This is a genomic window from Pseudomonas sp. GW456-E7 (assembly GCF_059424105.1).
In genome coordinates, this window is sequence record NZ_JBWKZB010000005.1 from 1 (window position 1) to 115343 (window position 115343).

General features: G+C 59.8%; 102 protein-coding genes (1 of these 102 running past the window's edge). 53 read left to right on the plus strand and 49 right to left on the minus strand.

Going from position 1 to position 115343, the window contains the following annotated elements; genetic code table 11:
- Positions 1-35 precede the first annotated feature (35 nt).
- The 3 genes from AC07YV_RS05320 (at position 36) to AC07YV_RS05330 (ending at position 3192) form a co-directional block, all read left to right on the plus strand.
- Positions 36-2075, plus strand: coding sequence for a terminase large subunit domain-containing protein (locus AC07YV_RS05320; RefSeq protein ID WP_102698688.1), 2040 nt, complete (start codon positions 36-38; stop codon positions 2073-2075).
- Complete coding sequence (locus AC07YV_RS05325; RefSeq protein ID WP_494990266.1) at positions 1972-2844, plus strand: phage portal protein; 873 nt, start codon at positions 1972-1974, stop codon at positions 2842-2844. Before AC07YV_RS05320 ends, AC07YV_RS05325 begins: the two co-directional genes overlap by 104 nt.
- 87 nt (positions 2845-2931) lie before the next feature.
- Positions 2932-3192: an ogr/Delta-like zinc finger family protein gene (locus AC07YV_RS05330; RefSeq protein WP_102698689.1), complete on the plus strand. Its 261-nt coding sequence runs from the start codon at positions 2932-2934 to the stop codon at positions 3190-3192.
- A gap of 357 nt (positions 3193-3549) precedes the next feature.
- Here AC07YV_RS05330 and AC07YV_RS05335 read toward each other — a convergent pair whose 3' ends face one another.
- The gene (locus AC07YV_RS05335; RefSeq protein WP_102698690.1) at positions 3550-3900 is read right to left on the minus strand and encodes a helix-turn-helix domain-containing protein; all 351 of its coding nucleotides are present in this window, start codon (positions 3898-3900) and stop codon (positions 3550-3552) included.
- Positions 3901-3984: 84 nt separating this feature from the next.
- Here AC07YV_RS05335 and AC07YV_RS05340 point away from each other — a divergent pair, with 84 nt between their 5' ends.
- The 7 genes from AC07YV_RS05340 to AC07YV_RS05370 all read left to right on the plus strand — a co-directional run bounded on the left by AC07YV_RS05340 (position 3985) and on the right by AC07YV_RS05370 (position 9049).
- A complete protein-coding gene (locus tag AC07YV_RS05340; protein ID WP_102698691.1) occupies positions 3985-4197 on the plus strand; it encodes a helix-turn-helix domain-containing protein in 213 nt (70 codons plus the stop codon).
- 29 nt (positions 4198-4226) lie between these two features.
- A complete protein-coding gene (locus tag AC07YV_RS05345) occupies positions 4227-4706 on the plus strand; it encodes a YmfL family putative regulatory protein (protein ID WP_102698692.1) in 480 nt (159 codons plus the stop codon).
- On the plus strand, positions 4703-5068 hold the full coding sequence (locus tag AC07YV_RS05350) for a hypothetical protein (RefSeq protein ID WP_102698693.1): 366 nt from the start codon (positions 4703-4705) through the stop codon (positions 5066-5068). The genes AC07YV_RS05345 and AC07YV_RS05350 overlap by 4 nt, the downstream gene beginning before the upstream one ends.
- Before the next feature lie 72 nt (positions 5069-5140).
- Positions 5141-5386 (plus strand): hypothetical protein, encoded by a 246-nt coding sequence (locus AC07YV_RS05355; protein WP_102698694.1) that lies wholly within the window; start codon positions 5141-5143, stop codon positions 5384-5386.
- A gap of 2 nt (positions 5387-5388) precedes the next feature.
- Positions 5389-8082: a toprim domain-containing protein gene (locus AC07YV_RS05360; RefSeq protein ID WP_102698695.1), complete on the plus strand. Its 2694-nt coding sequence runs from the start codon at positions 5389-5391 to the stop codon at positions 8080-8082.
- Between the two features lie 23 nt (positions 8083-8105).
- On the plus strand, positions 8106-8399 hold the full coding sequence (locus tag AC07YV_RS05365; RefSeq protein WP_102698696.1) for a hypothetical protein: 294 nt from the start codon (positions 8106-8108) through the stop codon (positions 8397-8399).
- A 374-nt stretch (positions 8400-8773) separates the two neighbouring features.
- Positions 8774-9049, plus strand: coding sequence for a pyocin activator PrtN family protein (locus AC07YV_RS05370; protein ID WP_102698698.1), 276 nt, complete (start codon positions 8774-8776; stop codon positions 9047-9049).
- On the opposite strand, the gene AC07YV_RS05375 is transcribed toward AC07YV_RS05370, so the two are convergent.
- Positions 9050-10174, minus strand: coding sequence for a tyrosine-type recombinase/integrase (locus AC07YV_RS05375; RefSeq protein WP_102698819.1), 1125 nt, complete (start codon positions 10172-10174; stop codon positions 9050-9052).
- A 102-nt stretch (positions 10175-10276) separates the two neighbouring features.
- Here AC07YV_RS05375 and dusA point away from each other — a divergent pair, with 102 nt between their 5' ends.
- The gene (gene dusA, locus AC07YV_RS05380) at positions 10277-11287 is read left to right on the plus strand and encodes a tRNA dihydrouridine(20/20a) synthase DusA (protein WP_102698699.1); all 1011 of its coding nucleotides are present in this window, start codon (positions 10277-10279) and stop codon (positions 11285-11287) included.
- Between the two features lie 54 nt (positions 11288-11341).
- On the opposite strand, the gene AC07YV_RS05385 is transcribed toward dusA, so the two are convergent.
- Positions 11342-12175 carry an undecaprenyl-diphosphate phosphatase gene (locus AC07YV_RS05385; RefSeq protein WP_102698700.1) on the minus strand — a complete coding sequence of 278 codons (834 nt, stop codon included), beginning with the start codon at positions 12173-12175 and terminating at the stop codon, positions 11342-11344.
- 555 nt (positions 12176-12730) lie between these two features.
- Here AC07YV_RS05385 and AC07YV_RS05390 point away from each other — a divergent pair.
- The 3 genes from AC07YV_RS05390 to AC07YV_RS05400 all read left to right on the plus strand — a co-directional run bounded on the left by AC07YV_RS05390 (position 12731) and on the right by AC07YV_RS05400 (position 16213).
- Entirely contained in the window at positions 12731-13471 is a 741-nt protein-coding gene (locus tag AC07YV_RS05390) for a winged helix-turn-helix domain-containing protein (RefSeq protein ID WP_102698701.1), read from the plus strand.
- 298 nt (positions 13472-13769) lie between these two features.
- The gene (locus tag AC07YV_RS05395) at positions 13770-14429 is read left to right on the plus strand and encodes a winged helix-turn-helix domain-containing protein (RefSeq protein ID WP_102698702.1); all 660 of its coding nucleotides are present in this window, start codon (positions 13770-13772) and stop codon (positions 14427-14429) included.
- Positions 14430-14818: 389 nt separating this feature from the next.
- Entirely contained in the window at positions 14819-16213 is a 1395-nt protein-coding gene (locus AC07YV_RS05400) for an undecaprenyl-phosphate glucose phosphotransferase (RefSeq protein ID WP_102698703.1), read from the plus strand.
- Between the two features lie 744 nt (positions 16214-16957).
- On the opposite strand, the gene AC07YV_RS05405 is transcribed toward AC07YV_RS05400, so the two are convergent.
- The 6 genes from AC07YV_RS05405 to galE form a co-directional block, all read right to left on the minus strand.
- Positions 16958-19036, minus strand: a complete 2079-nt coding sequence (locus AC07YV_RS05405) for a YjbH domain-containing protein (RefSeq protein ID WP_102698705.1) — start codon at positions 19034-19036, stop codon at positions 16958-16960.
- The gene (locus AC07YV_RS05410; RefSeq protein WP_102698706.1) at positions 19033-19794 is read right to left on the minus strand and encodes a capsule biosynthesis GfcC family protein; all 762 of its coding nucleotides are present in this window, start codon (positions 19792-19794) and stop codon (positions 19033-19035) included. Before AC07YV_RS05410 ends, AC07YV_RS05405 begins: the two co-directional genes overlap by 4 nt.
- Positions 19791-20456 (minus strand): YjbF family lipoprotein, encoded by a 666-nt coding sequence (locus AC07YV_RS05415; RefSeq protein ID WP_102698707.1) that lies wholly within the window; start codon positions 20454-20456, stop codon positions 19791-19793. The genes AC07YV_RS05410 and AC07YV_RS05415 overlap by 4 nt, the downstream gene beginning before the upstream one ends.
- Positions 20457-20470: 14 nt before the next feature.
- On the minus strand, positions 20471-21586 hold the full coding sequence (locus AC07YV_RS05420; protein ID WP_494990267.1) for a polysaccharide biosynthesis/export family protein: 1116 nt from the start codon (positions 21584-21586) through the stop codon (positions 20471-20473).
- 90 nt (positions 21587-21676) lie between these two features.
- Entirely contained in the window at positions 21677-21913 is a 237-nt protein-coding gene (locus AC07YV_RS05425) for a hypothetical protein (protein ID WP_102698709.1), read from the minus strand.
- A gap of 231 nt (positions 21914-22144) precedes the next feature.
- Entirely contained in the window at positions 22145-23161 is a 1017-nt protein-coding gene (gene galE / locus AC07YV_RS05430) for a UDP-glucose 4-epimerase GalE (protein ID WP_102698710.1), read from the minus strand.
- Between the two features lie 390 nt (positions 23162-23551).
- On the opposite strand from galE, the gene galU reads away from it, so the two are divergent.
- Positions 23552-24385: a UTP--glucose-1-phosphate uridylyltransferase GalU gene (gene galU / locus AC07YV_RS05435; protein WP_102698711.1), complete on the plus strand. Its 834-nt coding sequence runs from the start codon at positions 23552-23554 to the stop codon at positions 24383-24385.
- A 46-nt stretch (positions 24386-24431) separates the two neighbouring features.
- Positions 24432-24854, plus strand: coding sequence for a mannose-1-phosphate guanylyltransferase (locus AC07YV_RS05440; RefSeq protein WP_102698712.1), 423 nt, complete (start codon positions 24432-24434; stop codon positions 24852-24854).
- A 207-nt stretch (positions 24855-25061) separates the two neighbouring features.
- On the opposite strand, the gene AC07YV_RS05445 is transcribed toward AC07YV_RS05440, so the two are convergent.
- Genes AC07YV_RS05445 through AC07YV_RS05480 form a run of 8 tightly spaced genes read right to left on the minus strand, consistent with a single transcriptional unit; the run spans position 25062 to position 34549 of the window.
- Positions 25062-26192 (minus strand): SGNH/GDSL hydrolase family protein, encoded by a 1131-nt coding sequence (locus AC07YV_RS05445; protein WP_102698713.1) that lies wholly within the window; start codon positions 26190-26192, stop codon positions 25062-25064.
- Positions 26193-26219: 27 nt separating this feature from the next.
- Positions 26220-27257 carry an acyltransferase family protein gene (locus AC07YV_RS05450; protein ID WP_102698714.1) on the minus strand — a complete coding sequence of 346 codons (1038 nt, stop codon included), beginning with the start codon at positions 27255-27257 and terminating at the stop codon, positions 26220-26222.
- Positions 27258-27269: 12 nt separating this feature from the next.
- Positions 27270-28373, minus strand: a complete 1104-nt coding sequence (locus AC07YV_RS05455; RefSeq protein WP_102698715.1) for a hypothetical protein — start codon at positions 28371-28373, stop codon at positions 27270-27272.
- The gene (locus AC07YV_RS05460) at positions 28364-29593 is read right to left on the minus strand and encodes an MATE family efflux transporter (RefSeq protein WP_102698716.1); all 1230 of its coding nucleotides are present in this window, start codon (positions 29591-29593) and stop codon (positions 28364-28366) included. The genes AC07YV_RS05455 and AC07YV_RS05460 overlap by 10 nt, the downstream gene beginning before the upstream one ends.
- Complete coding sequence (locus tag AC07YV_RS05465) at positions 29590-30702, minus strand: polysaccharide pyruvyl transferase family protein (protein ID WP_102698717.1); 1113 nt, start codon at positions 30700-30702, stop codon at positions 29590-29592. The genes AC07YV_RS05460 and AC07YV_RS05465 overlap by 4 nt, the downstream gene beginning before the upstream one ends.
- A 15-nt stretch (positions 30703-30717) precedes the next feature.
- Positions 30718-31800 (minus strand): glycosyltransferase, encoded by a 1083-nt coding sequence (locus tag AC07YV_RS05470; protein ID WP_102698718.1) that lies wholly within the window; start codon positions 31798-31800, stop codon positions 30718-30720.
- A gap of 40 nt (positions 31801-31840) precedes the next feature.
- Positions 31841-34069 carry a polysaccharide biosynthesis tyrosine autokinase gene (locus tag AC07YV_RS05475; protein ID WP_102698719.1) on the minus strand — a complete coding sequence of 743 codons (2229 nt, stop codon included), beginning with the start codon at positions 34067-34069 and terminating at the stop codon, positions 31841-31843.
- A 39-nt stretch (positions 34070-34108) separates the two neighbouring features.
- A complete protein-coding gene (locus AC07YV_RS05480; protein WP_102698720.1) occupies positions 34109-34549 on the minus strand; it encodes a low molecular weight protein-tyrosine-phosphatase in 441 nt (146 codons plus the stop codon).
- A 290-nt stretch (positions 34550-34839) separates the two neighbouring features.
- Here AC07YV_RS05480 and AC07YV_RS05485 point away from each other — a divergent pair, with 290 nt between their 5' ends.
- Together AC07YV_RS05485 and tal are read left to right on the plus strand one after the other, a co-directional pair.
- Positions 34840-35805 carry a glycosyl hydrolase family 5 gene (locus AC07YV_RS05485; RefSeq protein ID WP_102698721.1) on the plus strand — a complete coding sequence of 322 codons (966 nt, stop codon included), beginning with the start codon at positions 34840-34842 and terminating at the stop codon, positions 35803-35805.
- A gap of 201 nt (positions 35806-36006) precedes the next feature.
- Positions 36007-36933 (plus strand): transaldolase, encoded by a 927-nt coding sequence (tal, locus tag AC07YV_RS05490; protein ID WP_102698722.1) that lies wholly within the window; start codon positions 36007-36009, stop codon positions 36931-36933.
- Between the two features lie 233 nt (positions 36934-37166).
- Here the strand turns inward: tal and rssC are convergent, their stop codons facing one another.
- The 3 genes from rssC to AC07YV_RS05505 all read right to left on the minus strand — a co-directional run bounded on the left by rssC (position 37167) and on the right by AC07YV_RS05505 (position 39911).
- The gene (rssC, locus tag AC07YV_RS05495; RefSeq protein ID WP_007978612.1) at positions 37167-37649 is read right to left on the minus strand and encodes an anti-sigma factor antagonist RssC; all 483 of its coding nucleotides are present in this window, start codon (positions 37647-37649) and stop codon (positions 37167-37169) included.
- Complete coding sequence (gene rssB, locus AC07YV_RS05500; RefSeq protein ID WP_033048238.1) at positions 37649-38830, minus strand: two-component system response regulator RssB; 1182 nt, start codon at positions 38828-38830, stop codon at positions 37649-37651. Before rssB ends, rssC begins: the two co-directional genes overlap by 1 nt.
- A 391-nt stretch (positions 38831-39221) precedes the next feature.
- Positions 39222-39911, minus strand: coding sequence for an MlaA family lipoprotein (locus AC07YV_RS05505; protein WP_102698723.1), 690 nt, complete (start codon positions 39909-39911; stop codon positions 39222-39224).
- A 200-nt stretch (positions 39912-40111) separates the two neighbouring features.
- On the opposite strand from AC07YV_RS05505, the gene pcrP reads away from it, so the two are divergent.
- Both pcrP and AC07YV_RS05515 read left to right on the plus strand, forming a co-directional pair.
- On the plus strand, positions 40112-40732 hold the full coding sequence (pcrP, locus tag AC07YV_RS05510) for an HAD superfamily inactivated hydrolase PcrP (RefSeq protein WP_102698724.1): 621 nt from the start codon (positions 40112-40114) through the stop codon (positions 40730-40732).
- A gap of 109 nt (positions 40733-40841) precedes the next feature.
- Positions 40842-41105 (plus strand): DUF4404 family protein, encoded by a 264-nt coding sequence (locus tag AC07YV_RS05515; protein WP_102698725.1) that lies wholly within the window; start codon positions 40842-40844, stop codon positions 41103-41105.
- A gap of 185 nt (positions 41106-41290) precedes the next feature.
- Here the strand turns inward: AC07YV_RS05515 and queF are convergent, their stop codons facing one another.
- Both queF and copI read right to left on the minus strand, forming a co-directional pair.
- On the minus strand, positions 41291-42121 hold the full coding sequence (queF, locus tag AC07YV_RS05520; RefSeq protein WP_102698726.1) for an NADPH-dependent 7-cyano-7-deazaguanine reductase QueF: 831 nt from the start codon (positions 42119-42121) through the stop codon (positions 41291-41293).
- 61 nt (positions 42122-42182) lie between these two features.
- Entirely contained in the window at positions 42183-42719 is a 537-nt protein-coding gene (copI, locus tag AC07YV_RS05525; protein ID WP_102698727.1) for a copper-resistant cuproprotein CopI, read from the minus strand.
- A 155-nt stretch (positions 42720-42874) separates the two neighbouring features.
- Here copI and AC07YV_RS05530 point away from each other — a divergent pair, with 155 nt between their 5' ends.
- Both AC07YV_RS05530 and AC07YV_RS05535 read left to right on the plus strand, forming a co-directional pair.
- Complete coding sequence (locus AC07YV_RS05530; protein ID WP_085716743.1) at positions 42875-43555, plus strand: heavy metal response regulator transcription factor; 681 nt, start codon at positions 42875-42877, stop codon at positions 43553-43555.
- Positions 43555-44904 carry a heavy metal sensor histidine kinase gene (locus tag AC07YV_RS05535; RefSeq protein ID WP_102698728.1) on the plus strand — a complete coding sequence of 450 codons (1350 nt, stop codon included), beginning with the start codon at positions 43555-43557 and terminating at the stop codon, positions 44902-44904. The genes AC07YV_RS05530 and AC07YV_RS05535 overlap by 1 nt, the downstream gene beginning before the upstream one ends.
- A gap of 97 nt (positions 44905-45001) precedes the next feature.
- On the opposite strand, the gene AC07YV_RS05540 is transcribed toward AC07YV_RS05535, so the two are convergent.
- The 3 genes from AC07YV_RS05540 to AC07YV_RS05550 all read right to left on the minus strand — a co-directional run bounded on the left by AC07YV_RS05540 (position 45002) and on the right by AC07YV_RS05550 (position 48251).
- Complete coding sequence (locus AC07YV_RS05540) at positions 45002-46246, minus strand: lipoprotein-releasing ABC transporter permease subunit (protein ID WP_102698729.1); 1245 nt, start codon at positions 46244-46246, stop codon at positions 45002-45004.
- A gap of 63 nt (positions 46247-46309) precedes the next feature.
- On the minus strand, positions 46310-46993 hold the full coding sequence (lolD, locus tag AC07YV_RS05545; RefSeq protein WP_173900787.1) for a lipoprotein-releasing ABC transporter ATP-binding protein LolD: 684 nt from the start codon (positions 46991-46993) through the stop codon (positions 46310-46312).
- A 7-nt stretch (positions 46994-47000) separates the two neighbouring features.
- Positions 47001-48251, minus strand: a complete 1251-nt coding sequence (locus AC07YV_RS05550; RefSeq protein ID WP_102698731.1) for a lipoprotein-releasing ABC transporter permease subunit — start codon at positions 48249-48251, stop codon at positions 47001-47003.
- A 94-nt stretch (positions 48252-48345) separates the two neighbouring features.
- Here AC07YV_RS05550 and AC07YV_RS05555 point away from each other — a divergent pair, with 94 nt between their 5' ends.
- Together AC07YV_RS05555 and AC07YV_RS05560 are read left to right on the plus strand one after the other, a co-directional pair.
- Positions 48346-48927 carry a PilZ domain-containing protein gene (locus AC07YV_RS05555; RefSeq protein WP_102698732.1) on the plus strand — a complete coding sequence of 194 codons (582 nt, stop codon included), beginning with the start codon at positions 48346-48348 and terminating at the stop codon, positions 48925-48927.
- A gap of 14 nt (positions 48928-48941) precedes the next feature.
- Positions 48942-49664, plus strand: a complete 723-nt coding sequence (locus AC07YV_RS05560) for a glycerophosphodiester phosphodiesterase (protein ID WP_015095944.1) — start codon at positions 48942-48944, stop codon at positions 49662-49664.
- 42 nt (positions 49665-49706) lie between these two features.
- Here the strand turns inward: AC07YV_RS05560 and sthA are convergent, their stop codons facing one another.
- The 3 genes from sthA to AC07YV_RS05575 all read right to left on the minus strand — a co-directional run bounded on the left by sthA (position 49707) and on the right by AC07YV_RS05575 (position 54121).
- The gene (gene sthA / locus AC07YV_RS05565; protein ID WP_007972111.1) at positions 49707-51101 is read right to left on the minus strand and encodes a Si-specific NAD(P)(+) transhydrogenase; all 1395 of its coding nucleotides are present in this window, start codon (positions 51099-51101) and stop codon (positions 49707-49709) included.
- 207 nt (positions 51102-51308) lie between these two features.
- A complete protein-coding gene (locus AC07YV_RS05570; RefSeq protein WP_173900788.1) occupies positions 51309-52346 on the minus strand; it encodes an FAD:protein FMN transferase in 1038 nt (345 codons plus the stop codon).
- Between the two features lie 311 nt (positions 52347-52657).
- Complete coding sequence (locus tag AC07YV_RS05575) at positions 52658-54121, minus strand: glyceraldehyde-3-phosphate dehydrogenase (protein WP_015095946.1); 1464 nt, start codon at positions 54119-54121, stop codon at positions 52658-52660.
- A 363-nt stretch (positions 54122-54484) separates the two neighbouring features.
- On the opposite strand from AC07YV_RS05575, the gene mfd reads away from it, so the two are divergent.
- Genes mfd through AC07YV_RS05590 form a run of 3 tightly spaced genes read left to right on the plus strand, consistent with a single transcriptional unit; the run spans position 54485 to position 61223 of the window.
- On the plus strand, positions 54485-57934 hold the full coding sequence (gene mfd / locus AC07YV_RS05580; RefSeq protein ID WP_102698735.1) for a transcription-repair coupling factor: 3450 nt from the start codon (positions 54485-54487) through the stop codon (positions 57932-57934).
- A 10-nt stretch (positions 57935-57944) separates the two neighbouring features.
- Positions 57945-58523 (plus strand): CsiV family protein, encoded by a 579-nt coding sequence (locus tag AC07YV_RS05585; protein WP_007974034.1) that lies wholly within the window; start codon positions 57945-57947, stop codon positions 58521-58523.
- Positions 58524-58529: 6 nt separating this feature from the next.
- Positions 58530-61223, plus strand: a complete 2694-nt coding sequence (locus AC07YV_RS05590) for a DEAD/DEAH box helicase (protein ID WP_102698736.1) — start codon at positions 58530-58532, stop codon at positions 61221-61223.
- A gap of 140 nt (positions 61224-61363) precedes the next feature.
- On the opposite strand, the gene AC07YV_RS05595 is transcribed toward AC07YV_RS05590, so the two are convergent.
- The 3 genes from AC07YV_RS05595 to AC07YV_RS05605 form a co-directional block, all read right to left on the minus strand.
- Positions 61364-62101 carry an S-methyl-5'-thioinosine phosphorylase gene (locus AC07YV_RS05595; RefSeq protein ID WP_102698737.1) on the minus strand — a complete coding sequence of 246 codons (738 nt, stop codon included), beginning with the start codon at positions 62099-62101 and terminating at the stop codon, positions 61364-61366.
- A 12-nt stretch (positions 62102-62113) separates the two neighbouring features.
- On the minus strand, positions 62114-63124 hold the full coding sequence (nagZ, locus tag AC07YV_RS05600; RefSeq protein ID WP_056722002.1) for a beta-N-acetylhexosaminidase: 1011 nt from the start codon (positions 63122-63124) through the stop codon (positions 62114-62116).
- A gap of 158 nt (positions 63125-63282) precedes the next feature.
- On the minus strand, positions 63283-63990 hold the full coding sequence (locus AC07YV_RS05605; protein ID WP_102698738.1) for a TetR/AcrR family transcriptional regulator: 708 nt from the start codon (positions 63988-63990) through the stop codon (positions 63283-63285).
- A gap of 229 nt (positions 63991-64219) precedes the next feature.
- On the opposite strand from AC07YV_RS05605, the gene lexA reads away from it, so the two are divergent.
- The gene (gene lexA, locus AC07YV_RS05610; protein WP_007974043.1) at positions 64220-64828 is read left to right on the plus strand and encodes a transcriptional repressor LexA; all 609 of its coding nucleotides are present in this window, start codon (positions 64220-64222) and stop codon (positions 64826-64828) included.
- Between the two features lie 10 nt (positions 64829-64838).
- Positions 64839-65315 carry an SOS-induced cell division inhibitor SulA gene (gene sulA, locus AC07YV_RS05615; RefSeq protein WP_015095952.1) on the plus strand — a complete coding sequence of 159 codons (477 nt, stop codon included), beginning with the start codon at positions 64839-64841 and terminating at the stop codon, positions 65313-65315.
- A gap of 93 nt (positions 65316-65408) precedes the next feature.
- On the opposite strand, the gene AC07YV_RS05620 is transcribed toward sulA, so the two are convergent.
- The 7 genes from AC07YV_RS05620 to AC07YV_RS05650 form a co-directional block, all read right to left on the minus strand.
- The gene (locus AC07YV_RS05620; protein ID WP_007991404.1) at positions 65409-65642 is read right to left on the minus strand and encodes a hypothetical protein; all 234 of its coding nucleotides are present in this window, start codon (positions 65640-65642) and stop codon (positions 65409-65411) included.
- A gap of 94 nt (positions 65643-65736) precedes the next feature.
- Positions 65737-66261: a DUF6586 family protein gene (locus tag AC07YV_RS05625; RefSeq protein ID WP_102698739.1), complete on the minus strand. Its 525-nt coding sequence runs from the start codon at positions 66259-66261 to the stop codon at positions 65737-65739.
- A 315-nt stretch (positions 66262-66576) separates the two neighbouring features.
- A complete protein-coding gene (gene topA / locus AC07YV_RS05630; protein ID WP_015095955.1) occupies positions 66577-69204 on the minus strand; it encodes a type I DNA topoisomerase in 2628 nt (875 codons plus the stop codon).
- Between the two features lie 114 nt (positions 69205-69318).
- A complete protein-coding gene (locus AC07YV_RS05635) occupies positions 69319-69555 on the minus strand; it encodes a DUF1653 domain-containing protein (protein ID WP_007986363.1) in 237 nt (78 codons plus the stop codon).
- Positions 69556-69653: 98 nt separating this feature from the next.
- Positions 69654-70829 (minus strand): acetyl-CoA C-acyltransferase FadA, encoded by a 1176-nt coding sequence (gene fadA / locus AC07YV_RS05640; protein WP_007974051.1) that lies wholly within the window; start codon positions 70827-70829, stop codon positions 69654-69656.
- A gap of 29 nt (positions 70830-70858) precedes the next feature.
- On the minus strand, positions 70859-73006 hold the full coding sequence (gene fadB / locus AC07YV_RS05645) for a fatty acid oxidation complex subunit alpha FadB (protein WP_102698740.1): 2148 nt from the start codon (positions 73004-73006) through the stop codon (positions 70859-70861).
- 609 nt (positions 73007-73615) lie between these two features.
- A complete protein-coding gene (locus AC07YV_RS05650) occupies positions 73616-74053 on the minus strand; it encodes a hypothetical protein (protein ID WP_102698741.1) in 438 nt (145 codons plus the stop codon).
- Between the two features lie 104 nt (positions 74054-74157).
- On the opposite strand from AC07YV_RS05650, the gene AC07YV_RS05655 reads away from it, so the two are divergent.
- Complete coding sequence (locus AC07YV_RS05655; RefSeq protein WP_015095958.1) at positions 74158-74598, plus strand: universal stress protein; 441 nt, start codon at positions 74158-74160, stop codon at positions 74596-74598.
- A 193-nt stretch (positions 74599-74791) separates the two neighbouring features.
- On the opposite strand, the gene AC07YV_RS05660 is transcribed toward AC07YV_RS05655, so the two are convergent.
- A complete protein-coding gene (locus tag AC07YV_RS05660) occupies positions 74792-76711 on the minus strand; it encodes an ATP-binding cassette domain-containing protein (protein ID WP_007974055.1) in 1920 nt (639 codons plus the stop codon).
- 213 nt (positions 76712-76924) lie between these two features.
- Between AC07YV_RS05660 and AC07YV_RS05665 the strand changes: the two genes are divergently transcribed.
- Positions 76925-78853 carry a transglycosylase SLT domain-containing protein gene (locus AC07YV_RS05665; RefSeq protein ID WP_102698742.1) on the plus strand — a complete coding sequence of 643 codons (1929 nt, stop codon included), beginning with the start codon at positions 76925-76927 and terminating at the stop codon, positions 78851-78853.
- 127 nt (positions 78854-78980) lie between these two features.
- Here AC07YV_RS05665 and AC07YV_RS05670 read toward each other — a convergent pair whose 3' ends face one another.
- Positions 78981-80780: an ABC transporter transmembrane domain-containing protein gene (locus tag AC07YV_RS05670; RefSeq protein ID WP_173900789.1), complete on the minus strand. Its 1800-nt coding sequence runs from the start codon at positions 80778-80780 to the stop codon at positions 78981-78983.
- A 233-nt stretch (positions 80781-81013) separates the two neighbouring features.
- Here AC07YV_RS05670 and AC07YV_RS05675 point away from each other — a divergent pair, with 233 nt between their 5' ends.
- Positions 81014-81193: a PA1571 family protein gene (locus AC07YV_RS05675; protein WP_007974065.1), complete on the plus strand. Its 180-nt coding sequence runs from the start codon at positions 81014-81016 to the stop codon at positions 81191-81193.
- Between the two features lie 171 nt (positions 81194-81364).
- Here the strand turns inward: AC07YV_RS05675 and pdxB are convergent, their stop codons facing one another.
- On the minus strand, positions 81365-82507 hold the full coding sequence (gene pdxB / locus AC07YV_RS05680) for a 4-phosphoerythronate dehydrogenase PdxB (RefSeq protein WP_102698744.1): 1143 nt from the start codon (positions 82505-82507) through the stop codon (positions 81365-81367).
- A 245-nt stretch (positions 82508-82752) separates the two neighbouring features.
- Between pdxB and AC07YV_RS05685 the strand changes: the two genes are divergently transcribed.
- Complete coding sequence (locus AC07YV_RS05685) at positions 82753-84162, plus strand: MATE family efflux transporter (RefSeq protein WP_102698745.1); 1410 nt, start codon at positions 82753-82755, stop codon at positions 84160-84162.
- 48 nt (positions 84163-84210) lie between these two features.
- Here the strand turns inward: AC07YV_RS05685 and tusA are convergent, their stop codons facing one another.
- Together tusA and rlmM are read right to left on the minus strand one after the other, a co-directional pair.
- Positions 84211-84462, minus strand: coding sequence for a sulfurtransferase TusA (gene tusA / locus AC07YV_RS05690; RefSeq protein ID WP_007974070.1), 252 nt, complete (start codon positions 84460-84462; stop codon positions 84211-84213).
- Positions 84463-84658: 196 nt separating this feature from the next.
- A complete protein-coding gene (gene rlmM / locus AC07YV_RS05695; protein ID WP_007974072.1) occupies positions 84659-85732 on the minus strand; it encodes a 23S rRNA (cytidine(2498)-2'-O)-methyltransferase RlmM in 1074 nt (357 codons plus the stop codon).
- 222 nt (positions 85733-85954) lie between these two features.
- Between rlmM and acnA the strand changes: the two genes are divergently transcribed.
- The 3 genes from acnA (at position 85955) to AC07YV_RS05710 (ending at position 91400) form a co-directional block, all read left to right on the plus strand.
- Positions 85955-88696 carry an aconitate hydratase AcnA gene (acnA, locus tag AC07YV_RS05700; RefSeq protein ID WP_102698746.1) on the plus strand — a complete coding sequence of 914 codons (2742 nt, stop codon included), beginning with the start codon at positions 85955-85957 and terminating at the stop codon, positions 88694-88696.
- Positions 88697-88937: 241 nt separating this feature from the next.
- Positions 88938-89729: a CPBP family intramembrane glutamic endopeptidase gene (locus tag AC07YV_RS05705; RefSeq protein ID WP_102698748.1), complete on the plus strand. Its 792-nt coding sequence runs from the start codon at positions 88938-88940 to the stop codon at positions 89727-89729.
- A 105-nt stretch (positions 89730-89834) separates the two neighbouring features.
- Positions 89835-91400 carry a methyl-accepting chemotaxis protein gene (locus AC07YV_RS05710; protein WP_102698749.1) on the plus strand — a complete coding sequence of 522 codons (1566 nt, stop codon included), beginning with the start codon at positions 89835-89837 and terminating at the stop codon, positions 91398-91400.
- A 97-nt stretch (positions 91401-91497) separates the two neighbouring features.
- Here AC07YV_RS05710 and AC07YV_RS05715 read toward each other — a convergent pair whose 3' ends face one another.
- Positions 91498-92172: an alpha/beta family hydrolase gene (locus AC07YV_RS05715; protein WP_102698750.1), complete on the minus strand. Its 675-nt coding sequence runs from the start codon at positions 92170-92172 to the stop codon at positions 91498-91500.
- A gap of 95 nt (positions 92173-92267) precedes the next feature.
- Between AC07YV_RS05715 and ccoN (AC07YV_RS05720) the strand changes: the two genes are divergently transcribed.
- The 16 genes from ccoN (AC07YV_RS05720) (at position 92268) to AC07YV_RS05795 (ending at position 108626) form a co-directional block, all read left to right on the plus strand.
- Positions 92268-93692, plus strand: a complete 1425-nt coding sequence (ccoN, locus tag AC07YV_RS05720) for a cytochrome-c oxidase, cbb3-type subunit I (protein ID WP_102698751.1) — start codon at positions 92268-92270, stop codon at positions 93690-93692.
- A gap of 10 nt (positions 93693-93702) precedes the next feature.
- A complete protein-coding gene (gene ccoO, locus AC07YV_RS05725) occupies positions 93703-94311 on the plus strand; it encodes a cytochrome-c oxidase, cbb3-type subunit II (protein WP_102698752.1) in 609 nt (202 codons plus the stop codon).
- 3 nt (positions 94312-94314) lie between these two features.
- Positions 94315-94512 carry a cbb3-type cytochrome oxidase subunit 3 gene (locus tag AC07YV_RS05730; protein WP_102698753.1) on the plus strand — a complete coding sequence of 66 codons (198 nt, stop codon included), beginning with the start codon at positions 94315-94317 and terminating at the stop codon, positions 94510-94512.
- Positions 94509-95462: a cytochrome-c oxidase, cbb3-type subunit III gene (gene ccoP / locus AC07YV_RS05735; RefSeq protein WP_102698754.1), complete on the plus strand. Its 954-nt coding sequence runs from the start codon at positions 94509-94511 to the stop codon at positions 95460-95462. The genes AC07YV_RS05730 and ccoP (AC07YV_RS05735) overlap by 4 nt, the downstream gene beginning before the upstream one ends.
- 482 nt (positions 95463-95944) lie before the next feature.
- Positions 95945-97387, plus strand: coding sequence for a cytochrome-c oxidase, cbb3-type subunit I (gene ccoN, locus AC07YV_RS05740; protein ID WP_102698755.1), 1443 nt, complete (start codon positions 95945-95947; stop codon positions 97385-97387).
- Positions 97387-97995, plus strand: a complete 609-nt coding sequence (ccoO, locus tag AC07YV_RS05745) for a cytochrome-c oxidase, cbb3-type subunit II (protein ID WP_011333287.1) — start codon at positions 97387-97389, stop codon at positions 97993-97995. The genes ccoN (AC07YV_RS05740) and ccoO (AC07YV_RS05745) overlap by 1 nt, the downstream gene beginning before the upstream one ends.
- A gap of 5 nt (positions 97996-98000) precedes the next feature.
- A complete protein-coding gene (locus AC07YV_RS05750) occupies positions 98001-98186 on the plus strand; it encodes a CcoQ/FixQ family Cbb3-type cytochrome c oxidase assembly chaperone (protein WP_003175465.1) in 186 nt (61 codons plus the stop codon).
- A complete protein-coding gene (gene ccoP / locus AC07YV_RS05755; RefSeq protein WP_102698756.1) occupies positions 98183-99160 on the plus strand; it encodes a cytochrome-c oxidase, cbb3-type subunit III in 978 nt (325 codons plus the stop codon). Before AC07YV_RS05750 ends, ccoP (AC07YV_RS05755) begins: the two co-directional genes overlap by 4 nt.
- Before the next feature lie 977 nt (positions 99161-100137).
- The gene (gene ccoG, locus AC07YV_RS05760) at positions 100138-101553 is read left to right on the plus strand and encodes a cytochrome c oxidase accessory protein CcoG (RefSeq protein ID WP_102698758.1); all 1416 of its coding nucleotides are present in this window, start codon (positions 100138-100140) and stop codon (positions 101551-101553) included.
- Between the two features lie 11 nt (positions 101554-101564).
- A complete protein-coding gene (locus AC07YV_RS05765) occupies positions 101565-102104 on the plus strand; it encodes a FixH family protein (RefSeq protein WP_102698759.1) in 540 nt (179 codons plus the stop codon).
- A gap of 154 nt (positions 102105-102258) precedes the next feature.
- The gene (locus AC07YV_RS05770) at positions 102259-104712 is read left to right on the plus strand and encodes a heavy metal translocating P-type ATPase (RefSeq protein ID WP_102698760.1); all 2454 of its coding nucleotides are present in this window, start codon (positions 102259-102261) and stop codon (positions 104710-104712) included.
- 22 nt (positions 104713-104734) lie between these two features.
- The gene (ccoS, locus tag AC07YV_RS05775; RefSeq protein WP_007971444.1) at positions 104735-104953 is read left to right on the plus strand and encodes a cbb3-type cytochrome oxidase assembly protein CcoS; all 219 of its coding nucleotides are present in this window, start codon (positions 104735-104737) and stop codon (positions 104951-104953) included.
- Positions 104946-105629, plus strand: a complete 684-nt coding sequence (locus AC07YV_RS05780; RefSeq protein WP_102698761.1) for a sulfite exporter TauE/SafE family protein — start codon at positions 104946-104948, stop codon at positions 105627-105629. The genes ccoS and AC07YV_RS05780 overlap by 8 nt, the downstream gene beginning before the upstream one ends.
- A gap of 163 nt (positions 105630-105792) precedes the next feature.
- A complete protein-coding gene (gene hemN / locus AC07YV_RS05785) occupies positions 105793-107175 on the plus strand; it encodes an oxygen-independent coproporphyrinogen III oxidase (protein WP_102698820.1) in 1383 nt (460 codons plus the stop codon).
- Positions 107176-107265: 90 nt separating this feature from the next.
- Positions 107266-107997 carry a fumarate/nitrate reduction transcriptional regulator Fnr gene (fnr, locus tag AC07YV_RS05790; RefSeq protein ID WP_102698762.1) on the plus strand — a complete coding sequence of 244 codons (732 nt, stop codon included), beginning with the start codon at positions 107266-107268 and terminating at the stop codon, positions 107995-107997.
- Between the two features lie 80 nt (positions 107998-108077).
- Positions 108078-108626 carry an adenine phosphoribosyltransferase gene (locus AC07YV_RS05795; protein WP_102698763.1) on the plus strand — a complete coding sequence of 183 codons (549 nt, stop codon included), beginning with the start codon at positions 108078-108080 and terminating at the stop codon, positions 108624-108626.
- Between the two features lie 87 nt (positions 108627-108713).
- Here the strand turns inward: AC07YV_RS05795 and AC07YV_RS05800 are convergent, their stop codons facing one another.
- The 5 genes from AC07YV_RS05800 to dnaX form a co-directional block, all read right to left on the minus strand.
- A complete protein-coding gene (locus AC07YV_RS05800) occupies positions 108714-109862 on the minus strand; it encodes an acyl-CoA dehydrogenase family protein (RefSeq protein ID WP_102698764.1) in 1149 nt (382 codons plus the stop codon).
- 184 nt (positions 109863-110046) lie between these two features.
- Complete coding sequence (recR, locus tag AC07YV_RS05805) at positions 110047-110649, minus strand: recombination mediator RecR (RefSeq protein WP_008050204.1); 603 nt, start codon at positions 110647-110649, stop codon at positions 110047-110049.
- 79 nt (positions 110650-110728) lie between these two features.
- The gene (gene curA / locus AC07YV_RS05810; RefSeq protein ID WP_102698765.1) at positions 110729-111763 is read right to left on the minus strand and encodes an NADPH-dependent curcumin/dihydrocurcumin reductase; all 1035 of its coding nucleotides are present in this window, start codon (positions 111761-111763) and stop codon (positions 110729-110731) included.
- Between the two features lie 263 nt (positions 111764-112026).
- Positions 112027-112365, minus strand: coding sequence for a YbaB/EbfC family nucleoid-associated protein (locus AC07YV_RS05815; RefSeq protein ID WP_007971455.1), 339 nt, complete (start codon positions 112363-112365; stop codon positions 112027-112029).
- A 68-nt stretch (positions 112366-112433) separates the two neighbouring features.
- Positions 112434-114515, minus strand: a complete 2082-nt coding sequence (gene dnaX / locus AC07YV_RS05820; protein WP_102698766.1) for a DNA polymerase III subunit gamma/tau — start codon at positions 114513-114515, stop codon at positions 112434-112436.
- A 123-nt stretch (positions 114516-114638) separates the two neighbouring features.
- Here dnaX and AC07YV_RS05825 point away from each other — a divergent pair, with 123 nt between their 5' ends.
- Positions 114639-115343, plus strand: partial view of a substrate-binding periplasmic protein gene (locus tag AC07YV_RS05825; RefSeq protein WP_102698767.1) — the 5' portion only. 93 nt of this gene lie beyond the right edge of the window; 705 of the gene's 798 nt are visible here — the first part of the coding sequence; the start codon lies at positions 114639-114641; its stop codon lies off the right edge, out of view.

Sequence of the window (115343 nt, forward strand, 5' to 3'; positions counted from 1 at the left end):
GGTTTGTAGGGTGGGAGCTGCATAAACTGCGGCTCATGCCCTACTTACCTGAAGTCAAAGACGCGGCCAGAAAGCTCTATTTGCGCCGCTACAAACCCCGCGAGATACAGGCGCAACTCAAGCTGCCTAACATCCGGATTGTGTACTACTGGATTGCCAAGGGCAGTTGGGATGAACTGCTGACGGACGAGGAACCACTGACGGCAGTCAGTCGGCGCATCACCTTGATTCTGGAGAAGGTCGAGACGCTGGAAAAAAAGGAACTGGACGAGCTCGACCGGCTGCTCAGCGTGCGCGAGCGCTTGCAAAAGCAGGCGGTCAAACCGCCCTCCGGCACTGCTGCGGATCTGCCCGCCGGTGCCGATGGTGAGCGGCGAGCGCCTGGGGATAAGTCCAGCCGTCGCGACGCTGACGGCCCTGGGAAGAAGAAACCCAAAGCGCCAAAGAACGACATCAGCCACCTGACCGAGGTGGACTTTCTCGACAAGTTCACCAGCAAGCTGTTCGGCTATCAAAAAGAGTTGTTCGAGGCAAAGCAAAACCCGCTGACGCGGCGCATCCGCAACGTGCTGAAGGCTCGCCAGACCGGCCTGACCTACTACTTTGCCGGCGAAGCGTTTATGGATGCGGTGCTGACCGGTGACAACCAGATGTTCCTGTCCGCCAGCCGTGCCCAGTCCGAGATTTTCCGCAACTACATCATCAAGTTTGCCCGCGAGTGGTTTGGCCTGGAGCTGACCGGTAACCCGATCATCCTCAGCAACGGTGCCGAGCTGCGGTTCCTAAGCACCAACAGCAGCACCGCACAAGGGCACCATGGCCACGTCTACGTCGACGAGTACTTCTGGATTCGCGATTTCGACAAACTCAACACCCTGTCGGGGGCCATGGCCACCCACAAGAAGTGGCGTAAAACCTATTTCTCTACCCCCAGCGCAGTCAGCCATCAGGCGTATCCGTTCTGGACCGGTGACGCCTTCAAACGCGGCAAACACAAGAAGGCCAGTCTGCCCTTCCCCAGCGAAGCCGAGTTACGCCAGGGCGCGCTGTGTCCGGATGGACAGTGGCGCAAGATCATCACCATTCACGATGCCATTGCCGGCGGCTGCGATCTGTTCGACTTGGAACAGCTGCAACTGGAAAACTCCGACGACCAGTTCGATCAGCTCTACCTATGCAAATTTATCGACAGTACACAGAGCGCCTTTGCCCTGGCGGATCTGGAGCGCTGTTATTCGGATCGCCAGTTGTGGACCGATTACGACGCGGCCCCGAAAGCGCTACGACCATTTGCCAACAGCCCGGTATGGGTGGGCTACGACCCCAGCCGCACCCGCGACGACGCCACCTGTGTGGTGGTCGCGCCGCCGCTGGAGCAAGGCGGCAAGTTCCGGATTCTGGAGAAGTACTCCTGGCGCGGGCACTCCTTCACCTACCAGGCATCGCAGGTCAAGAAGATCACCGAGCGTTTCAACGTCCAGCACATCGGCATCGACATCACCGGTGTGGGCTACGGCGTGTTCGACCTGGTGCGCGATTTCTTCCCACGGGTGACGCCGATTCATTACAGCCTGGAAACCAAAAACACTCTGGTCCTCAAAGCCCAGGACACCATTCAAGGGCGGCGGATCGAATGGGACGCCGACTGGAACGACATCGCCTCGGCCTTCCTGACGATCAAACGCGGCGCGACCACAAGCGGCCAGATCACCTACAGCGCCTCACGCACCGACGCCACCGGGCACGCCGACATCGCCTGGGCGGTGATGCACGCACTGGCCAACGAACCCCTCAACATCAACAAAAAGCGGCGCAGCCGCTGGTCAACCCTAGAAGGCAGCCATGCAAGAACTCGCTCAGCCCAATCCCCAGCCTCACAAAGTGCAGGCGTTCAGCTTCGGCGCGCCAGAGTCGGTGCTGACCAGCAACGTCGGCGAATACCTGGGCGTGTTCTCGACCAGCGACGGGCGGGTGTACGTGCCGCCGGTGTCGCGCACCGGGTTGGCCAAGCTGCTACGGGCCAATGCCCACCACGGCACGATTCCACGCTTCAAACGCAACATGCTGCTGCGTGACTTCATCCCCTCGGCTGGGTGTAGCCGGCAGACCATGGGGCGCGCAGGGTTGGATTTCATGGTGTTTGGCGATGCGTTTTTCCTGCGCATCCGCAACGTCATCGGCCAGGTGATTGAGTTACAGCACTTACCGGCGATCAACATGCGGCGCAAAGTCGGGGGCGGATTCATGATGCTGCTGCCCAATAGCAAGGAGTTGCACTTTGAAGAGGAGGAAGTGGAACACGTCATGGATTACGACGTGGAGCAGAATATTTATGGGGTGCCCGATTACCTGGGCGGCATGCACGCGTTGCTCTTGAACGAATCGGCTACTTTGTTTCGCCGCCGCTATTACAACAACGGTGCGCATGCTGGATTTATCTTTTATACGAATGACCCTGACTTGTCCGAAGAGGACGAGGCGAATTTAAAGAGCCAGATTCAAAGCGCCAAAGGTGTGGGTAACTTTCGCTCGATGTTTGTGAATATCCCCGGCGGTGCGGAAAAAGCCATTCAAATTATTCCGATTGGGGATGTAGCCACCAAAGACGAGTTCGAGCGGATCAAGAACATCACGCGTAACGACGTAATTGCCGCCTGGCGAATGCACCCTGCCCTAGCTGGCGTGATACCGGAGAACGCAGGTGGGTTTGGGGATATCGAAAAGATCGACAAGATCTACACCAACAACGAGATTCGACCAATTTGCCAGCTATTCCTCCAGGTTAATGAATGTTTGAGGGCTGACCGTCATATTGCTTGGGCGGACTCCGTGCCTGCCACCTGACGCCACCACAATTAGTATCTGAAGAGCCACACAACTACCAGATGTTGTGTGGCAAAATAGCCTCCTGTGAATACGGTGGGTGGGGCTATGCGGATTTACTGTAAGGAATGTGGCGAAAAAGGTCGGATCGCTTCGCGTGAAGAATTGTCGCTAGAGTTTGCCAGGCTCTATTGCCAGTGCCTGTCTGTCAGTTGTGGTCACACTTGGGTGGCCAACCTCACGTTTTGCCATACCCTCAATCCATCAGCGCAGGTGGTTGATCGTCTGCTGCTCGACCACCTGCGCAATATGCCCCGGGCAGAACAACGAGAATTGTTTGAGAGACTTGGGTCGCCTGCCATTACGTAACATACAAGCCCCCGTCCCTACGGAGCCGGCGACTTGTTATATCCAATGACTTCTAATTTTTTGAAGGCTCGATCAAGATTTATGTGGACTCTCTAGACTGAAAAAGTAGCTCCGCTAATCGATATAGTTGGCACTGCTCCTCTTCGGTCAACTGTCGATGGAAACAGATCAGACGACGTTCAGTTTTCGTCAATGGATGCCATTCAATATCAGATATTTCAACCACCCCAACGTCGCCAACTGTGCGATCCAACATGCTAACTACTCCGTAAAGTGCATTATTGAATCGACGATATCGGGGCGCTAAACGGCATTAAAATGGAAAGACCATGAATCTCATGTGGGCTTTGTTACAAATTAATTCGATCTCCTCGCGGCATCGTCGGCCATGACTTGCAGGAAACGACGTATCGCTTCCTGATCGAATGGCGTGATACTTCTGAACTGCTTTACAAGGCAATCCTCCACTTCATTCAAAGCCTGTTCGGCCAAAGTCGTGCGCAAGCCATTGAGAATGTAGGGAACGTCAAAGCCGAACTGGCTCGCGACTTTGCTTAGGTAAGACGCTGTCGCATCGCTTGTTCCGGCTTCGTAGTTAGCTTGGGTTCGCTTGGCAATCCCCAGAGCTTCTGCAATCTCGTTCTGCGTCAAAGCGCAGCGCTTCCGCTCTTCCTGGAGTCGAGAGCCGATTTCTTCGGAAAGGTGCAAAATTTTTCATCTCTGATATTTACAAATGCATCTAAGTGCATCATTGTGCATCTCACACCACATGAAATTGCACGGATCTGCACTATGCCCAACAGAAGTATCACCGAGCAAGCTCGACAACAAGCGCGTGAAGCCTTAGAGCAGCGCGGTCAGAGCGCAAAGAATTTTGCAGCACTACACGACCTGAACCCCAGTACCGTATACGCGGTGCTGAGTGGACAGAGCCTTTGTCGCCGTGGGGAGGCACATCGCGCCGCCGTATTACTCGGTATAAAAGTCGGCGTAATCCCACAGTAACGGCACTGTTCCACAGGGAAAAGTAGAAGATGAAAAGCCCCATTCTAAAGACACGCAAGGAAGCTATGCGCCAGATCATTCGCAGCTACCCTGATGGACGCGAAGGCGCGGCAGCACGCTTGGGAATGAACGTCAAAAAATTTGACAACCACGCCTATGAAAGCGCGGGCTGCAGTTCGCTCAGCGATGCTCAGGTTTACATGCTGGAACAGGAGCACGGCACCTCTCATTTGCCGAACTACATTGCGCAAATGTACGGCGGGCTGTTTGTACCGGTCGCCAATCCTGAAACGCTGGATAACGTTGAGCTGTATGCCCGATCCGTTCAGGTTTCAGCCAAGCGCGGTAGCGTTGACCTAGCAATTGCCCAGGCATTGGAGGACGGTTCGATCAATGCGGGAGAGGCCGAAATTATCCTCAATGCTCACAATCTACACATGGCCGCACGACACGCCGAAGTACTCGCAGCCATCGACTTGTATCGGGCAAAACCGGGGAAAGGCCAATGAACAATCTGCCCGCAGTACAGGAATATCAGGACACCCTTAAAGCCGCAGCGCTCATATTCCTAGAGCGGCACCGGTGCGAACACCTCGGCGACGGTCAGCAACTGTTTGACCGTACCGTTCAGCACTTGGTTGCGGATTACGACGTCCTGACTCAGACCGCCGAAAAGCTGGTGCACCTGGCCAGCAGCGAAATGTTGGCTGTAAGCAATCGACAACGAATGGATATTGCCAGCAGCACTTCCACGCACACCGTCATCATCGACACTGCCACCGGCAAAGCCTGGGCAATCCCGGTCAGCCTGATCTACGAACGCATTCTTATCGCCCCTGATAACGGGCGTTTCCGCGTCACAGCTTCGTAATACCCACCCAATAAATCGCCAGTCCCACTGTATTGGGTTTGGGTGAGCTGCGCCTGAAATTGAGGTTTGACGATGGAAAACGCCATGAACATCAACGCAAAACTGACGCCCGACCAGGCTCAAGCGCTCTTGGCCAACCTGCGCGAGCAATACCGTCTCAGCCTCAATGAACTTTGGTACGCAGACCAGTACCGCCTGATTCCCGATGGCCTACGTCACGGATCGATCCTTGCCAACAGCCCCGTGATGGCTGCTCAGAAACATCTGATTGGCGCCCTCACTCATAGCCTCGGCCTTAGCCTGAAAGCAGCGAAATAACCATGAGAGACGACCTGCGTCACGACGTTCTACAGCGCATCGAGTCCGAATTCGGTCTCAAACACCGCCCCTCCACCAATTACATGCGTGGTGGGACTTGCCCGAAGTGCAACAAGAAAGAGCTGTACACCCGCTTTGACAGCCCGTGGCAGCTCATCTGTGGTCGCCAGGAGAAATGTGGCCACACATTGCATGTAAAAGAGATCTATGACGACCTATTTGAAGACTGGAGCAAGCGCGCTCCCGCTACTGAGAACGCCCCAACAGCGACTGCGCGCGCATACCTTGAGTTCGCCCGCGGTTTCAATATTTCACTAATCGGAGGTTGGTTCACACAGGATACGTACTACTCGTCCCAACATGAGGCGGGAACCGCGACGGTACGATTCGCCCTAGAGAAAGGTGGCTATTGGGAGCGCCTGATCGATAAGCCCTCGCGCTTCGGCAAGATGAAGGCCCGCTTCAAGCCGGGTGAATCCTACAAAGGGGTGTGGTGGTGCCCACCGTGCGTGGACGTGCTCGAGGCGAAAGAAATCTGGATTGTTGAAGGCATCTTCGACGCGCTCGCCCTTGTGCACCACCACATTGCCGCCGTATCGGCGATGTCCTCAAACGCTTTTCCAGCGGATTCGTTGCAAGCACTTGTAGCGGCTCGCCCAGGTAATTTGCCAAAGCTGGTTTGGGCGCTTGATAACGAACCTGGTGCACACGCTTACACCAAGCGTTGGGTCCGTATGGCCCGCGAGCTAGGCTTCACCTGCGAAGCGGCCCAAATCCCACAACGGGATAACAAGAAGGTCGACTGGAACGATCTGCACCAGCGTTGGCAGTTTCTGGACGAAGGCGAGAAGCGTGATGCTCAGGTCGACAAAGACATCACTACTGCGCGGCACAATGGCGCCCTGCTGATCGCTGAGAACGCCACCGAGAAGGCCCTGGTGATGTTCGACTGGAAGCGCCGTAGCGAATTTCATTTGGAGTTCGGCAATCGCCTGTACTGGTTCAAGCTCGATCTGGAGAAGTACAACAAGGCGATTCAAGAACTCGAGGACAGCGAGCACCACGACGACCAGCAGCTGAACAACAAACAAATGCGGGCTAAGGCCATGCAGCAGTGCGGCGCGCTGCAGCGCATTGCCACCTGTAACCCGAAGGCCCTGTATTACCAAGAAAACAAACTTACCGACGAGTCCTGGTACTACTTCCGGATCACGTTCGCCCACGATGCTGCGCCGATCAAGAACACCTTCACCAGCTCACAGATCGCCTCCTCCGCAGAGTTCAAGAAGCGCCTGCTGGGCATTGCCCCGGGTGGGATGTTCACTGGCACCACCCAGCAGCTGGACGCCTTCATTGAAGAGCAAACCGACGCCCTCAAAACCGTGCAAACAATTGACTTCACCGGCTACACCCGTGAGCACAGTGCATACGTCTACGGCGACGTGGCTGTACGCGATGGGAAAGTGTTCAAGCTGAACGAAGAGGACTTCTTCGACATGGACCGGCTGAGCATCAAAACCCTCAGCCAGTCGGTACTTCTCAACCTGAACACGGACCTGGAGAAGTTCGACACCGAATGGCTGGACATCATCTGGGAATGCTTCGGTGCCAAAGGCCTGGTCGCGCTCGCCTTCTGGTTCGGTTCGCTGTTCGCCGAGCAGATCCGACAGCACCAGAAAAGCTACCCCTTCATGGAAATCATCGGTGAGCCGGGCGCCGGTAAGTCCACGCTGATCGAGTTCCTATGGAAGCTCTGCGGGCGTATCGATTACGAGGGTTTCGACCCAACCAAGGGCACCCCAGTTGCTCGAGCACGTAACTTTGCCCAAGTCGGCAATCTGCCGGTGGTGCTGATCGAATCGGAGCGGGAAAAGACCGATGGCAGCCAAACCAAACAGTACGACTGGGACGAACTGAAAACCGCCTACAACGGCCGCAGCGTCCGCTCCACCGGTGTGAAAAACAACGGCAACGATACCCGCGAACCTCCTTTTCGTGGCGCAGTGGTCATCGGCCAGAACCACGCGGTGAACGCATCCGAACCCATTCTGCAACGCCTGGTGCATATCGCCATGACGAAGGACGGGCAGACGCCGGCAACCAAATTGCTGGTGGAGAAACTCGAGCGCATGCCGGTCGACCGCGTCAGCGGGTTCTTGGTCAAGTCCACCATGATGGAAAACCAGGTGATGGAGACCGTCCGCGAAAAGGGCCCCAAGTATGAACAGCAGCTGCTGGCCCTGCCCGAGATCCGCACTGTCCGGATCGCAAAAAATCACGCCCAATTGCACGCCCTAGTTGACGCCCTGGTGCACGTTGTCCCGCTGAAAAAACACCAGGTGGAAGCGGCTCACACCGAGATTCAAAGCATGGCCAAGGATCGCCAGCTAGCAATCAATGCTGATCACCCGATCGTCGTCGAGTTTTGGGAGCTGTACGAGTACCTGAACAGCGCTGCCGGTGGGCTCAACCACTCTCGCAATGACGGCCTGATCGCGGTGAACCTCAACGACTTCGCCAAAGAAGCTGCAGAGAAGCGCCAGAAAGTTCCGGACCTAACCGAGCTCAAGCGGCACCTGAAAACAAGCAAGTGCCCCAAGTTTGTTGAGACCAACAGAAACGTCTGCTCGGCATGGGATACCGATGCCGCTGATAAGCCGAAAACCGTGCGGTGCTGGATTTTCCAGGCTGCCTGAGTCCACCAATGGAGAAAGCACAGATGCAAGTTCAAGTGTTCATGGGCAACGCCGGCGACGGCACGACCAGCAAACTGCAAGAGATCCAGGACCAATTGCGCGCAGTAGGACAAATCGCACCGATCATTCAAGCTGCCGCATATGCCGAAGAGGGTCTGTTACAGATTTTGGAAGTTCAAGCTGCTGGCGGTCAGCGCGAGATTCTGGTGGCTGATTGCACTCATTTGCAGATTTTGAAGGTTTTGGAATGGCGGTCATGCACTGAGGATGACCAGCGTTTCGATGACCTGGTCATTCACCTGGCGCGCCAGGATTGACTGGAAAAAGAAGCGATGCCGAGGAGTTGGCCCTCCCCGACATCAACCACGACTGAGGAACAACACCATGCAAGCACTGAACCAAAGTAGTAGCGGCGGGAAGGCTACCACACCGGCGCGTCACCAGGTGGCTACCGCCGTCATTGGAGCCGCGATGATTGGCTACCTAGTACACAAGACACCTGACGCCCGCATACGGCTTGAAAACCTAACTGCTATGGCGCATGACCTTGGCGAGCTGAGTGCAAATGATGCAGCTGTGGTTGCTCAATTGCTGGCTAGGTCGCCGTCAGAGCCACTAACTACTTCTCCCATCTCGGTTTGATGAAAGGATTAATCATGATCTCTAACCCGGGCATTACTGGAACAACAATATGAAAACCCTATTCGTCCTTATGGCCCAGTACAACGGCCAGGTAGTCATACCACTGGAGCGCGTCTGTGAGGACTATTTCACCCACCTGACTACGGATATGTTCCAACGCAAAGTCGGTGCTGGCCAAATAAAGATTCCCATCACACGTATAGAGCAGAGCCAAAAGAGTGCAAAGGGGATTCACATCACAGACCTTTCTGAATACCTTGACCTTCAGCGCGCTGCTGCGGTTAAGGAGTGCAACCAACTACACAGCCCGCCCCGCAGTAGCTGATCACTTCAAGGTTCTAGCGCCCAGTTTCACGGGCGCTTTCAGGATTTTGTCGAACCACTTCCATTTAGCGTAGGCATCCCCCCGCCCACGCAAATGCGTGTAACGGCGCATCGAGTTCCAATCTCGATGCCCCGAAACGCTCGCCACCCGTGGGATGTCCCAGTCCATTTCAAAAAGTCGACTGACCCCTTCATGACGCAGGTCGTGAAAGTGCAAATCTTCAATCCCTAGGATCTTGCAGGCCCTGGTCCAAGATGTGGAAACAGATTCGGCGCTGTACGGAAAAATCTCGGGTAATGTCTTTGGCATGGTCTGGATAATGTCCCAGGCTTCTGGAGGCAGATTGCACCACACGTCGTTACCGATTTTCTGACCAGGGTTTTTCATATCCCGGACCAGCACTCGATGACCTGCCTCATCCAGATCAGCCCATAAAATTCGCGTAATTTCCTCCTGTCGCCGCGTCGAGAACAACGCAAATCCCGTCATCTTTAGCATATTGATCGAGGTTGGCCGGCGGGATTGAATGCCGCGGAAGTGTGTCAGCAGCTTGTCTAACTCATCCAAGGTAGGACGCCGGTCGCGCTCGCGGCTTTTCATGTTGTAGCCAAGCTTTTTCAGCACCTTTCGGGCGTCGGCCATCGCGTGCGCGTCAACCTCGTATCCCCAAGCAGGCCGAGCAATGGAAAGCACCGCACCAAGGTGGGCAAGATCGTTACCGGCCGTCTGGGGCTGGACGCTTCCGCCCTCTTTACCCATCCGCCATAACGCATACTCCACTAGTTGCTGACTATTGATGTCCTGGTCGTTGAGCTTGCCCAGGTACGATTCACTGATTGCCTTGAGCGTGGCAAGTTTGGTTTTACCCAATGGGCGCACTTTTTCCATTTCGACCAGGTAGCGATCGATCATTTCCTTGATCGTGGCGCCTTTGCGGTGAGCCCTTTCGATAGCACCGGGTTGATCCAGCTCTGTCTCGCGCTTGCGTACCCACGCTTGGGCGGCCTGTTTTCGGGCGAAGGTCTGGCTCTCTTGGTAAACTTGCGCACCATCGCGAAACAGGCGTATCTGTGCCGTGTAACTGATGCTGCCGTCCGTGCGTTTCCGTGCTCTGATCGTGGCCATAGTCAACTGGTACATTTGCTGAAGGGGTTGGTACATTGTACCAACGACCTTCAAAAAACGCCCATTTACCCCTGAAAACCAGCTCAAAACCCGTAGAGTAAAATGGTACAGAAATCAGCTACATACCCAGTAAACGTAGGCTCTACAGTGTCTAGACGGTTTTCCGTTGCGCCCATGATGGACTGGACCGACCGCCACTGCCGCTTCTTCCTGCGCCTGCTGTCGAAAAACGCCCTGCTCTACACCGAAATGGTCACCACCGGTGCCCTGCTCAACGGCGATCACGAGCGTTTCCTGCGCCACAACGAGGCCGAGCATCCGCTGGCGTTGCAGCTTGGCGGCAGTGTGCCGCTGGACCTGGCGGCGTGTGCGCGCATGGCGCAGGAGCATGGTTACGACGAGGTGAACCTGAATGTCGGCTGCCCGAGCGATCGGGTGCAGAACAATATGATCGGCGCGTGCCTGATGGGGCATCCGCAGTTGGTGGCCGATTGTGTGAAGGCGATGCGGGATGCGGTGTCGATTCCGGTGACGGTCAAGCACCGTATCGGGATCAATGGCCGGGACAGTTACGAGGAGTTGTGTGATTTCGTCGGCACGGTCCGGGATGCCGGGTGCACCAGTTTTACCGTGCACGCGCGGATTGCGATTCTGGAGGGGTTGTCGCCGAAGGAGAATCGTGACATTCCGCCCCTGCGTTATGACGTGGCGGCGCGGTTGAAGGCGGATTTTCCGGAGCTGGAGATCATTCTCAACGGCGGCATCAAGTCGCTGGAGGCCTGCCACGAGCATTTGCAGACGTTCGACGGCGTGATGCTGGGCCGCGAGGCGTATCACAACCCTTATGTGATGGCCGAGGTGGACCAGCAGCTGTTCGGCAGTACGGCGCCGGTGATCACCCGTGCCGAAGCGCTGGCGCAGTTGCGGCCCTATATCGCGGCACACATCGATGCCGGCGGTTCGATGCACCACATCACGCGGCATGTGTTGGGGCTGGGCACCGGGTTCCCGGGGGCGCGCAAGTTTCGGCAGTTGCTGTCGGTGGATATCCACAAGGCCAAGGAGCCCCTGGCCTTGCTGGATCAAGCGGCCGGGTTGCTTGAAGGGCGTTGATGCCCGGTTGTTCTCGCCATTAAGCCAGGCGGTTCGATCCGCCTGGCTCGCCGGTCAGCTGGCGGCCGCCGCCGTCCAGTTCACCCATCCGAATGCCCAGGTCGCCAGGATCAACAGTCCGAACACAATCCGGTACCAGGCGAAGGCGGCATAGCTGTGGTTCGCTATGAACTTGAGCAGGCCGCGCACAGCGATCATGGCGAAAAAGAACGCTGTGACGAAGCCCAGGGCGAAAACCGCCAGGTCGCCGGCCTGGAACAGCTCCCGGTACTTGTAGCCTGAATACACCGCCGCACCGACCATGGTGGGCATCGCCAGGAAGAACGAGTACTCGGTGGCGGCCTTGCGCGACAGGCCAAACAGCAACCCGCCGATAATGGTCGATCCGGAGCGGGAAGTGCCCGGTATCATCGCCAGGCACTGCGCGAAGCCTACCTTCAGCGCATCCGGCCAGCGCATGTCGTCGACATGCTCGATGTGCACCACGTGGTCCCTCTGCTCCGCCCACAGCATGACAATGCCGCCCACGACCAATGCGACTGCCACGGTGATCGGGTTGAACAGGTAGTGATGAATCTGGTCGGCGAACAAGACTCCCAGAACGACGGCTGGAAGAAAGCCGATCAGCAAGTTCAGCGTGAAGCGCTGTGCATTGCGTTGGGTCGGCAGTCCTTTGACGATCTCTGTAATCTTGCGGCGAAACTCCCAGACTACGGCAAGAATGGCGCCCAGCTGAATTATGATATTGAACGCCATGGCGCGTTCACCGCCAAACTCCAGCAAGTCCGCAACAATGATCTGGTGGCCCGTACTGGAGATGGGCAAGAACTCAGTCAGGCCCTCTACCGCGCCCAGTACCAACACTTTGAAAAGGGTCCAGAAATCCATCAATCCTCCGTCAGACCGTTCTTTGTGAACGATCCGTCAACTGCACTCAGATATTGAGTAGCTCAAGCAAAACAATCGAGACATCCACACCCATTACCTGATGTAGCGAGGGAGAATATGTCTTATCAAAAGACACACTCAAGCCATGTTAATAATCGTCCGGGTACGAACAGCGCGGAAAATATTTAGGCAATTAGTAGAAAAAAGTCTCGCCACTCAATAAAGTGTGATCGCTCTCACAGTATTGGTGTTCTTACTGGATTGAGCACCTTGGCCTGAATGATGGCACGTAGTGGGCCAAACAGTGGCAAAAGGACATAAAAACAAATCGCCATCGTTTCAAAATAGTGGCACAATTCCATATTGCCACCATCTAAGGACGCTATCTCACTAGTTCAGCTCGCCGAGAAAATCAACTAAAAGCTTGAAAAGCTTAACTATTGTTAGAAAACTCGGGAGCCACGTCTAAAATTGGCGTAAATGTTACCAATTGTCAGTCACAGATGAGAACCGGTGCTTTAACATCCCGATGTCAGCACCTATTCGAGTCAATGCATGATGCTTACAGGGAACTTAGCGACTAGAAGCCCGCGCCAGACTAACGATGAACCCGGAGTTCTCACTCTGGGTCGTACCCGTGGCGTGGCTGAACATTTTAGAGCGCTAGTCGCAAGGCATGTGCGGACCGATATGGCACTAGAGGCCAACGCCTACACTAGTTCATTCAAGAACAATGAACGCTCTGGTTCGTACCGCGCCATCTTCATCATCATCGACAGCCCCCAGGCCCTCGAGGAAAGCCTCGCGCTAGTGGAAAACCTGCGCACCGGCAACTTGAAACCCATCATTTGCGCAGTCATCACGGGTCGAGGCAGCTACAACAAGATCAAGTACTATCTTGCGGGGGCCGACTACTGTATCAAGTTCAATACCCTTTCCGATGAAAGCTCTGAGTTGCTCGGCGAGTTCTTCAACAGTGAAGAATGGCAAAGAGATATCAATTTGATATTGGACCCCACCCGTATTTGTCTACTGGGCACCAGCAAGAAGCTGGACATTTCCTTTGCAGAAATGAAGATCCTGGAAGCTTTTGCGCAAACCAGTAATCACATACTAAGCCACGATCAAATCGCCAACATCATGGGGCTCAACACCAACTTTTATGACCCAAGGGCGCTGGAAAAATCGATCAGTCGCCTTCGTGGAAAAATCAAGGACATGTACGGCACAAACGCCATCCAGAGCATCCGGGGGCATGGGTACCGGTTGATGAGGGGGCTGATCTCGACCCCCTGACGAACAGCAGGGATGGCGCTTTAATATCAATTCAACAGGCGATTCTCCTCAAGGATACAAAGGTCTCGACTTCATCGTTTTTTTTGTATTTCATACTGACGGCACTTATCGATTCAATCACCGAGGCAACATCGGACCATAACAATAAGAGTTTATTCTGCAGCTGTAGATCGAGTGGAACCTATCGAGGGCCAATTTTGGGCCCAGACCCTGCCTTTCGATTACTTCCAAGGGAGTCTTTACTCCCCTGCCGATCATCTTTTTTCGCCAAATTTGGTGTGTACTTCAGGAGAGAGACATGGAAACTAGTACAACCCTCCCAAGGAAATACTTTGTCGTCGTGACCCACAGCACTACGTCGCAGCGTGAACTTGAGACCATCCTGTCCAGTGAGCGTTTCAACTCGTTTGGCACCTCCCAGGCACAAATGTTTGTTGAAGGTGTTGCTTCGCCCTCTTCCGCTCCCGTGCTGATGGAGTTCAGCTACCCCAACGTTTCAAGGAAAAACGTTGCGCGCAGTATCGAACACGATACACAGCGACTATTGGCCACTCTGGAATCCGAATGGCTGGCAGCGCAATCGACGAATCCATTCCACAGCATGCCGGCAACTGCCGGGGCAGCCAACGATATCTCGCGAACAATCGAGAGCGACACTCCTTACAGCGAAGCCTGGCAACTCGACAAGGATCAAAGCGTATTGGCAAAAGAGGGCGTCGAGATCAGCCTGACCGGATTGGAAGCCGCGCTGGTAAAGAAGATGCTGCACCATGAAGAGCGCGTCGTCAGTCGCGACGAATTGATCCTCAGCATCGGTAGGGAGCCGGAGCAGTATCGCGGCCTGGAAATGTGCCTGAGCCGATTGCAAGACAAATTCAAATTGGCCAGTAACGGTGAACGACTGTTTCGCGCAGTCAGAAATCGTGGCTATTGCCTGATCCAGGAAGTCGTGGCGTAAACACCTCAACCTTTAGCAATTAAAACAAACAGAAACAGTGCGACTACAACAATAAAAAAAGCACTCTGTTTGGTTTCAACCTCCGCGCTGGCAATCCTCTTATCCCCACCCCTCCTACAATACCAAAGACCACTCTCATTATTCACCCTCTTCCATTCGACCTTTTCTAACGCTCGATCTTTTCTAAAACCCTCGAAGTTGGCACTTGGCCATCTTGTTAGAACTCGTCAGACAGTATCTTCGCCAATAACTTAGTCTATTGACTGACGACAGTTCGGCATATCGACGTTGTTACCTCAGGACACTCGCTCTAACAACAATAACAAGTCTGCTTAACAACTCGGATTTCAACTGTCGAAACCTGAATGGACGTCTTTTGGGGATATTGTATGGATCTTACTCTTGGTATCAATCGAAACACTGGCCTCAAGGGACTTACCTTTTGGGGACAATGGGCGCTGGCACAGGCCTTTGTAGTTTCGCTGTTGTTCATACTTGCTGAACGACACACCGGATCGGTCGAGTTCTATTACCGGATGTGCGCAACGCTCGCCGTCCTGGCATCGGTTCCGGCTTATACGTTCAGCGGTGTGTACCGCAAAAGAGACAACTATCTGTCAGGGCTGGGACGCCTGTTCATGGGCTGGTCCATGACCATGGCGGCGCTGGCCTGCATCGCGTTTATCTGCAAGGCCGATGAGTTGTTTTCCCGACAAGTCATCCTGGGTTGGGCGGTGTACGGTTTCCTCGGACAGGCGTTGCTGTATGCGCCGCTGCATGCGTTTTCGAAGTTCTACCAGCGGTCACGTAAAAGCGAGCATAAAACCCTGATCGTCGGCACCGGCGAACTGGCACTGGGATTGGCGAACAAGCTGAGTGACCTCGAGAACCTGCCATTGGTGGGCCTGGTCAGCAACGGCCCCCTTCCCTCCCTGGAACCCGGCGCACCCCGCATCGTCGGCGCCCAGGAAGATCTGCTGGACCTGATCAAGACCCATGACATCCGTCGTTTGTACATCACGCTGCCCCTGTCGGAAGCGGCACAAATCGAAGCCATGTACGTCGATTTGCTGGATGCCAACGTTGACGTGGTCTGGGTGCCGGACTTGAACAGCCTGACGCTGCTCAATCACTCGGTGAAAGTCGTGGACGGCTTGCCGGCGATCTACCTGAACGAAAGCCCGCTGACCAGCCGGCCCACTGCCGCGCTGAGTAAAAGCCTGGCGGAAAAAAGCGTGGCCCTGCTGGCCATTATCCTGCTGAGCCCGGTGTTGCTGTTCATTGCACTGGCCGTAAAGCTCAATTCGCCCGGCCCGGTGTTCTTCAAGCAGGACCGTCATGGCTGGAACGGCAAGGTGATTCAGGTGTGGAAGTTCCGCTCCATGCGGGTGCACGACGATCACGAGGTCAAGCAGGCCAGCCGTAACGACTCGCGCATCACCGCCGTCGGACGCTTCATCCGTCGCACGTCGCTGGACGAGTTGCCGCAACTGTTCAACGTGCTGCAAGGACACATGGCCCTGGTCGGCCCGCGCCCTCACGCCATCGCGCACAACAACTATTACTCCGGGAAAATTCTCGCCTACATGGCGCGCCATCGAATCAAACCGGGCATTACCGGCCTGGCGCAAATCAATGGTTGCCGTGGCGAGACGGATACCATCGACAAGATGCAGAAGCGTGTCGAGATCGACCTCAAGTACATCAACAACTGGTCGTTGTGGCTGGACCTGAAGATTCTGGTGAAGACGCCGTTCACCTTGTTGTCGAAAGACATCTACTGATGGTCTAGGGCTGCACAAGGCAATACCGCAAGGGGACGCAAGTCCCCTTTTTTGTGGCTGTGATTCGGGAGTTGGGCGGTTGCCCGGACCTCCGGTTCACCAAAAGCCCCTTGTGGGAGCGAGCCTGCTCGCGAAAGCGTCAGGTCAGCCAACATCAATGCTGGATGTGCCGACACCATCGCGAGCAAGCTCGCTCCCACAGGGGATTGGCGGTGTGCCTGGATCTACGGGTCGCCCAGTAACCACTGCGGGAGCGCGGCTTGCCCGCGATGGCGTCGGGTCAGCCAACATGGATGCTGAATGTACCTACGCCATCGCGAGCAAGCTCGCTCCCACAGGGGTTGGGGTATCTACCGGATTTCCGGTTCACCAGAGGCCCCGTGTGGGAGCGAGCCTGCTCGCGAAGGCGTCGTGTCAGTCAACATCAATGCTGGATGTGCCGACGCCTTCGCGAGCAAGCCCGCTCCCACAGGGGATTGGCGGTGTGCCTGGATCTACGGGTCGCCAAGTAACCACTGTGGGAGCGTGGCTTGCCCGCGAAAGCGTCGGGTCAGCCATCATGGATGCTGGATGTACCGACGCCATCGCGAGCAAGCTCGCTCCCACAGGAATCGGGTGTGTAGCCAGATTTCCGAGTCACCAATAGACCCACTGTGGGAGCGAGCCTGCTCGCGAAAGCGTCGGGTCAGCCAACATGGATGATGGATGTGCCGACGCCTTCGCGAGCAAGCTCGCTCCCACAGGTTACTCGGTGATCTTCTCGAAGTTGCGATAGAACATGTCGTCGTCGCGGCTGTCGGTCATGGAGTGCAGCTGGAAGCTGCGATTGAGCCGTGCACCGCCATCCCGGGTCAGTGGCGACCAGACGAGGTTGGCGCGGCGCATGGTCGACATGCTCATCAGTTCGTCGAACGGAATGGACAGGTAGATGCCTTTGTCGAAACTACCTTCGCCGTATTCAGCGCCGGTGGCGGTGGTGATCGTTGCCCAGGCGCCAAACCGTACGCCGTTGGAAAACTCCCGCGAGATATCCAGAGTGCCGCCCCAGTCACCCGCCAGGTACCGCCCGACGCTGACGGCGGCCAGCGTATCGTACGGCAAGTCGGTGTAGCCGGTGATGTGGCCGGTCACCACTGAATAATCACGCAAGCCAAACCCCTGGTCGAACTCCCGCTGGCGGACGTAGTTCAGGTCCGCGCCCACCGACCAGCGCTCGCCGGTCGGACGGAACAGCACCTCGCCCCCGACGCCGGCAAACATCGACTCCAGGTAGCCACCGTACACCATGCCATACAGGTCTTTGTCCAACTGCTCGGCATGGCTGACCTGGAACAACGGCATGGTGACATCAGACGTGGTCATGTACTGGCGCAAGTCCGTGCGCACGCGGGGCAAGCCACTGGGTGCGTCATAGGTGAACTTGTCGAAGTTGTTGATCAGGTTGGCACTGAGCAAACCGCTCCACCAGGTGTTGCGGTTGAAGCGGTACTCGGCGTCCGCGTCGGCGCTGAACTGATAGAGCAAACCATCGGGGCCACCCACGTTCTGCTTGAAGCCCAGCCCGACGCCATAAGCGAATGGCTGCATCGCTTCGGTGTAGAGGGTTTTCTCGTTGTGCGGCATCGCCGGGTTGATCTCGGTGGTGCGGTGCAGCGATTGCAGCGGCTCCTCGTTGTTGATCACTTCGCGGAAGGTTTGCCTTGGCACGCTGGTTTCTTCAAGCGGCAGGCCGTAGCGCTTGTTCACCACGGTGAACCAGTCGATATCGTCGTTGACGCTGTTGTCCAGAATCCGGCTCGCGCGGCCTACGGCCTTGGCCGAATGGAAGTAACGCTGCTGCTCGCCGTACACGAACAATTCGGAATCGCGCTGGCTGATGCGCTCGACCTTGTACCCGGCATTTTGCTGCAGGCGCCGGGACACATCGGCCCAGTCGACCTGATCCATCCCGGTGCTCGGCGCCTTCGCCGGCAAGGGTTCAGCCGGCGGGTCGAACGTCTTGGCCGGCGCCTTGCGGCTGGCGAAGTTGGTGTGGAAGGTGACGCCGAACATCGCCGTGTTGCCGCGCTCCCAGGCCGCGCTGACGTCGATCGAGTCAGTCAGCTTGAACACCGCGCCAAGGTTGATCGGCGAGTCCTGCTTGATCTCGTTGTCCTTCGGCTCGTGCTTGTAATCGTTGCCTTCGTATTCGAGTTTCAGGCTGAGCCGATCCCAGGGCGTCTGGTAGCTCACGCCGCCGAACAATGAAGGCTCGCCGCGAAAATACGCCCCGGTGTTGACGTCACCGGTGCCTTCGCTGTCGGGCCGGGTCTTGAAGCGATCGTCGATATAGCCCAGCGGATTTTCGAAGTCGCCGCGGTTGCCCAGGTAGCCCCAGGCAATGCCGGCGCTGAAATCAAAATTGTCGTAGCGCTTGTTGGCCACCACGAACTCACTGGAGAACAGGCCTGTACCACCGATGTCCCGGAAGCCCAAGGCCACCTCGGGCGCCCAATGGGTTTCTTCCCACAGGCGGACCTTGAGGTCGACCGCCTTGTCCTTGTAGCTCTGGTTGCCGCTCAACGATTCGGGGCCGTAAGGGCGGTTGGTGATCGCGGTGTAGCGAAACGAACCTTCCAGCCACTCCAGTGGTTGAAGTGAAACGCTGTAGCGACTATAGGGGTCGGTGCGGTTGGCATTCAGGCTCAACTCACCGGCCGGCGCCATCCGCGCCGTCGGCGTCTGCAACAAGCCCGCGCCACCGAAATCATTCTGGGTAATGCGTGGTTCTGCGTAAGCCAGACCACACGGCAATAACAATACAGCTGCAAAACGTAAATTCAACGAACCACCTCAGCCAGCTGCGTGGCAATCAATTCGGCCAACTGCTGATTCAGTTCAGGGACAGGCGGATCAAGGTCATCGGTTTTGACCGGGACCAGAATCCTGCTGCCGGCGACAGGTATCTGCCCGCTCTCGCGATTCCAGTGCGCAATGCCGACACGCCGGGTGACGCCGTTGGGCTGGATCAACCACAGGTAATCGGCGTCCGCATCGACCAGTGGCGTGCAACCCTGCAGGTAATCGCGGGCCTCTTGCAGGGGCTGATAGGTCAACCGGCACGACTCGGCGACAGCGCCGAGCACCTCGACTTCGTCGACCCGCAACGGGTAGATGAGGCGGTCGCCGTCGTTCAGGCGGATGTTGCGGGCAAACCCGACTTCCACGGCGACCGGGTCCAGAACCGCCACCTGGCGCCCGGTGACCGGCATGCGCCGGACTTGCTCGGCCAATCGCACCGCCAGGGCAGCCCGGCTCGGCCTGTCGAAAAGCACGGCCATGCGCTGTAACACGTCCAGATCGAACAGCACCCCGGCCTTGAGCCGGGCCTGTTGCTCGACCAGGGACTGACGCAGCAATACACCCGCCAACCAGTAACTCTCGGCATTGGGCTGGGCCACGTTGATCACGTCCAGCAACCGCCCGCCCGCCGGCAGGTCGACCGGCCCCGGGTGGGCCACGTCACCGGTGACGGTGACCGCTGCATGGCTGACGCTGGCGAGCAACAGCAGGCACGCCGATAGAGCCCTGACCCGCTTCACCGGGCATGCCTGCGGTCAGGGGTCAGTTGCATGATCTTGACCCGCAACTGCGAGGTCAGTTGCTGCTCACTCTGCACAATGAAACCGTCAACGGGGTCGACCCAGTAACGATTGGTCGCACGCAGGCCGATGGCCGGCGCGTCAATCTGCTCATCGACACGCAGCACGGCGTATTCCTTGTTGAGGATTTCCAGGGTTTCCATGGATTTGCGCGAGAAGCGACTGTTCAGCGTCACCCCGACTTCCTGGCCCTGGTAGAGATCGATCCAGCGCTGGCTGGTGAAGCCATCGGGCACTTTGTGGAGGCCTTGCTTGAAGGGCGAGATGTCGGCAAGGCGCGTCCCGTCCAGATCGCCGCCCAAGCCCAGGCCGATGCTGCGCACCGCCAGGCCATCGCGCATGAGCAGGACCTGTTTGCCGGACGCGACCCAGAACTGCAGGTCGTCGCGCTCACGCACCAGCGCCAGCACACCGGAACCGGACGGTGTGGTCAGCTTGAGCTGGGGATAGCGGACATCCGCCACCTGGGCCGCCGTCACGTCCAGCTCATCCGGCCCTGCCACCGCCGATTTGAGGTTGGTCAACGAAGCGACCATCAGCGGGTTACAGCCACACAACATCAAGGCCGCTATCAAGCAGACGCCAACTTTCAACGTTCTCACGATCGGACCCGGCCTTAATTGCTGTTGCTGCTGACTTCACTCATGTTCTTCGCCGCGGAAGCGCCCGTACCGACAATCGAGGCCGACGGCACCAACTGGCTGATGAAGCGATTCCAGCGAGTCACGTTGGCAGGACCTACGTAGACGACGTCCTGGGGACGTACTTCAAAGTGCGTGGCCAGCGCCATGGCGGTCGGTGATTCGGCTTGCAACTGGTAGACCTTCGCCGGTTCCACATCGAGGTTTTCAACACCCCTGATCACGTACACGGCATTACCGTTGGAGGTGGTCTGACTCAATCCGCCGACCGAGCCCAGCACATCGGACAGATTCATGGTGGCGGTCTTGAAACTCAGTGCGCGCGGCTGGTTGACCTCACCCATGACGTAGATGCGCTTCTTGTCGTTGTACGGCAGATACAACTGGTCGCCACCCTTGAGGTAGACGTTCTGCAACTCGGAATCCGACTGATTGAGCGTGTCGAGATTGAGCGTATAGACCCGCCCGTTTCGCGTCAGCAACAGACCGGACAAGTCGGCACTCGCCGTATCGATACCGGCGGAACCCAGGGCCTCGACCACACTGAGCGGGTTGGTGGAAATCAGCTGTGGACCGGCCTTCGAAACGGCGCCCGTCACCACGACTTTCTGGCTGGAAAAACGCAACACGGCGACATCCACTTGCGGTTCCGCGATGAAGGCCGACAGCCTGGCTTCGATGTCCGCCCGCAGTTGCTGGACGGTTTTACCGGCCGCCTGGACCTCTTTGATAAACGGGTAGTAAAGCGTGCCATCGGCACGCACCAGGCGACCGTTAGCGTCAATCTGCTGTTGCGCGCCGGAGGGTGCCGTCAGCTCCGGGTGGTCCCAGACTGTGATGTACAGCACATCGTTACTGCCGATGCGGTACTCGGCCGGGGCCGCCAACAATTCCGCCGGCACGGACTCACGCTTTTGCGTGGCCCTGTTCATGGAGATGAGCTTGGGTGTGATCGGAATGAGCTCGACCCGGCTGCTCTCACTGGCGCCCTGGCGTGTGATATCACTGGTGCTCAGGTATTGGCCGGGGGAAAACATGCAACCTTGTAAAGCGATGCTTGCCAACATTAAAAGAGAAAAACTACGAGTCATAATGGCACTACGCTATTCAAGGGCGAATCTAAAAACAAAGTCACCCGATTTGCATCGGGCGACCTTGTACTGCACCAACAGGTGTTTCAGTTAGTTGTGCGTGCCGGTTGTACCCGTGGTACCTGTCGTACCCGTCGTACCGCCGTTTGCACTTCCACCACTGTTGGACGCCGCTACAGCACTGGCGACCATTGCAGTACTGGCTGCAGTGGCTTGAGTCGCCGCCACGTTACCCAATACATTGGTCGCAGTTGTAAGCGGCGCTTCTACCGCGGACGCCCAGTTGCTCAACATCGTCAACAGGGCAATTGCCATCGCTTTCTTCATATCAACTCCTTTCTAACATTCAACCTGATAGAAACCGGGCATTACGTTAGAGGTGGTAGAGTTCAAGCCCGCAAAAATGCGAACAAGATCCGTTGTTCTTTCACAGTCTTACCCAACTGATAAAAGTCGAACGGCAGGTTTATATCTACGGACTTGCAAAAGGCATGGCCAGTGTATTTTCCCGACGATATCTAACAACCTGACCGGAAATAACATTGGGCTAAAACGCCATCATCCCAGGTAGCCCTTGGGGTGATTCGATTGCCAGCGCCAGGTATCGATGACCATGTCCTGCAAGTTGCGCGTAGCCTTCCAGCCCAACTCCTTTTGCGCCTTGGAAGGGTCGGCCCAGCTCTCGGCGATATCACCCGAGCGACGCGGCATCATCCGATAGGGCACCGGCTGGCCGCACGCCTGCTCGAACGCCCGCAGGACTTGCAACACGCTGTAGCCATCGCCCGTGCCCAGGTTCCAGGTATGGATGCCGGTACGCCCGGCGATCGACTGCAAGGCCTTGAGATGCCCGTCCGCCAGATCCACGACGTGGATGTAGTCGCGTACCCCGGTACCGTCGACCGTGGGGTAATCGTTGCCGAAGATCGACAACTCCTGCAGGCTGCCCACCGCCACCTGGCTGATGTAGGGCACCAGGTTGTTCGGAATGCCACTGGGGTCTTCGCCCAGATGACCGCTGTCATGCGCGCCGATCGGGTTGAAGTAACGCAACAGCGCGATGCTCCAGCGCGGCTCGGCCAGGCTCAGGTCGCGCAGCACATTTTCGACGATCAGCTTGGATTGACCGTAGGGATTGGTGGGGTTGCCCGTGGGGAAATCCTCGCGGATCGGCATCTGCTCCGGCTCGCCGTATACCGTGGCCGATGAACTGAACACCAGGCGAAACACCCCGGCAGCGGCCATCGCCTGACACAGCGTGATGCTGCCGCTGACGTTGGTCTCGTAATACTCAAGCGGCTTGCGCACGCTCTCGCCCACGGCCTTGAGACCGGCAAAATGCAGGACGGCATCGATGGCATGCTGCTGGAAAATCCGGTCCAGCAAGGCCCGGTCACACACATCACCGCGAATCATCAGCGCACTCTTGCCGCAAATGGCTTCCACCGCGTGCAATGCCGCGTCGCTGCTGTTGCAAAGATTATCCAGCACAACAACTTCATAGCCTGCCTCAAGCAGCGCGAGCGTGGTGTGCGAACCGATATATCCAGCTCCACCCGTTACCAGAATTTTCATAGCGCGGTCCATAGTGGGAAAAGTGCGAAGTTGCGTGTCAAGCCCCTCTTGTTAAAGCTGTGTGCTGATCCACACAAATAAGAGCGACAACAACCCAAAACAAAATTAGTTCAACGACTGGCAATAAATATTTTTTCAGGCCAAACTGTATTGCGGAATACTTATTAGCATTCCGACGCACTCACCACTATCAACAGATACCGACTAAAAATAACTAACAACTATCAACCCGACATCTCATAACATTGTCGCGTTATCCGCACATTGCTATTTGCCACTAGTGGCCAGACTCAGGTATTAAAGTAAGCCTTCAATAATCATTGAAACTTGCAATCACTCGTTATTGCGCGCACCCGTTGGCTGTGTTCCATGACTGTCCAGGATACTTTTATGATTCGTAAATGTTTGTTCCCCGCTGCCGGCTACGGCACTCGTTTCTTGCCGGCGACCAAAGCCATGCCCAAGGAAATGCTGCCGATCGTCAACAAGCCATTGATCGAGTACGCCGTCGAAGAAGCACGGGACGCCGGCCTGCAACACATGGCGATCGTCACCGGGCGGGGCAAGCGCGCGCTGGAAGACCACTTCGACATCAGCTATGAGCTGGAGCACCAGATTCGCGGCACAGAGAAAGAGAAGTTCCTGGCCGGAACCCGCGAGCTGATCGACACCTGCACTTTCTCCTACACCCGCCAGGTGGAAATGAAGGGCCTGGGCCACGCGATTCTCAGTGGCCGTCCGTTGATCGGCGACGAACCCTTCGCCGTGGTACTGGCCGATGACCTGTGCCTGAACCTGGAAGGTGATGGCGTGCTCACGCAAATGATCGAGCTGTACAAGAAATTCCGCTGCTCGATCGTGGCCATCCAGGAAGTCCCCCGCGACCAGACCCACAAGTACGGCGTGATTGCCGGCGAGCCGATCTCCGACGGGATTTACCGGGTCAACAACATGGTGGAAAAACCGGCCCCGCAGGACGCCCCGTCGAACCTCGCGATCATCGGCCGCTACATTCTGACGCCGGATATCTTCGATCTGATCGCCGACACCGAACCGGGTAAAGGCGGAGAAATCCAGATCACCGACGCGCTGATGAAACAGGCGCAGAACGGCTGTGTGCTGGCCTACAAGTTCAAGGGTTTGCGCTTCGATTGCGGCGACGCCGAGGGTTACCTGCAGGCGACCAACTTCTGCTACGAAAACGTGTATTTGAAGGGCCGCTAAGACGGCTCCAAACCCGACGCCCACTCTTCATTCAGGCAGGCCAACCATGAACATTGCACAACTCTCGGCATACATTGAAATGGAGGTGGGCAACCTCGGGGTGATGTCCTCGTTATCGCGCCATCAGCGGTTGCCGAGCGCCAACGAATCCTGGCTCGGCCCCACTCTGCTGGTGGAACGAATCGGCATGTTTCCCTCTTCCGGAGACATCCGCCGGCCGATGCTCGACCCCTATCCCCTCCTCGCTCACCTGAAAAGGCTTTACCGCGGGCAGGCGCTGGAAATCGACGACCGCGATGGGCTGAAAGTGATTTTCAGCGACTGGCGATTCCGGGTGCGCATTTGCTGCAACGACCCGGCCATCATCATCAACGTGGAGACCCGTTGTGCTACGCAACTGATGCCGCTTAAAACCGCAGAGCTGCTGAGTCACCTGGAAACATTCGAAAATAGCCGCAGCCCCCTGTAGGAGCTGCCGCAGGCTGCGATCTTTTGATCTTGATCTTGAAAAACAAAATCAAAAGATCGCAGCCTTCGGCAGCTCCTACATCAAGCCCGCGACATTCAAAAAGGTCGAAAATTGTCGCAGCCCCCCCTGTAGGGGCTGCCGCAGGCTGCGATCTTTTGATCTTGATCTTGAAAATCAAAATCAAAAGATCGCAGCCTTCGGCAGCTCCTACATCACGCCCGCATCGCAGCTGTCCTGTCCGCCAGCAATCCAGCGATAGAAGAAATCGGCAATCACCCGCCCACCCGTGGCCGGAACCGGATGAATCTTGTCCGGGCCGATCATGGTGGCGGCATAGCGCTTGAAGTCGGCGCCGAACGCGCACTGCAGATTGGCGTAACCGAGGTGTTCCTTGCGTGCCCAGGGTTCCAGGACTTGCGCATAGGCCGACATCGGGTAAGCACTGGAACGTGTGGTGTCCTGACGCAGGATCAGGTTGATGCTCGCCGCCGGTTGAATCTCGCGAACCATCCCCACCAAGCCCTGAATGTTCTTCAGGTACTGCTCGGGTTTCACGCCAAAACCCTGGTCGTTACCGCCCAGCATGATCAGGTAGATGTCGGCGGGAATCTTCGACACCACCGTCTTCCACTGCGCCTGCCAACGGCCATCGCTGTGGTAGAAGTCAGCGGACGCCGCGCCGGACGCCGCCAGTTTGGACACCCTCACACCGTCCTGTTGGTTGCTCATCCACAGGCCGAAGAGCGTTGGCGCGCCTTTCACCACTTCCAGCCGAAACGCCCAGTCTTTCGCTGCCGATGTACCTGGCAGTGGCACTTCCTGAACCCCTGAACCTGCGAGCGTCAATGGCTGCCAGGATTGCGACGATGCCCAACGGTAGCGAACCTCATTGGGTTCGCCATTGCCGAGGTAGAGCAATTTCGCCTGGGTGACAGCCGTGTTGATGGCCGGTGTCGGATCGGCATCGATCTCCAGCCAGGCGCCGGGCCGACCGGTAAGGGTGCGACTGTCGGGGCTGGCCTGGCCAAGGGTGGACACTTGCCAGTCACCGCCGAAGTATTTCTCACTGCTGCGGGTGTATTTGAAGTGCGTGCCGCCCAGTGCCGCGCCGTGGTTGAAGCCGACATAACCGGGACCGGCGAAACCCGTGTCCCCGGCCAGCCGCTGCACCAGTTTGTTCAGATAGAAATCCTGTCCGGCGCTGTAGCTGTCGCCGATCACCGAGATGGACAGGACCTTCCCACCCTTCCCTTCGCGCCACTGGCCGAACCGTTCGCGAGCGTCGCCGACCTCGACCACATACGCCGCAACTGGCTGGACGTCATCAGCTGCCAACATGCATCGTTTCCTTCACTCGGACACTCATCAGGTCTGGGGCACCGGGGCGACGTTTGCCGGCGGTTTTTTCGCCGCCGCACGCTCCCCCAGGAACAGCACGGAGGTGAAGTTGAATCGACTGAAAACCATCGACAGCACCACCGGCCCCAGCAAGCCACACGTCAGGCCACCGAACACCAGAAGGCTTTCGTCCTTCACGCCCAACCGCCCCAGGACAAACCGCGAAGTGGCGGCAAACAACACATGGAACAGGAAGATCGCGTAGGAGTACCCGCCGAGCCAGGTCAGCCATTTCGAGCGCATGTCACTCGACAGCAACGCAATGCAGGACACGCAACCCACGGTCAGACCGATCAGGCTGCGGCGGTCGACGATCAACTCGCGATCCACCGCCGCCACGTACAGCAGCGTCAGCGAGATCAACACAAACACCAATGGCCCGATCACCTTGAACCGTTGCTTCAAGCCATCGACATTTTCCTGGCCAATCATCCCCGCCACAAAAAACGGTAGCAGGTAGATCGCGCCGTTGATGCCGAACGCATCGAACTTGAACGGCGGTAGCAAAAACAGCACCGCCGCAAAGGCAAACAGCAGATACAGGCGCGTCGCCGAACGCAGCAAGCCACGCCACTCCAGCAGGCCGACGAACATGAAAATGATGAACACCGCCTGCAAGAACCAGAAGTGGTTGATCGGCACCCAGAACGACAACAACGCATCGATCACGCCGACGTCCTTGTTCACGCCCGGGCCCACCGCCTGCAATACGGAGAACGGCACGCCCACGCAGAACAGCGGCACGATCAACCGTCGCACCTTGCCGGAGAAGAACACCGAAAAGTCATTCCCGCGGATTTTGTAGATGGAATAGATGTAGCCGGAAATGAAGGTGAACAGCGGCATGCGCACATACACCATCGAGTCGGCGATCACCCGGAACGGCGAGCCCAGGTCTATTTTCAAGCCGCCGCCCAATGGGCCGATGACGTGATAGAGCACCAGCAGCAGGCACGCCAGGCCGCGCAGGGTTTCGATCTCCAGGGACTTTTTCTTGCTCGACATAAAGCACCTGCCTCAATTCAGAATTCTTGATTCAACCTGCACCGGCTTGTTCGCCCGCAACATCAATCCCAGGCCCACGAACAACACCGGTACCACCATCGAGAAGTGCCGGGCAAAGGAGCCGAAGTCCGGCTCGAACAACCCTTGAACCAGCAAAAATGCCAGCGGAATCGCGATCAGTTCCTTAGGCTTGGTCTGGATCGGCGCGCCTTCGTAATCGGTCGAGGTGATGACTTTGAACAGCAGCAGCGCGGTCATGATCATCAACGCCACAAAGATCACCTGCCCCGGCCCCGACAGCAGAATCAGCTCCACCGGGAACGACAACCGGAAGAAGATGATCATCGAGTCCAGCGCCTGCGAGACAAAGTCGCTGCCGCTGAGCCACGAGACGATCAACGACTTGGAGCCCTCCTCGCCCGCCGTGCGCAGTTCGTTGTTACTGGCGCGAATCGACGACACCGGAAACCCGAGCGCCACCTGGATCGCCATGGCGACTGCCAGGTAGAACAGGAACAGCATCAGGAAGAAGGTGAAGCGCGAGACATACTTCTTCATCACGCAGACGCCGACCCAGGACAGTGAAAACAGAATCCAGTAGGGTCGGATCAGCACGCCGTAAATCACCGCCGAGAAGAAAAATCCGCCGCGATACTTGCGCGTCAACGAGCTGAGCAAAATGCTCAACACCGCCACCGACACGATGATTTCCTTGGTCAGGTTTTCCAGGAAAAACGAGCGAACGATGCCCCACAGACACAGCGTGCCGAAAATCGTCAGGGGCATGCGCCGGAAGACCACCACGGGAATCGCCGTGAGGAAAAAATTGCAGAACATGCCGTAGGCCCAGGCATTGGTCAGATTGATCCCGGTGGGCCGCAGCAGAAACGCCGAACACTCATAGGAAGAGCGATCCGGCGAGAACGGGTTCCAGAAATTGCAGTTGTCGGCACGGGCGTAGGACGACCACAAAGTCATGGCATCCGGGCCAGGATCGCGGGGGACCAACAGCGGCATGGCCACCGACAGAAACAACCCGGTGAAGAGGATCAGGAACGAAATCGAGGAATCGAGTCGCTTGCCGCGAAACTCGATGCACGGCAGCTTCAACCCCATGCCAAAGCCCCTTTCGGCCGGGTCACACGGGTCAACACGGCAATCACGCCGAGCTGCACGATGATCGCCAGGACATTGCCCCAGGCAGCGCCGTAGATCGAGTAGTGCTTGATCAGCACGTAGCTGACCGGCACCGAAACCAACAAGCAGATCGCCGCACTGGCCAGTGACACCCGACTGTTCTTCGAGGCAATCAACCCGCCCCAGACGATGTCGCCAATGGCGCGCAAGGCAAAGGAAAAAATCAGCACGCCAAGGATCGCATTGTCCGGACGCGGAACACTCGTGGCGACGTAATCGAGCACAACGTTGAAGAACAGATAAATCAGCACCGCCACCGCAGCGGACACCAGCAGCGAGCGCATCACCCATTTGTTCACGAACAGTTGCCGGACCGTGAACGGCTGTTGATCAGCCTGAAAACGTTTGGCGAGCACCGGAATGCCGACCACCGCCACCACCGCATAGGACAGCGCTTGCAAGGTATTGGCCGCCGACCAGGCGTACACGTATTTACCCAGGCTGGCGTAAGGTTCCAGATCGACGATCAGAAAACGCTCGGCGTACTGACTCAACGCGATCAAGCCTGTGCCGAGATAGAACGGCAGCCCGGCCTTCCACACGGTTGCCGTGGCCAGCGTCCCGCTCACCCGGCCTTTGTGCACCTTCACCACGATCAGGTAGCCGGCCACGATCACCAGCACGTTGGCCGCCACCCACAACCACAGCACACTGGCGATCCCGGACACCCAGCCGAGCATCATCCCGCCAACGGCCAACAGCGCCCAGAGGCCGGTCTTGATGAAAAACAGCAGCGCGCCGGCCGTGGCTTTCTGCGCGGAGAACACGAAGGAGTTGATTTCGAACGACAGGTGTTCGGTGAGCAAAACCAGGGTCACGCAGAGGATCAGCGCGGTCGTCGCCTCGACTGCCTGGAACAGCGAATAGACCAGCACCGTCACCACCGACAACAGCAGCCCCACGGCCAGGTACAGCAGCAGGACCTTGTCGACGACCCGTCGCGAACTGCCGCCGACGCTGATCAGCCGATTGATTTCGGAACTGAAACCGACGCTGTAGAACTTCGACGCAATCAACGAGGCAGCGACCACCACGCCATAAAAACCCAGTGCCTCATAACCGAGGAAATGGGTGATCGCCAGCACCAGCAAAAACTTCGCGCCCAATGCCCCACCGCGAAGCAGTAGCCGAAATATCATCGAACGATACCTTTGATGATGTCGTCCATGGCCACGGTTTTCGCCTCGATCTCACGGCAGGTATCGGTCAGGCGCTTGCCAAAATTCGACAGCGCATTCGGCGCGTAGACCGTGTCGATGATGGTGTCGACGTCAATGTCGCCGCCGTTGATCACCCAGTCTTCCACACCCATGTCCTGATAGGCGCCGAAACCTTTGCGCTCGTAGCTGATGTGGTACGCCGGGACGCCGGACAGCAGCGATTCGATGGCGCCGTGCAGGCGTACGGAAATCACCAGGTCCGGCTGGTATTTGGCCAAGGTCGCTTTCAACGGCAACAGGTCTTCGGTAATGCCCAGTTCGCGATAGAACGCACCGTCATCGTTGCCGCGCACGGCGCTCTGCACCGCGCAAACCACTTTGCTTTTGTTCTTCAAGCGCTGCAGCAGCACCTTCAGATTGGCCACGTAGGCGACCTTCTTCTCCTTGCTCCACTCCGGCGGCTTGCGCAGCACGACGCACACCGTGGCCGGCGATGAGGCGCAACGGGTGAACTTGGGCTGCATGAGGATTTTGCTGGCCAATGACTGGACCGCCAGATCCGGCGCGCGGTAGACATTTTCACAGGCATCGAAAATCGCCGATGAGCGATTGTCGCGCACGAACACCGCATCGGCGCTGGCGTAATGCTCGACGATCTTGCTGCTCTCGCCGTGGAACGGCCCGATGCTTTGCGGCAGGTACACCGACGGCACTTTGCTGAGGATCGCCGTTTCCAGTTGCTTGGCGTGGCCCAGTTTCAACTTGATGTGTTCGAAGGCGCTTTTGGAGCGCATGTAGCCGCCACCGACGCCAACGATCAAATCGGTTTTCTTCAACAGATCCGCGAGACCGGCATAGGACTGGTTGAGGAACACCGCCTGCTTGACCCGCCCCAGCCCCTTGGCCGCCATGACCGGCGCGTCAAAACGCGGGTGCGGCAAGTAACTGAAGGACTCTGGATCGGAGGCCACGACACTGATCGAGGTGTCGTCACCAAAGTTTCGCTGCACCAGGGCAATGGCCAGATCCACGAGCAGACCGTCACCGGAGTTGGACGCACTGTAGCCATGCAAAATCGTTACGTTCATATGCTTGAGTTCTACTTAAAAAGTGGGGGCGCGATACAGGTCATAGGTCTGGCGGATCATCAACGCGGCGCTGAAGCGCTCGCGGACGATGCTGCGCCCTTCGCTGCCAAGGTCGAGCAATCGCGGTTTCTGGATTTTCGTCAGCACATCGGCCAGCGCCTGGTGGTCGCCGCTGGGGAAGACGTAGCCGGACACCTCGTTGGTGACCAGTTCGGGCAGCGACGTGCAGTTGCTGGCAATCACCGGCAAGCCCATGGCCATGCCTTCGAGCGGCACCATGGCAAAACCTTCCCAGCGACTCGGGACGATCAGCGCATCGGCTTTGCGGTACAGCGCCTGGACTTCGCTCGGCGTCACCCACGGCAGGTATTCAACCCCTTCCATTGGCGGGCACTCGACCGAATCCTCGTTCACCGCGCTGCCAACCACCGTCAGTTTCAGGTCGCTGCGCTGGACGTTGGCGAAAGCCTTGAGCAACACGTCGAAGCCTTTCTGATAGTCGAGACGGCCGACGAAGAGCAGATGAATCGGCTCGGGACTGCTGGCTTTCGGCGCGTCATCCTTGTGATGAATGCCGTTGTAGATCAGCTTCATGCGCTTGCGCTCAATGCCGAACCGCGCGGCTTTGTCGAGCTCGTACTGACTGACGCAGATGATCACGTCGGTGACCTTCTGCAATACCCGCTCGATCCACGCGTAGGCTTTCTGCTTGGTCGGCGAGCTTTCCATCAGGAACGAAAAGGCATGGGGGCAGTAGACGACTTTCGGCTTGCGCCAGGGTCGCAACAGCACGCACACGCAACGCCCGATAACCCCGGAAAAGGTGCTGTGCAAATGCACGACATCGGGTTTTTCCTTGAGCATCACCTGGGTCAGTCGCCAGGCGAAGCGCAGCAACGACGGCACATTGCGTCCGGTCCGGGCGAAGGTGCGGATCTGTTGCCCGGCAATCCCGTGCAATTCCTTTTCCTGATCCTGCGGGACCAGATAGACCAGCTCATAGCTGGCCGCGTCGCCTTCGGGGGAAGCCGAAATCGTACGGATCACCGTCGCGACGCCACCTTTGATCGTCTCTGCCACGTGCAGTATTTTTTTCACAACTCACCCACTTCAAACATGAAAGGACAACCGCTGACACTCAGGATTTGTCGGACGCGTATTCGTAGTTGTAATAGCCGTAGCCGCCGTTGCCGTAGTAGCTGGCCGCGCGCTTCTCGACGCCATTGAACACGGCGCCCTTCAACTCGATGCCGTTCTGGGCGAAGCGCCGAATCGTCAGTTCGATCTCTTTGGCCGGGTTCACCCCGAAGCGTGTGACAATCAGGCTGATCCCCGCTTCGCGACCGACAATCGCCGCATCCGTGACCGCCAGCAGCGGTGGCGTGTCGATGATCACCACGTCATACAGCTCGCTGAGTTGCGCCAGCAGCTCACGAAAGTTGGCGTGCATCAGCAGCTCGGAAGGATTGGGCGGGACCTGCCCGCGACTGATGAAATGCAGGTTGTCGACTTCGACTTTATGGATCGCCTGCTCGAGGCTGCAGCGCTTGACCAACAGGTCCGACAAACCGTTGTCGATCGGAGTGTTCAGCGTCTTGTGCAGATGGCCTTTGCGCATGTCGGCATCGATCAGCACCACTCGCTGCCCGCTCTGCGCCATGACCGCCGCCAGGTTGGAAGAGACGAAGGTCTTGCCGACCTGCGGGCTCGGGCCGGAAATCATGATCCGGTTGCTGGTCGAATCCAGCCCGGCAAAGTGCAGGCAGGTGCGCAAACTGCGGATCGACTCGATGGACAAGTCCGTCGGATTACGCAGGGCCAACAGGTAAGCCGGCTTGTCCGCCCCGTCCTTGACGCGAACTTTTTTACTGTCTTCTTCCTGTTGCAGTGCGCTGTATGGAATCGATGCGTACACCGGCAAGCCGAGTTGCTCGATGGCCTCCGGACCTTCCAGGCCCCGGCTCAGGGACTTGCGCAGCAACACCAGCGCGACCCCGAAAAAGGCACCGAGGAAGGTTGCGATCAGAACGATCAAGGCTTTTTTCGGTTTGACCGGGCTGGTCAGGTCGACATCCGCGGAGTCGACCAGGCGCACATTGCCCACCGCCCCTGCCCGGACGATGTCCAGCTCCTGGGATTTGTTCAGCAGTTGCGTGTAGATCTGCGACGCCACTTCCACATCGCGGGTCAGGTTCAGCAGTTCCTGTTGCGTCGCCGGCAGGTCCTGGGCCTTGCTCTCCAGCGCCTTCTGCTGCTGGGTCAATTCGCCGATCTGGGTCATCAGCGCGCGATACGCCGGATGCTGCCGGGTGAACTTGCGATCCATCTCCGCCTGTTGCATTTTCAGTTCGGAGATACGGGTGTCCAGACTGACGACCTGTTCCAGCACCGATTGGGTTTCGAGGGAAATGTTGACCGTCTTGCCACGGGTCTGATAACCGTTGAGCGCATCGCTGGCCTTGGCCAGGTCGCGTTTGACCTGCGGCAGTTGGCCTTGCAGGAACGCCAGGCTCTGCGCCGCTTCCGCCGACGTGCGCTGCACGTTCTGCTGCACATACAACGAAGCGATCTTATTGAGGATTTTCACCGCCTCGGCGGCGTCGGTGCTGGCCAGGGCCAAACGAATAATCCCCGACTCCTTGCCTTGCTCGGCAATATCCAGCGCATCCTGGTAGCTCTGGATGGTCACGATCCGTGGATTGCGCACCACTTCGAAGCGGGTGCCAGGGTTCGCCGACAGCTGAGCGATCTGCCCCTCTACTTCGTTCTGTTTGAACGCCTCGCCGGCGACGCCTTCGACCAGCAGATTGTCGTTTTCATCGAACAGCTGGAATCGATGCTGTTCACCGGCAATCAGCGTGAGTTTCTTGCCCAGCCGTTCTTTCGGCAGATTGAGCCGGTTGATCTCCAGGCGCTCCCCGCCCCAGGCGTAGCTGTTCAGGCCGAAACGCGGCGCCGCGACACTGGACTCGGTCTCGCCGCGATAACGTCGGGCGAGAAAACCGCCGATGACCGGGAAGGTGTTGGGGGTGACGTCGATATCAAGGCGCAGATCATCGACCGTTTTGCCGATCACCGCGCGGGACTTGATGATGCCGATTTCGGTCACCGACGGCGATTGCCCGCCGAGCATGCTGTTGAGATCGGAAAACCCGAGCATGTCGTTCTTCTTCGGCTCGACCTGCACCAGCGCGTTCGCCAGGTACACGGGCGTTGCCAAAACCGCATAGGCAACGCCGGTCGCCATGAAGGCACCGGTGAGCGCGCCGATCAACCATTTCTGGTCAACCAGGGAGCCAAATATGCCGAGAAGATCAATGCTGTCTTGATCGTTGTCACGGGTGCCGATTACTGACGGTAACTGCATAAGTCTGTTCTTACCATTCACTGATCTGAAGAATATTCATCAATGTCCGAGGCGCTGCGCCCATGAGCTAACAGCATCTTCAATCAATGCATGGGCATGAATAAAAGCGGCCTTTCCTTGACGATACGGATCCTGTATTTCTCGCTCGCTCTGCCACTTTCCGAGCAGAAACACTTTGCCCCTGGCATGAGAGGCAATCTTCAGTACTTGTTTTACATGCTCTTTTTCCATCACCAGAATCAGGTCTGATTCATTAACGATGTCCGGTGTAATTTGCCGCGCCTTAAACCCCTGGGCACTGTGTCCATGGTCTTCCAGAACCTGGAGGGCCGACGGTTCCATAGCCTCGCCCACCCGTGCGGCAAGGCCCGCCGAGGTGACAGTGATCGTTGAAGGGGCCAGCGCGTTACGCAGCAAAGTTTCGGCGGTCGGACTTCGGCAGATATTGCCCACGCAAACGACAAGGATCTTTCTGAACAAGGTTACTTTCCCGTGTAATATCAATAGGCCAATATGCCAGTGGGCTTTAGTGAACCCACAAGACCTCGCGGCACTGAGAAATAGATTCGCCCTGTTAATACAAGTGCATTAAGTACCACAGCCCCCAAAAGCCACCCAACCAGAATTACCGGACCAAAAATAACTGTGATTTTCCGAAACTGATTGCCTGACAAAAAATAACATTCGCGCACTTCGCACCCTCGCAAGTATCGAAATGAAAGTAACGCGTCAACGATTGGAAAATGTCATTACCCGCCAGGAGTGCAGGCATGAAAGCAGTACGTTTCAAACGGCTCACCGCCTCAGCCCTGTTAATGCTGGGTGCAGCCAGTCAGGTTTACGCCAGTGACCTGTTCCCCTTGCTTGCCGCCAACAAGACCATCGGTGTCCAGGTAAAGATCCAGACCTTCTCCCCCTCCGACGCCGAGCAGATCAAAGCCGCCGGCTTCGGATTCGTGCGTTTTGGCGTGTGGACCAACAGCCTGGGCGGCGCGGCGTATCAAAAGCAGATCAGCGACGCCTTTGCCGCAGCCAGGTCCGCCGATCTGCCGGTACTGATGACCGTACGCTCGACCAAGGCGCTGACCTCCGCGCCCGAGAACACCAGCGAACTCGTTGCGGCGGGCGAATCGTTCGCCAGTTCGGTGAAGGGGCTGGAAAAGTCATACGGCGCGCAGCTCGTCGCGATTGAAATATGGAACGAACCGGACCTCGCGAAGTACTGGCCAACCCGAAAGCTCGACACGACATTCGTGCCGTTCATGAGCGCCCTGTGCAAGTCGATGCAGGACCAGCCGCCATCGACGCCGCTGATCGGCTTTGGCTTCGCCCGGCCACCGAGCGCCGGCACGACGTCAGCCTTGGCGCTGAAAAAAATCGTCGGTGAATACCCCCAATGCCTGAGTGCGATCTCCTATCACCCCTATGGCATGTCCGGCGAGCAGATCAGCAAGGCCCAGGCGTTTATTCAGCAGAACTACCATCTGCCGGGCGTCATCAGTGAATGGGGCGTGCCCTCCCTCAGCTCAAACGGCGGGATTGAAGCCCAGGCCAGCAAAATCAGCACCTTCATCGCCGACGTCAAGAAGCTCGACATCCCGCTGACATCGATTTACGAGTGGAAAAACAGTGAAACAGGCAGCAACGACCGGGAGCGGAATTTCGGCTTCCTGACCTCCGACGGCCAGGCGAAACCGGCGAAAATGGCCGTCTCTACCCAGTTGAAAACGCAGTAGGACGAACGTCCACGGGGCGCTGACGGTCAGTTGCTTTGAACCTGTGCCGCGTTTTGGCATCGTATTCATCGATACCACGCCCCGCCTTTCAAACAATCGTTTTCAGGTTGTTGCCGCAGGGGCCGTCTATACACGTACATGCCCTTGAGTGGCTGTCAGCGCTCGGGTAATGTCATCAGACCCATAGGACAGAGCACGCTCATGACTTCCAAGCTGGAACAACTCAAACAAATGACCACCGTGGTTGCCGACACCGGCGACTTCGAAGCGATCGCTCGCGTTAAACCGGTGGACGCCACCACCAACCCTTCCCTGCTGCTCAAGGCCGCGGCCATTCCTGCGTATGCCGAGCTGCTGAACGCCAGCGTCAACGACTGCAAGGGCGATGTGGGCCTGGCCAGCGACCGATTTGGCGTGGCCGTGGGTCAGGAAATCCTGAAAGTGATCCCGGGCCGCATTTCCACCGAAGTGGATGCGCGCCTGTCGTTCGATAGCGATGCCATGTTGAAGCGCGCCCATCGCCTGATCGAGCTGTACGACAAGGCCGGCATTGGCCGCGACCGCGTACTGATCAAGATCGCCTCCACCTGGGAAGGCATCCGTGCCGCCGAGATCCTGGAAAAGGAAGGCATCCAGACCAACCTGACCCTGCTGTTCTCCTTCGCCCAGGCAGCCGCCTGTGCCGATGCCGGGGTGTTCCTGATTTCGCCGTTCGTGGGCCGTATCTACGACTGGTACAAGAAAGCCAACGGCAACGATTACACTGGCGCGGATGATCCGGGCGTGCAGTCGGTGACGCGCATCTACAACTACTACAAGGCCAATGACTACAAGACCGTGGTCATGGGGGCGAGCTTCCGCAATCTGGGCCAGATCGAACAACTGGCCGGCTGCGACCGCCTGACCATCAGCCCGGACCTGATCGACAAGCTGGCAGCGGATACCGGCAAGCTGGAGCGCAAACTGGCGCCAGGCCATGCCGGTGAAGCACGCCTGAGCCTCAACGAGTCGCAGTTCCGCTGGTTGTCCAACGAGGATGCGATGGCGACCGAGAAGCTGGCTGAAGGTATTCGTCAGTTCGCGCGGGATCAGGAGAAGCTTGAGGCGTTGTTGCAGGCCAAGCTGTGATTTGAGCGGGAGTCATGCAAAAAGGGCGAACCCTGGTGGGTTCGCCCTTTTTTATGGTGCGTTACTTTGTGGCAGATGATGATGTGTGGCGAGGGAGCTTGCTCCCGCTGGGCTGCGAAGCGGCCCCAAAGGCTACAACCGGGTAGCATCAAGGGTTTTACGACTGCTGCGCAGCCGAACGGGAGCAAGCTCCCTCGCCACAGGTCAGCAGTGTTCTCAAGGTTTACAGGAAATCAGTGCCGCTCCAGCGCATTCACCAGGTCATGGAAGGCTTCACGATTGGTGTCGTTCAGGCCCATGAGGATCTTGTGCGCTTCAAGCACCTTGATCCGCACCACTTCTTCGGACTGATCCTGGTCTGGCAGGTCGTCCAGGCATTCCGGGCAGGGCACCGGCTTGTCGACGATGTTGAAGACCTGCTCGAAGCCCATGGACTGCAACAGACGCGTGATGTCTTCGTGGGTGGTGACGACGGTCGGCAGGAGGCCGACTTTCTGCCGCGACAGGATCGACAGCTTGGCCAGCAGGCCAAGCGTGGTGCTGTCGATGCTGCGGGTTTCGGTCAGATCGATCACGATCGCGTTGAAATTCAACGCGCTGAAGATCCGCTCAATAGTCGCATCCAACGCCGAACACAGGGTCAGGCGAACTTCACCGACGAACTTCAGGACGAAGGTGCCGTCCTGCTCGGCGAACTGGATTCTACCGGTACTCATCAAAGATTCCTGCTCAACACCAACAGGGCGATATCATCCGGCATCTCCCCTAGCGTGGCCAATCCAAAAACCTGCCGCAGCCCATCCAGGGTGCCGCCCGCCGCCTTGACCCTTTGGGGCAACGCCGCTTCTTTTTCTTTGAGTGTGGGTTCTGGCAAAAGGTCCAGAATGCCATCAGACATCAGCGTCAGGCTGAACGTCGGTGGCAATTCCAGCACGTGGTCTTCATAGGTGGCTTCGTTGAAGAGGCCCACCGGCAGGCCACGCCCTTCCAGATAACGAACACTGTCTGGCGTGTACAACACTGGCAACGGCAAATGACCGCCGATGCTATAGGTCAACAAACCGGTCTCCTCGTCGATGACTCCACCGACCATTGTGACGTGTTTACCCAGCTTACAACTGATCAGGCCCCGGTTGATATGACCAAGCACCTCTGAAGGCTTGAATTCCGGCAAGGTGCCGCTGCGCTTGGATTCGAACAGCAAGCGCGTGGTCATGAACTTCAACAGCACGGTGACGAAGGCTGAAGAGGCACCATGCCCGGAAACGTCCGCCAGGTAAAACGCTACCCGACGCTCGTCGACGCGAAAGTAGTCGACGAAATCACCCGACAGGTACAGCGACGGGATGATCTGGTGAGCAAATTTGAACTCGTTGATGGTCCACGGGCTGACCGGCAGCATGTTCATCTGCACCTGGCGACCGGCATTCTGGTCTTCCTGGAGCAGGTTCAGGCTGGCTTCGAGCTCGCGGTTGGCCTTCTCCAGCTTCTCGCGGTAGCGCTGGTTCTCCAGCAGCAGGCGCGCGCGATCCAGGGCCCGGCGCACAGAGTGCTCGAGCACGGCCAGATCTTCGAGAGGCTTGATCAGGTAGTCCGCCGCGCCCAGGCGCAGGGCCTCGACCGCGTCGTTCATCACGCCGGCACCCGACACCACGATCACCGGTGTTTGCGGCGACAGCTCGGTGACCTGGCGGATGAGTTCGAGTCCGCCCATCTGCGGCATGCGCAGATCGCAGATGACCAAGTCGGGCTTGTCTTGCTCGAATACCTGAAGACCCTGCTGGCCATTGCTGGCCTGCAAGACGCTGAAACCACTGTCTTCCAAATAGGCGGCGAGGCTCGCGCGCACTACTTCGTCATCATCGATTATCAGCAGCGTGGCACTGGTTTTTGGCATGTGGGCAAACGGCGCCAGAATTAGGTTGGCGTAGCAGGCGGGGAATTTGACCCGGCACTCACTACTGGATTCGCTTTCTAGCCTCTCTGTCGCACCGCTTTCGGGCATTTGCCCTACACACGTGTACACCAGAGGTGCCCTTCTAAGGCGCAGACGGTACTCCCATCCGCGGGGCGTTTCAAGCTCACGCCGATGGTCGCTTGACGTCTTTGTTTGTCAAATCACCGAGAGTTATAAGAACAGTCAAATCCGTAACCCAATGGAAGGTTCGAACCCACGCGTCAAACCGCTCGAGACCACAGTGAAAAGCGCGATTTCATCCGCATTCGAGTCTTCGCAAACAAAAAAGGCGACCTTGATGGTCGCCTTTTTTTCACTTTACCGGTCGAAATCAGAAATCGTCTTCGACCTGACCGTCTTTCACCTTGAATTCCCGGTTCTGCAGGTACGCATTACGGATGAAGGTGTACTTGTCGCCAGTGATCAGCTTCTCGCTCGACAGCAGGCTGGCACGCGTATCGATGATGTCCAGGGCGAAGAACGAGTTACGCACAGGCACGTCGTTTACGTAGCGATAGGCGCCCGTGTAGCTGTCGACGTACTTGGACGGTGCATCGCGCAAGGTGCTTGGGCCCAGCAGTGGCAGCATCACGTAAGGGCCGCTGCCGACACCCCAGTAACCCAGCGTCTGGCCGAAATCTTCGTCATTGCGTTGCAGGCCCATTTTGGTGCCGACATCAATCACGCCCAGCAAGCCGAAGGTGGTGTTGAAAATGATGCGTGCGGTATCAACGCCCGCGGCATGAGGCTTGGCCTGCAGGATATCGTTGGCGAGGTTGCGCACATCGCCGATGTTCCGGAAGAAGTTGTGAACGCCGTCCTCGACAAACTGCGGTGTTATGTACTGGTAGCCCTGGGCCAAGGGCTTCAGCGCATAGGTGTCGACCACGTCGTTGAACTGGTAGATCGGGCGGTTGACGCTTTCCCAAGGATCATCTTCCGAGGCTGCCTGGGCAACGAACGGAACCAGCATCACACTGGCGCATACACAAATCCTGGCTAGATGATTGCTCCAGCGCATAGAAAAAAAACTCCTTGGTTTGTACCGGCTCGGGCGCCTGGCCCGGGCAATAAGTGGGCAAGTATAAGACGTAAACGCCGTTTAAGGCACTTTGCACGCATCTTGCCGTAGGAATCGTGCCAACTGTGAGCGATTCACATCCATGTCACTCAACTGTCACCGTCGCCCGCTAGCCTTCAGGCTATTTCAGGGACGTCCATATGCCGCTCGCCGAAGCCTTGCCCCAAACCGCACCCCGCCTGACCGCCGTATTGTTCGGCCTCAGTGGCTGCCTGGTGGATTTCGGCGCACACACCCATCGCCACGGCAGCCACTCGGCCGAGCACGCCGAGTCCACACCCGGCGCACTGGACAGCCTGCTCAGTTTGCAGCGCCAGCAAATCCCCTGTGCCTGGCTCGATGAACTGCCCCCGGAGCTCAGCCAGTCCCTGGCGGCTGCGCTGCCGGAATGGATCAAATCATCGCAACATCCCGCAACAATTAGCCCATGGCCCGCCCCGGATGCCTGCTGGCGAGCCCTGATGAGCCTGAACGTCGACCGACTCGACGGCTGTGTACTGGTGAGCGGTGAACCGCGCCTGCTGCAAGCGGGGCTTAATGCCGGGCTGTGGACCATCGGCCTGGCGTCCTGCGGATCGCTGTGCGGGTTGGCGCCCCGGCAATGGCAAGCCTTGACCCAGCAGGAGCGCGACATCAAACGCGGCAAGGCCACGATGCAACTGTTCGGCCTGGGCGTGCATTCGGTGATCGATCACCTCGGTGAACTCGACACCTGCCTGGCAGACATCCAGTTGCGCCGGTTCAAAGGCGAAAAGCCCTGATCGAGATCATGCAGGTTAGACAGGAGTGGATTAATCTAAAGGTCAGCCATAGACCTTTGGCGGACCGCTGCGGTCTATGCCAGTGCCAATTGAGAGAAGGAAGAACGCCATGCCTGCCCGCGAACTGCAAGAACAGCTCAATGCCCTGCGCGAGCAATTGGAACAGAATCCTCCACTGTCCGAAGCTGAACGCGAAGATCTGCACGTGTTGATGCAACAGATCGAACTTGAGCTTGAGCTCGAAACCAAGACCAAGGATTCCAGTATCGCCGACAACGTCAACCTCGCCGTCGAACGCTTCGAACTCGAACACCCGACCCTTGCCGGCACCCTGCGCAACATCGGGCAGGCCTTGGCCAACATGGGGATCTGAACCCTCCTGATGCAAAAAACCCCGCTGGCGATGGCGGGGTTTTTTAATTTCTACGATCTGAAACGCAATCCCCTGTGGGAGCGGGCTTGCTCCGGGCGGCGTTCCGACGAAGGCGGCGGGTCAGTCAACATCATCGTTGAATGTGGAGCAGCCTTCGCGAGCAAGCCCGCTCCCACATTAAAGCGTTATTGGCGGACCAGGCGATGGTTCGGCAGTTGCACCGCTTCAGTGCTGCGATACGGGTTAATATCCAGGCCGCCACGACGCACATAACGCGCGTACACCGTCAGTTTCTCCGGTTTCAGCAACCGCTGCAGGTCGAGGAAGATCCGCTCTACGCACTGCTCATGGAAGTCCGAATGCTGACGGAAGCTGACGATGTACTCGAGCAGACTCGCGTGATCCAGCGCCGCACCACGGTACTCCACCGCCACGCTGCCCCAGTCCGGCTGGCTGGTGACCGGGCAGTTGGACTTGAGCAAATGGCTGTGCACGCTCTCCTCGACAATGCGCGAATCATCGCAACGCAGCAGTTCCGGCCGTGGATGCTCGTAGTTGCTGACGCTGATATCCAGTTCATCGATGCACACGCCCGGCAAGGCCACGACGCCTTCGCGCTCGACATCCTTGAGACTGCGAATGCGCACGCCCACCGGCTTGCCGGCAGCCGCCGACAAGTCCTTGGCCAGCGTCGCCTCAAGGCTCGCGGTGTCGGCAAACGGCGTCTGGTTCAGGGAGTTGAGGTAGAGCTTGAACGATTTAGACTCGATGATGTTCGGCGAATCCGCCGGAATGCTGAATTCGCCGATCGCCACCACCGGCTTGCCCGAAGGCAGCAGCCAGGACAGTTCGAAGCAGTTCCAGAAGTCCACGCCTTTGTACGGCAGGGTTTCAGCCGTCAGGCCCAGCTCCGCCCACTTCGCGGTGCGCGGGATCGGGAACAGCAGGGACGGCGTGTAGGTGGCGATGTATTCGCTGGACTTGCCCAGCGGCGAGTGTTCGGCTGCGGGATGCATGGCGGAAACCTGACTGAAGAATCAGCGGATTCTATCAGCCTTTGCTCCCGCCTTTGAGTGCTTACTGACTGACAGTCAGTTTGCCGACCATGCCGGCCTGATAATGACCGGGGATGTTGCAGGCAAACTCAAGGTTGGTGGCCTTGCTGAAGGTCCAGGTCAGCTCGGCGGTCTTGCCCGGCTCCACCAGCACGCTGTTGGGGTCGTCATGCTTCATGCCGTGATCCATTTTGCCGTGATCCATGCCGGCCATGTTGCCGTGGTCCATGGCCTTCATGCCGGTTGGCGTCAGCATGCCGCCCTGTTGCATCTGCAACATTTCCTGCTGGTGCCTGGCGTGCATCGCCGCGTCCCCGAGGTTGAACTCATGCAGCAACTGGCCTTTATTGACCAGCACGAAGCGCACGGTTTCCCCGGCCTTGATGTCGATGGCCTGCGGTGTGAAGGACATGTCCCCCATGACCACTTCGACACTGCGGGTCGCCTTGGCCGCCGGGGCCGGCTGGCCGAAATCGTAGGCATGCCCGCCGTCCGCCCACACCGATGAGCTCAGCGCCAGCAAACACAGGATTTGCGCCAGGGATTTGCGTAAAAACATCGTCGTACTCCAACAAGATAAGGCTCAGCATGAGGAAAACTCTAAACTGCTACCACTGCCCGTAACCTGACAGCCAGATTACAACTTTGTCAGGTTGACCTGTATGAACGCTGCCCACGGTATAAAGCGTTCGTTCCATTTGCCATGAGTCGCCCATGAAACTGCTGATTGTCGAAGACCAACCGAAAACCGGCCACTACCTGCGTCAGGGTCTGGCCGAGGCCGGGTTCAACACGGAACTGGTGGCCGACGGCAGCACCGGCCAGCAACTGGCCCTCAGCGGCGAGTATGCCCTGCTGATTCTCGATGTGATGCTGCCCGGCCGCGATGGCTGGCAGATTCTGCAAGCGGTGCGCAGCGCCGGCCTGGACACGCCGGTACTTTTTCTGACAGCGCGCGACGCCGTGGAGGACAGGGTTCACGGCCTCGAACTGGGCGCAGACGACTATCTGGTCAAGCCGTTTGCCTTCTCTGAACTGCTGGCCCGGGTCCGCAGCCTGTTGCGTCGCGGGAGCGCCACGCCTCAGGAGACCAGCCTGCAACTGGCCGATTTGCGCCTGGACCTGATCCGGCGCCGGGTCGAACGCAGCGGCCAGCGGATCGACCTGACCGCCAAGGAGTTCGCCCTGCTGGAAATGCTCCTGCGCCGCCAGGGCGAAGTCCTGCCCAAGTCGCTGATTGCGTCCCAGGTCTGGGACATGAATTTCGACAGCGACACCAATGTCATCGAGGTGGCGATCCGCCGCCTGCGCCTGAAGATCGACGATGAATTCCCCAACAAGCTGATCCACACCGTGCGCGGCATGGGCTACGTGCTTGAAGAGCGCCCCGCCTGATGCGCCGTCTCTCCTTGAGCAGCCGCCTGGCGCTGTTGTTTGCCGCCTGCACCGCCGTGGTGTCGCTGTTCGCCGGGGTGCTGTTCAGCCGCGCCAGTGAGGCGCACTTTGTTGAACTCGACCAGCAATTGCTGAACGCCAAGCTGATGGGCTTGCGTCGCGCCCTGCACGACTTTCAATCGAGTGACAGCGAAGTGAAGCTGACGGAGGAACTGAGCCGGCAGGCTGATCTGTCACTGCGCATCACCGGCAGCGACGGTCAGCACTGGTATGACAGCTCGGCAAACCTTCCGCAGTTATTGCCGCGCCAGCCCGGATTGTCGACGGTGAGCCATGAAGGCACGGATTACCGCGTGCTGAACGCGCCGCTTGCTGCGGACAAACCCGATTCACCGCAACTGACCCTGATGCTGGACATCACCCACCACCAGCACTTTCTGCAACGCATGCAGCATCTGATCTGGCTGACCGTCGGCCTGTCAGCCCTTGCCACCGCACTGCTGGGGGCCTGGGCGGCGCGTAGCGGCTTGCGCCCGTTGCGGCGCATCAGCGCGGTCGCCAGCGGGGTTTCCGCGCAATCGCTGAACATGCGGCTGCCTGAAGAAAACATGCCACCGGAACTGGCGGAAATGGCCCACAACTTCAACGCCATGCTCGGACGCCTCGACGACTCTTTTCAGCGCCTGTCCGCGTTCTCTGCCGACATTGCCCATGAATTGCGCACGCCATTGTCGAACCTGCTGACCCACACCCAGGTCACCCTCACCCGCCCCCGCCCCATCGAGGACTACCGCGAAGCCCTGCACAGCAACCTCGAGGAGCTGCAATGGATGGCGCAACTGGTCAACGACATGCTGTATCTGGCCAAGGCGGACCATGGGCTGTTGATGCCCAAGCGCGAGCCATTGGAGCTGGGACAGGAAGCGGATCTGCTGCTGGAGTTTTTTGCGCCGCTGGCCGAAGACGCCCGGGTGACATTGAGCCGTGACGGTAATGCGTGCATGGAAGGTGATCGCAGTATGTTGCGTCGGGCGCTGTCCAATCTGCTGGACAATGCGTTGCGGTTCACGCCGGCCGAGGGCGAGGTGCGGTTGCGGATTGTCGAGCAGCCAAAAGAATTGCGCCTGACCGTTGAAAATACGGGCCAACAGATTTCCGAAGATCTATTGCCGCGCCTGTTTGACCGGTTTTATCGGGCCGATCCTGCACGTCGCGAAGGCAGCAGTGAACATGCCGGGTTGGGGTTGGCGATTACGCAGTCAATCATTCGCGCCCACGGCGGGCAGATTCGTTGCGAATCGGAGAATGGGTGGACGCGGTTTGTGATCGAGTTGCCAAGGGAGGTTTGAGGCCAGCAGTTCCGGCCTCTTCGCGAGCAAGCCCGCTCCCACAGGGGAACGCATTCCAATGTGGGAGCGGGCTTGCTCGCGAAAGCGGTGTAACGGCTTACGAATAGCGCAATGCGTGAGCCGGTTCGATCTTCGCCGCACGCCACGCCGGGTAAACGGTGGCGAGGAAGCTCAATACAAACCCTGCAGAACAGATCAGCACCACATCCCCGCCTTGCAGCTCGGACGGCAGGTTGCTGACGAAATACACGTCGGAACTGAAGATGTGCTGCCCGCTGACCCGCTCGATCCAGCCCACGATCTGGCTGACGTTCAACGCGGCAATCACGCCCAGCACACCGCCAATCAGGGTGCCGACAATACCGATCACCGTGCCCTGCACCATGAAGATCGCCATGATCTGCCGCGGCGTGGCACCGATGGTGCGCAGGATCGCGATGTCCGCGCCCTTGTCGTTCACCACCATGATCAGGGTCGCGATGATGTTGAACGCCGCCACTGCGACGATCATCAGCAACAGCAGGCCGATCATGGTTTTTTCCATCTTCATCGCACTGAACAGGCTGCCCTGGGTGTGGGTCCAGTCGTCAGCCCTGTAGGCGGCACCCAACCCCGTGGCGATGTCGCTCGACACTTGCGGCGCGGCATACAGGTCCTTCACCGCCAGGCGCACGCTCTGCACCTGATCCGGCTCCCAGTGCTGCATCTGCGCGGCGTCGGCCATGTGGATCAGGGCCATGGTGCCATCCAGCTCGGCACCGACCTTGAACACGCCGACCACATTCAGCCGTTGCATGCGCGGGGTAATGCCGCCCGGCGCATTGCTGACTTCCGGCACGATCAGGGTGATCTTGTCGCCGACGTTCAAGCGGAAGCGCCGCGCCGTGATCTCGCCGATCACCACGCCGAATTCGCCAGGTTTCAGGGCCTCGAGACTGCCCTGGACGATGTGCTTGGCGACGATCGACACCTGGCCTTCCAGCGCCGGGTCGACACCGCTGACCTGGATGGGCTGCATCGTGCCCTTGTAGGACAGCATGCCTTCCATCTCGGTGAACGGCACCGCCGCCGTCACTTCCGGGTTTTTCATCGCCGCCGCTGCCACGGGCTTCCAGTCGTCAATCGGGTTGACGCCGACGATGGTGGCATGCGGCACCATGCCGAGGATGCGCGAGCTCATTTCGCGCTGGAAGCCGTTCATCACCGACAACACCACGATCATGGCGAGCACGCCCAGGGCGAGGCCTATCATCGAGGTCATCGAGATGAAGGAAACAAAGCGATTACGACGCTTGGCGCGGGTATAGCGCGTGCCGATAAAGATCGATAACGGTCTGAACATTCGCTGGGGCACCGTATAAAAATAAAAGACCCGACGCCTTTCCGGGCATCGGGTTGCAGCCAATCAGATGGGCGTGAGGCAACCTTCCTGCAGGTGCAGGACGCGGTCCATCTGGCGGGCCAGGTTCATGTCGTGGGTCACCACCAGGAACGCCGTGCGCATCGAGGTGCTGAGTTCCAGCATCAAGTCCTGGATCCCCTGGGCGGTGTGGGCGTCGAGGTTGCCGGTCGGCTCGTCGAGCATCACCAGGCCCGGTGTGTTGACCAGGGCGCGGGCGATGGCCACGCGCTGGCGCTCACCACCGGACAATTCGGCCGGTTTGTGTTCCAGCCGGTGGCCCAGCCCTACCCGCTCCAGCAGCGCCGTGGCACGCTGACGCGCTTGCGGGATCGCGGTCTTGCCGATCAGCAGCGGCATGCAGACGTTTTCCAGCGCGGTGAATTCCGGCAGCAGGTGGTGGAACTGGTACACGAAACCCAGGGCTCGGTTACGCAACAGGCCGCGCTTCTTCTCGCTCAGCGCCGACAGTTCTTCGCCATCGAGCCAGACGCTGCCCTTGGTCGGCGTATCGAGGCCGCCCAACAGGTTGAGCAAGGTGCTTTTGCCCGAGCCCGACTTGCCGACAATCGCCACACGCTCGCCCGGATACATTTCCAGTTGCAGCCCGGCCAGGACCTCTACCGACTCCGGACCTTCCTCGTAGGATTTGCCCAGGTTGCGGCAGCTCAAGATTGCTTTATCACTCATGCCCGACTCACTCATAACGTAGCGCCTCCGCAGGCTGGGTGCGCGCGGCACGCCAGGCTGGATACAGGGTGGCGAGGAAACTCAGGATCAACGCGGCGGCGCAGACCATGACAACGTCCTGGCTCTGCACTTGCGACGGCAGGTAATCGATGAAGTACACGTCGGCGTTGAGGAATTTGTGGCCGATCAGGCCTTCGAGGGCCGAGATCGCGGCACTGACATTCAGTGCGGCGAAGATCCCGACCACGGCGCCAATGGCCGTGCCAACCACGCCAATGACCGTACCCTGCACCATGAAGGTGCGCATGATCGTGCCCGGCGTGGCGCCCAGTGTGCGCAGGATCGCGATGTCGCCCTTCTTGTCGTTCACCACCATCACCAGCGTGGAAATGATGTTGAATGCCGCGACGGCAACGATCAGCAGCAGCAACAGGCCGATCATGGCTTTTTCCATGCGGATCGCCTGGTACAGATTGCCGTGGGTGCGGGTCCAGTCGCGAGCGTAGAAACGGTCTTCGCCGAGGTCGCGGGCGATGCTCCACGCGGTGCGCGGCGCCTGGAACAGATCGTCGAACTTCAGGCGCAGGCCCTGGACCTGATCCGGTTTCCAGCGATGCAGCCGGGCCAGATCCTGCAGGTTGGTGACGCCGAGGTAGCCATCGAGCTCACCGGCGCCGACGTGGAAAATGCCGACCACGGTAAAGCGCTTCATGCGCGGGAACATCCCGGCCGGGGTCACGGTGACCTCCGGCGCGACGAAGGTCAGCTTGTCGCCGATGACCGCACCGAGCTTGGCCGCGGCCTTGTCGCCGATGACGATGCCGAACTCGCCCGGCAGCAGGTCGTCGAGTTTGCCCTGGGTCATGAAGTGATCGATGATCGACACCTGGCGCTCTTGCGCCGGGTCGATGGCATTGAGCAGGACCTTCGAGACCTTGCCGTTATTGGTCAGCAACCCCTGCATTTGCGTAAACGGCGCCACGGCCGTCACTTGCGGGTTCTGCCTGACCTTGGCCGCCAGGCTTTGCCAATCGCTGATCGGTTCGCCGGACTCGATGGTCGCGTGGGGCACCATGCCCAGCACGCGGGTGCGCATCTCATGATCGAAGCCGTTCATCACCGACAGCACCACGATCATCACGACCACGCCAAGGGCGAGCCCGATCATCGAAGTCAGGGAAATGAATGACACAAAATGATTGCGACGCTTTGCACGGGTGTAACGCGTGCCGATAAATACGAAGAGAGGTCTGAACATGTCGGGGCTTGTTCGGAGGGAAAAGGAACGTCCTTGTGGCGGGGGTCGATAACCAGCTTTACACTCAGACCACCGCCGCTACCATGGGTTCGCCATGTCGACATTAGATGAAGAAGATCGCCGCGAATACTACCGTATCGAGGATACGATCGCACTGGAAATTCGGCCCCTGTCCGCTTCTGAAGCCGCAGGCCAGGAAGTGTTGCAGGATGCTTCCCCACTCTTCAACTTGCTCAGCGAACTGCACCTCAGTGAATTCGAGTCGCAGCACCTGTTGCGCCAGATCAATGAGCGCGACCGCAACATTGCGGCATTCTTGAAATCCCAGAACAAACGCATCGATCTGCTGAGCCAGGTGATCGCCATCACCGTGCTCGGGCAGATCGGAGAACCGCAGCCGGTGATCATCTCCGAAGGCGGCATCGACTTTCAGCATCCATCGCCCATCGCCGCCGGCGCACACCTGTCGGTCAAGCTGGTGCTGATGCCGCAAGCCCTGGGCCTGCTGCTGCGCGCCCGCGTCACCCATTGCGACCGCAAGGGCGATGGCTATGACGTCGGCACCGAGTTCGAACACCTGACCGACGCCCAGCGCCAATTGTTGGCCCGCCACATCTTGCAGAAGCAGGCCCAGGTACGACGCCTGGCCCGCGAACAACTCGAATCAGGCAATTAATTTAAGGAAGAACCGTGACCCTCATCTACGGCCATCGCGGCGCCAAGGGCGAAGCACCGGAAAACACCCTGACCAGCTTTCAGGAATGTCTCAAGCACGGCGTGCGCCGCTGCGAACTGGACCTGCACCTGTCCAGGGACGGCGAGTTGATGGTCATCCACGACCCGACCCTCAAGCGCACCACCGACCGTCGCGGCAAGGTCGTCGAACACACGGCGGCAGAGCTTGTGACCTATGACGCGCGCAAGGGTGGCCCGGGCTGGATCAAGCCGTGCCCCATTCCGACGCTGGAAGAACTGTTCGAGAAGTGCGACTTCGATCACTGGCAGCTGGAAGTCAAGAGCGCATCACGGATGCGTGCCGCGACCACCGTGCTGGCGATTCGCGAAATGGTCCAGCGTCATGGCCTGATGGACAAGGTGACCATCACCTCGAGCTCCCGTGAAGTGCTCAAGGCTGCATTGGAGCTGGTGCCGGACGTGTCCCGCGGACTGGTGGCCGAGTACGCCTGGCTCGACCCGTTGAAGGTCGCGGCCAGTTATGGCTGTGAGATTCTGGCGCTGAACTGGACCCTGTGTACGCCGGAACGCCTGCAAAAGGCGCAGCGTCAGGGGTTGCATGTGTCGGTGTGGACCGTCAACGAGCCTGCGCTGATGCGCAGACTCGCCGACTTCGGCGTTGACAGCCTGATTACAGACTTTCCCGGTTTGGCCAGCGCCACGCTCGAGAATTGCTGAAATCGGTCTCCCCGGCCGGCTCAGGCCACCGGCCGGAGCCGCTCAAAAAAGCCGGTTGAGGCCGTCGTACGCCGCGACCCGATAGGCTTCGGCCATGGTCGGGTAGTTGAACGTGGTGTTGACGAAATACTTCAGGGTGTTCTGTTCGCCCGGCTGGTTCATGATCGCCTGACCGATGTGCACGATCTCCGACGCCTGATAACCGAAGCAGTGAACGCCCAGCACTTCCAGGGTTTCACGGTGGAACAGGATCTTCAGCATGCCTTGCGGCTCGCCGGCAATCTGCGCCCGCGCCATGCTCTTGAAGAACGCCTTGCCGACTTCGTACGGCACCTTGGCCTGGGTCAGCTCCTGCTCGTTCTTGCCGATCGAGCTGATCTCCGGAATGGTGTAGATGCCGGTCGGCACGTCATTCACGAAACGCCAGCTGCCGTTGTCGACAATGCTGCCAGCGGCCGAGCGGCCCTGGTCGTGGGCGGCACTGGCCAGGCTCGGCCAGCCGATCACGTCACCGGCGCCATAGATATTCGGCACGCAGGTGCGATACGCCTCGTCGACTTCGATCTGGCCACGACTGTTGACCTTCACGCCGATGTTTTCCAGACCCAACTGATCGGTGTTGCCGGTACGGCCGTTGCACCAGAGCAAGGCGTCGGCCTTGATCTTCTTACCGGACTTGAGATGCAGGATCACGCCGTTGTCCACGCCTTCGACGCGGTCATACTCTTCGTTGTGGCGAACCGTGATGTTGTTGTTGCTGAAGTGATAGCTCAGGGCCTGGGAGATTTCCGAGTCCAGGAAGCTCAGCAACTGGCCACGGTTGTCCACCAGCTCGACCAGCACACCCAGGCCGCTGAAGATCGAGGCGTATTCGCAACCGATCACGCCTGCGCCGTAAACGATGAGTTTGCGCGGGGTGTGGCCGAGGCTGAGGATGGTGTCGCTATCGTAGATACGCGGGTGGTGGAAATCGATGTCCGCCGGGCGATACGGACGCGAACCGGTGGCGATGATGATGTGCTTGGCCACCAGTTTCTCGACCACGCCGTTGGCGCAGACCACTTCGATGGTTTGCTCGTCGGCGAAGCTGCCGGTGCCGAAGAACACGTCGACGCGGTTGCGGGCGTAGTAGCCGGTACGCGAAGCGACTTGCTTGGAGATGACTTTCTCGGCGCTTTTCAGCACGTCCGGGAACGAGAACCAGCGCGGCTCACCAATGGCCCGGAACATCGGGTTGGTGTTGAACTGCATGATCTGCCGCACCGAGTGACGCAGTGCCTTGGACGGGATGGTGCCCAAGTGAGTGCAGTTGCCGCCGACCTGGCGACGGCTATCGACCATCGCCACCTTGCGCCCTGCCTTGGCGGCGTTCATTGCCGCGCCTTCCCCCGCCGGGCCGGAACCCAACACCACCACGTCGTAGTTGTAGACAGCCATGCGTACTCCTCAGAACAGGCCGCGGCACCCTCGGCACCTGCGGCTAAATCACGCCAATCTGTGGCATGAAGGAACAATTTGGGGCCAGTGCAGAACCCGGACACAGTCTATAGAAGCGTCAACGCCGGGCACATTAACCCTTGGTCGCGTCGTAGGCTACTTTTGCCTGCGCTACAACGCCAGTTTTCAATGCTCAAATCGCCGAAATCATTCGGTTTTTTTGCCACTGAGGCGTTCAAAAGCGTGACTGCTGCGTGTGACGAAACCTGTATCGGCACGAATCACAAAAAATGCGCCGATATCGTGTTTTTCCGCGAAGTCCCAACCGCGCTCCGGGCCGAGAATCAGCAACAGCGTCGATAAGCCATCGGCCATCAGCGCTGAAGGATGAATCACCGTGACGGACGCCAGGGCGTGTGAGACCGGCGCACCGGTGCGGGCATCGAAGGTGTGGGAAAAACGTTGCCCGCCCTGCTGGAAATAATTCCGGTAGTCGCCGGAAGTTGAAAGGCCATAACCGTCGACCACAATGACGCGCTCGGCCACCTGCCGATCATCCCGCGGCTCTTCCAGGGCAATGCGCCATGGCGAGCCGTCGGGTTTCTTGCCGGCCGCCTTGAGCTCGCCTGTCGCCTCCGCGAGGTAGTCGTGGATGCCCATCGCCTCGAGTCTTGCGGCAATCGTGTCCACCGTATAACCGGCGGCGATGCTGTTGAAATCGACCTCGACGGCGGCGTCCTTGCACAACGTGTCGCCATCGATGCGCAAGTGCTGGTGACCGACGCGCTGGCGGGCTTCATCAAGCGCTTCGGCGGCCGGGACCTTCTCCTCTCGGGCCTGCGGACCAAATCCCCAGAGGTTCAGCAATGGCTCCACCGTCAGATCGTAGGAACCCTCGCTTTGCACGGACAGTTGCTCGCCCACGCGGACCAACTCGAGGATCGACGCCGGCATTGCCTGACAGCGGTTGGCCGGTAATGCATTGAAGCGCTCGATGTCCGAGTCGCTGCGGTAGGTCGACATGCGCAGGTCCACATCAGCGAGGATTTGCTCGACCTGGACACGGACTTCGTCCGGCGCCGGAAGGCCGGCATGGCGTACGTACTTGATCGAATAAGTGCTGCCCATGGTCGGACCGCTGAAGCTTTCCAGGGCGTCGCTACTGCCACAGCCTGATAGTGCGCCGAGCAGCAAAAATGCCACCCCCTGCCACCTGATCAACAATTCCCGAGCTCCCCAATACATCCCCTGACACGCCGCCAGGGCCAGCCATTATGCGATAGAACTGTGGGAGCGGGCTTGCTCGCGAAGAGGCCAGCACACTCAACAGAGATGTCGACTGATCCACCGCTTTCGCGAGCAAGCCCGCTCCCACAATTTTGATCTTCAGTGACCGCCAATCCCACGGCCGGCCACAATCCCTGTGGGAGCGGGCTTGGTCCGGGCGGCGATCCGACGAAGAGGCCAGGCCGAATAACACATCCATCAACAGACAAAAGCAGCCCAAACAAAAACGCCCCGAACAAAGTCGGGGCGTTTTCATGTGCGGCTAAGGCTTAGCGCGGGAATGCTGGCGGGTTTACACCGGCCATGTCTTCCATCACGCGAACCACCTGGCAGCTGTAACCGAACTCGTTGTCGTACCAGACGTACAGAACAACGCGGTTATCCTGGGTGATGGTCGCTTCAGCGTCCACTACGCCTGCGTGGCGCGAGCCAACGAAGTCGGTGGAAACCACTTCCTGGGAGCTCACGTAGTCGATCTGCTTGTGCAGGTCCGAGTGCATGGCCATCTGGCGCAGGTACTCGTTGATCTCTTCGCGAGTGGTGGCCTTTTCCAGGTTCAGGTTCAGGATGGCCATCGACACGTTCGGCGTAGGAACGCGAATCGCGTTGCCGGTCAGCTTGCCCTTGAGCACTGGCAGTGCCTTGGCGGCTGCGGTGGCGGCACCGGTCTCGGTGATAACCATGTTCAGCGGCGCGGCGCGGCCACGACGGCTGCCCTTGTGGAAGTTGTCGATCAGGTTCTGGTCGTTGGTGAACGAGTGAACGGTTTCGACGTGGCCGTTGACGATGCCGTACTTGTCGTTGACTGCCTTGAGCACCGGCACGATGGCGTTGGTGGTGCAGGAAGCCGCCGAGATGATCTTGTCGTCAGGGGTGATGTCGCCGTGGTTGATGCCGTGCACGATGTTCTTCAGCGCGCCCTTGCCAGGTGCGGTGAGGATCACGCGGGCAGCGCCCGGGCAGGCCAGGTGCTGGCCCAGGCCGTCGGCGTCACGCCATACACCGGTGTTGTCGACGATCAGAGCGTTTTCGATGCCGTACTGGGTGTAGTCGACTTCGGTCGGGCTCTTGGCGTAGATAACCTGGATCAGGTTGCCGTTGGCGGTGATGGTGTTGTTGGCTTCATCGATGGTGATGGTGCCATCGAACGGACCATGCACCGAGTCACGACGCAGCAGGCTGGCGCGCTTGACCAGGTCGTTCTCGGCGCCCTTGCGGACAACGATGGCACGCAGGCGCAGGCCGTCGCCGCCACCGGTTTTCTCGATCAGGATGCGCGCCAGCAGACGGCCGATACGACCGAAGCCGTAGAGGACAACGTCGGTGCCTTTGCGGGCCGATGCGTTTTGCTGGCCAACCACGTCGGCCAGTTCTTCACGGACGAACTGCTCGGCAGTACGGCCATTGCCTTCGGCCTTGAATTTGGCCGCCAGCTTGCCCAGGTCCACCGAGGCGGCGCCGAGCTTGAGTTCGCTCATCGCCTTGATCAGCGGGAATGTTTCGTGGACGGACAGCTCGCTTTCGTCGGACTGACGGTGACGAGCAAAGCGGTGAGCTTTGAGAATCGCAATGACTGAACGATTGATCAGGCTGCGGCCATAGATCGAGCTCACCACGTTGTTATTGCGGTAGAGCTGACCGATAAGCGGAATCATCGCTTCTGCGAGTGCTTCACGGTCGATCCATTCACCAAGACACTGGTCGGGCTTCTGAGTCACGGGAACCTTCCACATGTAGGGGCAGAAAAAAGGGGCTACATTATGCCGCCGAGTGACAGCCGTAGCAATGCGCGCCCGTCGTGCTTTACGTAACAATTCGTCGTTCAAAAAAATTGCGCCTCGCGCAAACCCAATAAAACCGGGGCTTTCAGCGCAGTCAATTTTTTGGAGGTCGCGCTACCTTATCCGTAACCCTCCGTAACACTCGTTGTATTTGCCACTACATATTCAATAACTTCCGGCAAAAAACCGCCGAATTTTGTCTTTACCACTACATTTCACCAAACCCGTGCTTTAGACGCAGTCAGCAACTGACAGGCGGCATCGTAGGCCGCTACAATTACCGACTTTGTCGCAACGCTTGGAGCTCAACCTTCCGTGCCCGTTCTGCGTCTACCGCTTCTCCCTGCCGCGGCAGGTAAACAGCACTGGGGCAATCTGCCCGGTGCCGCCCTGAGCCTGGCCATCGCCGAGGCCGCCAGCGCTGCCAAGCGCTTTACCCTGCTGCTGACCGCCGACAGCCAAAGTGCCGAACGGCTGGAACAGGAGCTGGGTTTCTTCGCCCCGGATTTGCCCGTACTGCACTTTCCCGACTGGGAAACCCTGCCCTACGACCTGTTCTCGCCGCACCAGGACATCATTTCCCAGCGCATCGCCAGCCTGTACCGGTTGCCGGAGCTGAGTCATGGCGTACTGGTGGTGCCGATCACGACCGCCCTGCATCGCCTGGCACCGACCAAATTCCTGCTCGGCAGCAGCCTGGTGCTGGACATCGGCCAGAAACTCGACGTCGAGCAAATGCGCACCCGGCTTGAAGCCACGGGTTATCGCTACGTCGATACGGTGTATGAACACGGCGAGTTCACCGTTCGCGGCTCGTTGATCGACCTGTTCCCGATGGGCAGCAAGTTGCCGTATCGCATCGACCTGTTCGACGACGAAATCGAAACCCTGCGCACCTTCGACCCGGAGAACCAGCGGTCCATCGACAAAGTCGACTCGGTCAAGCTGTTACCGGCCAAGGAGTTTCCGCTGCAGAAAGAAGCGGTCACCCGTTTCAAGGCGCGCTTCCGTGAGCGTTTTGACGTCGACTTCCGCCGCTGCCCGATCTTCCAGGACCTGAGCAGCGGGATCACCCCGGCCGGCATCGAGTACTACCTGCCGCTGTTCTTCGAAGAAACCTCGACGCTGTTCGATTATTTGCCCCAGGACACGCAAGTGTTTTCCCTGCCGGGCATCGAGCAAGCCGCAGAAAACTTCTGGAACGACGTGCGCAATCGCTATGAAGAACGCCGCGTCGACCCGTCCCGTCCTTTATTGCCGCCCGCCGAACTGTTCCTGCCGGTAGAGGATTGCTTTGCCCGCCTGAAAAGCTGGCCGCGGGTGGTTGCCAGCCAGCAGGACGTCGAGCCCGGCGTCGGTCGCGAACGCTTCCCCGCGCGGGAACTGCCGAACCTGGCCATCGAAGCCAAGGCCACCCAGCCGCTGGCGGCGTTGGCCGGTTTCCTCGACGAGTTTCCCGGGCGCGTGCTGTTTACCGCCGAATCCGCAGGCCGTCGCGAGGTGCTGCTGGAACTACTGGAACGCCTGAAGCTGCGACCGAAAACCGTCGACAGCTGGCCGGATTTCGTCGCTGGCAAAGACCGCCTGGCGATCACCATCGCGCCGCTGGATGAAGGCCTGGTGCTGGACGATCCAGCCCTGGCCCTGGTAGCCGAAAGCCCGTTGTTCGGCCAGCGCGTGATGCAGCGCCGTCGCCGCGAAAAGCGCGCCGATGCCAACAACGATGCCGTCATCAAGAACCTCACCGAGCTGCGCGAAGGTGCGCCGGTGGTGCACATCGACCACGGTGTCGGCCGTTACCTGGGCCTGGCAACCCTGGAAATCGACAACCAGACCGCCGAATTCCTTGCCCTGGAATACGCCGAAGGCGCCAAGCTCTACGTACCGGTGGCCAACCTGCACCTGATCGCCCGCTACACCGGCAGCGATGACGCCCTGGCCCCGCTGCACCGCCTCGGTTCCGAGACCTGGCAGAAGGCCAAGCGCAAAGCCGCCGAACAGGTACGCGACGTGGCCGCCGAGTTGCTCGACATCTATGCACGCCGCGCCGCTCGCGAAGGCTACGCTTTCGCCGATCCGAAAGCCGACTACGCCACCTTCAGCGCCGGCTTCCCGTTCGAAGAAACCCCGGACCAGCAGACCACCATCGAGGCGGTGCGCGAAGACATGCTCGCGCCCAAGCCCATGGATCGCCTGGTGTGCGGCGACGTCGGCTTCGGCAAGACCGAAGTGGCGATGCGCGCCGCGTTCATCGCGGTGCACGGTGGTCGCCAAGTGGCGATCCTGGTGCCGACCACCCTGCTCGCCCAGCAGCATTACAACAGCTTCCGCGACCGCTTCGCCGACTGGCCGGTGACCGTGGAAGTGATGAGCCGCTTCAAGTCGGCCAAGGAAGTGAATGCCGCCGTCGCCGATCTGGCCGAAGGCAAGATCGACATCGTCATCGGCACGCACAAGCTGCTGCAGGACGACGTGAAGATCAAAAACCTCGGTCTGGTGATCATCGACGAGGAACACCGTTTCGGCGTGCGCCAGAAAGAACAGCTCAAGGCCCTGCGCAGCGAAGTCGACATCCTGACCCTGACCGCCACGCCGATTCCGCGCACGCTGAACATGGCGGTGTCGGGCATGCGTGACCTGTCGATCATCGCCACCCCGCCAGCCCGCCGCCTGTCGGTGCGCACCTTCGTCATGGAGCAGAACAAGAGCACGGTCAAAGAGGCCTTGCTGCGTGAGTTGCTGCGTGGCGGCCAGGTCTATTACCTGCACAACGACGTGAAGACCATCGAGAAATGCGCCGCCGACCTCGCCGAGCTGGTACCGGAAGCACGGATCGGCATCGGTCACGGGCAGATGCGCGAGCGCGAACTCGAACAGGTGATGAGCGACTTCTACCACAAGCGCTTCAACGTGCTGATCGCCTCGACCATCATCGAGACCGGCATCGACGTACCGAGCGCCAACACCATCATCATCGAGCGTGCGGACAAGTTCGGCCTGGCCCAGTTGCACCAGCTGCGCGGCCGGGTCGGACGCAGTCACCACCAGGCCTATGCCTACCTGCTGACGCCACCGCGCCAGCAAATCACGCCGGACGCGGAAAAGCGCCTGGAAGCGATCGCCAACACCCAGGACCTCGGCGCGGGCTTCGTGCTCGCCACCAACGACCTGGAAATCCGTGGTGCCGGCGAACTGCTCGGTGACGGTCAGAGCGGGCAGATCCAGGCGGTCGGCTTTACGCTGTACATGGAAATGCTCGAACGCGCGGTGAAGTCGATCCGCAAGGGCGAGCAGCCGAACCTCGATCAACCGCTCGGCGGTGGTCCTGAAGTCAACCTGCGGGTACCGGCGCTGATTCCGGAAGACTACCTGCCGGATGTCCACGCCCGCCTGATTCTCTACAAGCGCATTGCCTCGGCCACCGATGAGGACGGCCTCAAGGATTTGCAGGTGGAGATGATCGATCGTTTCGGCCTGTTGCCGGAACCGACCAAGAACCTGATCCGCATCACTGCATTGAAGCTGCAGGCTGAGCAACTGGGCATCAAGAAAGTCGATGGCGGCCCGCAAGGCGGTCGCGTCGAGTTCGCTGCGCAGACGCCGGTCGACCCGCTGACCCTGATCAAGCTGATCCAGAGCCAGCCAAAACGCTACAAATTCGAAGGGGCCACGATGTTCAAGTTCATGGTTCCGATGGAGCGCCCGGAAGAGCGCTTTAATACTGTAGAGGCGCTGTTCGAGCGCCTCGTTCCGAAAACTGCTTGAAGGACGCCGCATGCGCCTGTTCCGCTCACTGACCCTGCTGACCCTTTTGATGCCAGCGCTGGTCGCCCCCACGGCCTTTGCCGATGACCTGTATCAGGTCGAAATGATTCTGGTCCGGCAAAACGCCGTGCCGGCGATTGTCAGTCGCGCCGCACCGGAAGACTGGGCCGCTGGCGCCCAACCCGTCAGCCCCGACAGCCTGCGCACGCCAAGCCTGAATGGCGAGGTGGAAAAACTCACCAGCAGCGCCGACTACACGGTGTTGCTGCACAAGGCCTGGCAACAGACGCTCGGCGAAAACGCCAGCAAAGTGGCGATCAGCGACGGCAAGGAACAATATGGTCAGTTCCCGATCGAGGGCACGCTGAGCATGAAGCTGGGACGCTTTACCGACGTCGACGCCGATTTCTGGGTCAATCAGATTGATGCCAATGGCATGGTGACAGCCAGCGAGCGCTTGAAACAGGAAAGCCACACCAAGAACGGCCAGTTGAACTTCCTCGACAACGGCCACCTCGGCCTGCTGATCAAGATCACTTCGCTGACCGCCCCCGCCCCCCGAGCAGCTCCCGAAGAAATTCCGGACTGATTCCCCATGTCCGCGACCCTGAGCAAACCCCTGGCACCATCCTGGGTCAGCCGATTCAAGGAACAGAGCCTGGAACGCGGTCGCCGTTACGCGCTGGAGAATCGTGTCAGGATCGTCGAGGCCGGCGACGCAACCATAGTCGCCGCATGCGAAGGCTCGGGCGGTAACGTCTACCGTCAGACCATTCGCCTGCGCGAGTCAGCCAAAGGCACGCTGCTGATGGTCGATGCCATCTGCTCCTGCCCGGTCCACAACAACTGCAAACATTGCGCAGCGGTGCTCCTGCAAGTGCAGGAAACCCTCGACTACCCCGCTGCCGCCAAAGACGCCGAACTCCTGGAAAAACTCCAGGCCGTCCTGGAAAACCGCAGCCCGAAAGCCCCGCCGCAAGTGCTGGTGGACAATGTGCAGCCGGTGCCACGCCTGTGGCTGGCCAGCATCGAGTTCAGCGCCTTCGAACCGCGCAACGGGCGAATGCAGCGTTACATCCAGCATCGTGCGGCGCTGTCCTTCAGCTATCTGGACGAATACGTTTCCGGACAGAAAAACACCGATATCCTGATTCGCCAGGAAACCCAGACGCTGCGGATAAAACGCCACCCGGACGTGGAACAGTCCTACAGGGAACAGTTGCGAATCCTCGGCTTCAAAGTCGCTACCCGGCAAAGCAAGGCCTTGCCAGAAAGTGCCGGCGAGCTGTTCGAAATGGTCAATGACAGCACCTGGTTGACCTTTACCCTCAATGAACTGCCGAAGTTGCGCACCCAGGGCTGGGAATTGCAGATCGACGAGGACTTCGGTTTCGACCTGACGGCGGTAGACGACTGGTACGCCACGGTCGAACAGGCACCGGAGCGCGACTGGTTCGACCTGGAACTGGGGATCATTGTCAACGGCGAGCGCCTGAGCCTGTTGCCGATCCTGCTCAACCTGATGCGCTCCCACACCGAAATCCTCAACCCGGAGCGCCTTGCCCGACGCCGCGACGACGAGTTGATCCTGGTCAACATCCCCCATCGCCCGAACTCCGAGCACGGCCCACTGCAAGTCGCCCTGCCCTTCGGCCGCCTGAAACCGGTGCTGGCCACCCTCGGCGAGTTCTACCTGCAGGAGCCCGGCGACACCACGTTGCGCCTGAGCAAGGCCGATGCCACGCGCCTGAACCCGCTGGAAGACATGCCACTGCTCTGGGAGGGTGGCGAACAGATCCGCACCTTTGCCCAGCGCCTGCGCGACATCAAGGACCACACGGCCGCCGCCCCGGACGGCCTGAATGCGACGCTGCGTCCGTATCAGCTTGAGGGCTTGAGCTGGATGCAATCACTGCGACAGCTTGAAGTGGGTGGCATTCTCGCGGACGACATGGGTCTGGGCAAAACCCTGCAGACACTGGCGCACGTGCTGAGCGAGAAAAACGCCGGCCGTCTCGATCGGCCGTGCATGGTGGTGATGCCGACCAGCCTGATTCCCAACTGGCTCGACGAAGCAGCGCACTTTACGCCGCAGCTCAAGGTCCTGGCGCTGTACGGCGCCAGCCGCAAAAAACACTTCGACAAGTTGGCTGACTACGACCTGATCCTGACCACCTATGCGCTGCTGCCCAAGGATGTCGAGCGCCTGGCGGCGCAGCCCTTACACATATTGGTGCTGGATGAAGCGCAGTACATCAAGAATCCGACCAGCAAGGCCGCCCAGGCTGCCCGCGAACTCAATGCCCGGCAGCGCCTGTGCCTGAGCGGCACACCGCTGGAAAACCACCTCGGCGAACTCTGGTCACTGTTTCACTTCCTCTTGCCCGGCTGGCTCGGTGACGTCAAAAGCTTCAACCGCGATTACCGCGTGCCGATCGAAAAACGCACCAGCGAGGTCAGGCTTCAGCACCTCAACGGCCGGATCAAGCCCTTCCTGCTGCGCCGCACCAAGGAACAGGTGGCCACCGAGCTGCCGCCGAAAACCGAGATCATCCACTGGGTCGAACTCAACGAGGCCCAGCGTGACGTTTACGAAACCATGCGCCTGGCCATGGACAAGAAAGTCCGCGACGAGATCACCCGCAAAGGCGTGGCCCGCAGCCAGATCATCATTCTCGAAGCGCTGCTGAAACTGCGTCAGGTGTGCTGCGACTTGCGCCTGGTCAACGAGGCGACCCTGCCAAGCCGTGGCAGCACCTCGGGCAAACTCGACAGCCTGATGGAAATGCTCGAGGAATTGTTCGAGGAAGGTCGGCGGATCCTGCTGTTCTCGCAGTTCACTTCAATGTTGTCGCTGATTGAGGATGAGCTGAACAAGCGTGGAATCGCCTACGCCCTGCTGACCGGCCAGACCCGCGACCGCCGCACACCGGTGAAGGAATTCCAGAGCGGCAAACGTCAGATTTTTCTGATCAGCCTGAAGGCCGGCGGCGTTGGCCTGAACCTGACCGAAGCGGACACGGTGATTCATTACGACCCGTGGTGGAACCCGGCGACGGAAAACCAGGCGACCGACCGGGCGTATCGCATTGGTCAGGAGAAGCCCGTGTTCGTTTACAAACTGATTGCGCGCGGCACGGTGGAAGAGAAGATCCAGCACCTGCAGAAGGAAAAATCCGACCTCGCGGCCGGCGTGCTGGATGGGCGCAAGGCCGGGGACTGGAAACTGCAGAGCGACGATATCGAGGCGTTGTTTGCGCCGTTGCCGGAAAATCTCGGAAAGCGCTGAGATTTGCGGTGCTTTTTAGTCCGCCATCGCGAGCAAGCTCGCTCCCACAGTGGCCGCGTCGAACACAAACTCTACGAACGCCACTAAACCTGTGGGAGCGAGCTTGCTCGCGATGAAGTCAACTCGATATCAAGCGGAGCTCAGCCCTTGAGCACCCGCGCCAACGTCGATTTCACCTTGCCCATGCCGTCATGCAACGCCTGCTCGATCTCGGCCATGGTAATCACCGCCGTCGACTTGCCCGCCGCCGGGTTTACCACCAGTGCCAGACAGGCGTATTCCAGTTCCAGCTCGCGGGCCAGGGCGGCTTCCGGCATCCCGGTCATGCCGACGATGTCGCAGCCATCGCGCTCCAGCCGGGCGATTTCAGCCACCGTCTCCAGGCGCGGCCCCTGAGTGCAGGCATACACGCCATGACTGCTGTAGCCCACACCTTCCGCCGCCAGCGCCGCGATCAATTGCTGGCGCAACGGCTCGCTATAGGGGTAGCTGAAGTCGATATGGGTGACGTGTTCCAGGTCATCGGAAAAGTAGGTGTGCTCGCGACCGCTGGTGTAGTCGATCAACTGATGGGGCACGCAGAAATGCCCGGTGCCCATGGCAGCATGGATGCCGCCCACGGCGTTGACCGCCAGAATGGCTTCGGCACCGGCCTGCTTCAGCGCCCAGAGGTTGGCGCGATAGTTGACCTGGTGCGGCGGAAAACGATGGGGATGGCCGTGACGCGCGAGGAACAGCACTTCCTTGCCGGCATACTCGCCGATCTGAACGTCGGCCGAAGGCGCGCCATAAGGCGTGTCCACTGCCAGTGACTGGCGAATGCTCAGGCCTTCGAGTTGAGTCAGGCCAGTGCCACCGATAATCGCGTAAACCGTCATAACGAACAGTCCTTAATCAATCAATTGAGCTTCTTTGAGCGCGCCGACAGCGGCCAGCCAGCGCGGGTCTTGACGGTATTCGGTGCTTGCAAACGACTGGCCGCGCATCCGCGCAATGCGCTCGGAAGGCTTGACCTTCAGGCGTTGCGCAGCGCTCAGGGCCAGTTCAGCGGCAGCGCGATCGTTGCACACCAGGCCCATGTCGCAACCGGCCGTCAGTGCTGCTTCGATACGGCTGGCGGCATCGCCGACCACGTGGGCGCCTGCCATGGACAGGTCGTCACTGAAGATCACGCCATCGAACTGCAACTCGCCGCGCAGGATGTCCTGCAACCAGCGGCGGGAGAAACCTGCGGGCTGGGAATCGACCTGTGGATAAATAACGTGGGCCGGCATGACCGCGGCCAGTTGCTTGCTCAATTTGGCAAACGGCACCAGGTCGTTGGCGCGGATCTCATCGAGACTGCGCTCATCATTCGGGATCGCGACGTGGGAGTCAGCCTCGGCCCAGCCGTGACCCGGGAAGTGTTTGCCGGTAGCGGCCATCCCGGCGCTGTTCATCCCGCGGATGAATGCACCCGCGAGCAAGGCCGCGCGCTCGGGATCACCTTCGAACGAACGGGTGCCGACAACGGCGCTGCGCTGGTAATCGAGGTCGAGCACCGGTGCGAAACTCAGGTCCAGGCCAACGGCCAGCACTTCGGTCGCCATGATCCAGCCGCACTGCTCGGCCAGGTATTCGGCGTTCGGGTTGTCGGCAATGGCACGCATGGCGGGCAGGCGCACGAAACCCTGGCGCAGGCGCTGCACGCGGCCGCCCTCCTGATCCACCGCCAACAGCAGATCGGGGCGAATGGCGCGAATCGCTGCACTCAGCTCGCGCACCTGACGCGGATGCTCGATGTTACGGGCAAAAATGATCAAGCCGCCCACTTCGGGCTGGCGCAACAATTGGCGATCTTCAGCCGTCAGCCAGGTACCGGCGACGTCCACCATCAACGAGCCTTGCAAGCCAGCAGTCATAAAAATTCCTTGATAACAGAAAACCCGACCCACACGCATTCGCCGCCAGGGGCTAGGCCTGGCAGATTGGCGAGTTCGATGGGAAACGGGTTCAGAACGAGAGTCGGCATGGGCGGCTAGCTTAGCGGATGTCAGCTGCCGCGCCCACCCGTGCGCGGTTAAACCTTGGCGGCAACCGGTGTCGATTTGCTGCGCGGACGCAATTGGGCAGTGGCCATGGCGGTATCGGTCACACCGGATTCGGCACGCATGCCGGCGGCCAGGAACGGCACCATCAGGCGCATGACCTGCTCGATCGAGGTGTTCACGCCGAAGTCGGTTTCAGCAATCGCGCGCAAGGCCTTGATACCGGACATGCTGAACGCTGCCGCACCCAGCATGAAGTGCACCCGCCAGAACAGTTCAATGGGCGGAATACGCGGCGCCGCTTCGTTGACCAGCATCATGTAGCGGCGGAACACCTTGCCGTACATGTCTTCCAGATAACGACGCAAGTGCCCCTGGCTCTGACTGAACGCCAGCCCCAGCAAACGCATGAAGATAGACAGGTCGTTGCCGCTGCGCGGCTGCACCACCAGGGCCTGCTCGACGAGGATTTCCAGCAACTCTTCGAGGGTCGGCTTGATTTCAGGCTTGGCCTGACGCCGCTCCAGCTCTTTATCGAGGCTGACGCAGAACGGCCCGAGGAACCGCGAGAAAACCGCCTGGATCAACGCCTTCTTTGAACCGAAGTGATAGTTCACCGCCGCCAGGTTGACACCGGCCTTGCTGGTGATCAGGCGCAACGAGGTTTCAGCGAAACCTTTTTCCGCAAACAACTGCTCGGCTGCATCAAGAATGCGTTCAACGGTTTCCGACTGGGCCATGGCTACTCCGCCTGACAAACACTTGTTTGAAACATACGTTTCAGCCTGTGCCTTGTCAAGTCTGGCAGTTCGTTTCGGGAATGGTCGGTCAGACATTTAACCACACAACGGCGAAGCTTCAATCCACTGACTGATTGACCGTCTGGCGGCGACTGAAAAATGGAGCATTGCCAAGACCGACTTACTGTATATAATCCCAGTCACTGTATAAAAAAACAGAGCGATCAATATGCTAAAGCTGACGCCACGACAAGCAGAGATTCTGGCTTTCATCAAACGCTGCCTGGAAGACAACGGATACCCTCCCACCCGTGCGGAAATCGCTCAGGAACTGGGTTTCAAGTCACCCAATGCGGCGGAAGAGCACCTCAAGGCGCTGGCCCGCAAGGGTGCCATCGAGATGACGCCTGGCGCCTCCCGTGGCATTCGCATCCCCGGCTTCGAAGCCAAGGCCGACGACTCCACCCTGCCGATCATTGGCCGGGTCGCAGCCGGCGCCCCGATTCTTGCGCAGCAACACATCGAAGAGTCCTGCAACATCAATCCTGCCTTCTTCCATCCGCGCGCCGACTACCTGCTGCGCGTCCACGGGATGAGCATGAAGGATGTCGGGATTTTCGACGGCGACCTGCTGGCCGTCCACACCACCCGCGAAGCCCGTAACGGCCAGATCGTGGTTGCACGAATCGGCGACGAAGTGACCGTCAAGCGCTTCAAGCGTGACGGCAGCAAAGTCTGGCTGATCGCAGAGAACCCCGAGTTCGCCCCTATCGAAGTGAACCTTCAAGATCAGGAACTGGTGATCGAAGGCTTGAGTGTCGGCGTGATTCGCCGCTAAAGGAGGCTCCATGCAGTTCCCACAGCCATCACCACAGCAAACCCAACTGCCGTTGTTCGAAGCGTTCATGGCACAGCCATTGGCGCCGATCCTGAAAGACGTAGTCGAGTCCCCCTGGAGCGCCGAGCCTGACGCTTTCAGCGAGCTGTCACTGCGTGGTGCAGCCGGGAACTGCCTGAGCCTTCTGGCACCGATCCTCAGGGAATTGAGCCAGGACCAGGACGCACGCTGGCTGACACTGATCGCGCCGCCCGCCAGCCTGACTCAAGCCTGGCTGCGAGATGCCGGCCTCAACCGCGAGCGCATTCTGTTGCTTCACCCCCGGGGCACCCAAAGTGCTCAGCAACTGACCTGCGAAGCCCTGCGTCTTGGGCGCAGCCATACAGTTGTCAGCTGGCTCAACCCGCTGAGCAGCCAATCCCGGCAACAGCTGATCAGCGCCGCCCGGACCGGGGACGCTCAGAGCCTGAACATTCGTTTGGGATAACTGACAGCCGGGGCGCGAGCTTAACCGCGCGAGGCTTCTCCAGGGAGAGAGAAGCCGATGTGTAGCAACATCAAGAAAACCGACGGACGGGGATCAATGAAGAACCCGTGGCCCCTCGTCCTTGTCGAATTCGCCTTCAACCAGGCGACCTGCCATCTGGACTCCCACGCTCAACATCGCCTTGGCGACTTCCACGTGTTGCCCTTGCAGGAACGCTTTGGCGTCCTCGGAGAAATCCAAAGTAACCAGAGAACCCTCGTCCTCGGCCCTGCGCAGCTCGATACGGCCGTCTGGTAACTCGACAATTTCTAGAAAGGACGTTGGCATAAAGGACTGTTCTCCACGAAAGGCGGGGATTATATAGGCATCGGCCAGGCTTCGCTCGGGATCTTGACCAGATGCCATCCCAAAACTGTTTCTGTCAGCACTCGTTCAGGCCTTCGCGAAAGCGGATCGCCAATCCTTTCAGATTCTGGCGCCAGCTCTCCAGCTCTTCCCGACTCAGCTCTTGCGGTGCCTCCTCTTCATCCAGATTGACAGCCTGAATCAGTGGCTGGGTCACGTCCCCTTTTGGCTTGTGGGGCGCGCGCGGCGGCTGAAACAACGCAGCATGGGCAGCCAACAACTTGGCCAGCCAGGTCTCCGGATTATTGGCCAACTCGACCAGCTCGGCCATTTCCGGAATGGCGATGGTTTCCAGCACTTCGCGAGTCAGCAGCAGCTCCGCACGGGGTGCATTGGCCTGAGGCAGGCGATAGAAACCGGCGATTTCATGACACAGGCCCAACAGCGCGCCGTACAGGTGAAACAACGCAGATTCGCGTCCGGCCTGGATCAGCGCCAGCGAATTCATCGCCCGACCCTCTTCAGTGCGCGCCAGTGCTTCCAGCGACAAGCCGGCGAAATAAATCTTCTGATTGGTGCGGGTATAAAGTTCGTGGGCCATGACGGCAGCCTCCACAACGAAATAATTGCTTCACGCAGGTCCTGTGTAGGAGCGAGCCTGCTCGCGATGGACGTCAACGATGACGCGGGAAACCTGGCACTCCGCGGCGGTCTCAGGTTCATCGCGAGCAGGCTCGCTCCTACAGGGGTCTTGCGATTCTACGCCTTCGCAGTTCCCATGCGCCTTTTGTAGGAGCGAGCTTGCTCCGGGCGGCGTTCCGACGATGGACCTGAGAGCAACGCGGGCATCCTGAAGGCCCGCGTCATCGTTGACGACCATCGCGAGCAAGCTCGCTCCCACAGGGGTCTTGCGATTCTACGCCTTCGCAGCCGGGCGCTTGTCTTCAACCGTCCACTTGCCGCCGTCGTAGAACGCTTTCCAGCCAGTCGGCTTACCGTCAACTTCGGTCTGCACGTACTGTTCCTTGGTCTTGCGGCTGTAACGAATCACAGCCGGGAGGCCATCGGGATCTTTCTTCGGCGCTTCGCAGAGGAAGTGATACTTCGGATCGATCTCATCCTTGTGCGGCACGATCTCGATAACCAGCGGAGCACGCGTCTCACGGTTTTTCGGGAACTGGCTGGCCGCCAGGAACAGCCCGGATGCACCGTCGCGCAGGATATAGGTGTCGTTGACCTTTTCGCATTTCAGCTCAGGCATCTTCACCGGGTCCATCTTCGGCGGCGCCGCATCACCGCTCTTCAGCAGCTTGCGAGTGTTCTTGCAGGTGGCATTGGTGCAACCGAAGAACTTGCCGAAACGGCCGGTCTTGAGCTGCATCTCGCTGCCGCACTTGTCGCATTCCAGGCTCGGACCTTCATAGCCCTTGATGCGATAGGTGCCCTCTTCGATTTCGTAGCCGTCGCAATCCGGGTTGTTACCGCAGATGTGCAGCTTGCGCTTCTCGTCCAGCAGGTAGGCATCCATCGCCGTGCTGCAGATCGGGCAGCGATGCTTGCCACGCAATACCAGCGACTCCGACTCACCTTCGTCGTCCGCGGCGATTTCGTCGCCCGGCACCAGGTTGACGGTGGCCTTGCAGCGCTCTTTCGGCGGCAGGCTGTAGCCCGAGCAACCAAGGAACACACCGGTCGATGCGGTACGAATCTGCATCGGACGACCGCAGGTCGTGCACGGAATGTCTGTCATCACCGGCTGGTTGGCACGCATGCCGTTTTCCGGGCTTTCGGCTACTTCGAGCTTCTTCTTGAAGTCGCCGTAGAACTCGTCGAGCACGTTTTTCCAGTCGCGTTCGCCCTGGGCCACGTCATCGAGATGCTCTTCCATGCCGGCGGTGAAACCGTAGTCCATCAGGTTCGAGAAGCTCTCGGCCAGGCGCTCGGTGACGATGTCGCCCATCTTTTCCGAGTAGAAGCGACGGTTGTGCAACGCCACGTAACCACGGTCCTGAATGGTCGAAATGATCGCCGCGTAGGTCGAAGGACGACCGATGCCGCGTTTTTCCATTTCCTTGACCAGGCTGGCTTCCGAGTAACGCGCCGGCGGCTTGGTGAAATGCTGGGTCGGATCAAGCTTGATCAGCTTCATCGCGTCGCCCTGGGCCATGTCCGGCAGCACATCGTCGTCGCCTGGCTTGGCGATTTGCGGCATGACGCGGGTGTAACCGTCGAACTTCAGGATGCGTCCCTTGGCACGCAGCTCGAAGTCGCCAGCGCCCACAGTGACGGTCGTCGACAGGTATTGCGCCGGCAGCATCTGGCAAGCCAGGAACTGGCGCCAGATCAGCTCGTAGAGGCGCTCAGCGTCACGCTCCATGCCCGACAGCTTGCTTGGCTCGGTATTGGCGTCGGAGGGACGAATCGCTTCGTGAGCCTCTTGTGCGCCTTCCTTGCTGCTGTAGACATTCGGGGTTTCCGGCAGGTACTTCTTGCCGAACTCGCCTTCGATATAAGTACGCGCCATCGCCACGGCATCAACCGAGAGGTTGGTCGAGTCGGTACGCATGTAAGTGATGTAGCCAGCTTCGTACAGACGCTGGGCCATCATCATGGTTTTCTTCACCCCGAAGCCCAGGCGGTTGCTCGCGGCCTGTTGCAGGGTGGAGGTGATGAACGGCGCCGACGGCTTGCTGCTGGTCGGTTTGTCTTCGCGCTTGACGATGCTGTAGCTGGAAGCCTTGAGCTTCTCCAGCGCGGCCATGGCCTGGGCTTCGTTGAGCGGCTTGAAGGCTTCGCCTTTCTCGCGGGCCACGTCGAAACGCACGGTCGCGCCTTTTGCGGTGCCGAGGTCGGCGTGCACTTCCCAGTACTCTTCCGGGATGAACGCGCGGATTTCTCGCTCGCGCTCAACCACCAGCTTCACGGCAACCGATTGCACACGACCGGCGGACAGACCACGAGCGATCTTGGCCCACAGCAGCGGCGAAACCATGTAGCCCACGACGCGGTCGAGGAAGCGACGGGCCTGCTGGGCGTTGACGCGGTCGATATCCAGCTCGCCCGGCTGGGAGAAGGCTTCCTGGATCGCCTTCTTGGTGATTTCGTTGAACACCACGCGCTTGTAGCGGCTGTCGTCACCACCGATGGCTTCGCGCAGGTGCCAGGCAATGGCTTCCCCCTCGCGATCCAAGTCGGTTGCGAGATAGATGGTGTCAGCATCCTTGGCGAGCCGGCGCAGCTCTTCGATGACTTTTTCCTTGCCCGGGAGGATCTCGTACTTGGCTTTCCAGCCATGATCCGGATCGACACCCATGCGCGCGACCAGCTGCTTGCGCGCTTTTTCTTTAGGCGACAGTGCCGGCGCTTCACCTGCAGCAGCCTTGCCGCGCTTGGCGGCTGGCTCTTTGCTGGCGCTAGCCGAACCGCTGGTGGGCAGGTCTCGGATATGGCCGATACTCGACTTCACCACGTATTCGTTGCCCAAATACTTGTTGATGGTCTTGGCCTTAGCCGGGGATTCCACAATGACCAGCGATTTGCCCATGGATCAGAAAATTCCTGAATTCGAGAAGTGAAAGGCGATTGGCGCCTGACGCGGCACCGCTATATATAGTGGCTACAAGGTGAGGTCAAGCGCAGGGTATTGCGCGAACTCAGCTTATGGCTTGGTAAAAAGGCTTTCTTCGGCCTGCACCAAAGCAAAGCGTGGCACCTGTTCGCCGTCAACTTCGACGGACTCCAGGAACATGCTCAAGGGACGCACCCAAAAGCCGTAATCGCCATACAGGGCTTGATAGAAGACCACTTCTTCTTCGGTTTCCGAATGCCGCGCGACACTGAACACGCGGTACTGCGGACCTTTGTAATGTTGGTAGAGCCCAGGTTGTATCGGCATGCTTTGGCCCTCACTCAAATTTTTTCAAAATAAAAACAAAATAAATCCGGAAAAACAAAAACCGGGGCACTTGGCCCCGGCTTCCATCAACGAAACGCTTAAACGCGTTCGAAGACGGTGGAGATGCCTTGGCCGAGACCAATGCACATGGTGGCTACCCCGAAGGTACCGCCATTCTGCTTCATCACATTGAGCAAAGTGCCGGAGATACGCGCACCGGAGCAACCGAACGGGTGGCCCAGGGCGATCGCGCCGCCGTGCAGGTTAACCTTCTCGTTCATCTTGTCGAGCACTTTCAGATCTTTCAGCACTGGCAGGGCCTGTGCGGCGAAAGCTTCGTTGAGCTCGAAGAAGTCGATGTCGGAGATGCCAAGACCCGCGCGCTTCAGTGCTTTTTGTGTGGCCGGTACTGGACCATAGCCCATGATTGCCGGATCCACACCTGCCACTGCCATCGAACGAATCACCGCCATAGGCTGGATGCCCAGGTCCTGTGCGCGCTGCGCCGACATCACGATCATGCACGAAGCACCATCGGTGATCTGCGACGAAGTACCCGCTGTCACGGTGCCGCCCTTCGGATTGAACGCTGGCTTGAGAGCCGCCAGGCTTTCCAGGGTGGTTTCCGGACGAATGGTTTCGTCGTAGTCGAAGGTTTTCAGGAAACCGTTCTCGTCGTAGCCCTGCATCGGGATGATTTCGTCTTTGAACTTGCCTTCCACGGTCGCCTTGTGGGCGAGTTGGTGGGAGCGCACGCCGAAAGCGTCCTGTTGTTCGCGGGTAATGCCGTGCATTTTGCCCAGCATTTCCGCGGTCAGGCCCATCATGCCCGAGGCTTTCGCCGCGTACAGCGACATGTGCGGGTTCGGATCGACACCGTGCATCATGCTCACATGGCCCATATGCTCGACGCCACCAACGACGAACACGTCACCGTTGCCGGTCATGATCGCTTGCGCAGCAGTGTGCAAAGCGCTCATGGACGAGCCACACAGACGGCTGACGGTCTGGCCGGCCGAGGTGTGCGGGATCTGGGTCATCAGCGACGCCATGCGCGCGATGTTCCAGCCCTGCTCCAGGGTCTGGTTCACACAGCCCCAGATCACGTCTTCGACTTCGCTCGGGTCGACCTTGACGTTGCGTTCCAGCAGTTTGCTGATCAGGTGCGCCGACATGTCTTCGGCGCGGGTGTTGCGGTGCATGCCGCCCTTGGAGCGGCCCATCGGAGTACGACCGAAGTCGACAATCACGACGTCTCTAGGATTCAAGCTCATAAGTTCACTCTCACTCTAGTTGGGGGCGCTTAACCGAAGAAGCTCTGGCCGTTCTTGGCCATTTCGCGCAGCTTCGCGGTCGGGTGGTACAGCGCGCCCAAATCAGCGTACTGGTCAGCCAGGGCAACGAACTCTGCCACACCGATCGAATCGATGTAACGCAGCGCACCGCCACGGAATGGAGGGAAACCAATGCCGTAGACCAGACCCATGTCGGCTTCGGCAGCGGTTTCGACGATGCCGTCTTCCAGGCAACGCACGGTTTCCAGGCACAGCGGGATCATCATCCAGTTGATGATGTCTTCGTCAGTGACTTCGCGCTGCTCGTAAACGATCGGCTTGAGCACTTCCAGTACCGAAGGATCGGCGACTTTCTTCTGCTTGCCCTTCTTGTCGGTCTCGTAGGCGTAGAAGCCCTTGCCGTTCTTCTGGCCCAGGCGCTTGGCTTCGTAGAGCACGTCGACGGCCGAGCGACGGTCGTCCTTCATGCGGTCCGGGAAGCCGTCAGCCATCACGTCACGGCCGTGGTGGCCGGTGTCGATGCCGACCACGTCCATCAGGTAGGCCGGGCCCATTGGCCAGCCGAATTTTTCCATGATCTTGTCGATACGGACGAAGTCCACACCGGCGCTGACCAGCTTGGCGAAACCGCCAAAGTACGGGAACAGCACGCGGTTGACCAGGAAGCCCGGGCAGTCGTTGACGACGATCGGGTTCTTGCCCATTTTCTTGGCGTAGGCAACGGTGGTGGCAACGGCCAGCTCGCTGGACTTCTCGCCACGGATCACTTCCACCAGCGGCATCATGTGCACCGGGTTGAAGAAGTGCATGCCGACGAAGTTTTCCGGACGCTTGAGGGCCTTGGCCAGCAAGGTGATGGAAATGGTCGAAGTGTTGGACGCGAGGATGGTGTCCTCTTTGACCTGGTCTTCAACTTCAGCCAGTACGGCCTGCTTGACCTTCGGGTTCTCGACGACGGCTTCCACCACCAGGTCCACGTGACCGAAATCACCGTAGGACAAGGTCGGACGAATGCCGTTGAGCACTTCAGCCATTTTCGCAGCGGTCATGCGACCTTTATCAACGCGGCCAACCAGCAGTTTGGCGGCTTCGGCCAGACCCTGTTCGATGCCGTGCTCGTTGATGTCCTTCATCAGGATCGGCGTACCTTTGGAAGCCGACTGATAGGCGATACCGCCACCCATGATACCGGCGCCCAGTACGGCGGCCTGCTTCACGTCCTTGGCGATTTCGTCGTAGGCCTTGGCCTTTTTCTTCAGTTCCTGGTCGTTCAGGAACAGTCCGACCAGGCTCTGTGCGGCCGAAGTCTTGGCCAGCTTGGCGAAACCTGCGGCTTCAATTTCCAGGGCCTTGTCGCGACCGAAGTTCGCGGCTTTCTGGATGGTCTTGATCGCTTCAACCGGCGCCGGGTAGTTCGGGCCAGCTTGACCGGCCACGAAACCCTTGGCGGTTTCGAAAGCCATCATTTGCTCGATGGCGTTCAGCTTCAGCTTTTCCAGCTTCGGCTGGCGCTTGGCCTTGTAGTCGAACTCGCCGGAGATGGCGCGCTTGATCAGTTCCAGCGCGGCCTCTTGCAGCTTCTCTGGAGCAACCACTGCATCGACAGCGCCAACTTTCAGCGCGTCTTCAGGACGGTTTTCCTTGCCGGCGGCAATCCACTCGATGGCGTTGTCGGCACCGATCAGACGCGGCAGACGAACGGTACCGCCGAAGCCCGGGTAGATGCCCAGCTTGACTTCCGGCAGGCCGATCTTGGCCTTGGTGGACATGACGCGGTAGTCCGCCGCCAGGCACATTTCCAGACCGCCACCCAGCGCGATGCCATTGATCGCAACAACGGTCGGAACGTTGAGGTCTTCGAAATCGCTGAAAATCTTGTTGGCTTCGAGGTTGCCAGCAACAAGCTCTGCATCCGGCAGCTTGAAGTTGTCGACAAATTCGGTGATGTCGGCGCCGACGATGAACACGTCCTTGCCACTGCTGACGATCACGCCCTTGATCGAAGCATCTGCCTTGATGGTGTCTACGGCCTGACGCAGTTCGTTCAGGGTTAGACGGTTGAACTTGTTGACGGACTCACCCTTGAGGTCGAACTTCAGTTCGACGATGCCACTTTCAAGAGCCTTAACCGTGATGGCTTTACCTTCGTAAATCATCAACTGATCTCCACGATATGGAAGCTGAACAGTACACGTCGGACGCAGGCGAATGGCTTGGCAGGGACGTTAATCGTCGATGCTACGCCCATTCCCCCGGCACACCCGCCAACGCGATAGTCGGGATTCTGTAGGAGCGGTCTGAAATACAAACGCTCAATTCATACGCCCGTTTGATTTGGGTACGTCACCTTCACGGAATTTCCGACAATTGTCAATCGCCCGAAACACGGGTTGAAACGCGACTTTCCGGTCATATCCGTACTGCGAAGACCTTAAACACGCCGAAGCATGCGGAGTCATTCATAGAATCAATTGTTAGAAAATGCGCCCTAATTCGCTGCAGCCCGTGTTTAACAAGCTACGCTGGCGGAACCAAGGGGAAATTTGTGAACGCTTTTGGCGAATGCCCAGCGCAAGATCAGCCAACACCGATTACCGGCCTGCCTGGCCAACCCGCCCGATGATTTTGTCGGGCTTTTTATTGCCTGCGCCCCCTGTAGGAGCTGCCGCAGGCTGCGATCTTTTGACTTTGATATAAAAAAACAAGATCAAAAGATCGCAGCCTGCGGCAGCTCCTACAGGGGGATCCGAGTATGGATCGCAGCTTCAGGCGAGCGCCTTGAGGGTGGCATCGATGTGCTGCAACACCTCGGCCTCGCCCTTCTCGCCCCAATACAAGGCAATCATTTGCTTGTCGGCCTCGACCTTGTAGACATTGCCCGGCAACTTTTCGAAATGATTGAGCAGCGCCTGATCTTCACAGGTTTCCTGCCACTGATTGACCCAGACACCCGGTGATTTTTGCCAGTAACTCCAGCACGCCGGCTGACTGCCACGCCGCGGACGATGGTACTGGGCGCACGGGCTCGGCGGCTCCTGGCTCAGCCAGTGTGGCCATTCCTGGGGTGCCAGCTGCATGGCCAATCCAATGCGCCGGGCCTCCATGCGCAGGGCGATGCGCCCACTCTGGGCACGCGACGGGCGCAACCATGCCAGTGGGCTGAGTACCACCAACAGGATTGACACCACTATCCACACCGTCATATCTGTACTCCCGATTCTTGATGAGCCCATTGTGTCACTTTGGAACCAATGCGCTTGAAACCAGCCATACTTACCAATATTGCAATCCTCAGGAGGAGCACCTCATGCCCTACAACCATATTCTGGTCGCTGTAGATCTGACCGAAGAGTGCGACCCTGTGATCCACCGCGCTCGCGAGCTGTCGGTGAGCAACGGCGCGAAATTGTCACTGGTGCACATTGTCGAGCCGATGGCGATGGCCTTCGGTGGCGACGTACCGATGGACCTGTCACAACTGCAACAGCAGCAGTTCGATCAGGCCAAGGAGCGCCTTGACCGCTTGATCCTCAAATACCCGGAGCTCTCCAAGGAATACAGCCACCTGACCTATGGCCAGCCACGCCAGGAAATCCACCACCTGGCCAAGGAGCAAACCTGCGACCTGATCGTGGTGGGCAGCCATGGCCGGCACGGCCTGGCACTGCTGCTCGGCTCCACCGCCAATGACGTGCTGCATGGCGCGCCTTGCGATGTGCTTGCGGTGCGCCTGCAAACCAAATCCTGACGCTACACATTCCCTGTGGGAGCGGGCTTGCTCGCGAATGAGGTGTGACAGTCGACATATTCGTTGAATGTTGAACCGCTTTCGCGAGCAAGCCCGCTCCCACAATGGATCTGCAACAGCCCGCAGATTGCGTTACATATGAAAAGCCCGGCGTTCACGCGTGTGAAGCCGGGCTTTTTTATTGCAGGATCAATCAGGCATCCAGTTCGGCCCAGCGCTCGACCATCACGTCGAGTTCAGCCTGCAACTGCGCCAGTTGAGCAATCACTGCAGCCGTCTCGGCAGCCGGGCGCAGGTAGAAACCCGCGTCGGCCATCTGCGCTTCAACGGCAGCGATCTGCTGCTCCATGGCTTCGATCTCGCCGGGCAACGCTTCCAGCTCACGCTGCAGCTTGTAGCTGAGTTTCTTCTTCGCCACTGGCGCTTCGACTGCCGCCGCAACCGGTGCCGGCTCGGCCTTCACCACGGCGGAGTTCAGGTCGGCCTTGCCGGACTTGCTCTCGGTCACGCCCAGCAGGCGCGGCGAGCCGCCCTGGCGCAGCCAGTCCTGATAGCCACCGACGTACTCGCGAACCTTGCCTTCACCTTCGAAGACCAGGGTGCTGGTGACCACGTTGTCGAGGAATGCCCGGTCGTGGCTGACCATCAGTACGGTGCCGTTGAAGGTCAGCAAGACCTCTTCGAGCAATTCGAGGGTCTCGACATCGAGGTCGTTGGTCGGTTCGTCGAGTACCAGCAGGTTCGCCGGCTTACTGAACAGCTTGGCCAGCAACAGACGGGCACGTTCACCGCCGGACAGCGCCTTGACCGGCGTGCGCGCACGCTGCGGGCTGAACAGGAAGTCGCCGAGGTAGCTCAGCACGTGGCGGCTCTGGCCGTCGATATCGATGAAGTCGCGACCTTCGGCGACGTTGTCGATCACGGTCTTTTCCAGATCCAGCTGATGGCGCAACTGGTCGAAGTAGGCCACATCGATCCTGGTGCCCTCTTCCACCTTGCCGCTGGTTGGCTGCAAGCCGCTGAGCATCAGCTTCAGCAGCGTGGTCTTGCCAGTACCGTTGGCACCCAACAGACCGATACGGTCGCCGCGCTGCAGCACCATGGAGAAGTCCTTGATCAGGAACGGACCGTCCGGGTGAGCAAAGCTCACGTTATCGAGAACCATCACCTGTTTGCCGGACTTGTCGGCGGTTTCCAGCTGGATGTTGGCCTTGCCGGTCCGCTCGCGACGTTCGCTGCGCTCGACGCGCAAGGCTTTCAGCGCGCGTACGCGGCCTTCGTTACGGGTACGACGGGCCTTGATGCCCTGGCGAATCCACACTTCTTCCTGGGCCAGGCGCTTGTCGAACAGCGCGTTGGCGGTTTCTTCGGCCGCCAGTGCGGCTTCCTTGTGCACGAGGAAACTGGCGTAGTCGCCGTTCCAGTCGATCAGGCCGCCGCGATCCAGTTCGAGGATGCGGGTTGCCAGGTTCTGCAGGAAAGAACGGTCGTGCGTGATGAACAGCACGGCGCCCTGGAAATCCTTCAGTGCTTCTTCAAGCCAGGCGATGGCACCGATGTCCAGGTGGTTGGTCGGTTCGTCGAGCAGCAGCAGGTCCGGCTCGGACACCAGGGCCTGGGCCAGCAGGACGCGACGACGCCAGCCGCCGGACAATTCGGCGAGGGTCTTGTCGGCCGGCAGTTGCAGGCGACTCAGGGTGCTGTCGACGAGGGTCTGCAAGCGCCAGCCATCGCGGGCTTCGAGGTCGTGCTGGACGTGCATCAGCTTGTCCAGGTCGGCATCGGTGACGATGTTCTGGCTCAGGTGATGATACTCGGCGAGCAACGCACCGACGCCGTCCAGGCCTTCGGCCACCACGTCGAACACTGTCCGCTCGTCGGCCACCGGCAATTCTTGCGGCAATTCGCCGATCTTGAGACCGGGTGCGCGCCAAACGGAGCCGTCATCGGGCTTCTGGTCGCCCTTGACGAGCTTCATCATGCTGGACTTGCCAGTGCCGTTGCGGCCGATGATGCACACCCGCTCACCACGGGCGATCTGCCAGGACACCTTGTCCAACAACGGCATAGCGCCGAAAGCAAGGGACACATCGCTGAATTTGAGCAGGGTCATGAGCTTCTCCAAAAACCGGGCGCGCATTCTACCTGACTTGAGGCTTCAGAAGGCCGGCAATTTCACTCTCGTAGCACTCTGAACGACAAATGTTGCGAACTGATGCGGGAAGACCCGCAAAGCTTTCGCCCGCTGCTGGCAAAAGGCTAAGCTACAGACAATTCAGTGCGGGCCTGACCCGCACTTGCCATGTTTTCTCTGCCTGGACGTCTCATGCGCAGTCGCCTTTTCAATCTTTTGTCGTGTTTTTTACTTTCAGCCGCAGCGTTTCAATCCGCCCAGGCGGTGGACCTGTCCACCCAACGCCAATATTACGATGAAGCCAAGCGCGCCCTGGCCAAGGGTGATACCGGCCCGTATTTCCGTTACAGCCAGGCCCTCGCCGATTATCCGCTGGAACCGTACCTGGCCTATGACGAACTGACCGCGCGCCTGAAAACCGCGAGCAACGCCGAAATCGAGAAGTTCCTCGCCGAACACGGCGACCTGCCCCAGGCCAACTGGATGAAACTGCGCTGGTTGCGCTGGCTGGCGGACCGGGGCGACTGGGCGACCTTCGTCAAGTATTACGACCCGAAAATGAACTTCACCGAACTGGACTGCCTGAATGCGCAGTACCAGATCAGTCACAACCTCAAGGCCGAAGGTTACGCCAACACCGAAAAGCTCTGGCTGACCGGCAAATCCCAGCCCGAAGCCTGCGATGCCCTGTTCGGCATGTGGGCCGCCGATGGCCAGCTGACCGAGCAAAAACGCTGGGAACGCGCGAAACTCGCCGCCCAGGCGCGCAACTACCCGCTGGCCAACAGCCTGGTCAACGGCTTGACCACCCTCGCCCCGCGCGGTCGCTTGCTGGTGGACGTCGCGCAGAAACCGGAACTGCTCAACCAGCCGTCGCGCTTCACCCCGGCCGATGAAGCCATGTCCGACGTGGTCAGCCTCGGCCTGCGCCGCCTGGCTCGCCAGGACCCGGACAGGGCCATGAACCTGCTCGATGGCTACGCCAGCAGCATGCACTTCTCCCGGGACGAAAAAGTCGCAATCGCCCGGGAAATCGGGTTGACCCTCGCCAAACGTTTCGACGGCCGAGCCCTGGACGTCATGACCAAATACGATCCGGAGCTGCGCGACAACACGGTTTCCGAATGGCGCCTGCGCCTGCTCCTGCGCCTGGCGCGCTGGGACGATGCCTACCAGTTGACCCGCCGTCTGCCCCAGGACCTGGCCACCACCAACCGTTGGCGTTACTGGCAGGCCCGCAGCCTGGAACTGGCGCAACCGCAGAATCCGGAAGTGCAGACGCTCTACAAGAACCTGGCCCGCGAACGCGACTTCTATGGTTTCCTCGCCGCCGATCGCTCGCAGTCGCCCTATTCGCTGAACAACAAGCCGCTGGTGATGAGCCAGGCGCTGATCAACAAAGTGCGCAATACCCCCGGCATACGTCGCGCCCTGGAGTTCCACGCTCGCGGGCAAATCGTCGACGGTCGCCGCGAGTGGTACCACGTCAGCCGTCACTTCAGCCGTGACGAGATGGTTGCCCAGGCCAAACTGGCCTACGACCTGAAATGGTACTTCCCGGCCATTCGCACCATCAGCCAGGCGCAGTATTGGGACGATCTGGATATCCGTTTCCCGATGGCCCACCGCAATACGCTGGTGCGTGAAGCGAAGAATCGCGGCCTGCATCCGAGCTGGGCGTTTGCCATCACTCGCCAGGAAAGCGCCTTCATGGAAGATGCCCGCTCAGGGGTCGGCGCCTCGGGCCTGATGCAACTGATGCCCGCCACTGCCAAGGAAACCGCACGCAAGTTCAGCATTCCCTATAGCTCGCCACAGCAACTGTTCGATCCGGACAAGAACATCCAGCTCGGCGCCGCTTACCTGAGCCAGGTGCACAGCCAGTTCAACGGCAACCGCGTCCTCGCCTCCGCCGCCTACAACGCCGGCCCGGGTCGCGTGCGCCAATGGTTGCGCGGTGCCGACCACCTGAGTTTCGATGTGTGGGTGGAAAGCATCCCGTTCGACGAAACCCGCCAGTACGTGCAAAACGTGCTGTCGTACTCGGTGATTTACGGCCAGAAGCTCAACTCGCCACAGCCGATCGTGGATTGGCATGAGCGGTATTTCGACGATCAATGACCGGTAATGTAGGAGCTGCCGCAGGCTGCGATCTTTTGATCCTGCTCTAAAAAATGCCCGCATCAAACGATGCGGGCATTTTTGTCAGGGGTCTTCAAGATCAAAAGATCGCAGCCTGCGGCAGCTCCTACAGTTCGGCGGTAGCCTTGCCGTCACTGAACTGCAAGGCCGCCAGGCGTGCATACAAGACATTGCTGGCAATCAGTTCCTGGTGCGTCCCTACCGCCACCAGTTTCCCCTGATCCATTACCGCGATCCGGTCGGCATTTTTCACCGTGGCCAGGCGATGGGCGATCACCAGAGTGGTTCGATTCTTCATCAGGCTCGGCAGCGCCTGCTGGATCAGGTGCTCACTCTGGGCATCGAGGGCGCTGGTGGCTTCGTCGAGGAGCAGGATCGGGGCGTCCACCAGCAACGCGCGGGCGATGGCCAGGCGTTGGCGCTGGCCGCCGGAAAGGCCGAGACCGCCATCCCCCAGATGAGTCTGGTAACCGTTGGGCATGGCTTCGATAAAGTCATGGGCGTAAGCGATCTTTGCCGCTTCCTGTACCTCGGCCAGCGTCGCCTGCGGATTGCCGTAGCGAATGTTGTCTTCAATGCTGCCGAAAAACAGCGCCGGGGTCTGTGACACCAGGGCGAAGCAGCGGCGCAGGTCCAGCGGATCGAGTTGAGTCAACGGCACGCCATCGAGCAGGATGCGCCCCTCGGCCGGGTCGTAGAAACGCAACAGCAAGTCATACACCGTCGACTTGCCGGCCCCGGATGGCCCGACCAGCGCCAGCGTCTCACCGGCATTGACCGTCAGGCTCAAGCCGTCGACGGCATAACTTTCCGGCCGCGACGGGTAGGAAAAACGCACATTTTGCAGTTGCAGGCGACCCTCGACCCGTTCCGGCAGCGTCACCGCGCCCGCGACCGGTGGCAGGATGATGTTTTCCGAACGCAACAACTCGGCAATCCGCTCGGCCGCGCCGGCTGCCCGCTGCAATTCCCCGATCACCTCGCTCAAGGTGCCGAACGCACTGCCGACGATCAGGCTGTAGAACACGAACGCCGCCAGCTCGCCGGCGGAAATTCGCCCGGCGATGACGTCCATCCCGCCGACCCAGAGCATCACCCCGACCGCGCCCAGGACCAGCACGATCACCAGGGTAATCAACCACGCCCGCTGGAAGATGCGCTTGCGTGCGGTGTTGAACGCCTCCTCCACGGTCACGGCAAACCGTCGCTCGTCCTGGACCTGATGGTTGTAGGCCTGCACGGTCTTGATCTGCCCCAGGGTTTCGGAAACATAGCTGCCGATGTCGGCAATCCGGTCCTGGCTCAGGCGCGAGAGGTTACGCACCCGGCGACCGAAAATCAGGATCGGCGCGATCACCAGGGGCAAGGCCACCACCACGATACTGGTGAGCTTGGGGTTGGTGATGAACAACAGGACGATCCCGCCGATCACCATCAACAGATTGCGCAGGAACAACGACAGCGAAGACCCGATGACCGATTGCAGCAGCGTGGTGTCGGCGGTCAGGCGGGACTGGATTTCGGAGCTGCGATTGTCTTCGTAGAAACCCGGGTGCAGGTAGATCAGGTGATTGAACACATCACGCCGGATATCGGCGACGCAGCGCTCGCCGATCCACGACACCAGGTAAAACCGTGCAAAGGTTCCGATCGCCAGCCCCACGACCAGCAACATGAACAGGCCAATGGACTGATTGAGCAGGTGTGGCGACTGGGTCATGAACCCCTTGTCCACCAGCAGGCGGATGCCCTGCCCCATGGACAAGGTGATACCAGCGGTGACGACCAACGCCAGCAAGGCGCCGAAGGCCTGCCAGCGATACGGCGCAATGAATCGACTGGCCAGGCGAACAGCACGGCGGTGACGGGCAGAGAGCATCGCAAACTTCCGGGACAAGACAATCATTAGGGTCAGCCTACACCGCTCAATGGGGTGGCTCGCTGCAAATCACAATGAGTCAGGTTAATTATGTCCACCAACACTAGAGGCTAGACGCTATTGGTCTAAAGTTCGGGTAGCCACGCGAAGGCATTTCTGCTGCACTGGTTCTGTCCCCCCGGAAAGATCGCAGGGAGTTGTCATAGCCCGGTCACCTGGCGGTTCTACAGTAAGCACACTACCTGATGAGGAGACAGGCCATGTCCTTGCAACACAGCAGCGATGACAAGATTCAAGTGATCCGCACGCAACCAGACCAGTCTCTGGGCTGCTCGATTATCGACGAGCAAGGCCGCGAAGTACCGATCACTGAAGAAATGATCCAGAAAGCTTGCAGCGAACTGGAAAAGCGATTGGTCAAGCCTGCCGAACAAGAGTGATATAGCCACCGTCTTCTTGACCCGGCCCATTGTTGGCCGGGTTTTTTATGGGCGCCTGTCTGGACATTGTGGGGCGCCCTTCGCGAGCAAGCCCGCTCCCACAGGGGATTTGTGGTGCATGAAGATCCAGTGTGGGAGCGGGCTTGCTCGCGAAAGGGCCGCCACGGTCTATCAGATTGCCGCCGCCCCCAACGCCGCCACAATCCGCTGCAACTCAGGCGCATCCCCCTCGATCCGCACCTGCAACCCGTCGATCTCACGGCGCGAAGGATAATTCTTGCGCAACACATCGAATGCCGCGCGCTGTTCGCTGACACTGCCGACAAGGCTGCGACGGAAATCCGCATCGTCACGACGCGGGTCATACACGCCACGGCACAGCATCGCCAAGGCCCAGGCCGGGTCGCTTTGCGCATTCAGGGTCACGTGCGACAGCCAGGGTGCCGGCAGCAAATCGCTCAGGCTGACGCGGGCCGGTTGCCCGAGGAAATCGCAATAGGCCTGATAAATCTGCGCGGTGCCCCGCTGCTTGCCGTCGAGGCTGTAACCGGCAATGTGCGGCGTGGCCAGCACGCACAACTCAGCCAGCGCCACGTCGACTTCAGGCTCACCTTCCCAGACATCGAGCACTGCTTGCAGGTCTTCGCGTTCCAGCAGCACATCGCGCAGTGCCGCATTGTTGACCACCGGTCCGCGGCTGGCATTGATCAGCCAGGTACCGGATCTGAGCTGGTTGAGGCGTTTTTCATCGAACAGATGCCAGGTCGATTGAGGCCCCTGCTTGGTCAGCGGCGTGTGCAGGCTGATGACGTCGCACTGTTCGATGATCTGCTCAAGGCTGACGTAGTCGCCGCCTTCAGTCGCCTGCCGGGGTGGATCGCACACCAGCACCTTCCAGCCCAGGCCCTGCAGGACCTTGACCAGTCGGCCGCCCACCTCGCCGGCGCCGACCACGCCGTAGGTACGCCGGGTCAGGTCGACCCCTTCGATTTCGGCCAGGGTCAGCAAGCTGCCGAGCACATAGTCGACCACGCCGCGGGCATTGCAGCCCGGTGCGCTGGACCAGGTGATGCCGGCCTGCTGAAAGTAATCCAGGTCCAGATGATCGGTGCCGATGGTGCACGTACCGACAAAGCGCACCTTGCTGCCTTCGAGCAGCGCGCGATTGACGTTGGTCACTGAACGCACCAACAGCACATCGGCCTGCTCGACCGTGGCACGGTCGATGGCGCGACCCGGCACCCGGCGGATTTCACCGAAGCCTTCAAAGAAGGCATCGAGCAGGGGGATATTTTCGTCGGCAACAATCAGCATGGCAGGCTCCTTTGGCGGATCGGCAGTGTAGGCGTAGATGCCTCGTTACGCCTAGCCTGCATACCGTGTAGGAGCTGTCGGAGGCTGCGATCTTTTGATCTTGCTCTTAAAAACAAAGTCAAAAGATCGCAGCCTGCGGCAGCTCCTACAGAGATTACAAATCCATAACACGGGTCTTTTCCTGACTGCCGCGTCAACGCGTAGAATGCGCGGCTGTGCATCAAAACCTCTTGGACGTTTCGCTATTGAATCCTGTTATTGAAAGTACCGTCGCCACCGCTCCTGCGCGCACGACACCCGTTCGCCTGGAACTCAAGGGCCTGCTCGGCCTGGCCCTGCCCATCATGATCGCGCAACTGGCCACCACGGCCATGGGCTTCGTCGATGCGGTGATGGCCGGCCGCGTTAGCCCACGGGACCTGGCTTCGGTGGCCCTGGGCAACTCGATCTGGATTCCGGTCTACCTGTTGATGTCCGGCGTTCTGCTGGCAACCACACCCAAGGTCGCACAACGCTTTGGCGCCGCGCAGTTCGACGAGATCGGCCCGCTGGTGCGCCAGGCGCTGTGGCTGGCCTTGTGTGTCGGCTTGATCGGCAGCGGCCTGCTGCTCGGCGCCGAGCCGATCCTGCACTGGATGAAAGTCGATCCGCAATTGATCGAGCCGAGCATGGGTTACCTGCACGGGATCGCTTTCGGGTTTCCCGGCATGGCGTTCTATTACGTATTGCGCTGCTACAGCGATGGCATGGGGCGTACCCGCCCGAGCATGGTCATCGGCTTGTGCGGCCTGCTGCTGAACATCCCGCTGAACTATGCGTTGATCTACGGCCATTTCGGCGCACCGGCCCTGGGCGGCGTCGGTTGCGGCTGGGCCAGCGGCATCGTGATGTGGTTCATGGCGTTGAGCATGGCCGGCTGGACCTTCTGGGCCCCCTTCTATGCCCGCACCCGGGTGCTGGTGCGCTTCGACCGCCCGCAATGGGCCGTGATCAAGCGTCTGGTCGGCATTGGCCTGCCGATTGGCATTGCCGTCTTTGCCGAGTCCAGCATCTTCGCGGTCATCGCGCTATTGATCGGCAGTCTCGGCTCTACCGTGGTGGCCGGGCATCAGATCGCCCTCAATATCAGCTCGTTGCTGTTCATGATTCCTTATTCGCTGGGCATGGCGGTGACCGTGCGCGTCGGTCAGGCACTGGGGGCCGGCAATCCCTGGCAGGCGCGTTTCGCGGCGAAGGTCGGGCTCGGCGCGGCACTGGTGTTCGCGGCGTTCTCGGCGGCCCTGATCCTGCTCCTGCGCGAACCTATCGCCTCGATCTACACGCCTGACAAGGCTGTGATCCAGATTGCGTCGATGTTGATTGTGTATGCCGCGCTGTACCAGTTTTCCGATGCCATCCAGGTGATATGCGCGGGCGCGTTGCGTGGGTATCAGGACACCCGGGTGACCATGATCCTGACCTTGTTCGCCTATTGGGGCATCGGCCTGCCGGTCGGCTACGTGCTGGGACTGACCGATTGGTTCGGTCCGGCCAGTGGCCCGAGCGGGCTGTGGGAAGGGTTGATTGCCGGTTTGAGCTGCGCGGCGCTGATGTTGTCGATCCGCCTGACGCTCAGTGCGCGCCGGCGAATTCGTAACAGCCGCTCGGCGGGCTGACTGCACAAACAAAAAGACCTGCGTTTGCAGGTCTTTTTTTGGGTGTCATCAGCCGGACTTCTTGCGAATCCAGTAGAGGTAGGTGCCCTCCTCCTCGTGCTGCGCCACCAGTTCGTGGTCGAGAAACACACAGAACTTGGGAATGTCACGACGGGTCGACGGGTCTGTGGCGATGACCTTGAGCAGGCCACCGGGCACCAGGTCACGGATGTGCTGGTGCAGCATCATCACCGGCTCGGGGCAGTTGAGGCCGGTGGCATCGAGGGTGCCGTCTACCGGCGTATCAAGCATTTCACTCATGATTCACTCCTGAAACTGGCCGGCATTGTCGCGCATTGCCGGGTGTTCGGTCACCTGTGGCATTACGCCGCCCTTGTGGGATGACCACTGACCTGTGGGAGCGGGCTTGCTCGCGAAAGCGGTGTGTCAGCAGCGTTGACGTCGACTGACACGACGCCTTCGCGAGCAAGCCCGCTCCCACATTGGTCCGTCGGTATCAGCGGGACTTGGGTTTCTTCACGTCCAGCCGGCGCAAATGGCAGGTCACTTCCTCACGGTCGTGGTACAGCTGCTTGCAGCCGATCTCAACCTTGATGCCCCGCGCCTTGAAACCCTCGGCAATGCGCTCGAGCAGACGCTTCACCTCGGCATAGCGCTGTTTCATCGGCAGCTTGAGGTTGACCACCGCCTCGCGGCAATGGCCGTCACCGATCCACTCTTCCAGCATCGCCGCATTGCGCGCCGGCTTCTCGACGATGTCGCAGACCATCCAGTCCACCGGCTGCTTGGGCTTGAAGGTGAAACCGTCGGCCATCAGGTGTTGCACCAGACCGGTGTCCATCAGGCTTTCGGCCATCGGGCCGTTGTCGATGGCGGTCACCAGCATGCCGCGGTTGACCAGTTGCCAGGTCCAGCCACCCGGAGCAGCCCCGAGGTCGACGCCGGTCATGTCGCTGTGCAGACGCTCGTCCCACTGGTCGCGCGGGATGAAGTGATGCCAGGCCTCTTCCAGCTTCAGGGTCGAGCGGCTCGGCGCCTCCCGAGGAAACTTCAAACGGGGAATGCCCATTGGCCACATCGCCGAGTTGTTCGACTCGGCCAGCCCCATGAACACCTCACGACCACTTTTGAAGGTCAGCAACAGCCGCGGCTTGTGAGCGTCTTCCACCAGTTTGCCGGCGGCCATCAGCGCTTTGCGCAGGTGCACTTCGAACTTTTTGCAGAAGTTCGACAGTTCCTTGCCATCATTGGTGTCGACCATTTCCAGCCACAGGCTGCCGCACAGCGGAAAGTCCGCCATATGGGCGAGGATCACGCTGATGCGGTCGGTTTCCGGCAGATCGATGAAAATCCCCCGGGCCCACTGGCGCGGGAAGATCAGCTCGGCGAAACGCTGCCCGCGCATCAGGCGCTCGGCGCCGTCTTCTTCGGTGCAGACGAATTCGGCGCAAGCGGTGGCGGCTTTGGCCTTGGCGTAGCCGGCCACGTTCAAGCGCGCGGCGAGGTCGGAAATCTCGGAACAGACTTCACCTTCGAAGCCCGGCCGGCAATGCATGAATAGGGTGTTCATTCTTACTCCTGGGCAATGGCGATGAATTTCGGCCACTGCACGATGCCCAGGCTTGCCCTGAAGCAAAGCCTGTCACGAAAACCGGCGCATGATAGCCGAGATCGGAACCTGGGGTCTGTCCATAGAGTCCAGTTATTAGCCAGCTACCGAAAACAGGGCTAGGTTTAAGGCTCTGTCCGTCCCCTCAGTCCGTAGCCGTGCGGACTTCAAGGAGTGATCGTAATGCCGTCCCTCGATAGCCTGAAGACGTTGAAAACCCTGCAAGTCGGCAACAAGACCTACCACTACTTCAGCCTGCCCGACGCCGCCAGGAGCCTGGGCGAGCTGGACAAGTTGCCGATGTCGTTGAAAGTCCTGCTGGAGAACCTGCTGCGCTGGGAGGACGAAAAAACCGTCACCGGCGCCGACCTCAAGGCACTGGCCGCGTGGCTCAAGGAGCGCCGCTCCGACCGGGAAATCCAGTACCGCCCGGCGCGGGTGCTGATGCAGGACTTCACTGGCGTTCCCGCCGTGGTCGACCTGGCCGCCATGCGCGCGGCGATGGCCAAGGCCGGCGGCGATCCACAGCGCATCAACCCGCTGTCGCCGGTGGACCTGGTGATCGACCACTCGGTGATGGTCGACAAGTTCGCCAGCAGCAGCGCCTTCGAGCAGAACGTCGACATTGAAATGCAGCGCAATGGCGAGCGCTATGCGTTCCTGCGCTGGGGCCAGAGTGCCTTCGACAACTTCAGCGTAGTGCCGCCGGGCACCGGGATCTGCCACCAGGTGAATCTTGAATACCTCGGTCGCACGGTCTGGACCAAGGACGAGGACGGCCGCACCTATGCCTTCCCCGACACCCTGGTCGGCACCGACTCCCACACCACCATGATCAACGGCCTCGGCGTGCTCGGCTGGGGTGTCGGCGGTATCGAGGCGGAAGCGGCGATGCTGGGGCAACCGGTGTCGATGCTGATTCCCGAAGTCATCGGTTTCAAACTCACCGGCAAGCTCAAGGAAGGCATCACCGCCACCGACCTGGTGCTGACCGTCACCCAGATGCTGCGCAAGAAAGGCGTGGTGGGCAAATTCGTCGAGTTCTACGGCGACGGCCTAGCCGACCTGCCGCTGGCCGACCGCGCGACCATCGCCAACATGGCGCCGGAATACGGCGCCACCTGCGGTTTCTTCCCGGTGGACGACGTCACGCTGGAGTACCTGCGCCTGTCCGGCCGCCCCCTTGAAACAGTGCAACTGGTCGAGGCCTACAGCAAGGCCCAGGGCCTGTGGCGCCTGCCCGGCCAGGAGCCGGTGTTCACCGACAGCCTGGCGCTGGACATGGGCAGCGTCGAAGCCAGCCTCGCGGGACCAAAACGCCCGCAGGACCGGGTGTCGCTGCCGAATGTCGCGCAAGCCTTCAGCGACTTCGTCGACCTGCAATTCAAACCCACCAGCAAGGAAGAGGGTCGCCTCGAAAGTGAAGGGGGTGGTGGCGTCGCCGTCGGCAACGCAGATATGGCCGGTGAAGCGGATTACGATTACGAAGGCCAGACCTATCGCCTGAAAAACGGCGCCGTGGTCATCGCCGCCATCACCTCCTGCACCAACACCTCCAACCCGAGCGTGATGATGGCGGCCGGGCTGGTGGCGAAGAAGGCCGTGGAAAAAGGCCTGAAACGCAAACCCTGGGTGAAGAGCTCGCTGGCCCCCGGCTCGAAGGTGGTCACCGACTACTATAAGGCGGCCGGCCTGACCCGCTACCTCGATGAACTGGGCTTTGCCCTGGTCGGCTACGGCTGCACCACCTGCATCGGCAACTCCGGGCCGCTGCCGGAACCCATCGAGAAAGCCATCCAGCAAGCCGACCTCACCGTGGCATCGGTACTCTCGGGCAATCGCAACTTCGAAGGCCGGGTGCATCCCCTGGTGAAAACCAACTGGCTGGCCTCTCCGCCACTGGTGGTCGCCTATGCGTTGGCGGGTACGGTACGCACCGACCTCAGCCGCGAACCGCTGGGCGAAGACAAGGACGGCAAACCGGTTTACCTGCGCGACATCTGGCCCAACAGCAAAGAAATCGCCGATGCGGTGAGCCAGGTCAACACCGCCATGTTCCACAAGGAATACGCCGAAGTGTTTGCCGGAGACGAACAATGGCAGGCGATCGAGGTTCCGCAAGCGGCGACCTATGTCTGGCAGGACGACTCGACCTACATCCAGCACCCACCCTTCTTCGACGACATCGGCGGCCCGCCGCCCGTGGTCAAGGATGTCAGCGCAGCGAACATTCTCGCCCTGCTCGGCGACTCGGTGACCACTGATCACATCTCCCCCGCCGGCAACATCAAGGCGGACAGCCCGGCAGGGCAGTACCTGCGCGACAAAGGCGTGGAACCGCGGGACTTCAACTCCTACGGTTCGCGACGCGGCAACCATGAAGTGATGATGCGCGGCACCTTCGCCAACATCCGCATTCGCAACGAAATGCTCGGCGGCGAGGAAGGCGGCAACACCCGTTACATTCCCACCGGGGAAAAAATGCCGATCTACGACGCCGCCATGCGCTATCAGGCATCGGGCACCCCGCTGGTGGTGATTGCCGGCCAGGAATACGGCACCGGATCGAGCCGCGACTGGGCGGCCAAAGGCACCAATCTGCTGGGCGTCAAAGCGGTCATCGCCGAAAGCTTCGAACGCATCCACCGCTCCAACCTGGTGGGCATGGGCGTGCTGCCGTTGCAGTTCAAGCTGGATCAGAACCGCAAGAGCCTGAACCTCAACGGCAGTGAAACCCTGGACATCCTCGGCTTGACCGGTGTCGAGCTGACGCCACGGATGAACCTGACACTGGTCATCACCCGCGAGGACGGCAACCGCGAGAAGATCGAGGTGCTGTGCCGCATCGATACGCTCAATGAGGTGGAGTACTTCAAGTCCGGAGGGATTCTGCATTACGTGTTGCGGCAGTTGATTGCCTCCTAGCCATGCGCTGATACAAACACCGCCTTCGGGCGGTGTTTTTTGTCTGGGAGCCCGCCAGTACAATCGCTCGCCTCATGCTCACCCTTTCATGCCTGACACATGAGCAAATGTGGGAGCGGGCTTGCTCGCGAATACGGTGTATCAGTCGACATAACTGTTGAATGTTATGGCCTCTTCGCGAGCAAGCCCGCTCCCACAGAACATCAGGGGCGTTCGCAAGACTTCGGCTCAAGGACTTCACATGGTTGCCACGCAATGGATTTTTCTGTTCCTCCTCTCCATCGGCTACTGCATGGCACTGTATTTCAGCAGCATGAGTTGGTCAGCGATGATTTCCGTCGCTTTACTGCTGGTCTGCGGTTTTGCCGTTCGCCAGCAAACGCTTCAGTTCGGTCGCTACCTCGGTCATGGCCTGTTCATCATTCTCGCGCTGGCCCTGGCGACGCATTGGTGGCCCGGCTTCCATAACGGTCAAGTCATAGCGCCGCAGCGTTTCACCGACGACGCGGTGCCGTTTTCCATGTACCTGAACCTTGATAAGCCCCTGATCGGTTTCTGGCTGTTGCTGGTCTGCCCGTGGATTGTCAGTCGGCGATCCCTGCGCCTGTTCCTGCCTTCCAGCGCCATTGCGCTGACTTTGAGTGCCGTGCTGGCGCTGGGCGGTGCGCTGCTGCTGGGTGTCATCGCCTGGGCGCCGAAATGGCCTGATCAGGCCTGGCTGTGGCTACTGAACAATCTGCTGCTGGTGACGCTGGTCGAGGAAGCGCTGTTCCGCGGCTACATCCAGGGTGGCCTGAGCCGTTGCCTGAAAAACCTGCGCCATGGCGAAAACCTTGCCCTGCTCCTGGCTTCGTTGATCTTCGGCCTGGCCCATGCCGGGGCAGGCTGGCAATGGGTCCTGCTGGCCAGCCTGGCCGGGATCGGCTATGGCCTGGCCTACCGTTTTGGAGGACTGACAGCAGCCGTCGCTACTCACTTCGGCTTGAACCTGCTGCACTTCAGCCTGTTCACCTATCCGATGCTCGCCGGCTGACGCAAGGGTCATTTTGCGACGCATCGCTGATTTTCGAAAAATAACCTCAACAATCCGCCGGTCTTGCCGATACAGCACTTGAAAGCCTTGCGGATTAAAAAAGCCATGCGTAACAACCAGCCAATTACACAACGCGAGCGGACCTTCCCGGCCCAGCAACGGTTGATTTCCACCACCGATGCCAAGGGCATGATCACCTACTGCAACGACGCCTTTGTCGAAATCAGCGGGTTTTCCCGAGAGGAGCTGATCCGTGCACCGCACAACCTGGTCCGTCACCCCGATGTCCCGGCCGCGGTGTTCGCACACATGTGGGGCACACTGAAACAAGGCTTGCCATGGATGGGCATTGTGAAGAATCGCTGCAAGAGCGGTGACCACTACTGGGTGAACGCCTATGTGACACCGGTCTTCGAAGGCAATCAGGTGGTCGGTTACGAGTCAGTGCGGGTCAAGCCCACCGCCGAACAGATCCGCCGTGCCGAAGCGCTCTACCAACGCATCAACCAGGGCAAGTCGGCCATTCCCTCCTCGGACAAATGGCTGCCGATCCTGCAGGACTGGCTGCCGTTCATTCTGGTCAGCCAATTGAGTTTCATGATCGGTGCATCGCTGAACTCCCATTGGGGTTTTGCCCTGGCCGCCGGTCTCTCGGTGCCGCTGGGCCTGATGGGCCTGCAGTGGCAACAGCGCGGTATCAAGCGTTTGCTGCGCCTGGCCGAGCAGACCACCTCCGACCCATTGATCGCACAGATGTACACCGACAGTCGCGGCGCCCAGGCGCAGCTGGAGATGTCCATCCTCAGTCAGGAAGCACGCTTGAAAACCTGTCTGACGCGTCTGCAGGATACGGCCGAGCACTTGACCGAGCAGGCCAGGCAGTCCGATGCCCTGGCGCACAACAGCTCCAGCGGCCTGGAACGTCAACGGGTCGAGACCGAGCAGGTGGCCACCGCGGTCAACCAGATGGCCGCGACCACCCAGGAAGTCGCCAGCCACGTGCAACGCACCGCCGACGCCACCCAGGAAGCCAATCGGCTGACCGGTCGCGGTCGTGACATCGCCGGGGAAACCCGCGAAGCCATCCAGCGCCTGTCGGTGGTGGTGGGTGAAACCGGCGTGACCGTGACCCAGCTGGCCAAGGACAGCAACGAAATCGGTGGTGTGGTCGACGTGATCAAAGGCATCGCCGACCAGACCAACCTGCTGGCCCTGAACGCCGCCATCGAAGCGGCCCGCGCCGGTGAGATGGGTCGTGGTTTTGCGGTGGTGGCCGACGAAGTCCGTCAGCTGGCGCAACGCACCAGCGAGTCCACCGGGCAGATTCATGCGCTGATCGCCAAGCTCCAGCAAACCGCCGGTACTGCGGTGCAAACCATGGAAGCCGGGCATCGTCAGGCGGAAGAAGGCGTGGCGCGGGTGCTGGAAGCGGACCAGGCGCTGGTGGGGATCAGTGAAGCGGTGGCCAACATCACCGACATGACCACCCAGATCGCCGCCGCGACCGAAGAGCAAAGTGCCGTGGCCGAAGAAATCAGCCGCAACATCAGCAACATCTCGGCGCTGGCGGACCAGACCTCGGAACAGGCACAGAACTCGGCGTTGTTGAGTGAAGAGCTGACCAAAACCGCGAATACCCAGTATTCGTTGGTGGAGCGGTTCAACCGCTGACAGCAAAGTCAAAAGATCGCAGGCTGCGCCAGCTCCTACAGGGACCACATTCCCCCTGTAGGAGCTGCCGAAGGCTGCGATCTTTTGATCTTGCTTCTTACAAAAAACCAGCCACCCTGCCCGCCGCAGCCGCCAAATGCTGCTCATGACTAAACCCGGAAGCCTTCAACGGCTTCAAGTCATGATCCCCCGCCGCCAGCCAGAACACCTCAATGCTCGGTGACAACGTGTAAGCCTCGACCGCCTCGCGATTGCCCAACGCATCGCGCTCGCCCTGCACAATCAGGGTTCGGGTTTTCAAAGCAGCCAAATGCTCCACCCGTGGCTTCTCCGGCTTGCCCACCGCATAAAACGGATACCCCAGGCACACCAGCGCATCCGCGCCCAACTCATCGGCGAGCAAACTGGCCATGCGCCCGCCCATGGACTTGCCGCCGATGGCCAGCGGCCCAGTGACATGGCGTCGCACCTGGGCATACACCTCGCGCCAGCATTCGAGCAGTTTCGGCGCCGGATTCGGTGGGCGCTTGCCGCCGTCGAGGCGCCGCTGCGCCATGTAGGGAAATTCAAAGCGCAACACGTTGACGCCTTGTGCGGCGAGGCGTGCAGCCATGTCGCTCATCCAGTCGCTGTCCATCGGTGCGCCGGCGCCGTGGGCGAGGATCAGCGTCGCCGTGGCCTTGCCAGTGGCGGCATTCCACAACCATCCATGATCCCGCACGCACTGCGCCCATTGATCCCCGTCAATACCGGCCTTGTGCCCTTTGTCCATGCTTGCCTCGCTTTTAGTCTGCCTATAACTCCGGCCGAAGGGTGCGCTGCCTTGCGCGAGTGCGCTCACTTCGGCTGAACCGTGGATGGGGAACCATGAACACTTCTATCAGTACCGCCTACAACTACAAGGTGGTCCGCCAATTCGCCATTATGACGGTGGTGTGGGGCATCGTCGGCATGGGGCTCGGGGTTTTTCTCGCTGCCCAGTTGGTCTGGCCCGAACTCAACTTCAATTTGCCCTGGACCAGCTTCGGTCGCCTGCGCCCGCTGCACACCAACGCGGTGATCTTCGCCTTCGGCGGCTGCGCGCTGTTCGCCAGTTCGTTCTATTCGGTGCAACGCACCAGCCAGACGCAACTGTTTGCACCGAAAATCGCCGCGTTCTGCTTCTGGGGCTGGCAGCTTGTGATCCTGCTGGCGGCCATCAGCCTGCCGCTGGGCTACACCAGTTCCAAGGAATACGCCGAGCTGGAATGGCCGATCGACATCCTGATCACCATTGTCTGGGTCGCCTACGCCATCGTGTTCTTCGGCACGATCATGCAGCGCAAGACCAAGCACATCTATGTCGGCAACTGGTTCTTCGGTGCGTTCATCATCACCGTGGCGATCCTGCACATCGTCAACAACATGGAATTGCCGGTCAGTTTCACCAAGTCCTACTCGCTGTACGCCGGTGCCACCGACGCGATGGTGCAATGGTGGTACGGCCACAACGCCGTGGGCTTTTTCCTCACCGCCGGTTTCCTCGGCATGATGTATTACTTCGTGCCGAAACAGGCCGAGCGCCCGGTGTATTCCTATCGCCTGTCGATCGTGCACTTCTGGGCGCTGATCACCCTGTACATCTGGGCAGGACCCCACCACCTGCACTACACCGCGCTGCCGGACTGGGCACAGTCGCTGGGCATGGTGATGTCGCTGATCCTGCTCGCGCCGAGCTGGGGCGGCATGATCAACGGCATGATGACCCTGTCGGGCGCCTGGCATAAGTTGCGCAGTGACCCGATCCTGCGCTTCCTCGTGGTGTCGCTGGCGTTCTACGGCATGTCGACCTTCGAAGGGCCGATGATGGCGATCAAGACGGTCAACGCCCTCTCCCACTACACCGACTGGACCATCGGCCACGTACACGCCGGCGCCCTGGGCTGGGTGGCGATGATTTCCATCGGCGCGCTGTACCACATGATCCCGAAAGTCTTCGGACGCGAGCAGATGCACAGCATCGGCCTGATCAACGCGCACTTCTGGCTCGCCACTATCGGCACCGTGCTGTACATCGCCTCGATGTGGGTCAACGGCATCGCCCAGGGCCTGATGTGGCGTGCGGTGAACGAGGACGGCACGCTGACCTACTCCTTCGTCGAGACCCTGGTGGCCAGCCACCCAGGCTTCGTCGTGCGGCTGGTGGGCGGCGCGATCTTCCTCAGCGGCATGTTCCTGATGGCCTACAACACCTGGCGCACCGTGCGGGCCTCGCAGCCTGCCGAAGTCGCCGCTGCCGCGCAGATGGCCTGAGGAGTCCGCCATGAAACACGAAACTATCGAGAAAAACGTCGGCCTGTTGTTGCTGCTGATGATCCTGGCCGTGAGCATCGGCGGCCTGACCCAGATCGTCCCGCTGTTCTTCCAGGACGTGACCAACAAGCCGGTGGAAGGCATGAAGCCCTACACCGCGCTGCAACTGGAAGGCCGCGACATCTACATCCGCGAAGGCTGCGTCGGCTGTCACTCACAGATGATCCGTCCGTTCCGCGCCGAGACCGAACGCTACGGGCACTACTCGGTGGCCGGCGAAAGCGTTTGGGACCACCCGTTCCTGTGGGGTTCGAAACGTACCGGGCCGGACCTGGCGCGGGTCGGTGCGCGCTACTCGGATGACTGGCATCGCGCGCACTTGTACAACCCGCGCAACGTCGTGCCGGAGTCGAAGATGCCCGCCTACCCGTGGCTGGTGGCCAATCAACTCGACAGCAGCCACACCGAAACCAAGATCAAGGCCATGCGCACCCTGGGCGTGCCGTACACCGACGAAGACATTGCCGGCGCCGTCGCTTCGCTCAAGGGCAAGAGCGAGATGGATGCACTGGTCGCCTACCTGCAAGTGCTCGGCACTGCGATCAAGAGCAAGAGGTGAGCCATGTTCATTGAAATGAGCACTGGAATGATCCGCGGCCTGGGCACAGTCGTCGTGTTCGTGGCCTTCGTCGGCCTGACGCTGTGGGTATTCAACAGCAAGCGCGGCCCGGAATTCGCCGAAGCGCGCCTGCTGCCGTTCGCCGACGAACCACAACCCGACATCACCGAAGATTCAGCAACAAGGAGTACCCGGCCATGACCACCTTCTGGAGTACGTGGATCTGCGTACTGACCATCGGCAGCCTGATCGGCCTGACCTGGCTGCTGATCGGCACCCGCAAGGGCGAGACCAAGGGCAGCGTCGACCAGACCATGGGCCACAGCTTCGATGGCATCGAGGAGTACGACAACCCGCTGCCGCAATGGTGGTTCATGCTGTTCGCCGGCACGCTGGTGTTCGCCGTCGGCTACCTGATCCTCTATCCCGGACTGGGCAACTGGAAAGGCATCCTCCCCGGTTATGAGAACGGCTGGACCGGCGCCCACGAGTGGGAAAAGGAAATGGCCAGGGCGGATGCGAAATTCGGACCGATCTTCGCCAAATTCGCGGCCATGCCACTGGAAGAAGTGGCCAAAGACCCGCAAGCGCTGAAAATGGGCGGTCGCCTGTTTGCCTCCAACTGCTCGGTGTGCCACGGCTCGGATGCCAAGGGTGCATTCGGCTTCCCCAACCTGACCGACAGCGACTGGCGCTGGGGTGCCAGCGCAGAAACCATCAAGACCACCATCATGGGTGGCCGGATGGCGATGATGCCGGCCTGGGGTGAAGTCCTGGGGGAAGACGGTGTGAAAAACGTCGCCGCTTATGTGCGCCATGATCTGGCCGGCCTGCCGTTGCCGGAAGGCAGCAAGGCGGACCTGCAAGCCGGACAGCAAGCCTTCAGCACCACCTGCGTCGCTTGCCATGGGGCAAACGGCCAGGGCACCGAAGCCATGGGCGCGCCAAACCTGACGCACCCGGCCGGCTTCATTTACGGCACCAGCCTGACGCAGCTTGAACAGACGATTCGGCATGGTCGCCAAGGCCATATGCCGGCGCAGAACGAACTGCTCGGCAACGACAAGGTGCAACTGCTGGCCGCGTATGTGTACAGCCTGTCCCACGGTTTGAATACCGAGCGCCTGCAGGCTGAAGACAACCGCGAATAAATCCCGACCGCTCTGCTGCCGCATTCTCCCGGATGCGGCAGTTCCCTGCCCCTTTGCGACGCATTGTCGCACCCTCTCTGACTCTTCCTTTCGGTTCCCCGGATTCAGGTCTAAGCTTCCCCCGATGCGGACTGGCCGGTGCCGGTTCCAGGTCGACCCTGAACGTTGTGTTCGACGAATCTGCCCGATGACAGGCCGCAAAGGCTGGTAGATACCGGCTATCGCGCCAGTTGCCTTCGGTCAGCCAAACGTTGCGTTTGAACACACCCCGTTACATCCGACCTGACCCCCTCGCCTGATCAGTCCGCCGGGACGTTTTGCCCGCGGGCAATTTTGTCCCTACGCGGCGCATGGAAAGGCCGCAGAATCAGCATTTGAAAGCATTGACCCAGGTCATGGCGCGTTGCAATGACCCCCTGCTTTCTCCATACTTGCGGCCGATTTTTAATCCTAATAAAACACCCAAACCGTGGAACCTTAGAATGAGCACAGCAATCAGTCCGACTGCTTATAACTATAAGGTAGTCCGCCAGTTCGCCATCATGACGGTGGTCTGGGGGATCCTTGGCATGGGGCTCGGTGTCTTCATCGCCTCGCAACTGGTCTGGCCGGAGTTGAACTTCGGTCTGGCATGGACGAGCTTTGGACGCCTGCGCCCGCTGCACACCAACCTGGTGATTTTCGCCTTCGGTGGATGTGCACTGTTTGCCACTTCTTATTACGTCGTGCAGCGAACCTGCCAAACGCGACTGATTTCCGACAGCCTCGCTGCCTTCACCTTCTGGGGATGGCAAGCGGTGATCGTCGGCGCGATCATTACCTTGCCGATGGGTTTCACCACCACCAAGGAATACGCGGAACTGGAATGGCCCCTGGCTATTCTGCTGGCCATTGTCTGGGTCACCTACGGTCTGGTGTTCTTCGGCACCATCGTCAAGCGCAAGACCAAGCACATCTATGTGGGTAACTGGTTCTACGGCGCCTTCATCGTCGTGACGGCGATGCTGCACATCGTCAACCACATGTCGCTGCCGGTCAGCCTGTTCAAGTCCTACTCGGCCTACTCGGGTGCGACGGACGCGATGATCCAGTGGTGGTACGGCCACAACGCCGTGGGCTTCTTCCTGACCACCGGCTTCCTGGGCATGATGTACTACTTCGTGCCGAAACAGGCCGAGCGTCCGATCTACTCCTATCGCCTGTCGATCGTGCACTTCTGGGCGCTGATCACCCTGTACATCTGGGCCGGTCCCCACCACCTGCACTACACCGCACTGCCGGACTGGGCTCAGTCGCTGGGCATGGCGATGTCGATCATCCTGCTGGCACCGAGCTGGGGCGGCATGATCAACGGCATGATGACCCTGTCGGGCGCCTGGCATAAGCTGCGCACCGACCCGATCCTGCGTTTCCTCGTGGTGTCCCTGGCGTTCTACGGCATGTCGACCTTCGAAGGCCCGATGATGGCCATCAAGACCGTCAACTCGCTGTCGCACTACACCGACTGGACCATCGGCCACGTACACGCCGGTGCCTTGGGCTGGGTAGCGATGATCTCGATCGGCGCCATCTACCACATGATTCCGAAACTGTTCGGTCGTGCGCAGATGCACAGCACCGGCCTGATCAACACGCACTTCTGGCTCGCGACCATCGGTACCGTGCTCTATATCGCTTCGATGTGGGTCAACGGCATCACCCAGGGCCTGATGTGGCGTGCAATCAACGACGACGGCACCCTCACCTACTCGTTCGTCGAAGCGCTGCAAGCCAGCCACCCGGGCTTCATCGTTCGCGCCCTGGGCGGTGCGTTCTTCGCCACAGGCATGCTGTTCATGGCCTACAACGTCTTCCGTACCGTACGCGCCTCGAACCCGGCTGAAGCCGAAGCCGCCGAACAGATCGTCGTAGTTGGAGCTCACTGATGAAGCATGAAGCAGTCGAGAAGAATATTGGCCTGCTGGCCTTCTTCATGGTCATCGCCGTCAGCGTCGGCGGCCTGACCCAGATCGTTCCGCTGTTTTTCCAGGACGTCACCAACAAGCCGGTCGAGGGCATGAAGCCCCGCACCGCCCTTGAACTGGAAGGCCGGGATGTTTATATCGCCAACGGTTGTGTCGGCTGCCACTCGCAGATGATCCGTCCGTTCCGTGCTGAAACCGAACGCTACGGCCACTACTCGGTTGCCGGTGAAAGCGTCTGGGACCACCCGTTCCTGTGGGGTTCCAAGCGTACCGGTCCGGACCTGGCCCGTGTCGGCGGTCGTTACTCCGATGACTGGCAGCGTGCGCACTTGTACAACCCGCGCAACGTCGTGCCCGAGTCGAAAATGCCGGCCTACCCGTTCCTCGTGGAAAACAAGCTCGACGGCAAAGACACCGCCAAAAAAATGGAAGTGTTGCGCACGCTCGGCGTCCCTTACACCGACGAAGACATCGCCGGCGCCAGGGATGCCGTGAAGGGCAAAACCGAAATGGACGCGCTGGTGGCCTATCTGCAAGGCCTGGGCACCATCATCAAAAGCAAACGGTGAATTAGATGGATATCGGGATGATTCGTGGCCTGGGCACCGTTGTCGTGATGGTGGCCTTCATCGGACTGGCACTGTGGGTGTTCAGTCCCAAGCGCAAGTCGGAGTTTGAAGACGCGACCTTGCTGCCTTTCGCGGATGATCCCGAAGCCATCAAGCACGTCGAGCAAGCTTCTAGGAGTAACAAAGAATGACTACATTCTGGAGTCTGTACGTCACAGTCCTCAGTCTCGGTACGATCTTTTCCCTGACCTGGCTGCTGCTGTCGACCCGCAAGGGCCAGCGCACCGAGCAGACAGACGAGACGGTCGGGCACTCCTTCGACGGGATCGAGGAGTACGACAACCCGCTGCCGAAATGGTGGTTCATGCTGTTCGTGGGCACCATCATCTTCGCACTGGGCTACCTGGCGCTGTATCCGGGCCTGGGTAACTGGAAAGGCCTGCTGCCGGGTTACGGCTACCTCGACAACGAGAAGCAGACCCCCTTCGCCAACGGCCAGACCGGCTGGACCGGTGTCCACGAGTGGGAAAAGGAAATGGCCAAGTCGGACGCCAAGTTCGGTCCGATCTTCGCCAAGTTCGCGGCCATGCCAATCGAAGAAGTGGCCAAGGACCCGCAAGCCCTGAAGATGGGTGGCCGCCTGTTCGCCTCCAACTGCTCGGTCTGCCACGGTTCCGACGCCAAGGGCGCCTATGGCTTCCCTAACCTGACCGACGCCGACTGGCGCTGGGGTGGCGAGCCGGAAACCATCAAGACCACCATCATGGGCGGCCGTCATGCGGTGATGCCGGCGTGGGCTGAAGTGATCGGCGAGCAAGGCGTGGCCGACGTGGCCGCGTTTGTCCTGACCAACCTCGATGGCCGCAAGCTGCCTGAAGGCGCCAAGGCCGACCCGGCTGCCGGGCAGAAACTGTTCGCCGCCAACTGCGTGGCGTGCCACGGTCCGGAAGGCAAAGGCACCCCAGCGATGGGCGCACCCAACCTGACTCACCCGGCAGCGTTCATCTACGGTTCGAGCTTCGCTCAACTGCAGCAGACCATCCGCTACGGCCGTCAGGGCCAGATGCCTGCGCAAGAGCAACTGCAAGGTAACGACAAGGTTCACCTGCTGGCCGCTTACGTCTACAGCCTGTCTCACGGTGAGAAGGCAGCGGACGCCGAGTAAGGCAAAGGCTTGATGCAACAAAAAACGGCCCCGCCAAATCACATTGGCGGGGCCGTTTTCATTTCAAGTCCATGCACACTTATTTGCGCACAGCTCCGTGGACTGACAAGCCCTCCCGGTTATTATTTTTCACGCACCCTTCGATCAACCAATAAAAAACGGCTTCGCCATTTCAGTTGTCGAAGCGGTTTTTTAAACGATCACGAATACACTTCGCATTCATGTGTATTAGCTGTAATCAAGGAAGATTACCGCCACCCAAACTGTCCAGACCGCCAGTCCCTTTCTTTTTGTCTGAAGATCGTTTTGCCTGGAGTTTTTGCGCAGTCGGCTCCACCGTATCGACAGTCGTAGCGGGTGCCGGAATCGTGCAGTCTGCACCAGGCTTATGAGCTTCGACAGTGGTTGGTCCAACAGCCTGAGTTGCTCGAGTGCAATCCTTATCATTAGTAGACATTTTTACTTATCCTTAAGTAGACACTTACAATATATACGGCGCACCATAAAACTTTATTGCCGCCGCACTAACAACCTATTAAATCAAGAGCAAAATATCCATCTACAAATAATCACAAAGCATGACCAAAGTTAAAAATATATTCCTCACAAATAAAACTTATCCGCCTTCTTAAATTATTAGACAGAAAACAAAACATCTAACGATCAAACCAGAACAGTCAAGTTAAGATATTTCCCGCGCATCAACCCACTGATATCCGCCCCCTCGCCGATACGGACTGTTTGCTCACACTAACCGCGCGGCCTTGCTGAAAACCATCCATACTTCACAAGTCAATTGACTCAGATCACGTTTTGTTACATTCGCTACACCATTCATGATTTTTACCCAACGCGACCAAAGGTCGCACCCGCAGGCTAGAGCGACAGGCGTATCATTGCGCCACTGCAACACCCCTTTTTGACCGCGGTCGGCACGTACTGACCGAGGCACTTTTCCACTGCCGTGGGATGCAATGATGAGCAACCAGATTCCGGTACACGACGTCACTCCACCCACCAAGAACGCGAACAACAGCGTCGACCTCTACGCCGCCAGGGAAAAAATCTACACCCGCGCCTTCACCGGCCTGTTCCGCAACCTGCGGATGACTGGCGGTGCCCTGTTGTTCCTGCTGTATTTCGGTACGGTGTGGCTGGACTGGGGCGGTCATCAGGCGGTCTGGTGGAACCTGCCGGAGCGCAAGTTTTTCATTTTCGGCGCCACCTTCTGGCCCCAGGACTTCATCCTGCTGTCCGGCATGCTGATCATCGCCGCGTTCGGCCTGTTCTTCATCACGGTGTATGCCGGACGGGTCTGGTGCGGATATACCTGCCCGCAAAGCGTCTGGACCTGGATCTTCATGTGGTGCGAAAAAGTCACCGAAGGTGATCGCAACCAGCGCATCAAGCTCGACAAGGCGCCGATGAGCGCCAACAAGTTCCTGCGCAAATTCAGCAAGCACAGCCTGTGGCTGTTGATCGGTTTCGTCACCGGCATGACCTTCGTCGGTTACTTCTCGCCAATCCGCGAACTGGTGTTCGACTTCTTCAGCGGTCAGGCGGATGGCTGGTCTTACTTCTGGGTCGGTTTCTTCACCCTCGCCACTTACGGCAACGCTGGCTGGTTGCGCGAACAGGTGTGCATCTACATGTGCCCGTACGCGCGCTTCCAGAGCGTGATGTTCGACAAGGACACCCTGATCGTTTCCTACGACCCGCGCCGCGGTGAAAGCCGTGGCCCGCGCAAGAAAGGCATCGATTACAAGGCCCAGGGCCTCGGCGACTGCATCGACTGCACCATGTGCGTCCAGGTCTGCCCGACCGGTATCGACATCCGCGACGGCCTGCAAATCGAATGCATCGGCTGCGCCGCCTGCATCGATGCCTGCGACGCCATCATGGACAAAATGGAATACCCGCGCGGGCTGATCAGCTACACCACCGAACACAACCTGTCCGGGCAGAAAACCCATAAACTGCGTCCACGCCTGATCGGTTATGCCGTGGTACTGCTGGCGATGATCAGCTTGCTGGTGACCGCGTTTTTCATGCGTGCGCTGGTGGGTTTCGATGTCAGCAAGGACCGCGTGCTGTACCGCGAGAACGCCGAAGGCCGGATCGAAAACGTCTACAGCCTGAAAATCATGAACAAGGACCAGCGCGACCATACCTACCTGCTCGAAGCCTCCGGCCTGCCGGATCTCAAATTGCAGGGCCGGCGCGAGATCAAGGTCGCGGCGGGCGAGATCGTCAGCCAGCCTGCCGAGCTGTCCGTCGCACCGGAAAAACTGCCGTCGAGCACCAACGAGGTGAAATTCATCCTCAAGGATGCCGACGACGACAGCATCCACATTGAAGCCAAGAGCCGGTTCATCGGCCCACAAATTCGTTGAGAGAACTGAACATGCCCGCAGCAACTGCCGCAAGCCCCTGGTACAAGCACCTCTGGCCGTGGATCATCATCGGGATCCTGGCCTGCTCGGTGACCCTGACCTTGTCCATGGTGACCATCGCGGTGAAGAACCCGGACAACCTGGTCAACGACAACTACTACGAGGCCGGCAAAGGCATCAACCGCTCCCTCGACCGTGAGCTGCTGGCCCAGAACCTGAAAATGCGCGCCAGCATTCATCTCGATGAAGTGACCGGCGAAGTTGACCTGCGCCTGAGCGGCGACAGCCATCCGAAAACCCTGGAGCTGAACCTGATCTCGCCGACACAGCCGGAGAAGGATCGCAAGATCACCCTGGCCCGCAGCGAAACCGAACAGGGTCGCTACATCGGCCAATTGAGCGACAAGATCGAAGGCCGACGCTTTGTCGAATTGCTCGGCACCCAGGACGAGCACATCTGGCGCATGTTCGAAGAAGAACTGGTCAACCATGACAAGGATCTGCTGCTCGGTGACGAACCGTTGCAAGGTGCCGAAGACCTGAATAAATAAAGCAGCGCTTCGCGCATCGCGAGCAAGCTCGCTCCCACAGTTGATCACCGCCGTGCTCAGAACCTGAGTACACCTATGATCCCTGTGGGAGCGAGCTTGCTCGCGATGAGGCCCTATCAGACGCCAGAGATTCAGCAGTACTAGTGAATACTCCATGACCACCACCCCACTCCCCTGCTACCACTGCGCCCTGCCCGTCCCGGCCGGCAGTCGCTTCACCGCCGTCGTACTCGGGGAGCCCCGCGAGTTCTGCTGCCCGGGCTGCCAGGCCGTGGCCGAGGCCATAGTCGCGGGCGGCCTGGATAGCTATTACCAGCACCGCAGCGAAGCCTCGGCCAACCCCGAGGCGCTGCCGGTACAACTGGTCGACGAACTGGCGCTGTACGATCGCGCCGATGTGCAGCAGCCCTTTGTCCGCCACGAAGGCGAACTGGCCGAAACCACACTGTTGATGGAAGGCATCAGTTGCGCCGCCTGCGGCTGGTTGATCGAGAAACACCTGCGCACCTTGCCGGCGGTAGCCGAAGCGCGCCTGAACCTGTCCAACCATCGCCTGCACGTGCGCTGGAGCGACGCGCAATTACCCCTGAGCCGGGTCCTCAGCGAACTGCGCCACATCGGGTACGCCGCACACCCCTATCAGGCCGACCGCGCCAGCGAACAGCTGGCCAGCGAAAACCGCCTGGCCCTGCGCCAGCTTGGCGTGGCCGGATTGCTGTGGTTCCAGGCGATGATGGCAACCATGGCCACCTGGCCTGAATTCAACATCGACCTCAGTCCAGAACTGCACACCATCCTGCGCTGGGTCGCGCTGTTCCTCACCACCCCGATCGTGTTCTACAGCTGCGCGCCGTTTTTCAAAGGTGCCATGCGCGATCTGCGCACCCGCCACCTGACCATGGACGTTTCCGTGTCACTGGCCATCGGCAGCGCCTACGTCGCCGGGATCTGGACCTCGATCACCGGGGTGGGCGAGCTGTATTTCGATGCCGTCGGCATGTTTGCCCTGTTCCTGCTGGCCGGGCGTTATCTGGAGCGGCGCGCCCGTGAGCGCACGGCCGCCGCCACCGCGCAGCTGGTGAATCTGTTGCCCGCCTCGTGCCTGCGCTTGACCCCCGAAGGCCAGAGCGAACGCATTTTGCTCAGCGAACTGCGAATCGGTGATCAGGTACTGGTTCATCCAGGCGCCATTCTCCCGGCCGATGGCAAGATCCTCGACGGCCAGTCGAATATCGACGAATCGCTGCTGACCGGCGAATACCTGCCGCAACCTCGCACCCTCGGCGATGCGGTCACCGCCGGTACCCTGAACGTCGAAGGCGCACTGACTATCGAGGTCCAGGCCCTGGGCCAGGACACGCGCCTCTCGGCCATCGTTCGCCTGCTCGACCGTGCCCAGGCCGAAAAACCGCGTCTGGCGGAAATCGCCGACCGCGCCGCGCAATGGTTCCTGCTGTTGTCGCTGATTGCGGCTGCGGCCATTGGCCTGTTGTGGTGGGAACTGGACTCATCGCGAGCCTTCTGGATCGTGCTGGCGATGCTCGTGGCGACCTGCCCGTGCGCCTTGTCGTTGGCGACGCCGACCGCCCTCACTGCGGCCACCGGCACCTTGCACAAGCTCGGTCTGCTGCTGACCCGCGGCCATGTGCTGGAAGGCCTGAACCAGATCGACACGGTGATTTTCGACAAGACCGGCACCCTCACCGAAGGGCGTCTGGCGTTGCGCTCGATCCGCCCCCTCGGCGCCCTCGACAGCGACCAATGCCTGGGCCTCGCCGCCGCCCTGGAAAACCGCTCCGAACACCCGATCGCCCGTGCTTTCGGACGCGCGCCGATGGCGGCCGAAGAAGTCCACAGCACCCCGGGTCTTGGCCTGGAGGGGCTGGTTGAAGGGCGACGCCTGCGCATCGGTCAACCGGGATTCGTCTGCGAACTCAGTGGTGCCAAGGCGCCGCCGATGCCCGAAGAAGCCGGCCAATGGCTGCTGCTCGGCGACAGCGAAGGGCCGCTGGCCTGGCTGGTCCTCGATGATCGCTTGCGTGCCGATGCGCCGGTATTGCTGGCCGCATGCAAGGCGCGGGGCTGGCGCACGCTGTTGTTGTCCGGCGACAGCTCGCCGATGGTCGCCAGCGTGGCGGCAGAACTGGGCATCGATGAAGCCCGCGGCGGCTTGCGCCCGGACGACAAACTGCAAGTCCTGCAACAACTGCACAAGGAAGGTCGCAAGGTGTTGATGCTGGGGGACGGGGTCAATGACGTGCCGGTGCTGGCGGCTGCGGATATCAGCGTCGCCATGGGCTCGGCCACCGACCTTGCGAAAACCAGTGCCGATGCGGTGCTGCTGTCCAACCGCCTCGATGCGCTGGTGCAAGCCTTCAGCCTGGCGCGGCGCACCCGTCGGGTCATTATCGAGAACCTGTTGTGGGCCGGGTTGTACAATGGCCTCATGTTGCCTTTCGCCGCCCTCGGCTGGATCACTCCGGTCTGGGCGGCAGTAGGCATGTCGATCAGTTCGTTGACCGTGGTGCTGAACGCGCTGCGCCTGACTCGAATGCCGAGCGAGCGCGCCCTCGACACCCCGCCAGAAACCCGCCCGCTGCCGGCCTGAGCCGCGCGGGCATGGAGTCCAGATGCCAGCTCTTTACGTGATGATTCCCGCTGCGCTGCTGATCGTGGCCATCGCCGTCTATATCTTCTTCTGGGCGGTCGACAGCGGGCAGTACGACGACCTCGACGGCCCGGCCCACAGCATCCTGTTCGACGACCAGGACCCGAACCACACCGCCGCCGTAGACGAGGCCAGCGGCCAACCGGCCAAACCGCAAGACAAGGCCCCGCCCCATGCTTGAACTGGCGCCACTGCTGGTATCGGCGGTGATCCTCGGCTTGCTTGGCGGCGGTCATTGCCTGGGCATGTGCGGAGGCTTGATGGGCGCGCTGACCCTGGCGATTCCCAAGGAGCAACGCAGCCGCCGCTTTCGCCTGCTGCTGGCCTACAACCTGGGGCGGATTCTGAGTTATGCCTGCGCCGGACTGTTGATCGGCCTGGCCGGATGGGCCGTGGCCAGCAGCCCGGCGGCGATGTTCCTACGCGTCCTCGCCGGCTTGCTGCTGATTGCCATGGGCCTGTACCTGGCCGGCTGGTGGAGCGGCCTGACCCGCATCGAAAGCGTCGGTCGAGGCTTGTGGCGGCACATCCAGCCAGTCGCCAACCGGTTGCTGCCGGTATCGAGCCTTCCGCGTGCGCTGCTGCTGGGCGCGCTCTGGGGCTGGCTGCCATGCGGCCTGGTTTACAGCACCCTGCTATGGTCGGCCAGCCAGGGCAATGCGCTGGACAGTGCATTGTTGATGCTTGCGTTCGGGCTTGGTACCTGGCCGGTGCTGCTGGCTACAGGCCTTGCCGCCGAGCGCGTCACCGCGGTGTTGCGCAAGCGCAGTGTGCGCATGGCGGGTGGGATGCTGGTGATGCTGTTTGGTCTCTGGACACTGCCGGGGCCGCATCAGCATTGGCTCATGGGGCATTAAAAGCAAAAGATCGCAGCCTGCGGCAGCTCCTACATGGATCGCGTACACCTGTAGGAGCTGCCGAAGGCTGCGATCTTTTGATCTTGATGTAAATCAAGATGCCCCACCCCGCCCTCGCATAAAGTGGCCGACACTGCCAGCCTATCCGGGGAATGCCCGCATGATGCTCGACGCCATTCGTTGGGACACTGATCTGATCCGCCGTTATGACCTGGCGGGACCCCGCTACACCTCGTACCCGACCGCCGTGCAATTCAACAGCCAGATCGGCACCTTCGACCTGTTTCACGCCCTGCGCGACAGCCGCAAGGCCCAACGTCCATTGTCCCTTTACGTGCACGTGCCGTTCTGCGCGAACATTTGCTACTACTGCGCCTGCAACAAGGTCATCACCAAGGATCGCGGCCGGGCGCAGCCGTATTTGCAGCGCCTGGAACAGGAAATCCAGCTGATCGCCTGCCACCTCGACCCCACACAGAAAGTCGAGCAACTGCACTTCGGTGGCGGCACACCGACCTTTCTCAGCCACGACGAACTGCGCCAGCTGATGGCGCACTTGCGCAAACACTTCAATTTGCTGGACGACGATTCCGGCGACTACGGCATCGAGATCGACCCCCGCGAGGCCGACTGGTCGACCATGGGATTGCTGCGCGAACTGGGCTTCAATCGGGTCAGCATCGGCCTGCAAGACCTCGACCCGGCGGTGCAGCGAGCGGTCAATCGCCTGCAAAGCCTGGAGGAAACCCGCGCCGTGATCGACGCCGCCCGCACCTTGCAGTTTCGCTCGATCAACATCGACCTGATCTACGGCCTGCCTAAACAGACGCCAGAGAACTTCGCCCGCACCGTCGATGAAGTCATCCGTCTGCAACCGGACAGGTTATCGGTATTCAACTACGCCCACCTGCCGGAGCGCTTCATGCCGCAGCGGCGCATCAACAGCAATGAACTGCCGACACCCGCGCAGAAACTGGAAATGCTGCAGCGTACCATCGAGCAACTGATCAACGCCGGTTACCGTTACATCGGCATGGACCACTTCGCCCTGCCCGACGACGAGCTGGCTATAGCCCAGGAAGAATCGACCCTGCAACGCAATTTCCAGGGCTACACCACCCACGGTCATTGCGATCTGATCGGCCTGGGCGTCTCGGCAATCAGCCAGATCGGCGACCTCTACTGCCAGAACAGCAGCGACCTGAACCACTATCAGAACACCCTGGCTTCTATGCAACTGGCCACCAGCCGCGGCCTGCTGTGCAATGCCGATGACCGGCTGCGACGGGCGGTCATTCAGCAATTGATCTGCAATTTCAGCCTGGAATTTTCCGACATCGAACAGGCCTTCAACATCGATTTCCAGGGCTATTTCGGCGATCTCTGGCCTCAGTTGCAAGACATGGCCAAAGACGGGCTGATCGAGCTCGATCGCGACAGGATCACCATCCTGCCCGCCGGGCGACTGTTGGTGCGTTCGGTGTGCATGGTGTTCGACGCGTACCTGGAACAACACAGTCGCCAGCGATTCTCGCGGGTGATCTAATTCTGCAAGCTAGCGCCCCAGACTGGCCTCGATCTCCTATGGTGAGTTACCCTTACGTCTTATGTGTGAATTCCCACAAGGATTGAAGAAATGTCCGAGCCAGTAAAACAGCGCGCTCATAGCCAAGCCCATTGCAAGGATTGCAGCCTGGCCCCTCTTTGCCTGCCACTTTCGCTGAATCTGGAAGACATGGATGCGCTGGACGAAATCGTCAAGCGCGGCCGGCCGCTGAAAAAGGGCGAGTTTCTGTTTCGCCAGGGCGATACCTTCGATTCTGTCTACGCAGTCCGTTCCGGCGCCCTCAAGACCTTCAGCCTGAGCGACTCCGGTGAAGAACAGCTCACCGGTTTCCACCTGCCCAGCGAACTGGTCGGCCTGTCGGGCATGGACACCGAAAAGCACCCGGTGTCGGCACAAGCCCTGGAAACCACCTCGGTGTGTGAAATTCCTTTCGAACGCCTCGACGAACTGGCCCTGCAACTGCCGCAGTTGCGCCGTCAGTTGATGCGGGTGATGAGCCGCGAAATCCGTGACGACCAGCAGATGATGCTGCTGTTGTCGAAAAAGACCGCCGACGAACGCATCGCCACCTTCTTGGTCAACCTGTCGGCACGCTTCCGCGCCCGGGGTTTTTCCGCCAATCAGTTCCGCCTGAGCATGTCGCGCAATGAAATCGGCAACTACCTGGGCCTGGCGGTGGAAACCGTGTCCCGGGTCTTTACCCGCTTCCAGCAAAACGAGCTGATTGCGGCAGAAGGCAAGGAAATCCGGATTATCGACCCGATCCAGCTGTGCGCCCTGGCCGGTGGCTCACTGGACTGAAACAAAACGTCGTGGCTGAGCGAAACGGTTCAGCCGCCGTTATACTGCGTCGTTTGCAGCCCTGCCAGGACACCTAGACGATGGTCTTCGACTCCTTCGACATCAAATCCCTCATCCGCCCTGTCATCGACTTCCCGAAACCGGGTGTGATCTTTCGCGACATCACCCCGCTGTTCCAGTCGCCCAAGGCACTGCGCCTGGTGATGGACAGCTTCGCCCACCGTTACGTCGAGGCTGACTTCACCCACATCGGCGCGATGGACGCCCGTGGCTTCCTGATCGGTTCGGTACTGGCCTATCAGTTGAACAAGCCGCTGGTGCTGTTCCGCAAGCAAGGCAAACTGCCGGCTGACGTGCTGGCCGAGGGCTATGCGACCGAATACGGCGAAGCCTTCCTGGAAGTGCACGCCGACAGCCTGTGCGAAGGCGACTCGGTGGTGATGTTCGATGACCTGATCGCGACCGGCGGCACCCTGATTGCCGCCGCCAACCTGATCCGCCGCATGGGCGCACGGGTGCATGAAGCGGCGGCGATCATCGACCTGCCGGAGCTGGGTGGTTCGCAGCGCCTGGAGGACATGGGCATTCCGACGTTCTGCCTGACGCAGTTTGCGTTGAGCGATATGTAACAAACGTCAAAAGATCGCAGCCTTCGGCAGCTCCTACATGGATCGCGTATACCTGTAGGAGCTGCCGAAGGCTGCGATCTTTTGCTTCTAAAGCCCCATCTGCTTGCTGATGATCTCGTTCATCACTTCCCGCGTCCCGCCGCCAATCGACAAAATCCGGTTGTCGCGGTACAGCCGCTCCACCAGGCTCTCGCGCATGTATCCCAGCCCACCGAGTATCTGCACCGCATCGGTCACGATCCGGTCTGCGGTATCCGTCGCAAAATTCTTGGCCATGGAAATTTCCTTGATCACACTCTGCCCCGACGCCATCTTTGCCGCCTGGCGATAAGTGAATTCCCGGGATACCTCCAGCGCGGTCGCCATCTCGGCGAGACGATGCTTGATCACCTGAAACTTGCCGATCGGTTTGCCAAAGGCTTCGCGCTGGCGCGCCCACTTCAGGCTCTCCTCCAGCGCCAACTGTGCGGTCATGTTGGCCATCAGTGCCAGGGCCAGGCGCTCGCTCTGGAAATTGCCCATGATGCAGGCAAAGCCCATGTTCTCGGCGCCGATCAGGTTTCCCGCAGGCACCAGGCAATCATCGAAGAACAGCTCGGCGGTGTCTGACGCCCACCAGCCCATTTTCTTCAGTTGCCGTCCTACGGTGAAACCGGGGGTGCCCTTTTCGATCAGCAACAGACTGATGCCGGAGAACCCCGGCTCACCGGTACGCACCGCGACGGTATAAAAGTCCGCACGCACACCACTGGTGATAAAGGTTTTGCTGCCATTGACCCGGTAAAAATCGCCGTCACGCACGGCGCGGGTTTGCAGGTTGGCGACGTCGGAGCCGCCGCCGGGCTCGGTGACGGCCAGGGCGCTGATTTTCTCTCCCGACAACACCTGGGGCAGCACACGATCCCGCACTTCGGGTCGGGCCCACTTGAGAATGGGCGGCAAGCCGATATCCAGTGAACCAAGACCCGCCACCAGCCCGCCTGAGCCGCAGCGCATCAACTCCTCACTGGCGGCAACCTTGGCGAACAGATCCCCTTCGTGGCTGCCTCCGTAAGCCTCCGGGTAGCCGATGCCGAGAATCCCCGCTGCGCCGGCCTTGAGGTAGAGCTCGCGAGGAAAGCTTTCGGCTTCTTCCCACTGCTCGATATCAGGAAGGATCTCGCGTTCGACGAATCGTCTGACGCTGTCACGGACCAATTGGTGGCTGGGGTCGAAGTATTCCTGAAAGGCAGACATCGGCGAGCTCCACTGAAGGGGTCAGTGAAGTTAACCGAGCGCTTGCTTGGTTTACAACAGGATTGTGTGAATCAGCGACACCGAGGTGCGCCCTTCGCGAGCAAGCCCGCTCCCACAGGGGATTGCATTCCAAATGTGGGAGCGGGCTTGCTCGCGAAGGCGTCAGCATGGACGCCACATGAACTCAGAGCGAAATCGGCTTACGCCCGGCAAACGAATGCGCCAGCGTGCCGCCATCCACCAGTTCCAGCTCACCACCGAGCGGCACGCCGTGGGCGATACGCGAGGCGATCAGGCCTTTGCTGCTGAGCAACTGGGCGATGTAATGCGCAGTGGCCTCACCTTCCACGGTCGGGTTGGTCGCCAGGATGACTTCGGCGAAGGTGCCAGCCTCTTCGATCCGCGCCATCAATTGCGGGATGCCGATGGCTTCCGGCCCCAGTCCGTCGAGCGGCGACAGATGCCCCTTGAGCACGAAGTAGCGCCCGCGGAAACCGGTCTGCTCCACCGCATAAACGTCCATCGGGCCTTCCACCACGCAGAGCAAGGTGTCGTCGCGACGGGTATCGGCGCATTGCGGACAGAGATCATCTTCGGTCAGCGTACGGCACAAGCGGCAGTGACCGACCCCTTCCATGGCCTGGCTCAAGGCCAGCGCCAGGCGTGAGCCGCCGCTGCGGTCACGCTCGAGCAACTGCAACGCCATGCGCTGGGCGGTTTTCTGACCCACGCCTGGCAAAATTCGCAGGGCGTCGATCAGTTGGCGAATCAAAGGGCTGAAGCTCATGGTGGAAAAGTCCGACAAAACAACGAGACGCGGTTTATACCCGCGCCTCGGTTGAGCGTCAAATTGCAGCGTCAATTACTCAGTCCCGGGAAACCCGAACCACCAGTTTGCCGAAGTTGCGCCCCTCCAGCATGCCGATGAACGCGTCGGGAGCCTGTTCCAGGCCATCGACCACGTCTTCGCGGAATTTCACTTTGCCATCACGCACCCAGGGCGCCATGGCACTGAGGAATTCCGGCTGGCGATCACCATAGTCATCGAACACGATGAAGCCCTGGATGCGCACCCGCTTGGTCAACAGGGTGCGCTGCAACAGGGGCAGGCGATCCGGCCCGCTCGGCGCTTCATGGGCGTTGTAGGAGGCAATCAGGCCGCACAGTGGAATCCGCGCCTTGGGATTGAGCAACGGCACCACGGCGTCGAAGACCTTGCCGCCGACGTTTTCGTAGTAGATGTCGATGCCCTTGCCGCAGGCCTTGGCCAGCTCATCGGCAAAGTCCGGACTCTTGTGGTCGATGCAGGCGTCGAAGCCCAACTCGTCGACCACATAACGGCACTTGTCCGCCCCGCCGGCCACGCCAACCACACGCAACCCCTTGATCTTCGCCACCTGGCCGACCACCGAACCCACCGCGCCGGAGGCCGCTGCAACCACCAGGGTTTCGCCAGCCTTGGGCTGGCCGATGTCCATCAGGCCCATGTACGCGGTCATGCCCGGCATCCCCAGCACCCCAAGGGCCATCGACGCACTGGGCAATCCCGACGGCACCGGGATGATGCTGCGCCCGTCATTGATGCTGTGGCTTTGCCAACCAGTGGCACCGACCACCAGGTCACCTTCCTGAAACTTCGGATTGAGCGAACGCTCGACCCGACTGACCGCGCCCCCGGTCATGACTCCGCCGATTTCCACCGGTGCGGCGTAGGACGGAGCGTCGCTCATGCGTCCGCGCATGTAGGGATCCAGCGACAGGAAAACGGTCTTGAGCAGCACCTCACCGTTGGCCAGCTCCGGCAACGCCACCCGCTCCATGCGGAAGTTTTCCGGCGTTGGCGCGCCGACGGGGCGTGAAGCCAGGACAATGCGTTGATTGAGGGTCATGGGGTCGGACATGGCAGCGTCTCCTGTGATCGATGGGGTTGGGTGATATAGGGAGCAGACCTTTGTGGCGGTATGGCGTTCGATGTGTTTTCAGTTGCACCTAGGCGACTTCTTCGCGAGCAGGCTCGCTCCCACATTTGCAATGCAATCCTCTGTGGGAGCGAGCCTGCTCGCGAAGGCGCCATCACGGACGACACATCCCCAACAGCCAGAAACAAAAATGCCAGGCGCAATGCCTGGCATTTTTTGTAGCTCATCTGCCGCCTGAAGGCGAATCAGAATGGCAGTTTCATGCCCGGCGGCAGTTGCATGCCGGCAGTCATGCTGCCCATCTTGTCCTGGCTGTTGGCTTCGATCTTGCGCACGGCATCGTTGACCGCGGAGGCGATAACCGCTTCCAGCATTTCCTTGTCGTCTTCGCTCATGCCTTCAACCAGGCTCGGGTCGATGGTCACGCTCTTGACGTCATGACGACCGGTCATCACCACGGTGACCATATCGCCACCGGCCTTACCGGTGACTTCGGCGTTGGCCAGCTCTTCCTGCATCTTGGCCATTTTTTCCTGCATCTGCTGCGCCTGCTTCATCAGGCCGGCCATGCCACCTTTCATCATGGTAATCACCTCTAAAGTACTTGGATCAAAACAGCGCCCGGCGGAATGTAGCCGAGCGCCTTCAGTTATTAGCCCTGAGTGACCAGGGCGTCGACAGGTTCAATAGTATCGTTACGGACCACCGCACCGAACTGCTGCATCATTTGCTGGATGAACGGATCGCCATGGATCGATTCCTCCGCCTCGCGCTGACGGTTGGCGCGGCGGCGCGAAGCCGCTTGTGCCGGGGTTTCCTGCTCGGGCTTGATCAGCTCGATGCTCAGGGTCAGCGTGCGCTGGTGATACTGGTTCAACGCATCGTTGAGGCGACGCTGCTGAGTGGCGTTGAACAAGGCACTGTGGGCCGGGTCCAGGTGCATCAGCCAATTGTCGCCATCCACCGCGATCAGCGTGCAGTTGGCGGCGATGCTGCCGGTCATGCCGGAAATCGGCAATTTCGGGAACAGCTCCAGCCATTGCAGGGCCAGACCGGTGGCCGGCATTGCCGCGGGCTCAGGCTCGGGCTCCGGCGCCGGGTCAGCGGCATGCTCGCTGGCCAGTTCGTCGAGGTAACTGTAGGCCGAATCCATGTCCGGCTCGATGTAATCCTCGTCCAGCGGCGGCTCGTCATCCAGGTCCATGCCCGGCGTTGCGGCATCGACGTCGGCCACCGAAGGCTCCGGGATTGGCGCGGCGGCCCACTCCGGGGCATCCGGCACCACGCTGTCCGGCGTCGGCAACGGCATCGGCGGTAACTCGGGTTGTTCGCTGGCGGTTTCCAGCACCGGCTCCACCGCCGGTTGCTGAACGGGGGCAGGCTCGACCGGGTCATTCCACGGCAGGTCGACCACCTCTTCGACCACGGCTGTTTCAACCACAGGCACAGGCGCAGCTTCCGGCACAACGACCGGCGCCACCGGTTCCGGTGCTGGCGCAGGAGCCGCCACTGGCGCAGTCGCTATCGGTGCAACGGCCGCAGCGGCTACCGGCGCAACGACCTGCGCGGCAGCCACTGAGTTTGCGGAATCAACTGTGGCCTGGCTGATCCCCACTGGCTTTAGCGGTTGCCTCGGGGCATCCGCGGTGTCTGCGGGCCGGAACGCCAGCATCCGCAGCAACACCATTTCAAAACCGCCCCGGGGATCCGGCGCCAGCGGCAAGTCGCGGCGGCCGATCAGGCCCATCTGGTAGTAGAACTGCACGTCTTCGGCCGGCAAGGCCTGGGCCAGTGCCAGCACGCGATCACGGTCGCCGTGACCGTTATCGACACCTTCCGGCAAGGCCTGGGCAATGGCAACGCGGTGCAGCACATTGAGAATTTCCGAGAGCACGCCATTCCAGTCCGGGCCTTGTTCGGCCAGGTGGCGGACGGCTTCGAGCAACGCCTTGGCATCGCCTTCGATCAGCGCATGCAGGACGTCGTAGACCTGCCCGTGATCGAGGGTCCCGAGCATCGCCCGCACATCGGCGGCCAGGACCTTGCCTTCACCGAAGGCAATCGCCTGGTCGGTCAGGCTCATGGCATCACGCATCGAACCGTCGGCAGCACGGCCCAGCAACCACAGTGCATCGTCCTCGAACGGCACGTTCTCGACACCCAGCACGTGGGTCAAGTGCTCGACAACCCGTTCCGGTGTCATGTTCTTCAGGGAGAACTGCAGGCACCGCGACAGAATCGTTGCCGGAAGTTTCTGCGGATCGGTGGTCGCCAGGATGAACTTGACGTAGGGTGGCGGCTCCTCGAGGGTTTTGAGCAGCGCGTTGAAGGAATGGCTGGAGAGCATGTGCACTTCGTCGATCAGGTAGACCTTGAAGCGCCCACGGCTCGGGGCGTACTGCACGTTGTCGAGCAATTCGCGGGTATCTTCGACCTTGGTGCGGCTCGCGGCATCGATCTCGATCAGGTCGACAAAGCGGCCTTCGTCGATTTCGCGACACACCGAACACTCGCCACAGGGGGACGAAGTGATACCTGTCTCACAGTTAAGGCATTTGGCAATGATCCGCGCGATGGTGGTCTTGCCGACCCCACGGGTACCGGTGAAGAGGTAGGCGTGGTGCAGCCGTTGGCTGTCCAAGGCATTGATCAGAGCCTTGAGCACATGGGTCTGGCCGACCATTTCGCGGAACGAGCGCGGACGCCATTTACGTGCAAGAACCTGATAACTCATCGAAAACCGTCGCAGCGAAGGAAGCAGAAGCGGCTAATGCTAGCGGAGCAAGGCACAAATTGCATCCGGTGCGCTCGTGTATTGTGGCTAAGCTGCACATCGGGGGCATTTAACGGAGTGTTTATGCGGTTGGCCTTGGGGACATTGCTGTTGATCAGCCTGGACAGCGCAGCGGCGCCAGCACCGCTGCGCTTCGTGATAACCGACAGCTGGAGCATGCCCATGGTGCAACTTGAACGGGGCAAACCGACCCAGGGCATCCTGTATGACATGATGCTCAGCCTCGCGACCCAGGTCGGCGTACCGGCCGAATTCCACGTATTGCCCCGCAGGCGCATACAAGACGCCATGGAGCAAGGCGAGGTCGATGTCCGCTGTTATGCCGCGCAATCGTGGCTGCCCGAGCAATCTGACGAATATCTCTGGAGCATCCCGCTCTTCACTCAACCTGACGTGTTGATCACCCGGCATGCGCCGCCCGACCCAGTCAAACCCGCCGACTTGCCGCAACAGCCCATTGGCACCGTGCTGGGCTACAGCTACCCGACCCTGCAGCCGCTGTTCGACATCGGCCAACTGCAGCGCGACGATGCACGCAATCAGGAACAAGTGCTGGAAAAACTCCTGGCCGGCCGCAATCGCTATGCCGTCAGCAATCAATGGAGCCTGGACTGGTTCAATCACCGCCTGCTGCCGGAGCAGCAACTGCAAAGCGTGGCGGTGCTGCAGGAAAACAGTCTCGGTTGCTACGTTCGCAACGACCCACAGGTCCCGGTGCAGAGCATTCTGCGCACCCTGGCGCGGATGAAGATGTCCGGGGAGATCGAT

Coding starts and splice junctions, on each gene's coding strand:
- AC07YV_RS05320 (WP_102698688.1), top strand. CDS start 36: ATGCCCTACTTACCTGAAGTCAAAGACGCGGCCAGAAAGCTCTATTTG.
- AC07YV_RS05330 (WP_102698689.1), top strand. CDS start 2,932: ATGCGGATTTACTGTAAGGAATGTGGCGAAAAAGGTCGGATCGCTTCG.
- AC07YV_RS05340 (WP_102698691.1), top strand. CDS start 3,985: ATGCCCAACAGAAGTATCACCGAGCAAGCTCGACAACAAGCGCGTGAA.
- AC07YV_RS05345 (WP_102698692.1), top strand. CDS start 4,227: ATGAAAAGCCCCATTCTAAAGACACGCAAGGAAGCTATGCGCCAGATC.
- AC07YV_RS05350 (WP_102698693.1), top strand. CDS start 4,703: ATGAACAATCTGCCCGCAGTACAGGAATATCAGGACACCCTTAAAGCC.
- AC07YV_RS05355 (WP_102698694.1), top strand. CDS start 5,141: ATGGAAAACGCCATGAACATCAACGCAAAACTGACGCCCGACCAGGCT.
- AC07YV_RS05360 (WP_102698695.1), top strand. CDS start 5,389: ATGAGAGACGACCTGCGTCACGACGTTCTACAGCGCATCGAGTCCGAA.
- AC07YV_RS05365 (WP_102698696.1), top strand. CDS start 8,106: ATGCAAGTTCAAGTGTTCATGGGCAACGCCGGCGACGGCACGACCAGC.
- AC07YV_RS05370 (WP_102698698.1), top strand. CDS start 8,774: ATGAAAACCCTATTCGTCCTTATGGCCCAGTACAACGGCCAGGTAGTC.
- AC07YV_RS05375 (WP_102698819.1), bottom strand. CDS start 10,174: ATGGCCACGATCAGAGCACGGAAACGCACGGACGGCAGCATCAGTTAC.
- dusA (WP_102698699.1), top strand. CDS start 10,277: ATGGTACAGAAATCAGCTACATACCCAGTAAACGTAGGCTCTACAGTG.
- AC07YV_RS05385 (WP_102698700.1), bottom strand. CDS start 12,175: ATGGATTTCTGGACCCTTTTCAAAGTGTTGGTACTGGGCGCGGTAGAG.
- AC07YV_RS05390 (WP_102698701.1), top strand. CDS start 12,731: ATGATGCTTACAGGGAACTTAGCGACTAGAAGCCCGCGCCAGACTAAC.
- AC07YV_RS05395 (WP_102698702.1), top strand. CDS start 13,770: ATGGAAACTAGTACAACCCTCCCAAGGAAATACTTTGTCGTCGTGACC.
- AC07YV_RS05400 (WP_102698703.1), top strand. CDS start 14,819: ATGGATCTTACTCTTGGTATCAATCGAAACACTGGCCTCAAGGGACTT.
- AC07YV_RS05420 (WP_494990267.1), bottom strand. CDS start 21,586: ATGACTCGTAGTTTTTCTCTTTTAATGTTGGCAAGCATCGCTTTACAA.
- AC07YV_RS05425 (WP_102698709.1), bottom strand. CDS start 21,913: ATGAAGAAAGCGATGGCAATTGCCCTGTTGACGATGTTGAGCAACTGG.
- galE (WP_102698710.1), bottom strand. CDS start 23,161: ATGAAAATTCTGGTAACGGGTGGAGCTGGATATATCGGTTCGCACACC.
- galU (WP_102698711.1), top strand. CDS start 23,552: ATGATTCGTAAATGTTTGTTCCCCGCTGCCGGCTACGGCACTCGTTTC.
- AC07YV_RS05440 (WP_102698712.1), top strand. CDS start 24,432: ATGAACATTGCACAACTCTCGGCATACATTGAAATGGAGGTGGGCAAC.
- AC07YV_RS05445 (WP_102698713.1), bottom strand. CDS start 26,192: ATGTTGGCAGCTGATGACGTCCAGCCAGTTGCGGCGTATGTGGTCGAG.
- AC07YV_RS05450 (WP_102698714.1), bottom strand. CDS start 27,257: ATGTCGAGCAAGAAAAAGTCCCTGGAGATCGAAACCCTGCGCGGCCTG.
- AC07YV_RS05455 (WP_102698715.1), bottom strand. CDS start 28,373: ATGGGGTTGAAGCTGCCGTGCATCGAGTTTCGCGGCAAGCGACTCGAT.
- AC07YV_RS05460 (WP_102698716.1), bottom strand. CDS start 29,593: ATGATATTTCGGCTACTGCTTCGCGGTGGGGCATTGGGCGCGAAGTTT.
- AC07YV_RS05465 (WP_102698717.1), bottom strand. CDS start 30,702: ATGAACGTAACGATTTTGCATGGCTACAGTGCGTCCAACTCCGGTGAC.
- AC07YV_RS05475 (WP_102698719.1), bottom strand. CDS start 34,069: ATGCAGTTACCGTCAGTAATCGGCACCCGTGACAACGATCAAGACAGC.
- AC07YV_RS05485 (WP_102698721.1), top strand. CDS start 34,840: ATGAAAGCAGTACGTTTCAAACGGCTCACCGCCTCAGCCCTGTTAATG.
- tal (WP_102698722.1), top strand. CDS start 36,007: ATGACTTCCAAGCTGGAACAACTCAAACAAATGACCACCGTGGTTGCC.
- rssC (WP_007978612.1), bottom strand. CDS start 37,649: ATGAGTACCGGTAGAATCCAGTTCGCCGAGCAGGACGGCACCTTCGTC.
- rssB (WP_033048238.1), bottom strand. CDS start 38,830: ATGCCAAAAACCAGTGCCACGCTGCTGATAATCGATGATGACGAAGTA.
- AC07YV_RS05505 (WP_102698723.1), bottom strand. CDS start 39,911: ATGCGCTGGAGCAATCATCTAGCCAGGATTTGTGTATGCGCCAGTGTG.
- pcrP (WP_102698724.1), top strand. CDS start 40,112: ATGCCGCTCGCCGAAGCCTTGCCCCAAACCGCACCCCGCCTGACCGCC.
- AC07YV_RS05515 (WP_102698725.1), top strand. CDS start 40,842: ATGCCTGCCCGCGAACTGCAAGAACAGCTCAATGCCCTGCGCGAGCAA.
- queF (WP_102698726.1), bottom strand. CDS start 42,121: ATGCATCCCGCAGCCGAACACTCGCCGCTGGGCAAGTCCAGCGAATAC.
- copI (WP_102698727.1), bottom strand. CDS start 42,719: ATGTTTTTACGCAAATCCCTGGCGCAAATCCTGTGTTTGCTGGCGCTG.
- AC07YV_RS05530 (WP_085716743.1), top strand. CDS start 42,875: ATGAAACTGCTGATTGTCGAAGACCAACCGAAAACCGGCCACTACCTG.
- AC07YV_RS05535 (WP_102698728.1), top strand. CDS start 43,555: ATGCGCCGTCTCTCCTTGAGCAGCCGCCTGGCGCTGTTGTTTGCCGCC.
- AC07YV_RS05540 (WP_102698729.1), bottom strand. CDS start 46,246: ATGTTCAGACCGTTATCGATCTTTATCGGCACGCGCTATACCCGCGCC.
- lolD (WP_173900787.1), bottom strand. CDS start 46,993: ATGAGTGATAAAGCAATCTTGAGCTGCCGCAACCTGGGCAAATCCTAC.
- AC07YV_RS05550 (WP_102698731.1), bottom strand. CDS start 48,251: ATGTTCAGACCTCTCTTCGTATTTATCGGCACGCGTTACACCCGTGCA.
- AC07YV_RS05555 (WP_102698732.1), top strand. CDS start 48,346: ATGTCGACATTAGATGAAGAAGATCGCCGCGAATACTACCGTATCGAG.
- sthA (WP_007972111.1), bottom strand. CDS start 51,101: ATGGCTGTCTACAACTACGACGTGGTGGTGTTGGGTTCCGGCCCGGCG.
- AC07YV_RS05570 (WP_173900788.1), bottom strand. CDS start 52,346: ATGTATTGGGGAGCTCGGGAATTGTTGATCAGGTGGCAGGGGGTGGCA.
- AC07YV_RS05575 (WP_015095946.1), bottom strand. CDS start 54,121: ATGTGGAAGGTTCCCGTGACTCAGAAGCCCGACCAGTGTCTTGGTGAA.
- AC07YV_RS05585 (WP_007974034.1), top strand. CDS start 57,945: ATGCGCCTGTTCCGCTCACTGACCCTGCTGACCCTTTTGATGCCAGCG.
- AC07YV_RS05590 (WP_102698736.1), top strand. CDS start 58,530: ATGTCCGCGACCCTGAGCAAACCCCTGGCACCATCCTGGGTCAGCCGA.
- AC07YV_RS05595 (WP_102698737.1), bottom strand. CDS start 62,101: ATGACGGTTTACGCGATTATCGGTGGCACTGGCCTGACTCAACTCGAA.
- nagZ (WP_056722002.1), bottom strand. CDS start 63,124: ATGACTGCTGGCTTGCAAGGCTCGTTGATGGTGGACGTCGCCGGTACC.
- AC07YV_RS05605 (WP_102698738.1), bottom strand. CDS start 63,990: ATGGCCCAGTCGGAAACCGTTGAACGCATTCTTGATGCAGCCGAGCAG.
- lexA (WP_007974043.1), top strand. CDS start 64,220: ATGCTAAAGCTGACGCCACGACAAGCAGAGATTCTGGCTTTCATCAAA.
- sulA (WP_015095952.1), top strand. CDS start 64,839: ATGCAGTTCCCACAGCCATCACCACAGCAAACCCAACTGCCGTTGTTC.
- AC07YV_RS05620 (WP_007991404.1), bottom strand. CDS start 65,642: ATGCCAACGTCCTTTCTAGAAATTGTCGAGTTACCAGACGGCCGTATC.
- AC07YV_RS05625 (WP_102698739.1), bottom strand. CDS start 66,261: ATGGCCCACGAACTTTATACCCGCACCAATCAGAAGATTTATTTCGCC.
- topA (WP_015095955.1), bottom strand. CDS start 69,204: ATGGGCAAATCGCTGGTCATTGTGGAATCCCCGGCTAAGGCCAAGACC.
- AC07YV_RS05635 (WP_007986363.1), bottom strand. CDS start 69,555: ATGCCGATACAACCTGGGCTCTACCAACATTACAAAGGTCCGCAGTAC.
- fadA (WP_007974051.1), bottom strand. CDS start 70,829: ATGAGCTTGAATCCTAGAGACGTCGTGATTGTCGACTTCGGTCGTACT.
- fadB (WP_102698740.1), bottom strand. CDS start 73,006: ATGATTTACGAAGGTAAAGCCATCACGGTTAAGGCTCTTGAAAGTGGC.
- AC07YV_RS05650 (WP_102698741.1), bottom strand. CDS start 74,053: ATGACGGTGTGGATAGTGGTGTCAATCCTGTTGGTGGTACTCAGCCCA.
- AC07YV_RS05655 (WP_015095958.1), top strand. CDS start 74,158: ATGCCCTACAACCATATTCTGGTCGCTGTAGATCTGACCGAAGAGTGC.
- AC07YV_RS05660 (WP_007974055.1), bottom strand. CDS start 76,711: ATGACCCTGCTCAAATTCAGCGATGTGTCCCTTGCTTTCGGCGCTATG.
- AC07YV_RS05665 (WP_102698742.1), top strand. CDS start 76,925: ATGCGCAGTCGCCTTTTCAATCTTTTGTCGTGTTTTTTACTTTCAGCC.
- AC07YV_RS05670 (WP_173900789.1), bottom strand. CDS start 80,780: ATGATTGTCTTGTCCCGGAAGTTTGCGATGCTCTCTGCCCGTCACCGC.
- AC07YV_RS05675 (WP_007974065.1), top strand. CDS start 81,014: ATGTCCTTGCAACACAGCAGCGATGACAAGATTCAAGTGATCCGCACG.
- pdxB (WP_102698744.1), bottom strand. CDS start 82,507: ATGCTGATTGTTGCCGACGAAAATATCCCCCTGCTCGATGCCTTCTTT.
- tusA (WP_007974070.1), bottom strand. CDS start 84,462: ATGAGTGAAATGCTTGATACGCCGGTAGACGGCACCCTCGATGCCACC.
- rlmM (WP_007974072.1), bottom strand. CDS start 85,732: ATGAACACCCTATTCATGCATTGCCGGCCGGGCTTCGAAGGTGAAGTC.
- acnA (WP_102698746.1), top strand. CDS start 85,955: ATGCCGTCCCTCGATAGCCTGAAGACGTTGAAAACCCTGCAAGTCGGC.
- AC07YV_RS05705 (WP_102698748.1), top strand. CDS start 88,938: ATGGTTGCCACGCAATGGATTTTTCTGTTCCTCCTCTCCATCGGCTAC.
- AC07YV_RS05710 (WP_102698749.1), top strand. CDS start 89,835: ATGCGTAACAACCAGCCAATTACACAACGCGAGCGGACCTTCCCGGCC.
- AC07YV_RS05715 (WP_102698750.1), bottom strand. CDS start 92,172: ATGGACAAAGGGCACAAGGCCGGTATTGACGGGGATCAATGGGCGCAG.
- ccoN (WP_102698751.1), top strand. CDS start 92,268: ATGAACACTTCTATCAGTACCGCCTACAACTACAAGGTGGTCCGCCAA.
- ccoO (WP_102698752.1), top strand. CDS start 93,703: ATGAAACACGAAACTATCGAGAAAAACGTCGGCCTGTTGTTGCTGCTG.
- AC07YV_RS05730 (WP_102698753.1), top strand. CDS start 94,315: ATGTTCATTGAAATGAGCACTGGAATGATCCGCGGCCTGGGCACAGTC.
- ccoP (WP_102698754.1), top strand. CDS start 94,509: ATGACCACCTTCTGGAGTACGTGGATCTGCGTACTGACCATCGGCAGC.
- ccoN (WP_102698755.1), top strand. CDS start 95,945: ATGAGCACAGCAATCAGTCCGACTGCTTATAACTATAAGGTAGTCCGC.
- ccoO (WP_011333287.1), top strand. CDS start 97,387: ATGAAGCATGAAGCAGTCGAGAAGAATATTGGCCTGCTGGCCTTCTTC.
- AC07YV_RS05750 (WP_003175465.1), top strand. CDS start 98,001: ATGGATATCGGGATGATTCGTGGCCTGGGCACCGTTGTCGTGATGGTG.
- ccoP (WP_102698756.1), top strand. CDS start 98,183: ATGACTACATTCTGGAGTCTGTACGTCACAGTCCTCAGTCTCGGTACG.
- ccoG (WP_102698758.1), top strand. CDS start 100,138: ATGAGCAACCAGATTCCGGTACACGACGTCACTCCACCCACCAAGAAC.
- AC07YV_RS05765 (WP_102698759.1), top strand. CDS start 101,565: ATGCCCGCAGCAACTGCCGCAAGCCCCTGGTACAAGCACCTCTGGCCG.
- AC07YV_RS05770 (WP_102698760.1), top strand. CDS start 102,259: ATGACCACCACCCCACTCCCCTGCTACCACTGCGCCCTGCCCGTCCCG.
- ccoS (WP_007971444.1), top strand. CDS start 104,735: ATGCCAGCTCTTTACGTGATGATTCCCGCTGCGCTGCTGATCGTGGCC.
- AC07YV_RS05780 (WP_102698761.1), top strand. CDS start 104,946: ATGCTTGAACTGGCGCCACTGCTGGTATCGGCGGTGATCCTCGGCTTG.
- hemN (WP_102698820.1), top strand. CDS start 105,793: ATGCTCGACGCCATTCGTTGGGACACTGATCTGATCCGCCGTTATGAC.
- fnr (WP_102698762.1), top strand. CDS start 107,266: ATGTCCGAGCCAGTAAAACAGCGCGCTCATAGCCAAGCCCATTGCAAG.
- AC07YV_RS05795 (WP_102698763.1), top strand. CDS start 108,078: ATGGTCTTCGACTCCTTCGACATCAAATCCCTCATCCGCCCTGTCATC.
- AC07YV_RS05800 (WP_102698764.1), bottom strand. CDS start 109,862: ATGTCTGCCTTTCAGGAATACTTCGACCCCAGCCACCAATTGGTCCGT.
- recR (WP_008050204.1), bottom strand. CDS start 110,649: ATGAGCTTCAGCCCTTTGATTCGCCAACTGATCGACGCCCTGCGAATT.
- curA (WP_102698765.1), bottom strand. CDS start 111,763: ATGTCCGACCCCATGACCCTCAATCAACGCATTGTCCTGGCTTCACGC.
- AC07YV_RS05815 (WP_007971455.1), bottom strand. CDS start 112,365: ATGATGAAAGGTGGCATGGCCGGCCTGATGAAGCAGGCGCAGCAGATG.
- dnaX (WP_102698766.1), bottom strand. CDS start 114,515: ATGAGTTATCAGGTTCTTGCACGTAAATGGCGTCCGCGCTCGTTCCGC.